The sequence below is a fragment of the Massilia arenae genome (assembly GCF_008014745.1).
Classification (GTDB): Bacteria; Pseudomonadota; Gammaproteobacteria; order Burkholderiales; family Burkholderiaceae_D; genus Telluria; species Telluria arenae.
Map to the genome: position 1 here is coordinate 57,672 of NZ_VPFD01000002.1, position 111,222 is coordinate 168,893.

The window sequence follows — 111,222 nt, forward strand, 5'->3', positions numbered from 1 at the left end:
GCGCGGGTGAACAGGATGCCGACGATCAGTTCGATCGCGCCAGCGATCGCCGAGATCTCGATGAAGCCGATCCCCAGCAGCCAGAAGTCGGCGTTCAGGCCGGGCGAATACTTCATGCCGGTCAGCGGCGGATACATGAACCAGCCGCCGTCCGGCGCGAGGCCCCAGAACAGGGTGCAGAAGAAGGCCAGGCCGCCGAAGGCATAGGCCCAGAAGGCGTACGCCGACAAGCGGGGGAAGGGTAGATCGCGCGCCCCCAGCATGTTCGGTAGCAGATAGACCGCGATCGCCTCGACGATCGGGATCGCGAACAGGAACATCATCACGGTGCCATGCATCGTGAAGATCTGGTTATAGGTGCTGGCCGCCACCAGGTCGTTGTCCGGCACCGCCAGCTGCACCCGCATGATCAGGGCCAGGATGCCGGCCAAGATGAAGAACAGGATCGCCGTGCCGATGTACAGCAGGCCGATATTGGTGTTGTTGACCGACTTGAAGAAGCGCCAGCCGCGCGGGGTTTCCCAGACTTCTTCGAGGCGGGTCAGCTCCAGCGGCGGGCGTGGCAGGGGATTGGGTAAAGCGTCGTCGTTCAAGGTAGCGTCGCGCGTCGTCATTTCAGGTGCTCGAGGTAAGTGGCCAGTGCGCGCAGGGTCTCGCCGTCCAGGTCTTGTGAAGGCGGCATGAACACGCCCGGCTTGATGGCTTGCGGGTCGGCGATCCAGCCGGCCAGCGTGCCACGGTGGTTACGCAGGGTGCCGGCCGCGATCTCGCGGCGGCTGCCGACGTGGGTCAGGTCGGGGCCCAGGCGCGAGGTGTCTGCGATCCTCGCTTGCTCGGAGAACGGCGGCACGTCGGTGACGCCGCGGATCGTGTGGCAGGCCTGGCATTGCTGCGCCAGGAAGGCCTCGCGGCCGCGCTGCAGCACCGTGGTATCGGCCGGCAGCGCGGGTTGCGCCTGGCGCGCCAGCCAGGCGTCGAATTCGGGGCGCGGCAGGGCGATCACGTGGAAGGCCATGCGCGCATGCTGCTCGCCGCAGTACTCGGCGCACTGGCCGCGATACACGCCCGCCTTGTCGGCGCGCAGGGTCAGGCCCGTCACGCGGCCCGGGATCATGTCGCGCTTGCCGGCCAGGGCCGGCACCCACAGGCTGTGGATCACGTCGGACGCCGTCATGCCCAGGTAGACCGACTCGCCGACCGGGATGTGGATTTCATTGGCGGTGATGATCTCGCGGTTGGTCGCCGGGTCGCGGTAGCGTACTTCCCACCACCACATCTTGCCGGTGACCGAGATCGTCATCGCGTCGTGCGAAGTCTGCGGCGCCAGCTGCGCGCTGCGCCAGGTGCTCCAGGCGAGGAGGGCGGTGAGCACCATGACCGGGAAGGCGATGCCGGCGCCGAAGATCCAGATGGCGGGCCGGATCGGGCGCGCCTGGCGCCGCATGGCCAGGGTCAGCAAGGCCATCACGAAGACGAAGATCAGCGTGCCGCCGACAAACAGCACCCAGGTGAACTGGTGAATGATGGCGGCATCGGCGCCTGCCGGGTGGAGGACGGATTGCAGGTCGTTCATCGCAGCTCGCTCATTTCAGCGTGTACATGAAGGCGGCCATATGACGCGCATCTTCTTCGGAAATGCCGAGCGCCGGCATCAGCGTGCCGGGCTTGACCGCGGGAGGGTTGCGCAGGAAGCGCACCATGTTCTCGGGCTGGTTCGGGATGCTACCCGCGATATAGCTCAGGCGGCCCATGTATTGCAGCGACGGGCCGGCGTCGCCGTTCGTGCCCTGCACCTCGGGAATGAAATGGCAGGCCGCGCACTGGTATTGCTGGGTCAGCAAGCGGCCGCGCTCGGGATCGCCGCCTTCGACACGGCTGGGCTGGTCCTGGCTGCTGCAAGCGCTCGCCAGCGCCGCGCACAGCAGCAGGGCGCTGGCGCGGAGCAGGGATGGACGGCCGTATTGACAGATATTCATGCGCACGGTTGATTTTTCGTGAAAAGGCTGTGGCTTTTATAATACAAGAAATTAGATGTCATTTTTTTAACTGAACGCCCTAGGTTATGCTATCCAATCGCGCACGACTTATTGTCAAGACCATGGTGCTGACCCTGCTGGGGGCGGGACTGATCGGCGCCGTCATCGGACTGATCGTCCTGCGCGGCGGCTTCTACAACATCGCCGCCACCCAGCAGCACTACCCGCTGATCTATACCGTCTTCGAGGAAGGCTTGCAGTACTCGGTGCAGAACCATGCGCGCGATATCCAGGTGCCCGAGGGACTGGGCGCGCCGGAGCAGCTGCTGCGCGGCGCCGCCGTCTACAAGGCCAACTGCATCCAGTGCCATGGCGGGCCGGGTGTGGCGCCGCTCAAGCAGGGCATGAGCATGCAGCCGGTGCCGGGGCCGCTGGTCGACGCCGACGTCAACTGGGAAACGCGCGAGCTGTACTGGATCACGCGCAATGGCATCAAGATGAGCGGCATGCCGGCCTGGGAATACCACCTGAGCGACAACGATATCTGGGCCGTGGTGGCGTTCGTGTCGTCCATGCCGAACATGACGCAGGAAGATTTTCGCCGCATGACCTCTACCGGGGCAGCGGCGGCAACCGTAACCGAGGGGGAGGCGCCATGACCGCAGCACGCATTCCCGCCATGATGGCGCTGGCCATGCTGGTGGCCGCCTGCGGCCCGACGCGGCCGGCGCCCGGCATCCAGGGCGACCCCGAACGCGGCATGGTCGCGCTGACCCAGTACGCCTGCCATTCCTGCCACGCGGTGCCCAGCATCGCCGGTTCGAAAGTCTATGTCGGCCGTCCGCTCGAGGACATGGCCGAGCGCCGCTACATCGCCGGCAAGGTGCCGAACACCCAGGCTAATCTGGTGCGCTGGATCATGGATCCACAAGCCATCGACCCGGGCAATGCGATGCCGGCCATGGGCGTGAGCGAGCGCGATGCGATCGACATCAGCGCCTATCTACTCAGTCAATAGGCCGATCCTTGGTATCATCCCCGGTTTGATGCGGGCCGCCCACGGCCTGCACGTTCACGATCGAGGAAGATTGACATGAGATTGGTGCGCTATGGCCGCCCGGGCAAAGAAAAACCGGGCCTGTTCGACGAAGAGGGCCGCCTGCGCGACCTGTCCGGCATCATCGACGACATCGATGCGTCGGTACTGGGGGACAAGGCGCTGCGCAAGCTGGCGAAGATCGACCATAAAACCCTGCCGCTGGTGCGCGGCAATCCGCGCCTGGGCGTGCCGGTCAAGGGCGTCGGCAAATTCATCGGCATCGGCATGAACTACGCCGACCACGTCGCCGAGACCAAGTCCACGATGCCGAGCGAGCCGGTGTTCTTCACCAAGGCGATCAGCTCCCTGAGCGGCCCGGACGATGCGATTCAGCTGCCGAAAGGCTCGAAGAAGACCGACTGGGAAGTCGAACTGGGCGTGATCATCGGTGCCCGTGCACAGTACGTGAGCGAAGAAGAAGCGCTGAAATACGTGGCCGGCTACTGCGTGGTCAACGACGTCTCGGAACGCGCCTTCCAGTTCGAGATGGGCTCGCAGTGGGATAAAGGTAAAGGCTGCGACACCTTCGGCCCGGTCGGCCCCTTCCTGGTCACGCGCGACGAGATCTACGACGTGCAGGACCTCGACCTCTATCTGGAGCTGAACGGCAAGCGCATGCAGACCGGGAACACGGCGAGCATGATCTTCAGCGTGGCGCAGATCGTCAGCTATGTATCGCGCTTCATGACCCTGGAACCGGGCGACATCATCACCACCGGCACCCCGCCGGGCGTGGGCATGGGCCGCTCGCCGCAGCGCTTCCTCAAGAAGGGCGACCAGCTGCGCCTGGGGATCGCGGGTTTGGGTGAGCAGCAGGCGGACGTGGTCGCCTTCCCGAAATAAGGGTCAATCCGGCATGCGCCACGCGCCCTCCTCGGGCACGCTGGTGCGCGCCGTATTCATCACCATGGCGAGCAGGGTGTAGTAGCCGTTGATCCCGATGAGGTCGACCACGCCCTGCTCGCCGAACAGCGCCAGCGCGTCGGCATATACCCGGTCCGACACCGTCTTGTGCTCGTGCAGCTCGACGCAGAAGTCGTGCACCACCGCCTCGTCCACCAGCATGTCGCCCGGCCGCTCGCGCGCCGCGATGGCGGTGATCACCGACGACGGAATCCCCACTTGGGCCGCGATCGGCGCATGGATCGCCCACTCCACCTGCTGGTCCCACTGGCGCGCCGTCACCAGGATCGCCAGCTCGGACAAACGCACCCCGATCGCGCTGCGGTAGCGCAGGTACTCGCCCATGCGCTGCGCATGGCTCATCAGCTCGGGACTGCGCAGCAGCGGCACGAAGGGGCCGTAGACGGCGCCGCGCGGGCCTGCGGCGATCTCCTGCGCGGCGGCGCGCTGGGCCTCGCTCAGTGCGTGATCCGGGATGGGGCCCAGGCGTTCGCTCATCTGCTCACTCATGTGTTGCACCAAAAGTGAATCCACAGAAATATTCGCACGGCCCGCGCTAAAAATCAAAAGAAGCCGTCGCCCGCCCGCTTATCGTCAAGTGTCGACCCCACTGGAGGTAAGCGTTCATGAGCCACATCATCCATCGCAGCCTGCGCCAGGTGCCGCCCCTCGCGGCCGGCGGCGAGGGCATCACGCTCGTCGACACCAACGGCAAGACCTACATCGACGCCAGCAGCGGTGCCGCCGTCTCTTCGCTGGGCCACGGCCACCCGGACGTGATCACCGCCATGCACCGCCAGATCGACCGCTGCGCCTACGCCCACACTGCCTTCTTCACCACCGACGTGGCCGAGCAGCTGGCCAAGCGCCTGGTCGAGGGCGGGCCGCAAGATATGGGCGGCGTGTATTTCGTCTCCGGCGGCTCCGAGGCGATGGAGACCGCGCTCAAGCTGGCGCGCCAGTACTGGGTCGAGATGGGCGAGCCGCAGCGCACCCGCTTCCTGGCGCGGCGCCAGAGCTACCACGGCAATACGCTGGGTGCGCTGGGAGTGGGCGGCAACGAGTGGCGGCGGCGCGCCTTCGCTCCGCTATTGAAGGATGCGCTGCGGGTATCGGCCTGCTACGAGTACCGCGGCCGCGCCGACGGCGTCAGCGTCGACGACTACACCGCCGGCCTGCTCGACGAACTGGAGACGGCCATCCTGCGCGCCGGGCCCGAGAACATCATCGCCTTCGTGGCCGAGCCGGTAGTGGGGGCGACCGGCGGCGCGATCCCGCCCACGCCGGGCTACTTCCAGGGCGTGCGAGAGATATGCGACCGCCATCGCATCCTGCTCATCGCCGACGAAGTCATGTGCGGCATGGGCCGCACCGGCACCATGTACGCGATCGAGCAGGACGGCGTGGCGCCTGACATCGTGGCCGTGGCCAAGGGCCTGGGCGCCGGCTACCAGCCGATCGGTGCGGTGCTGGCGCACAAGGCGATCGTCGAGTGCCTGCGCAGCCGCAGCGGCATGTTCCAGCACGGGCACACCTATATCGGCCATCCGGTGGCCGCCGCCGCGGCGCTGGCGGTGCAGCAGGTGATCGAGCGCGACGACTTGCTGGCGCGCGTGCGCAGCCGCGGCGCGGTGCTGCGCCGCATGCTGGGCGATGTGTTCGGGGTGCACGAACACGTGGGCGACATCCGCGGACGCGGGCTGCTGCTGGCGCTGGAATTCGTGCGCGACAGGGAGACGAAGGAGCCGTTCGATCCCGAGCGCAAGCTGCATGCGGCGATCAAGGCCGAGGCGATGGCGCGCGGCCTGCTGGTCTATCCGATGGGGGGAACGATCGATGGGCAGCACGGCGACCATGTGCTGCTGGCGCCGCCGTTCATTGCGACGCCGGCCGATCTGTCGGAGATCGTGTCGCGCCTGAGCGATGCTGTGGAGGCAGCGCTGTCGACGTGACCGCGCCGCCGCAGGGTGTTATGCAACGACCTTGCGAATCCACTTGGCGATATCCTGCACCTCTTCCAGGCACAGCGTGTGCTGCATCTGATAGGCGTGCCACTCGACCTGGTAGCCGAGCGACTCGAGCACCTTGCGCGAATCTTCGGCGCGTGCGAACGGCACCACCGGATCCTGCACGCCATGCGCCATGAAGATCGGCGTGGCCAGGCTGGCTTCATGGCGCTCGGCGCCGGCCACGCTTGCCAGCGGCAGGTAGCCCGACAGGCACATCATGCCGGCCAGCGGTTCCGGGTGGCGCAGGCCGGTCTGCAGGGTCATCGCGCAGCCCTGCGAGAAGCCGGCCAGGATGATGCGCGAGGCCGGGATGCCGCGCGATTTTTCGCGGGCGATCAGCGCTTCGACCTGCAGCTGCGAGGCGCGCAGGCCGGCTTCGTCTTCGCGCCGCACCAGGTCGGTGGCGACGATGTCGTACCAGGAGCGCATCACGTAGCCGCCGTTGATCGTCACCGGCATCGTGTTCGCATGCGGGAACACGAAGCGGATGCCCGGCAGGCCGGCCAGGTCCAGTTCGCGCACCATCGGCACGAAGTCGTTGCCGTCGGCGCCCAGGCCGTGCAGCCAGATGATGGCGATTTCCGGGTTCGGCGCGGTCTCGACTTCAATGTTTTCCAGCAGCTGGCTCATAGGCTCTCTTGTTTAAACAGCAGGCGCACGCAGCGCCGATTTGGGACGGAAGGTCTTGCTCACCACCGGATCGGTTTCCATGTACGGACCGCCAATCAGGTCGATGCAGTAGGGAACGGCCGCAAAAATGCCGCCGACGACCGTGTTGCCGGCGTCGTCCTTCAGTCCCTCGAGGGTTTCCTTGATCGACTTCGGCTGGCCCGGCAGGTTCATGATCAGGGCCGCGTGGTCAGCAGTTTCGCGAATGACCGCGGTCTGGCGCGACAGGATCGCGGTCGGCACGAAGCGCAGGCTGATCTGGCGCATCTGCTCGCCGAAGCCGGGCATTTCCTTGGTGGCGACGGCCAGCGTGGCCTCGGGCGTGACGTCGCGCCGCGCCGGACCGGTGCCCCCGGTGGTCAGCACCAGGTGGCAGCGGGCGCTATCGACCAGCTCGACCAGGGTCGCCTCGATAGCGGCGCGGTCGTCCGGGATCAATCGCGTCTCGACCCGAAATGGCGTGGTGATCGCCCCCGCCAGCCACTCGTTCAGCGCCGGGATGCCCTTGTCTTCATAGACGCCACCGCTGGCGCGGTCGGAGACCGACACCAGGCCGATCACCAGTTCCTGATTACTCGTCGTCTGACTCGTCATCGTTGGCCTCTTCTTCAGCGTCGGCTTTCTTCTTCTTGCCCAGGTCCTTCAGGATCTGGAAGATTTCGCGGTAGGCCTTCGGCGGCTTGGACTCGGCCACTTCCTTGCGCGCGTTGCGGATCAGGGTGCGCAGGTGCTGGACGTCGAGTTCAGGATTCTCTTCGAGCAGGACGGTCAGCGCCTTGTCGTCGGCCAGCAGCTTCTCGCGGCGGCGCTCGAGCGCGTGCAGCGACGCCGTCTCGGCTTTCGATGCGCCTTTCCAGCTGTCGATGGTGCGCTGGATGATGGCGACTTCTTCCTCGTCCAGGGTGCGCATCTTCTTGCCCACGAACTGCATGGCGCGGCGGCGGCCTTCGTGGTTGGTGATGGTCTGGGTTTCAAGGATGACATCGCGAATGTCTTCCGGCATCGGCACGCGCTTGACGCGGTCGCGCGGTGCCTCGACGAGCTGTTCGCCGAGCTTTTGCAACTCATTCGACTGGCGCTTGAGTTCCGACTTGGAAGGGCGGTCGTATTCGGGTTCGAACTCGTTCGACTGGAAGCCGACGGAGCCGCGATTTGGATTAGGCATGATATGAATGGATTTGATTGGCGCGGGGCCGATCAGTGAAAACTGTAAACGGCTGCTATGATAACTGTTTTAGGGCCTGCCACGAAAAACACCTATGAACGACAACGCTTTTACCCACACCCAGGATCAGCTCAAACAGCTGGCGCGCGACGTACTGGCGTTCGCCCGCGAGCAGGGCGCGACCGACGCCTCGGTCGAGATCAGCGAAGGGAGCGGTTTGTCGATTTCTGTGCGTAAAGGCAACATCGAGACGATCGAGCAAAACAAAGACAAGGGCCTGGGCGTCACCGTCTACGTTGGACAGCGCCGCGGCAATGCCAGCACCTCCGATTTCTCGACCGGCTCGCTCAAGGCGACGGTGGAGGCGGCCGCCAACATCGCCCGCTTCACCGCCGAGGACGATTGCGCCGGCCTGCCCGATGCCGATCTGCTGGAGCTGGCGCCGCGTGATCTGCGCCTGTTCTACCCATGGCAGATCAGCACCGAAGAAGCGGTGGAGCTGGCCAAGCGCTGCGAAAACGCCGCCTTCGAGGTCGACAAGCGCATCACCAACAGCGAAGGCGCCAGCGTCTACGTCCAGCAATCGCATTTCGTCGGCGCCAACTCGCGCGGCTTCATCGGCGGCTACCCGTTCTCGCGCCACACGATCTCGGTGGCGCCGATCGCCGGCAAGGGCAATCAGATGCAGCGCGACGACTGGTACACCTCGTCGCGCAACCCGAAGGAACTGGCCAAGCCCGAGAAAGTGGGCCGCTACGCCGCCGAGCGCGCGCTGGCGCGCCTGAATGCGCGCAAACTCAATACCCGCACCTGCCCGGTGCTGTTCGAAGCGCCGCTGGCCGCGGGCCTCTTGGGCGCCTTCGTGCAAGCGGTGTCGGGCGGCGCGCTGTACCGCAAGTCGACCTTCCTGCTCGATACCCTGGGCAAGCAGGTCTTCCCCTCGCACATCCAGATCGTCGAAGACCCGCACCTGGTCGGCGCGGTCGGCTCGGCCCCGTTCGACGAAGAGGGCGTCAAGACCGTGCGCCGCAAGGTGATCGCCGATGGCGTGCTGCAGGGGTACTTCCTGTCCTCGTATTCGGCGCGCAAGTTGGGCATGAAAACCACCGGCAATGCCGGCGGCTCGCACAATCTCGAGATCGTCTCCAAGGACACCCGCCGCAGCGACGATTTCGAAGGCATGCTGCGTAAACTCGGCACCGGCCTGCTGGTGACCGAACTGATGGGCCAGGGCGTCAACTACGTGACCGGCGACTATTCGCGCGGCGCGTCGGGCTACTGGGTCGAGAACGGCATCATCCAGTATCCGGTCGAAGAGATCACCATCGCCGGCAATATGCGTGAGATGTTCCAGCAAATCGTTGCCGTCGGTAACGATACCCTCGTACGCGGCAACAAGACCACCGGCTCGATCCTGATCGAGAAGATGGTCGTGGCCGGTAACTGAAAGAGGAGCACGCCATGGGCCGATTCGTCCGCATCGACAAGGAAAGCAGCCCCAAGACGGTGCTGCTCAATCTCGACCTGGTGGCCACCGTCGAGCTGGCCCCGCAATCCGACCTGCTCAGTTCGGCCGGCGCGGACAGCCGCAAGGTCTACGCTACTTTCCTGGCGTCCGATAAAACCGCGATCGCGACCCTGCATTTCGACAGCATCGCGGATGCGAATGCGTGGGTCAAGACGCACCTGGGCGTGGATCTGTAAGCCTTCTGTTCAGCGCGAAAAAAACGCTCCGTCTTGCGGAGCGTTTTTTTTATTGGCGGATCTGAATTACTTGACCGCGCGGATCGCGTTCAGCACCGGCTGCAGCACCGCGGCGCCCAGGCGCGCGCTGCGTGCGCCGTCCCAGCCGACTTGCGGATCCGGGTCGTTGGCGTTGTCCTTGAATGGCAGTTCCAGGGTGAGCGACAGGCAGCCGAAGGCGTGGGTGATGTGCGGCGAACCCATGGTCAGGGTCTCTTCGGTGTACGGCGTGGCGCCGTAGCCGTGCACGTCCTGGAAGTCCGGGCTGGCGATCTTGAAATCGGCGATGAAGCGGTCTTGTGCTTCTCCCTGTTCCTTGGTGAAGTTCGGCAGCGATTCGCTGCCGGCCACGAACACATAGGGCAGGCCTTCGTCGCCGTGCACGTCCAGGCACAGGTCGACGCCAGTCTCGTGCATTTTCTGCAGCACCAGGAAGACCTCGGGGCTGCGCTCCATGCTCGGCTTGAGCCATTCGCGGTTGAGGTTGGCGCCGGCCGCATTGGTGCGCAGGTTGCCGCGCACCGAGCCGTCCGGATTCATGTTCGGCACCACGTAGAACACCGACTCTTTCAATAACTGGCGCCCGAACGGGTGGGCCGGATCCAGCAGCGCGTCGAGCATGCCCTCGACGAACCATTCGGCCATCGTCTCGCCCGGGTGCTGGCGCGCGATCACCCACACCTTCTTTTTACCCTCGGCCGGCTCGCCGATCACCAGCATGTTCAGGTCGCGACCATCGACGGTCGAGCCCAGGTCGAGCATGCGCACGTTCTCGGCCATCTGGGCGCGGTCCAGCAGCTCCAGGTGGCGTTCCCACGAATATGGCTCGAAATACGCGTAGTAGACGCTGTCCATGCCCGGGGTGTGCTCGATGGTGAGCACCTGGCCATCGAACGAGGTCGGCACGCGGAACCAGTTGACGCGGTCGTAGCTTGCCATCGCCTGGTAGCCTTCCCAGCCGGCCGTATAAGCGGCGTTGCCGGCGTTGAGCAGGCGGATGGAGCAGGCTTCGCCTTGCGCGCCCTGCAGGCGGAAGTAGAACCACTGGATGATGTCGGCGTGCGAGTCCTTGCGGATGTTCAGGTCGATGGCGTTGGCGCTGGTGGCGTTCACGACCTCGATGGCGCCAGCGTCGAATTGGCTGCTGATCTTGATAGACATGGTGTTGTCCTGTGTTGGGAAGGTACGTTGAAGCATCGATGATACCCGTTTTCGATAATCCCTCGCTAGGCGGGCCTGGCGCCGGGCAGGGCGGCGAAATGACGCTGCAGGGCGTCCAGCGCAACCTTTACCTTGGCCGGATCGCCGTCGCGCCGCGGCGTCATGGCCGCCACCGGCAGTGCCGGCAACTGCCAGTGCGGCAGCACGCGCACCAGGGCGCCACGTTCGAGGGCGGGGTGGACGTCGGCATGGCCCAGCAGCGCAAGGCCCATTCCCTGTTCGCACATCTGCTGCAGCGAGAGCTGGTTGTTGCTGAGGATGCGCACGCCGACGCGCATGTGCTCGCGCTGCTCCCCCTGCCGCAGGTCGAGCTCCATGGATGGCACGCCGTCGTCGCCTTTCGACTCGACTGCCTGGCGCATCGACCCCAGCCAGTGATGGTTTGATAGCGCACGCGGCGTGTCCGGCATGCCGTGGCGTTCGATATAGGCCGGCGCCGCACACACGATCACCTCGAACCGGCACAGGCGGCGTGCTATCCAGCCCGAATCGGGCAGGCGGCCGGCGCGGATGGCGATGTCGATGCGGGCGTCGATCAGGTCGATCATGGCGTCGTCGACCAGCAGCCGCAGGCGCAGCTGCGGCCACGCGGCCAGCACCGGCGCCAGGGCCGGCGCGATGTGCAGGCCGAAGCCCACCGGCGCCGCCACCCGCAGCTCGCCGCTCGGCGCGTCGCGCGCATGCAGCAGCGAGTCGTTGGCCGCATTGGCCGCTTCGAGCAAGCGCAGGCAGTGCGGATAGCAGCGCGCGCCGGCCTCGGTCAGGGTCAGCTTGCGTGTCGAGCGGTACAGCAGCGTCACACCGGCCTGCCGCTCGAGCGCGCGGATGGTCTGGCTGACGGCGGACGGGCTCATGCCCAGCCGGCGCGCGGCGGCGCTCATCGAGCCGCTCGAGACCGTTTCGGCGAATACCGCATAGGGTTTCAGGTCGTTCATCTATTAGCCTGGCTTCAAGGTGATAGTGGATGCAGCCATCTTATCGCCTTATCGTGAAGCCGATATCGTAGGCGGATCGATCACATCATTGGAGTCACGCATGAACATCGCCCTGATCGGCGCCACCGGCTTCGTCGGCGCCGCCGTCCTTACTACTCTCCTGCAACGCGGTCACCAGGTCACGGCGCTGGTGCGCGATCCGTCGAAGCTGGCGCCGCAGCCCGGCCTGACCGCGGCGGTGGCCGACGCCTATGACGCCGATGCGATCGCGGCCGCCGTGCGCGGTCACGATGCCGTCGTCTCGGCCTTCAATCCTGGCTGGAACGATCCCACCCTGTACGACAACTTCATGCGCGGCAGCGCGGCCATCGAGCGTGGCGTCGAACTCGGCGGCGTGCGGCGCCTGCTGGTGGTCGGCGGCGCCGGCAGCCTGTTCGTGGCGCCTGGCGTGCAACTGGTCGACACGCCCGAATTTGTCGACCACGTGCCGCCCAATATCGTGCCGGGCGCGCAGGCAGCGCGCGACGCGCTGAACACGCTGCGCGCAAATACCACGCTGGACTGGACCTTCCTCAGCCCGCCCGCGATGCTGGGACAGGGCGAGGCGACCGGCGGCTACCGTGTCGGCGGCGAAGACTTGCTGATGGACGGCGACAAGCCGGCCGGTATCGCGGTGGCCGACCTGGCGCTCGCGATCGCCGACGAGATCGAACAGCCGCGCCATGTGCGGGCGCGCTTCACCGTCGCAAGCCCGGCGTAATCAATCGCGCAGACCGCCGAAGCGTCCGTGATAGGCGGCGTCGGCATCCGGCGTCGCCGCGTCTTCCTTGCGCAGCATGGCCAGCACGTGCTCCTCGGCGCGCGCGTGGCACAGGCGGTAGATCTCGCGCGCCAGCGCGTAGGCGTCGGTCCCCGGCCACGGCTGCGGCAGCAGGGCCAGTGGCAGCATCGGGTCGTGCAGCTGTACCCGCCGGTAGGCGTGAATCAAGAGGGTACGGATCGCGAACGCATCCTCGGGCCTCACATCGCCCTGGCCCAGCATGTCGGGCAGCGGCGCGAAGCGCTCGATGAAGCCGCGATAGGCAGTCACCACCGCGTCGAGATTCCAGCAGTCGCCCACCAGCTCGGGCAGCGGGCGCGATCCCATGCCTGGCAGCTCGTCGACCTGGCACACGAAGACCTTGTCGACGGCATCCGCGCGTGCCAGGATCTCGCGCAGCGTGTCGCGCTCGGGCGCCGGATGCGCCATCACTCCCGTCGCCAGCATCGCAAAACCCTCCCACTCGAGTTCCTTGCGCAGCAGGGTGCGCAGCTCGCTGTCGATGCTGGCGCTCTTGCCATGCGGCGCCAGCACGAAGGTCCAGCGCCCGTCCCAGTCCAGGCCCGGCGCCGAATAGATGCGGCGGTTGGCGCGCTCGAAGCGGGGCAGCGCCTTGGGCTCGATCGCATAGCGGCTGCGCCGGCCTTCGCGGCTGGCCGTCAGCCAGCCTTCCTGCACCAGGCGGAACACGCTGGTGCGCACCAGCCGGTCGCCGACGCCGAGCGGGCCCACCAGCTCGATCATGCTGCCCAGCCAGAAGGCGCCGCCATGCGGGGCGATCGTGTCGCCGCACACGGTCACCACCAGCGACTTGTGGCGTGGCGGATCGAGGGCCAGGTGGTGGGCGATCCACTCAGTGCTGGAGAGTCGTTTCATGATTGCGGTCAATTTTTCGTGCTGCGATATGATTCAAAATTATTGTGTACATCAAGTTTTTTGTATCGTATTATGATTTGGACGGGTTTGCAATTGTAGAGAACCACGGGGGAAGCTATGTACGCACAAATGGTGGAGACCGGCCTCAAGAAAGTCCGCACAGAACAGGACATGAGCGCCGAAGAGCAGGCGTTCCAGGCGCGCATCGACGCCGGGATCAAGATCGAACCGAAGGACTGGATGCCGGAAGCGTACCGCAAGACGCTGATCCGCCAGATTTCGCAGCACGCGCATTCCGAAATCGTTGGCCAGCTCCCGGAAGGTAACTGGGTGACGCGCGCGCCGACCCTGCAGCGCAAGTCGGTGCTGCTGGCCAAGATCCAGGACGAGGCCGGCCACGGCCTCTATCTGTACAGCGCCGCCGAGACGCTGGGCGTCTCGCGCGACGAGCTGCTGCAGGCCCTGCACTCCGGCAAGGCCAAATATTCGAGCATCTTCAACTATCCGACGCTGAGCTGGGCCGACATGGGCGCGATCGGCTGGCTGGTGGATGGCTCGGCCATCATCAACCAGATCCCGCTGTGCCGCTGCTCGTACGGCCCGTATGCGCGCGCCATGGTCCGCGTCTGCAAGGAAGAATCCTTCCACGCGCGCCAGGGCTACGACATCATGATGGCGCTGGCCAAGGGCACGCCGGAGCAGAAGGCGATGGCGCAGGATGCGCTCAACCGCTGGTGGTGGCCTTCGCTGATGATGTTCGGTCCGTCCGACGCCGAATCGGTCAACAGCGCGCAATCGACGGCCTGGCGCATCAAGCTGTTCTCGAACGACGAGCTGCGCCAGCGCATGGTCGACCAGACCGTGCCGCAAGCCGAATACCTGGGCCTGACGGTGCCCGATCCCGACCTCAAGTGGAATGCCGAACGCGGCTCCTACGATTTCGGTGAGATCGACTGGTCCGAGTTCTACAACGTCCTGAAAGGCAACGGCCCCTGCAACCGCGAGCGCCTGCGCACGCGTGTCAAAGCCTGGGACGACGGCGAATGGTTCCGCGACGCCCTGGTCGCCCACGCCGACAAGCAAGCCGCCAAAAAAGCCGCAGCGTAGGGTGGACGGCTCCGCCGTCCACGCGTTCAGCACACGCTCGACCTACCCGAACGCCATCACGGAGACAACAATGAGCAAAGAATGGCCCCTGTGGGAAGTTTTCATCCGCAGCCAGCACGGCCTCGCCCACAAGCATGTCGGCAGCCTGCACGCCCCTGACGCCGAAATGGCGATCAACAACGCACGCGACGTCTACACCCGCCGCAACGAAGGCGTCTCGATCTGGGTCGTGCGCGCCGCCGACATCGTCGCCAGCAGCCCCTCCGACAAGGAGTCGCTGTTCGAGCCGGCCAACAGCAAGGTCTACCGCCACCCGACCTTCTTCCCGATGCCGGAAGAAGTCAAGAACCTGTGAGCCTGCAGATGGACGCCAAATTCCAGTACCTGCTGCGCCAGGGCGACAACGCCCTGATCCTCTCCCAGCAACTGTGCCAGCTGGTCGGCAAGGGCCCCGCGCTCGAAGAAGATATGGCCCTGTCCAACGTGGCCCTCGACCTGCTGGGCCAGACCCGCATGTGGCTGACGTATGCGGGCGAGCTCGAAGGAAAAGGCCGCGACGAAGACCGCCTGGCCTTCCTGCGCGACGCCCATGACTACCGCAACTGCCTGCTGGTCGAGCAGCCCAACGGCAGCTACGCCGACACCCTGACGCGCCAATTCCTGTTCGACACCTGGCACTACTTCCTGATGGACGGCCTGACCCGATCCAGCGATGAGCGCATCCGCGAGATCGCCGCCAAGTCGATCAAGGAAGTAACCTATCACCTGCGCCGCAGCGGCGACCTGGTGGTGCGCCTGGGCGATGGCAGCGACAAGAGCCGCGCCATGATGCAGACCGCGCTCGACGAGCTGTGGATGTACAGCGGCGAGATGTTCCTCTACGACGAGATCGACAATGCGATGGTGGAGCAGGGAGTTGCTCCGCCCGTCGATGCGATTCGCAAGCAATGCCTCGACCACATGGCCGACATCTTCAGCGAGGCCACCCTGACGATGCCGTCGCCCGACGCCTGGATGCAGCGCGGCGGCAAACAGGGCCGCCACAGCGAACGCCTCGGTTTCATCCTGGCCGAGATGCAGTTCCTGCAGCGCGCCTATCCGGGAGCGGCCTGGTAATGACCGCCCTCGACGTCACCGTTGAACAGGTCTGGGACTGGCTCGGCGAGGTCGCCGACCCGGAGATCCCGGTCATCTCGGTGGTCGACTTGGGCATCGTGCGCGCCGTGCGCCTGGAGGGCGAGACATGCCTGGTCACGATCACACCGACCTATTCGGGCTGCCCGGCGATGCAGGTGATCTCGGAATCGGTCAGCGAAGCGTTGCGCGCGCACGGCATCGAGGATGTCCGCATCGAGAGCCGTCTGTCTCCCGCCTGGACCACCGACTGGATGAGCGCGGCCGGCAAGGCTGCCCTGAAAGGCTATGGCATCGCGCCGCCGGTGCAGCAGGCGATCGACATCAGCGGCCTGCACGCCGGCATCCGCCGCCGCGCGGCGCCCGACGTCGCCTGCCCGCACTGCGGCTCGCCCCACACCCAACTGACCAGCGAATTCGGCTCGACCCCGTGCAAGGCGCTGTACAAGTGCCTCGATTGCCGCGAGCCGTTCGACTACTTCAAATGCCACTGAGGTCTGCATGAGCAAGTTCCATCCATTGACCGTATCGAAGGTGAAGCACGAGACGCGCGACGCCATCGCCGTCACCTTCGACGTCCCGCCCGAGCTGAAAGAGGCCTTCGCCTACCGCCAGGGCCAGTACCTGACCCTGCGCGCCACCATCGATGGCGAAGAGGTGCGACGCTCGTACTCGATCTGCTCGGCCGTGCAGGACGCGCAGCTGCGGGTGGCGATCAAGCGCTGCAGCGGCGGCCTGTTCTCGGGCTGGGCCAACGACAGCCTGCAGCCCGGCGCCACGCTGGACGTGATGCCACCCAGCGGCAACTTCAACGTGCCGCTCGACGCGGCGAGCAGCCGCCACTACCTGGCGTTCGCCGCCGGCAGCGGCATCACGCCGATCCTGTCGATCGTCAAGACCACGCTGCAGGCCGAGCCGGACAGCCGCTTCACCATCGTCTACGGCAACCGCGCCTCGTCGAGCGTGATCTTCCGCGACGAACTGACCGACCTGAAGGACCAGTACATGGGGCGCCTCCGCCTGGTGTACGTGATGAGCCGCGAGCAGCAGGACATCGAACTGTTCAACGGCCGCATCACCAAAGACAAGTGCAGCCAGTTCCTGCGCCACTGGATCGATATCAGGGACATCGACGTCGCCTTCATCTGCGGCCCGGAAGACATGATGCACGGCGTCTCGCGCGCGCTGCAGGAAGCCGGCCTGCCGAAGGAGCAGATCCGGATCGAACTGTTCGCCGCCAGCGCGCCGACCCGCGAGCGCAAGCCGCGTTCGGTCGAATCGGCGGCACGAAACCTGACTGAAGTGACCGTGATCATGGACGGCAACGCCGCCAGCTTCACAATGGACAAGGACAAGGAATCGCTGCTGGACGCCGGCCTGCGCGCCGGGCTCGACATGCGCTACTCGTGCAAGGGCGGCGTCTGCTCGACCTGCCGCTGCAAGGTGCTCGACGGCGAAGTCGAGATGGACGTGAACTACGCGCTCGAAGACTACGAAGTGGCGCGCGGGTTTGTGTTGAGCTGCCAGAGCTTCCCGGTCACGGACAAGGTGGTCGTCGATTTCGACATCCACGAGTGACTCCAACCTTGGCCCGCGCCGTCAGCACGTCGTTCCCGCGCAGGCGGGAACCTAAGTTGACTTTTGTGGCGTAGCGAAGAACTTAGGTTCCCGCCAAGGCGCCCGGCGAGGGCGGGAACGACGGCGAACGATAACGAAAATAGTGGAGACAACAATGACCTACGAATCCATACAATTCAAGATCGAGAACGGCATCGCGCTGCTGACGTTGAGCCGGCCCGACCGCCTGAACAGCTTTACCCAGGCCATGCATCTCGAGGTGCGCGACGCCCTCGATAAGCTGCAGGCCGACAAATCGGTCCGCGTGCTGGTCCTGACCGGCGCCGGCCGCGGCTTCTGCGCCGGCCAGGACCTGTCCGACCGCGCCGTCGACCCCGGCGCCCCGAGCGTCGACCTGGGCGCATCGGTCGAAAAATTCTACGCCCCGCTGGTGCTCACCTTGAAGAACCTGCCGATGCCGGTTATCTGCGCCGTCAATGGCGTGGCCGCCGGCGCCGGCGCCAACCTGGCGCTGGCCTGCGACATCGTGCTGGCCGCCAAATCGGCCAGCTTCATCGAAGCCTTCAGCAAGCTGGGCCTGATCCCCGACACCGGCGGCACCTGGCACCTGCCGCGCCTGATCGGCCACGCGCGCGCCATGGGACTGGCCATGCTGGGCGAAAAACTCAGTGCCGAGAAGGCCGAGGAATGGGGCCTGATCTGGCGCTGCGTGCCCGACGAAGCCCTGATGGATGAAGCCATGGTCATGGCCGAACACTTCGCCGCCGCGCCGACGAAGGGGCTGGCCTTCACCAAGAAAGCCTTCCAGGCCAGCTACGCCAACTCGCTCGAAGACCAGCTGCAGCTCGAAGCCGGCATGATGCGTGAACTCGGCTACAGCCATGATTACCGCGAAGGCGTGGCCGCCTTCATGGCCAAGCGCACGCCGCATTTCAAGGGAGAATGAGCATGCACGCCATCCCTCCAGGCAGCACGGTCGCCGTCATCGGCAGCGGCGCCATGGGCGCCGGCATCGCCCAGGTCGCGGCCACCGCCGGCCATCAGGTCCTGCTGTTCGATACCCGCCCTGACGCCGCCGACAAGGCCATCGCCGGCATCGGCAAGACCTATGCGAAGCTGGTTGAGAAGGGCCGCATGGGCGCGGTCGAATCCGACCTGGCGCGCGAACGCCTCAAGCGCATCGCGTCATTGCACGAAGCCGCCGGCGCCGTCCTCGTGATCGAGGCCATCGTCGAGAACCTGGACGCCAAGCGCGCCCTGTTCGCCGAGCTGGAAGGCATCGTCGGCCAGCACTGCATCCTGGCCACCAACACCTCGTCGATCTCGGTCACGGCGATCGGCGCGCAACTGCAGCACCCTGAACGCCTGGTCGGCATGCACTTCTTTAACCCGGTGCCGCTGATGGCGCTGGTCGAGGTCATTAGCGGCCTGGCCACCGGCCGCGAGGTCGCGAACGTCGTCCATGCCACCGCTGAAAGCTGGGGCAAGAGCCCGGTGCATGCGAAATCGACGCCCGGCTTCGTCGTCAACCGTGTGGCCCGGCCGTATTACGCCGAAGCCCTGCGCCTGCTGCTGGAACAGGCCGCCGATGTGGCGACGCTGGACGCGGTGATGCGCGATTGCGGCGGTTTCCGCATGGGGCCTTTCGAGCTGATGGACCTGATCGGCCATGACGTCAACTTCTCGGTCACCAACTCGGTGTTCGCCGCCTATTACAACGACCCGCGCTTCACGCCCTCGATCCTGCAGCAGGAACTGGTCAGCGCCGGCTTCCTGGGCCGCAAGACGGGGCGCGGGTTCTACCGCTACGGCGACGACGCCGCCAAGCTGGCGCCGCAGACCGAGGCGCCAGGCCAGAAACCGTCGGCGCTGCGCCATGCCGGCGGCCTCGGTGCGGTCGATGCGCTAGCCGAACGCCTGCGTGGCGCCGGTTTCGATCCGGTCGCCATCGAGGCCGCACCTGGTCTCTATTGCGAAGGCGCCGCGATCTACCTCACCGATGGCCGCAGCGCCACCGAGCGCGCCGAAGCGGACGGCCACCGCGACACGATCCTGTTCGACCTGCTGCTCGACTCTGCGGGAGCCACCCGCATCGCGCTGGCGCGTGCCGACCAGTGCGGCGACGCCGCCTGGCAGGCCGCGGTCGGCTTGTTCCAGGCCGCCGGCTTTGCCGTCACGCGCATGGACGACGTGCCCGGCATGGCCGTGATGCGCACCGTGGCGATGCTGGCCAACGAGGCCGCCGATGCCGTCAACCAGGGCGTGTGCAGCGCCCGCGCCGTCGACATCGCGATGCAGAAGGGCGTCAACTATCCACGCGGCCCGCTGGCCTGGGCCGACAGCATGGGCTTGCGCCAGGTCGTCACCGTGCTGGCCAACCTGGCCGCCACCTATGGCGAAGACCGCTACCGCGTGTCGCCGCTGCTGCGCCGCAAGCTGGCTGCCGATCCGCAGGGAGCGCGCTTTCATGCACGTTGATCCGCAACGGCTGGCCGAACTGGCCGGCCGCACGATGTACGAACGCGATCCGGCCAGCCAGGGCCTCGGCATGCAACTGCTCGAGATCCGTCCCGGCTATGCGCGCATGTCGATGAAGGTGCGCGACGACATGCTTAACGGCCACGCCAGCTGCCACGGCGGCTACATCTTCATGCTGGCCGACAGCGCCTTCGCCTTCGCCTGCAACTCGCACAACTTCAATACCGTCGGCGCCGGCTGCACCATCGACTACCTCGCGCCGGGCCGTCCCGGCGACGTGCTGGTGGCCGAGGCGGTGGAGCAGGCGCTGCAGGGCAAGACCGGCGTCTACGACGTCGCCGTGACGGACCAGGACGGGCGCACGATCGCGCTGTTCCGCGGAAAGTCGCACCGCGTCGCCGGCACCCTGGTGCCGATGGACGCGTGAATAAACACTGAAAGGAGATCGAGATGGTCCAACGCATTCCCGCCGATGGCGAGCTGGAGCCGATCGAACGCGCCAGCCGCGACGAGCTGCAGGCGCTTCAGCTGCAGCGCCTGCAATGGACGCTCAAGCACGCCTATGAGAACGTGCCGCACTACCGCGCCGCCTTCGACGAAGCAGGGGTGCATCCGAGCGACCTGAAGACCCTGGCCGACCTGGCGAAATTCCCGTTCACCGAGAAGAAGACGCTGCGCGACAACTACCCGTTCGGCCTGTTCGCCGTGCCGCGTGAAGAGGTGGTGCGCGTGCACGCTTCGTCTGGCACCACCGGCAAGCCGACCGTGGTCGGCTACACGCAAAACGATATCGACACCTGGGCCAATGTCGTGGCGCGCTCGATCCGCGCCGCCGGCGGGCGCAAGGGCGACCTGGTGCACATCTCCTACGGCTATGGCCTGTTCACCGGCGGCCTGGGCGCCCACTATGGCGCCGAGCGCCTGGGTTGCACCGTGATCCCGATGTCGGGCGGCCAGACCGAGAAGCAGGTGCAGCTGATCTGCGACTTCAAGCCGTCGATCATCATGGTCACGCCCTCGTACATGCTCAATATCGTCGAGGAGTTCACCCGCCAGGGCATCGACCCTGCAAGCTCGTCGCTCAAGGTCGGCATCTTCGGTGCCGAGCCGTGGACCGACGCGATGCGGCGCGAGATCGAGACGCGCGCCGGCATCGATGCGGTCGACATCTATGGCCTGTCCGAAGTGATGGGGCCGGGCGTGGCCAGCGAATGCATCGAGAGCAAGGACGGTCCCGTCATCTGGGAAGACCATTTCTACCCCGAGATCATCGATCCCGACACTGGAGAAGTGCTGCCGGACGGCGAAGAGGGAGAATTGGTATTCACCTCGCTCACCAAGGAAGCGCTGCCGATTATCCGCTACCGCACGCGCGATTTGACCCGCTTGCTGGCGCCGACCTCGCGCGCGATGCGCCGCATGGGCCGCATCACGGGTCGCTCGGACGATATGCTGATCATCCGCGGCGTGAACGTGTTTCCGAGCCAGATCGAGGAACTGATCCTCAAGATGCCGGCGCTGGCGCCGCAGTACCAGCTGGTGGTGGCGCGTGACGGCCACCTGGACACGCTCGAAGTGCTGGGTGAATTGCGTGACACCTCCCTACCGCCAGACAGTGTGGACGCGCTGTGCCGCGACCTCCAGCACTGCATCAAGACCTATGTCGGCGTGACTACCCGTGTGACCCTGCTGCCGCCGCAAGGCATCGAGCGCACCCTGACCGGCAAGGCCCGGCGTGTGGTCGACCGTCGCCCAAAACCATAAAGGAGATTTTCATGATCGACGCCTTCATCGTTGACGCCGTCCGCACCCCCTTCGGCCGCTACGGCGGCGCCCTGTCCAGCATCCGCGCCGACGATCTTGCCGCGCTGCCGATCGCGGCGCTGATGGCCCGCAACGAGAACGTCGACTGGACGGCGGTCGATGACCTGTTCTACGGCTGCGCCAACCAGGCCGGCGAAGACAACCGCAACGTGGGCCGCATGGCCGCGCTGCTGGCCGGCCTGCCGCAAGACGTGCCGGCCAACACGATCAATCGCCTGTGCGGCTCGGGCATGGATGCCGTGGGCACCGCCGCGCGCGCCATCAAGGCGGGCGAGGCGCAACTCGTGATCGCCGGCGGTGTCGAAAGCATGACCCGTGCGCCGTTCGTGATGGGCAAGTCCGACAGCGCATTCTCGCGCGCGGCCAAGATCGAAGATACGACCCTGGGCTGGCGCTTCGTCAATCCGGCGATGAAGGCAAAGTACGGCATCGACTCGATGCCCGAGACCGCCGAGAACGTGGCGCGCGAGTTCGGCATCGCCCGTGCCGACCAGGATGCGTTCGCGCTGCGCAGCCAGCAGCGCTGGGCGCGCGCGAACGAAGAGGGATTCTTCAAGGACGAGATCGTGCCGGTGACGGTGGCCCTCAAGAAAGGTGAATCGCGCGTGGTCGACACCGACGAGCAGCCGCGCCCCGATACCAGCATTGAAGCACTGGCCAAGCTGAAGGGCGTGGTCACGCCGGATGGCTCGGTCAGCGCCGGCAACGCCTCGAGCCTGAACGACGGCGCCTGCGCGCTGCTGCTGGCTTCCGGCGAAGCCGCCGCCCGCTACGGCTTGACCCCGCGCGCACGCGTGGTCGGCATGGCCACCGTCGGCCTGGCGCCGCGCATCATGGGCTACGGCCCGGCGCCGGCGGTGAAGAAGCTGCTGGCCCAGACCGGCCTCACGCTCGAGCAGATGGACGTGATTGAGTTGAACGAAGCCTTCGCCGCCCAGGGCCTGGCCGTCACGCGCGACCTCGGCCTGGCGGACGACGACGCCCGCGTCAACCCGAACGGTGGCGCGATCGCCATCGGCCACCCGCTCGGCGCCTCCGGCGCGCGCCTGGTCATGACGGCGGTGAACCAGCTGCACCGCACGGGCGGACGCTACGCCTTGTGCACGATGTGCATCGGCGTCGGCCAGGGCATCGCGCTGATCGTGGAGCGCGCGTAAAAGATATGGTCAAGGTTTATGAGATCGACGGCGTGCGACCGGTCGTGCACCCGACCGCCTACGTGCACCCGTCGGCGGTGCTGATCGGCGACGTGATCGTCGGCCCGCGCTGCTACATCGGCCCCTGCGCCAGCCTGCGCGGCGATTTCGGTCGCCTGATCCTGGAAGAGGGCGCCAACCTGCAGGATACCTGCGTGATGCACGGCTTCCCGGGCGAGGACACGGTGGTCGAAGTCGATGGCCATATCGGCCACGGCGCCGTGCTGCATGGCTGCCGCGTCAAGCGCAACGCCATGGTCGGCATGAATGCCGTCGTGATGGACAAGGCGGTGGTCGGCGAGGAATCGATTGTGGCCGCGATGAGTTTCGTGAAGGCGGGCATGGTCATCCCGCCACGCTCGATGGTGATGGGCACGCCGGCCAAGGTGATGCGTGAACTCACCGATGAAGACGTGCAATGGAAAAGCTTCGGCACCCGCCAGTACCAGGAACTGGCCGTGCGCTCGCTGCACACCATGCGTGAGGTCGAGGCGGATACCGAGGTGGAGCCGGACAGGCAACGCATCGCATTCGACGCCGACGGCATGCACAAGCCGAAAGCCTGAAGAGACAAACGAGGAGACAGAATATGGGTAACATCCCGACACTACAAAGCCTGATTGCCGGCCGCTGGCACGGCCAGGAATCGCACACCGCGCTGCACAGCGCCCTCGACAACGCGCTGATCTATCACACGCACGCCGAGAAGATCGATTTCGACGAGGCCCTGACTTTTGCACGCAAGACCGGCATCAAGAGCTTGATGAGCCAGGACTTCCAGAAGCGTGCGCAATGCCTGAAGGCGCTGGCGCTGTACCTCATGGAGCGCAAGGAAGAGCTGTACGAGATCTCGCACCTGACCGGCGCCACGCGCCAGGACAGCTGGGTCGACGTCGAAGGCGGCATCGGCACCCTGTTCGCCTACGCCAGCATGGGCTCGCGCGAGCTGCCGTCATCGAACGTGCTGCACGAAGGACCGGCCATGGCGCTGGGCAAGCGCGGCGGCTTCTCCGGCACCCACATCCTGGTGCCGCGCGGCGGCGTGGCGGTGCACATCAATGCCTTCAACTTCCCGATCTGGGGCCTGCTCGAGAAATTCGCGCCGAGCTTCCTGGCGGCCATGCCTTGCATCGCCAAGCCTGCCACCGCCACCAGCTACCTGACCCATGCCGTGGTGAAAATGATGATGGAGTCGAACCTGCTGCCGGCCGGCGCGCTGCAGCTCGTGATCGGCAGCACCGGCGACCTGCTCGATCGCCTGGGTGGTTTCGATGCCGTCACCTTCACCGGCTCGGCCGATACCGCCGCCAAGCTGCGTTCGAACCCGAACCTGATCCGCGCTTCGGTGCCATTCACGGCCGAAGCCGACTCGCTCAACTGCGCGATCCTGGCGCCGGACGTCACGCCCGACGATCCGGAGTTCGATCTGTTCGTGAAGGAAGTGGCGCGCGAGATGACCGGCAAGGCCGGCCAGAAGTGCACCGCGATCCGCCGTGTGATCGTGCCGGAAACGCTGGTCGATGCGGTCGGCGAACGCCTGAGAGAGCGCCTGGCCAGGACCACGGTTGGCAATCCGAAAGTGGAGGGCGTGCGCATGGGCGCGCTGGCCTCGATGGACCAGCACCGCGACGTCAGCGAGCGGGTCGAGCTGCTCGCGCGCGGCAACGAGGTCCTGTTCAGCGCGCGCGACGGCTTCAATCCGGTCGGCGACAACGTCGCCAGCGGCGCCTTCTTCTCGCCCACCTTGCTGCTATGCCGTAACGCCATGGACAACGACGCCGTGCACGACGTGGAAGCCTTCGGCCCGGTCAGCACGCTGATGACCTACCGCGACATCGATGAGGCACTGGAGCTGGCCGCGCGGGGCAAGGGCAGCCTGGTGACGACGCTCGCCACCAAGGACCCTGCGATCGCCGCCTACGCCGTGCCGGTGGCGGCGGCCTCGCACGGCCGCGTGCTGATCCTGGATCGCGAAGCAGCGGTGGACAGCACCGGCCACGGCTCGCCGCTGCCGCAACTGAAACACGGCGGCCCGGGCCGCGCCGGTGGCGGCGAAGAGCTGGGCGGCATCCGCGCCGTCAAGCACTTCCTGCAGCGCGCCGCGGTGCAGGGTTCGCCGACCATGCTCGGCGCCGTGACGGGTGAATACGTGCGCGGCGGCGCCGTCAGGGAAAGCGAGATCCACCCATTCCGCCGCTACTTCGAAGACCTGGAGATGGGCCACTCGCTGCTGACCCACCGCCGCACGGTGAGCGAAGCCGACATCGTCAATTTCGGCGGCGTCTCGGGCGACTACTTCTACATGCACTTCGACGAGATCGCAGCGAAAGACACGCAGTTCGGCCAGCGCATCGCGCACGGCTACTTCGTGCTGTCGGCGGCGGCCGGCCTGTTCGTGTCGCCGGCGCCGGGGCCGGTGCTGGCCAACTACGGCCTGGACAACCTGCGGTTCGTGGCGCCGGTGGCAATCGGCGACACCATCCGCGCGCGCCTGACCTGCAAGCGCAAGGTCGATCGCAACCGCGCGGATGAGCAGGGCAGGGGGCAGGGCGTGGTGGCGTGGGACGTGCAGGTGACGAACCAGCGCGATGAACTCGTGGCTAGCTACGATATCCTGACGCTGGTGCAGAAGCGCAGCTGAACCGCGGGCGCGGCGCCGGGCGGTTCAGCGCTCCGGCGCCGCCTCCGGCATCGGACCCGAAATGAGGATTTCGTCGGTCTCGAGATCGACCAGCAGCAGTCCCAGCACGCGTGCCGGCTGGACCCCCGATACGATGGTCTGGTTGATCATGCCGAAGCGCATCTTGCCGCTTTGATCAGTACGAAATGGACCGTCGGGCTGCATGACGAAAAAGAAGGCGGCTTTTTCCTGGGCCAGTCGCTGCTTGATGAGTTGGGCCTGCTCGATGTCGTCGATGGCGAGGTACTGGAATGCCGGATGCTTGCCATTCCAGTTGATGGGGCCGACACAGGCGCTCAGCAGGGTGTTGCGGATCTTGTCGTAAGCCCCCGAGCAGTGATAACTGTCGTTCGAGCGCGGCTTGGCCACCTGCAGTTGCAGCTTCAGCGGAAAGCGGCGGTGCTCGAAGTCGTACTCGCCCAAGCTGTAGCGCACACCGACCAGGTAGCCGCGCGCCTGGCGCAGGGCGGTCGTCCGGTCTTCAAGGTGGGGCTTGAAGGCCTGAAGCGCCTGGTGGACCTTGAATTCGTCGCGGTCGTCGAGTTCGCGGCTGCGTTTCTTCAGGTCGGCCGGCAGGCTGTTCCGGCCCTGGAGCAGCAGGGTGCGGGCGTCGTAAGGCTTGCCCGTGGCGACCGGATATAGCAAGGGTGTGGTAAGCAGGTCTAGCGGCACATAGCCGGCCTGTTCCAATTCGCCGAAGCTGCCCGCCTCGGGCATGCCGGCCTGCGCCAGGCTCGCGCCAGTGAGGGTCAGCGCCAGGATGACGTTATGGCCAGGGAAGGTTCTAATCATGTGAATCGTCTGCAATGGTGGTCGGGCGATAGCCGAAATCATGGCCGCGCAGCACGTGCACTCGCACGGCCTCGAACAGGGGGTAGGCGACCGGCTGCACCTGGATCACGCTGCGCGCGTAGAACACCATGGCGCGGCCACCCAGGGTCGGCGTGCCCTCGCCGCCCAGCATGGCGCCGCGCTGCTCGAAGTAGTCGTACAAGGGCTGGTGCGGAATCTGGCTGGTCGGGACGAAGTGGAAGACGCCCAGCAGGGCCAGCGAAGATCCGGTCACGAACGCGCCCTTGGCCAGGCCGTAGGTGAAGCCGCGGCCGAACGCCAGCTGCACCACGAACAGCGCCAGCTTGATCAGGTGGACCAGGGCGCCCATGATTGAAAACGCCAGCGCGACCGGCGGCACCACCATGGCGCGCATGCTGTCCATGCCCAGTTCCTGGTGCCTGCCGTCATCGGCGAATGTCGCTACCGGCGCGCTGTGTTTCTTCAGCTTGTCCTGCACATGCCAGTCCAGCACCTTCTCATATACAGCGCGCTCGAAGAAGCGCGGAGCCTCGCGGTCGGACGGCAGGTCGATCGGCAGCCGCACCCCGGTGTCGGCGTACTGGAGCTTGCGACGCCAGTCGTCCTGCACCAGCGGGTGAGAGAAGAAGCCGCGCTTGTCGAGGTTGGGCGCGAGCCGTTGGCCGTCGAAATGGCGGGCAACGGCGGCGTGGAACTCCTCCATCGCGCTTGTGCGCACCTTGCGCTCGATGGCGTCGTCGAACGCGCCGCGGTCGCCCGGATCCCAGCCCTTGGGAACTGGAACGCCGTTCGCGCGTACGTCGTCGCGCACCCTGCGCCAATAGGCGGGCGGCACGCGTTCGGGCGACAGGCCTCGCCGCGCCAGCCGCGCCGTGTAGTCGCGCCAGGCGCGCTGTTGCCTGGCGCCGATCCCTGACAGCGCTGCGTTGTATTTGTCGCAGCCGACGAGGTAATCCTCGTTGTAGCGCTTGATCAGCTCCTCGCGCGAGGCGAGGAAGCGGTTGTAGTTCTTGTCGAGCCCCCCATACGCGCGGTCGGTCACGCTGCGCAGCATGTGGGCCTTCTGCTCGCGAATCTTTTCCTCGAGGTTGCGCGTCGAGTAGGCCAGCAAGGGGAACACGGCAAGGAAGGTCTTGCCGTCGGGTGCGGCGAGCTGCTCGCGTGTGAGCGGCAGGTTGGCCAACTCGACGCCGCCCGCCACCAGCGCGTTCTGGACGGTGAGCAGGTTGACCGCCAGGTAGCGCTGCTCGGGGCTCGAACGTTCGACGATCGCATCCACCAGTTCGCGCTCCGCGTGGTAGGTCAGCGCGATTGCCGGCACGCTGATCGCCAGCAGCGCGGCGGCCGTGCGCAGCGGATGCCAGCCACGGTGCACCCCACGCCTGAGCAGGAAAGGCCACAGCACCAGCGCGACGGCGGCGCCCGAGATCAGGCGGCCGCGCACTTCGATGGCTTCCACCGCATGCTTGTCGGGCATGCCGCCGACGACATCCAGCAGGCGCGAATTGAAGCCGCACTCCACCAGCAGGTAGGTGCCGGTGACGATCGCCATCACCCACACCCATGCCGCGCGCGGCTGGCGCGAGAACAGCCAGCCGTCGCCGGCGCTGGCGGATCCGGCGTGGCGCTCAGTCAGCGTCATGCATGATCACCCTGGCGGGTGCGATCTCGGTGACGCCGTTGTCCGGCAGCTTGCTGTACTTGCCTGCGTCGATCTTGCGCGCCGGCGCCACCGGCGTCGGCTCCCGTTTCGCGTTCGCCACGGCAGGCCTGGCGGACGCGCTGCGCTTGGCGGTAACGGCACGCGGGCGCGCCGCCGCTGGCGCTTCGCCGGACTCGAAACGGCCGGCCAGCCGCCGTCCGGCGCCGGACGCCGCCTGGCCGGCCTCGCGTCCGGGCGGCGCGCCCAGGTCAGGATGGCGCATCCTTACCAGCTTCCCGTTGGACCAGGACCAGGCCATCCGCTCGCCATTGCCGCGTTCCTGCAGAGCCGTCCAGCCCTGGCCGTCGGATGCAAAGCCCAGCATGCGATCGCATTGCCCCGGCGTGTTGTTGATGTCGTACATGCCCACCGTCAGGCCGCGCAGCTCGTACAGCCGGTGGGCCTGCGGACAGGCCTGGGTCGGCGCATGGAGCACGATCAGGTCGTATCCCGACACGTGTTCGGCGCGCACCACTCGCGGGTTGTCGATGCGTCCCAGTTCGATCAGCTTCATGCGGTCGTACAGCTTGATCTGGTACTGCTGGTCCAGGGTGCGGCGCAACACTCCCTCGGCCGAGCCGACCTTGAACACCTGCAGCCTGGTGGCGGTAAGTTCATCCGCGTCGAGCTGGACCAGGGTATTGCCGCCCTGCTGGCTGATGGCGCAGCCCCCCAGCAGCAGAGACAGGGCAGCAATAGCCGGACGCCATGGAAAGCGAGGCGTGAAACGCATGTTCAAAGCTCGGTCAGCAGCTCGCCGGACGGGTCGAGCAGCCGCACTTTCATCACCTGCAGCTTGACACGGCGATTGCTCGGATCGACATCCTGCACGAAGGCATAAGTCTGCATGCGCAGTTGGGCATATTTGCTCAGGTAGCCTTCGATCTTGCGCGCGGACGCTTCATCGGGAACCGGGAATGCGGTGAACTGGCTGTTGTTGGTATTGGTCAGCGTGTACTTGCTGTTGTCGTTGAAGTAGCGATAGCGGTCATCGCTGGCGAATTCGTCGATGGCGAACGATTTCTTCTCGAAGTTGTAGCGCTGCAGCAGCGAGCTGTCCTGCTGTTCCAGCATGACGTAGCGGCCGGCCTTCGCGTTGGCGATTTCCTGGTCGATGCGCGGCTGCAGCGCCTTGATGATGTCGTTGCGCTTGAAGCTGTCGCTTGTGCGGCTGTAGTCGTCGGAATAGGCCTGCGCGATGTCTTCGTAAGGCACGGGCATGTTCGCCAGCGCATAGTAGAGGAACATCACCTGGTGTCCGCTGTCGATCTTGCGGTAGGCCGACACCGGCGTGGCCGGGTCGCCTTTCGGCAGCGTGGACGCAGCCACCTTGGCCATGACTTCCGGGTTCTTCAGGTCGGCAAGGCCGGGGGCGGCGGCTTCCGGCGCGGCCGGCGCCGTGTCGTTGCTCTTGCCGCAGGCGGCCAGGCAGAGGGCGAGGATGGTGGGAGGCGCGAGTCGGACGATGCGCGAGGCGAAGCGGTTCATGTGGTTTTCCTTGTAGTTGGATGAATGATGTGGGTGGGGGCCGATCAGCGCGCCGAGCGCAGGGCCTGGACGCCGCGCCACGCGAGGTACGCCGCCGCGGCCAGCGAGACATAGGTGCCGAAACCCACCGAGATGGCGTTCATGATCTGCTGGACCATGGCGTCGGCCATCTCGTCCATACGATTGCCGCCGAAGGCGCGCATGCCGTCGCGCGCATCGCTGGCCATCGAGTTGATCTTCAGGTAGATCGTCAGGCCGACCAGCGCCAGGAAGGCCAGGGGAGCGAAATAAGCGAATGGCGCGTACTTGTGCTTGACGAAGGCCGGCAGCAGGGGCGCGAACATCGCCAGGACGCACAGCACGCCATACAGGCCGCTGCTGCCGCCGCCCAGTTGGCCGAAGCTCTCCAGGCTGGCGCCACTATTGGCCAGGCGCAGCACGTCGAACATGGTGGCGCTCTGCTTGATGGCCGCCATCACGGTCACGGTGACCGCCGGCAGCCAGACCCAGCTCACCAGAACGAGGAGCACCGCCGCCAGTACTGGCTTGCCGATCCGCCCGATCCCGGCGACCACGATCGGCAAGCCGCCGTCGAGCGCCTGCCTGGCCTTCTCCTTCACTTTTTCCAGGTCTTCCACGCCGATGCGCGCCGGGACGACCATGCTGATTTCGCCTTGCAGGTCCAGGGTTACGTCGACCGGCATCGCGACCATCGGCGCGGAGCTGCCGTGCCAATGCTGTTCAAGGGTGAAGGTTTTTTTCTGGCCGTTCACCGAGATCATTCCTGGACCGGAATTCGTGTCGCGCAGGATCGTGCCGCGCACGGTGGCAGGAGCGGCGGCGGGCATCGTGGCGGCCGCCGCCACTGCCGGCATTGGCGCTACCGGTGCCGGCGCGGCCGCCGGCGAGGCGTTGGCCTGCATGGTCGGGTTCTGCAGGCCGCATTCTTCGCAAAAGCCGGCGCCGATGGCGACCGAAGTGCCGCAGCGGGTGCAGTTCAGGGAAACAGCGGACATGGTGACTCCTTGGTGATGGGGTAAGTGGTAAGGGATGTGCGGATCAGCGCGCGGCCACGGCGCGCTGCTGGCCGGCCTGCACCAGGCTGAAGTCGGCGTTGTTGGTCGACGCCAGCTTGCCGTTGAGGTAAATGTCGGTCTGCAGGCGGTAGTTGCCTTCGGGGGCGCCCTGGGGCAGGCGCAGGGTGAAGTTGTTGCTGAATTCACCGCTGCCGCCGGTGGTGTCGACCACCTTTTCGCCGCGCTTGAATTCCTTGCCGTCCGGCGCATAGGCAACCAGCACCTCGCGGATCTCGCGGATAGGCTCGCCGGTACCCGAGACTGCGCGGATGGTCGACTGCACCTTGACCGGATTGCCGCTGACGACCTGGCCGCGCGGCGAGACGCTGCTGGCATAGCTCACCAGCCTGGCCGAGGCGGGCAGGGTGTTGCGGTTGCCGCTGCGGTAGGCTTTCTCGACTTCGTCGGATGAGCGGGTGCGGCTGGACACCACTTCCATGACGGCGCAGGCGCCCAGGCCCAGCGCCGCGCCGCGCAGCACGCCGCGCTTGCCGTCGACCAGGCCGCCAAGTACGGCGCCGCCGGCGGCCATCAGGCCGCATTTCATGGCTGTGTTGTCGGTACCCATGCCGGATTGGCCAGTGGTGGCGCACCCGGTGACGGCGAGCGAGATGCACAGCACGGTAGCGAGGGTTTGATGTTTCATGCCGATTCCTTGATGTGGTGAGTTCGTGGTGAGTTATTCGATTGAGCTGCCTGCACGCAGCGCTTCCAGCTGTCCGGTCTTCGCCTTGTCGAGCAGGACGCGGGCTGCGCGATTGTCGGGGTGCAGCGCGAGGATGCTTTCGGCGGTGGCGATCGCCTTGTCGAACTGCGCCTGCGCCAGGTATTGCTCGGCGCGCGACAGCAGGGCGCGGATGCCATCGTCAGCCGGCGCCGGCGGCGGCGTGCGCTCGGCCCTGGGCTTGGGCGGGGCGGCGACTGCGCGTACGGGCGCCGGCGTCTGGGCCGCCGGTGTGGGTGGCTGCTCGACACGGGGCGGCGGCGCGGCCGGTTGCGGCGTCGGTTCCAGCGCGATGGGGGCCGGAGATACAGGGGCCGGCGATACGGGGGGCGTGGCCACGGCCGGGGCGGCCGGCAGGGGCGTCGGCGCCTGCTGCGGCTCCGGCACGCTTTCCGGCGGCTGTGCCGTGGATGGGACGGCCGCCACCGGCGCGCTGCCGGCGTCGTCGGCCAGCAGGTAATAGGCGGCGCCTGCGCCGGCGATGACGATGCCGGCGCCACCAATCACGAGCATCCGCGTCAGGCGGGACGAGGCGCCCGGCTCCGGCTGAGGCGCCGCTGGGTCGCGTGCGCCGTCCACCGGCACGGTCGCGGCGTCGGTCGCGGCGTCGGTCGCGGTGGCAACTGGCGGATCGTGGCGCAGGGGAGCGAGCTCTGGCTCCTGCTCGGGTTCAGGTTCAGGTTCAGGCGCCGCCCTGGTCTCGGGCGCTGGCGCAGCTTCCGCTTCCGGCTGCGGTGCGGGCGCAGGCATCGATGGCGGCTCGGGCATGGGCTGCGGCGCCGGAATGATCTCTGGTTCCGGCGCCGGCGCTGGCGTCACCAGCGGCGCCGCGGTCGGCTTCCCACAGCTGCCACAGAACTTCGCGCCAGGCTTCAAGGGATGGGAACAAGTGCAGCATCGAGCGGCCGGCGCAGCGAGCGACGTGCCGCATTTTTTGCAGAATTTCGCCGTTGGCGCATTAATGGTATCGCAGGAAGAGCAGGTGGTCATATTAGTTGGCGTAGTTATTTCTGGTTACTTTGCAGTGTTGCGCCTGATATAAAAGTATTACTCTGTCAAAAAATTTTGCTAGCATACTCACTGTTCTTGTTTTCTGCCACTGTAAACTCTTCCAGCCACGTACCACCCTTGATCGTGATAGCTTTGATTTCGGTTCAATTGTTAAGTAAATATTTTTTGATTTAATGAAAAACCTGCCGCGCCACGAAGTTAAAAATTTATTGAACCGAATTGAAAAAGGTGACGATACAGCTTGCGCACGGCTGTATTCGGCATATCAGTCGGACTTGTATGCCTATGTGCGCTACCGTGTCTGGGACGATGCCGGAGCCGAGGAGGTCGTGGTTGACACGTTCCACGCGGCATTCCGCAAGCCAGGGGCATACCATGGATTGTCAGAATATTCGACATGGGTATGCGGTATTGCAAACAATAAAATTCGCGAATGGCGCCGAAAGAACGTCAAATATACGCGCGAGATTGGTGGTGCGGATACCGCGTTGTTCGATGCCGTGCAAGAACCGGAGTGGGATGTGGCAACGCTTCTCGACGAGCGTGAAATGGGTGAAGCATTACTCGAGTGTATTGACAAGCTCCCCGATGCGCAGCGTGAAGCGATTTATTGGACTGCAGTCGAAAACTGCAGTGTGGAAGAAGCAGGAGTTAAATCTGGTGCGCCGGCAGGAACAATCAAATCGCGCCTGTTTCATGCAAGGCGGGTAATTCGCGCCTGTCTCGAGCGAGCGATCGGCAGTAATCATGCGGGAGAAAGAATTGGATGAGCTTGATCGTAAAAGACAGTTTCGGGATTTATTACCGTTTTATGTCAATGGAACGCTCGACGAAACCCAGCATGCATATATTGAAAAATATATTGCGGAGAATTCCGACGCGCGTGCTGAATTGCACTTCGCTGAACGAATGATGGGGGCGGCGCGCCTGCACGGCGAACGGCGCGACCCGATGGCCGGTTATGCGCTGCTCAAGAAACGCATGGATGCCTCCCGGCCGGCGTCCGGGCCGGCGGCATGGCTGCGCGCATGGCGCGAACGGCTGCACGGCTGGGGTCTGGCGCCGGGCCCCGCCGCGCTGGTGGCCTTGCTGGCAGTCCAGTTCACGGTCGTCGGTGCGCTGTTCGTGCCGGGGCCGGAACTCGTCACCACGCGCGGCGTCGCCACCAGCGCCGCCACCTTGCAGCGCGCCCAGGTCAAGCTCACGCTCAAGCCCGGCGCCGCGTTCGGCGAGGTGGTGGCGCTGCTCGTCCGGCACGGCTGCAAGATCGTATGGGGGCCGACCCCGGCCGGCGAGCTATGGCTGGCGCTGGATGAGCCGCGCGACGCAGCGCGCATCCGCGCTTCCCTCGCGCAGTCGGCACTGGTCGAGGATGCGCTGGAGTTGACCCAGCCATGAAGCGCCGTCACATGCTTGCCCTGAGCGCTGCCGCGGCATGGCTGCCGGGTGCCGCTGCGGGGGCCTCGGCCACGAGGACGGCGACCGACCGCCACGCGCTGGTGATCGGCAACGGCGCCTACAACACACACCTGCTGCCGAACACGCGCCGCGATGCCGACCTCATGGCCCGGACCCTGGGCAAGGCCGGCTTCACCGTCACGCTGTCGAAAGACCTGGACCGCAGCGCCATGTTCGAGGCAGTGCGCGGCTTCTGCGCCGGCCTGCGCCCTGGCGCGACCGCGCTCGTCTACTACGCCGGACATGGCATCCAGATCGACGGCAGCAATTACCTGCTGCCGGTCGACATCACGCCGACCAGCGCAGCCGGGGTAGCACAGCGCGCCTTTTCGCTGCAGACCTTGCACGAGCGGCTGGCGTTGTCGCAGTCGGCGGTCAACATCATCATCCTGGACGCCTGTCGCAACAACCCGTTTCAGCCGGTGCCGGCGGTACGGCTGCGCAATTTCACGAACCTGGGACTGGCGGGCACGCGCGCCCCGCGCGGCACCCTGGTCGCGTATTCGACCGCGCCGGGACAACTGGCCGAGGACGGGACCGGGCGCCGGCACAGCATCTATACCGAGACCCTGGCCAACCTGCTCGGCCAGCGCGGCCTGGATGCGGAGCGACTGTTTCGCGACTTGTCGGACCAGGTACGGCGGCGCACGCTCGAAGACCAGCAACCCTGGTTCGAATCCTCGCTGGCCGGTGATTTCTACTTCCTGCCGCCGCCCGGCTGGCGTGCGCCGGCCTGGGTCGCGCCGCCTCCCGACGCCGGGCGCAAGCATGCCAACAAGCGGTACCGCAGCGGCGACGGCTCGATCGGCAGCACCGGCGACGCCAGCTGGTACCGAGACATGGACGAGCGTGCATGGACCGAGCTCGATCACGATATCGAGCGGCGTGCGCGCCAGGTCGACGCCGCGGCGCTGACGCGCCTGAAGCGCCAGGCCGCTGGCGGCAACGTCGTCGCCATGACGACGCTCGGCATGGCCGCCTTGGCGCCAGCAGGCCGGGGCCAAGGCGCTGGCGCGGCGCAGCAGTGGCTGCACAAGGCGGCCCGACTCGACTTCCCGGTGGCCCAGACCCAGCTGGCAGAGATGATGATCGCCGGCCAGGCCAGGGGCGACGCCACCGAGGCGCTGCGGCTGCTGCGGCGCGCCGCCGACGCCCGTTATCCGCGCGCGCGCATCGACCTGGCCCAACTCGAGATGCAGCGCCAGCCGACGCCGGAAGCGGCGCAGCAGCTGTTCAAGACGATCCTGGAAAACACCGGCGCGACCATGCGCCAGTACTATCCGGCCCCTGCACCGCTCAAGTAGTCCGGCTTCGCCCGCGACACGAACCATCCAGAATGTGATGAACCAGACTAAAGACCTCGAAGTAACTCTGCTTTCCTGCGCGGCATGCGACGCCGTCTACCCGGACGACGCGCTGTTCTGCGACCATTGCGGTGCCCCCGCGAGCGCCCCCCTGTCAGGCGCGACAAGCCTGTTGCCGGCGGTCGCCGGGCTGGAGGAGGACGGGATGGCGCTGGCGGCGCCCGTCGCCAGCGATGCGCTTTCCATGGTGCGCCATCTGGTGCGCGACAAGACGCGCTTCGAGCCGCACGACGTCCAGGCGATCGCCGAAGAAGACATCGCCTATCCCTACTACCTGGAGGTCGCCCATGTGCTCGACGCATCCCCGCAGCGCACGGCGATCACCGGACACTTCAAGCCCGGCCCCGGAGACCAGCGTTGCAGCGCCCCGGGACAGTTCCTGGCAAGCGAGGAGCGCCAGCGCCACACCGTTCTCGGCGAGGCGATGGCCAGGCTGGAGCGCCAGTTGCACGAGCCGGAAACCGCCTACGACACGGTCAGCGACGGGATCTACCTCGGCGCCCAGGTGCGGCACCATTACCTGGCGACCTGCGCGACGTGCGATGGAGAGGGCCGGGATACCTGCCACGGTTGCCGCGGCTGCGGCAACGAAGAATGCTGGGAGTGCCACGGCAGCCTGCGGGTCAAGTGCAAGTCCTTCAACTGCATGTTCGGCAAGGTCAATTGCAATTCTTGCGTGGGCCGCGGCTATACCACGCGCATCGAGTATTACTCCGAGACGATCCAGGTTCCGGTGACCGTCACCGACTACCACAGCACCGGCACGAGCCAGCGTACGGAATACCATTACGAGAATGTGAGCCGACAGCGCGAGGTGCAGGATCCATGCTATTTCTGCCAGGGCGGCAAAGTCGATTGCGGTAGCTGCAACGGCACCGACCGGGTGCAGTGTCCGACCTGCCATGCGACGGGCACGGTACGCTGCCGCACTTGCGGCGGCAGTGGCCACCTGGTCTGCAGTCCCTGCGCCGGATCGGGCGAGACCGGACAGTCGTCGGCCGTCAGCGTGCACCTGGCGACGGCATATGCGATCGAGCAGCCCGACGGCATGCCGGAAGATGCGCTGCAAATTGCCTATGGCGAAGGCGCGCACGCCCTGGCCCGAATCAGCGATGCCATCAGCCTGGCCGGGCTGGCGCCGGGCGACGACGGCGCGACCCTGGTGGCGCGCTACGCGATGCCGGTGCGCCTGGTGCGGCTGGCGGCCGGATGCGGCGCCGAGCGCTACGACCTGGTGGCGTATGGACGCCCATTGCGCTGGCTGACGCTGGACGATATGGTCGAGGACCTGCTGCAGCGCGACCTGCGAGCCCTGAAAGAAGCGCTGGCCCGCATGGCCGATGACGGCGTGTTCGCCAGCGATGTCGACAAGCTGCTTGCGCCATTGCGCCATGTCGCGGCGTCCGAGCTGAACGCCGAGGTCGTCGAATCCGTGCTCGAGGGGAAGGGCGCCAGCGCGCACGCGGGCGTCGTGTCGGCGCAGTATGCCAGCGATATCGAGGCAGCGGTGCTTGGCACCTTGCGCCATGCCTATACGCGATTCGCCAAGCGCAGCTGGTGGCATGGCGCCCTGGCCAGTGCGCTGCTGCTGCTGGGCGGCTGGTTGTGGGCCGGCCTGCTGCCGGGGCTCGCGCTCGCCAGCCTGGCTTTGCCGATAAGCGTATGGATGTTCCAGCGTCGGATGCGCGCCACGCTGGGCGAGGCCCTGGGCAGCGAGACGCAGGCGCGGCGCGCCATGGCCCTGGCACGCAAGGGCAGGCGCGACCGCGCCGCCCTCGTCATGCTGCTGGCTCCGACGGTGCTGCTGCTGGCGTGCGCCGTCTGGGCCCTGCCCATGCACAGCCCCTTGCCCGGCCGTGCCGCCGTCGCTGCCGCAGCGCCGGCCACGCCATCGGCCGCCGAGCGCGAGGCCGTCGCTCCGGTATTGCGCAGCCATGCGGCCGGCGAACTGGAGAGCGCGCGCGCCAGCCTGCGGATCCTGGCCGGGGAAGGCAATGGCGCCGCCTACGGTCCCTATGCATGGATGGTGCTGCTGGGCGAAGGACTGACGCCGGGCGAGATCGCGCGCGATGACATGCGCGAGCGGGTGGCTGCGGCACGCGAGTGGGCAGCCAAGGCGGTGGAGCTTGACGATGCCTGGGGACTTGCCACCCAAGGCATGATTCAGGTAAACAAGCAAGGTGGTCATTTCGACATGGCCGAGGGCTTGCGCAAGCTGGAACTGGCCGCCGGCCGCGGTCATCTCGGCGCCATGCACTTCCTGGGAATGATCCACTACAAGGGCGTCAACGTGCCGGTCGACCATGCCCAGGCCCGCACCTGGTTCACCCAGGCCGCGCAGCGCGACGACGCCACGGCGCTCTACAATCTCGGGCTCATGGACTGGGAAGGCAATGGCATTGCTCGTCCCGACCGCACCAGTGCCATGAAACACTGGCGTCGCGCCGCCGCGCTCGGTAATGAACTGGCGCGCCGCGCCGTCGTGAAACGGCGGCCTGCCGACTGAGGTCAATGCGCCGGCCCTGCCCGGAACCGGCCGCTCAGTTCAGTTTGCGGGCGTAGTCCGGGGCATGGGCGGCGTCATGCAAGAGCCGGATCCGGAGACAGTGTTTCAGGACCGCGTACGCTGCAGCCGCAGCAGTCCTTCCGGCGTGCGGATGGCGCGCAAGTCGTCGTAGTCCGGCACGCCGGTCACGCGGGTTGCGAGCGGCTCGTGGTGGGTGGCGGTGACGACAATGCTGTCCATCCCGGCTGCCTCGGCCGATTGCAGGCCGGCCAGCGTATCCTCGAACACCAGGCAATCCTGCGGGCGCATGCCCAGTTTTTCTGCGCCCAGCAGGAAGGGATCCGGCGCCGGCTTGCCGCGCTGGACGTCTTCGGCGGCCACCATCACTGGCGGCGTCGGGAGCCCGGCTGCGGCGATGCGCGCCTCGGCCAGCGCGCGCGGGGCCGACGTGACGATGGCCCAGCGGTCGGCCGGCAGGGTGGCCAGGAAAGCCGCCACGCCGGCGATCGCCTCGATGCCTTCGACATCCTCGATCTCGGCCAGCGTGATGCGCTGCGCTTCGGCTTCCACATCGATATCGGGCAAGCCGACGCCGCGCACCGTGTCGATGCTGCGCTTGCCGTGGATGGTTGGCAGGAAGACGTCGACGTCCAGGCCATGGCTGCGCGCCCAGGCGGCCCAGACCCGCTCGGCGGCGATGATCGAGGTGAGGATGGTGCCATCCATGTCGAACAGGAAGGCGGCGTAGTCGCGGGTGGGGAGGGCGGTCATTGAGTCGTCAATCGATAGCGGAAATGAAAAGCGGGCCAGGGCGCTTGAGGCGCTGGCCCGCCGGAAAGGCTAGAGCTTACTCGGCCAGCTGCTGGCGCACGCGCACGATAGCCGCGCGCACCTGGTTCGGCGCGGTGCCGCCCACGTGGTCGCGCGCCGCCACCGAACCCTCGAGGGTCAGCACCTCGAACACGTCCTGCCCGATCAGCGGCGAGAAGCCCTGCAGCGTCTCGAGCGACATCTCGGACAGGTCGCAGCCCGCCTGGTCGCAGGCGCGCACCGCATGCGCCACGGCTTCGTGGGCGTCGCGGAACGGCAGGCCTTTCTTGACCAGGTAGTCGGCCAGGTCGGTCGCGGTAGCGTAGCCCTGCAGCGCCGCGGCGCGCATGTTCTCGGCCTTGACCGTGATGCCCGACGCCATGTCGGTGAAGATGCGCAGCGTATCAAGCACCGTATCGACCGTGTCGAACAACGGTTCCTTGTCTTCCTGGTTGTCCTTGTTGTAGGCCAGCGGCTGGCCTTTCATCAGGGTCAAGAGGCCGGTCAGGTGACCATACACACGGCCGGTCTTGCCGCGCGCCAGTTCCGGCACGTCCGGATTTTTCTTTTGCGGCATGATCGACGAGCCGGTGCAGAAGCGGTCGGCGATGTCGATGAAGCCGATGCGCGGGCTGATCCACATCACCAGCTCTTCCGAGAAGCGCGAGACGTGCATCATCAGGATCGAGGCGGCAGCGGTGAATTCGATCGCGAAATCGCGGTCGGACACGGCGTCCAGCGAGTTGTGGCAGACGTCGTCGAAGCCCAGGGTCTTGGCCACGCGCAGGCGGTCGATCGGGAAGGTGGTGCCGGCCAGGGCGGCGGCGCCCAGCGGCAGGCGGTTGACGCGGCGGCGCGCATCCTGCATGCGCTCGGCGTCGCGGCCGAACATCTCGACGTAGGCCAGCATGTGGTGGCCGAAGGTGATCGGCTGCGCCACCTGCAGGTGGGTGAAGCCCGGCATGATGGTGTCGGCGTGGCGTTCCGCGAGATCCGTCAGGGCGCCGCGCAGGCCGTTCAGCAGGGCCAGGATGTCGTCGATGGCGGCGCGCACGTACAGGCGGATGTCAGTCGCGACCTGGTCGTTGCGCGAGCGGCCGGTGTGCAGGCGCTTGCCTGCATCGCCGACCAGTTCGGTCAGGCGCTTCTCGATGTTCAGGTGCACGTCTTCCAGGTCGAGCAGCCATTCGAAGCTGCCGGCGTCGATCTCGGACCGGATTTGCGTCATGCCGCGCTCGATCTCGGCACGGTCGTGCTCGCTGATGATGCCCTGGGCCGCCAGCATCTCGGCGTGCGCCAGCGAGCCCTGGATGTCGTATTGCGCCAGGCGTTTGTCGAAGAACACGGACGCGGTGTAGCGCTTGACGAGATCGGAGACGGGTTCGGAGAAGCGGGCCGACCAGGCTTCGGCTTTTTTGGAGAATTGTTCGGTCATGGTGGAATTCCGGTTGGGGATCCAGCGATTATAAACCGCGTCGCTGCTACGTCTTCCGGTGGGCAGATTACTGGGAGAAAGCTAGCGAAAAAAAGCTCCCTGCTGAGCTCAATCGAAACCAATACGGGGACCAATCGGCGCTAAAATGGTTTTTTTGCCAGCTTTGCAAGCCCAATGATTACGAACGATTCCAGCTTCCAGGTCAGTACTGACCAGTCCCGGCTCGACATCCCGATGATCTACCGCTTCCTCAGTGAGCAGTCGACCTGGGCCGTGGGCATTTCCCGTCCGATCGTCGAGCGCGCCATTGAGAATTCGCTGTGCTTCGGCGGCTACCTCGACGGCCGCCAGATCGCGTTCGCGCGCGTGATTACCGACTACGCCACCTTTGCGAACCTGGTGGACGTGTTCGTCGTACCGGAATACCGGGGACATGGCTACGGCAAGCAATTGATCGGCGTGGTGCTGGGCCACCCCAGCCTGCAGAAACTGCGCCGCTTCACGCTGGCCACCAAGGACTCGCACGGCTTGTACGAGCGCTTCGGTTTTACCGCGCCGTTGTATCCAGAAACTTTGATGGAACGTTACTTTCCCAACATCTATCTATCCTGAGCGTACTCAACATGGCGACGTGAATCTGGAATCAGGCTTACTCTGATGGCTCATCAGAGGAAGCCCTATGTTCCGATTCGTCGTCCATGCCGTATTCACGTTGGCATTGCTGGCGAGCAGTGCCAGCAATGCCGCTGACAAAGAACCAGTACCGCCGAAAGGCTCGCTCGTCATCATCGGCGGCGCCCTGCGCGCCGATAACGATGCCGTGTGGGAACGCATCGTCCAGCTCGCTGGCGGCAAAGGCGCCCGCGTGGCCGTGTTCGCCTCCGCCTCGGCCAGTCCCGAACGGGCCGGCAATTATCTGGTCGAGCGCCTGAACCGCCATGGCGCCGACGCCTTCTTCGTTCCGGTTGCCGAGCGCCTGGACGGCGCCGACGGGCGCGCCGCGGCCGACGATCCCAAGCTGGCCGAGGCCGTGCGCACGGCCGGCGGCGCTTATTTCTCGGGTGGCGACCAGGGCCGCATCACGGGCGTCCTGCGCCGGCCTGACGGCAGCAACACGCAGGTGCTCGACGCCCTGTGGGACATGTACCGGCGCGGCGGCGTGATCGCCGGCTCGAGCGCCGGCGCCGCCATCATGAGCAGCACCATGTTCGGCCACCCGCGCTCGATCCTGTCCACCCTCCAGCATGGCGTCGACGACGGCCGCCAGATCACGCGCGGCCTGGGCTTCATCGGGGACGACGTCTTCATCGACCAGCACCTGCTGGTGCGCGGGCGCTTCGCGCGCATGCTGCCGGCGATGCTGGCCAAGGGCTACAAGATCGGCCTCGGGATCGACGAGAACACGGCGATGGTGGTGGGGCCGAAGCGCGACGTCGAGGTGATCGGCTACCGCGGCGCGCTGCTGGTCGACCTGAGCGAGGCCGCCACCCGCGACGGCAGTTTCAATCTCGCCAACGGGCGCCTGAGTTACCTCGACAATGGCGACCGCTTCAACCTGGCCACCAAGATCTTCACGCCGGCGCCCGAGAAAGCGCACGGCAAGGTCGACGCCAAGAAGCCGTACTGGCGCGGCCCGCTGTTCTCGGCCGACATCCTCGGCAACGGCACGGTGGTCGACCTGATGGCCAAGCTGATCGACAGCGACCAGGTAGACGCGATCGGCCTGTCGCTGGACAGCCCCAACGCCGAGCGGCCCGACCTGGGCTTCGAGTTCAAGCTCAGTCGCGTTGGCGAGAGCGTGGGTTACCAGTCGGCGTTCAGCGAAGCTTATTCGGTCTATAACGTGCGGCTCGACATCCGGCCGATCGTGGTGCAAAGGCCGCTGTATCAGTACCGGTAGCTAGCCGCGATATTCAATCGCAGCGCCATTCCAGGCGTTCGGTCAGTACCCGCTTCTGGGCGTCGATCAGCGGTGCATTGGGATCGTGACCGGCGCGCGCCACCTCGAACAGCGCCTTGTCCGGCGCCGTGATGGCCTCGAAAAAGCGCCTGGTGACTTGCGGCTCGGTGAGCAGGTCTTCCTTGCCCTGCACCAGATAGACGGGCAGCTCGTAGTGCGTGCCGAGGCGGTACAGATCGGTCGTCGAGGCCATGCCGTCGCCTTTCCATCCCACGAATTTCAGGAACGAGTAATCCTCGCCGTCGGTGTAGTCGGCCTTGGCCTGCGGCGTTGCATATTGCGGCAGCACCTGGAACCAGGCTGCGGGCGTCGGATCGCTTGTCTGTGCCTCGTATTTGCGCACTGCGCGCCGTACGATGCCGAAGTTGCGTGGATTGGTCCACGGCGGCGGACCAAGCGCTTCCAGTTGGGCGACAGTCGCCGCATCGCCGGCCACCCTTGCGCGCTCGAGCACCGTGCCCCAGGTGCTCATGTTTTCGTGGTAGCCGACCATCTGCGCCACGCCGACATAAGCGCAGAACAGTTGCGGACGCTGTTTCGCCATATGGATGCCAACCATCGACCCCCACGAGCTGCCCAGCAGGATCACCTTGCGCTTGCCGAAGCGCTGCGCCAGGTAGCGCGTCACCTCGATGCCATCGTCGCGGATCTGCTCGACGCTCAGCGGCACTTCCTCGCCGGGACGGTTGCGGCCCCAGGTCATGCCGCTGCCGCGCTGGTCCCACTGCGCCACGGTGACATGCTTGCGCCACGAAGCATAAGGGCCTGCGCCAAACACCGAAGTCGGGTTGCCCGGGCCGCCGTGCACGTACAGCAGGACCGGATTGGTGCAGTCGTCGCCGCTGACCGTAACCCATTGCTCGATGCCGCCGATCTTCACGAAGCCGCTTTCTTCGACGGGTTGGCCGGGCTTGCAGGCGGGTGCGGCGTGGGCGACCGAGGCCGCGAGGAGTGGGGCGAGGAGGATGGCGCGCAGGCTGGGCATGGACATACTGAGTGATAGAGAGGATCGATCGATTCTGGCGGCGGCACTTTCCCGCGTCAATGCGCCATGCATGGCGGCCGAAAAAGACGGACTGTCGCGGCGGTGGATGCCAGGCTTACAATATCCCGATCTACTTTCAAGGAATCGCAATGCGCCCGTTCCACTACTTCGTCGCGCTGCTGTTTGGCGTACTTGCCTCCATCGCCAACGCTGCCCAGCCGGCTACCGTGCGTCTCGACTACACCCACAGCGGCAATGCACTCTCCGACCAATACGCGATCGAGCGCGTGGTGATCGAGCCGCTTTCCTGGCCGGGCAGCATGGCGCGCAATCTCGACGACACCAACCGTGGCCAGAACCGCGTGGAGGTGGTCGATGCCAAGACCGGCGACCTGCTGTACTCGCGCGGTTTCTCGACCGTGTTCGGCGAGTGGCGCACCACGGAGGAGGCGAACCGGATCAGCCGTTCGTTCCAGGAATCGGTGCGCTTTCCGCAGTTCGAGCAGCCGGTACGGGTGCGCATCCTCAAGCGCGACGAGCGCAACGGGTTCTCGGTGGCCTGGAGCATCGAGGTCGATCCGAATGCGCAGGACGTCATCCGGCGCCAGCCGCCGGCCCTGGCGAAACCGATCGCGATCCACTCCAGCGGACCGTCGCCCGACAAGGTCGACCTCCTGATCCTGGGCGACGGCTATACGCAGAAAGACATGAAGAAGTTCGAGCAGGATGCGCGCCGCCTGACGAAGCATCTGTTCACGGTGTCGCCATTCCGTGAGCGCGCGAAGGATTTCAATGTGTGGGCGATGGCGGTGCCGACCGAACAATCGGGCATCAGCCGCCCGTCGACCGGCGTGCACAATCCGTCCGCGCTGGGCACGCGCTACGACATCTTCGGCAGCGAACGCTATGTGCTCACGCTCGACAACCGCGCGCTGCGCGACATCGCCCAGCACGCGGCGTATGAATTCATCGAGATCCTGGTGAACAACGAGACCTATGGCGGGGGCGGCATCTTCGGCCAGTTCAGCACCGCGGCGGCCGGCAACGATTGGGCCGACTACCTGTTCGTGCACGAATTTGGCCACCACTTCGCCGGCCTGGCCGACGAGTACTACACCTCGCCCGTGGCCTATCAATCGGCCAGCGGCCGCATGGAACCGTGGGAGCCGAACGTCACCGCGCTGCGCGATCCCGCCAAGCTCAAATGGAAGCATCACGTGAAGGACGGCACGCCGCTGCCGACGCCGTGGCCCAAGGCGCAGTATGAGGAAGAGTCGCGCGCCTACCAGAAGAAGCGCGCCGCGCTGCGCGCCGAGAATCGTCCGGAATCCGAGATGAGCGCCTTGTTCCATGAAGACCTGAAGCGTACCAACGCATTGTTTGCGCAGCAGCCGCACCGGCATGCGATCGGCGCCTTCGAAGGCGCCAACTATGAGGCCAGCGGCTACTACCGGCCGGCGATGCAATGCCTGATGTTCGACCGCAGCGACAAGTTCTGTCCGGTGTGCCAGGATGGCATCGGCGACATCATCGATCTCTATGCGGGCCCTGTTCAGCGGTAATCTTTGCTTACAACTCTGACAATTTGACTGTGGGCTGTCTAACAGACCCGGCGCTGCGATCGGCTTATTCTGGAATCACTGAAGAACAACAACGACTGCACAGGCAAGCTGATCTGCGCAGAGACCAACCAGAAAGGAAACACATCATGAACAAACTGATCGCTACCCTCATCGCCGGCCTGATGGCTACCGCTGCTCACGCTCAAACCACCGCGCCAGCGACCACCGCTGCCGACAACCGCATCGTCAAGGCGGAAGCCAATGCCGAGAAAGACGTGATCAAGGCGGAACAGAAAGAAATCAAGACCGCCGTCAAAGCGGACGAGAAAGTGAACAAGACCATGGCTAAGGCCGCCGAGACCAAGTCGAAGGCCCACGCCAACCTGGTGGAGTCGCACACCGACGCAGCTGCGAATGTGGCCAAGGCCGATCCGGAAGATCGCGCCAAGGCGATGGCCAAGGCTGAAGGGAAAGTGGCTGACGCCAATCTGAAAGCCGAGAAGAAAATGATCAAGGCCGACGAGAAAGTGCTGAAGGCACAAGTCGATGCGGCAGCCGACAAGGCCACCGCTGCAGCCAAGACCGAACAGGTTCGTGCTGAAGCACAAGCCGACGTGCACAAGGCTGCTGCCCGTAACTAAGCACTGAGTTGATACCGCGCCTTCGGGCGCATGAGCCCCAAAGCCGGATGACGGTTTTGGGGCTTTTTTCATTGTTGTTGCGAGAGCAGCGTTTTGTTGGAAGGCCTGCGGCAGCGCAAGTCATCGGTTTCGGAGTGGGTATCCAATCAGGTGTCCGATTCCTCCAGGAACTGTCATGCTTGCAAAGGCCACCTCGCTATTTCAGCACTTTACACAATCTCGCAGGCTGCTGCGATTGCACACGCCCCTGGGATCGGATGCGTTGCTGGCCGAATGCGTGCGTGGGGAAGAGGCGCTCGGTGAAAACTATGTGTTCACGATCAGCGCCTTGTCCGAGGATGCCGGCCTGTCCCTACGGCGATTGCTTGGCCAGCCTGCGCTGCTCGAGTTGGAGACGACCAGTAGCGGGCCCAGGCATTTTCATGGCCATCTGACTTCGGTCGATATCAATGGCGCGAATGGCGGGATGGCGCGCTACACCCTGGTGCTGCAGCCATGGTGCGCATTCCTGGAACATGGGCGGGATAGCCGGATATTCCAGGACAAGAATGTGTTCGACATCCTCGACGCTGTCTTTCGTGCCTGGCAAGGCCGGGAAACCTTGACGCCGGCATGGCGCTTCGATATCGCGGACAGGAGCATGTATCCCGTCCGCAGCCTGAGCACGCAGTATCAGGAAAGCGACTGGGCATTCGCGCAGCGCCTGATGAGCGAGGAGGGATTGTTCTACTACTTCGAACATCAGGGCGACGCGGGCAGCCGTGGCCTGGGTATTCATCAACTGGTGATCGCGGATCACAACGGCGCATTCAAGACGAATACCCAGGCGGAAGTCCGGTTCACCCGACCAGGCGCGGTCATGCGCGAGGACAGCATGGATCGCTGGCGCCACGAGGCACGCCTGCTCGCCACCGGCGTGGCCATGCAGAGCTGGGACTATCGCTCGGGCGGCAAGCGTCTGGTTTCGTCCGAAGGGATGCAAGCGGGCCCGATCGGCATGGTCAGCAGCGATGCGCCTGGACAGTATGCCTATCCTAGCCGCGACCGGGGACAGCGTATCGCCGACAACCAGATGGAAGCGCTGGAAACCCGCAGCGAATGCTTCGTCGGCGCCGGAACCGTGCGCACGATGGCGCCGGGGACGGTGTTTGCGTTGACCGGTCATGCCTGCCACGACAGGGAAACCGGGCGCGACGCGCGCCGTTTCATCGTGACGCGGGTGCGTCATCTGATGCACAACAACCTGACTGCGCAGATGCAGGCTGGGATAGTCCAGGCGGTCGGCAATTCCCATCTGGCCGAGACCATCGCCGCGGAGCAGAAGGGCAGCCTGCATGCGGTTGGACAGCATGTCGGGAAGCGGCCGGTCTACCGGAACCGCATCGATGCGATCCGGGCGCAGGTGGCTTATCGAAGCAGTCGCAGCGACGGGCAGGGCCTGTTGCTGCATCCGCGCCCGACGATCCAGGGACAGCAGACGGCCATCGTGGTCGGGCCACGCGGCAGTGTGATTCATACGGATCGGGATCATCGGGTCAAGATCCAGTTTCACTGGCAGCGGGGCCGGGCAGGGCAGCCGAGTCACAGCCGTCTTGAGCATCCTGCTCCCGATGGCCATGTTGGCGCGCCCGGAGACGATACCGCCGGCACCTGGGTACGCGTGCTCGCCGGGCTGGCAACGGTGGCCGGGCCCAATTGGGGCGGTCATGCGGTGCCGCGCGTGGGACAGGAGGTGCTGGTCGATTTCCTGGATGGCGACATCGACCGGCCGGTCATCGTGGGTGCGCTGTACAACGGGCGCGGAACCGTCGATGCCCAGCATAACCAGGCCATGCACGGGCCGGGGGCGTCGACCGGGAATGCGCCAGCCTGGTTCGCCGGCGAGGAAGGCGTGCATGGTCATCCTGCCGTCTTGTCCGGCTTTAAAAGCCAGGCGATGGGGGCGAGCCAGGAGGGACAGGGAGCGTATAGCCAGCTCGTGTTCGACGACAGTACGTCGCAGGCGAGACTGAGCTTGCAGCGGCACGCTGCCGGCCATCGCGACAGCGATGAGCTCAGCCTGGGGCATCTGCGGCACCAGACCGATAACCAGCGCCTGCAGACTGTGGGGCTTGGTTGCGAACTGAAGACCGGGAATGCGGCGGCATTGCGGGCCGGAGGCGGGATGTTGCTGTCGACGGATGGTTCGCGCATGGCACAGATGGATTCTAGTGCGGCGCTGGCGCAGCTTGGTGAGAGCGAGAGTTTACAGCGGGCGTTGGCGTCGACTGCGCAGCAGCATCTCGCGGTGCTCAAGGTTGCTGGTGAGGATGCCCAAGCTGGGCAGAACGACTTGCCGGCGATCGCGCAGCTTGCGCATACGGTCGAGGTTCTCAACGGTTTAGCGGGCGATGAGTCGGGGCGGGGACAGGCCACGGCCTATCGGGAGCCACATCTTCAGCTGTCCAGTCCAAAGGGGATCGTCGCTGCGACGCCCGCGAATGCGGTGTTTTCCGCGGGATTTACCTCGAACATCAGCGCTGGACAGGATATCAATTTCGCGGCGCAGGGCGCGTGGCATCACGTCACGGCGAGCGGCATCAGTCTGTTCACGTATGGGAAGGCGAGCAACGGCAGCAAGCCCAATCAGGAGACCGGGATCAAATTGCACGCTGCCAGCGGCAAGGTCAGTAGCCAGAGCCAGTCGGATGCGACGCGGATTACGGCCGACAAGACGATTACCGTTGCCAGCGTCTCGAAGACGGTATCGGCGTCGGCGAAGACGCATTTGTTGATGACCGCGCAGGGGGCGATGCTCAAGCTTGAAGGGGGCAACATCATGTTGCATGCGCCTGGGAAGGTGGAGTTCAAGGCGGGCAAGAAAGTGCTGGGCGGCCCTGTCAGCGTTCCAAGTAAAGAGATCGCTGAAAAGATCAGCGAGTTGAATATCAAACGCGATCTTGCCATCGAATATGTGGATGCGGATGGCAATGTCCTTACAGATGAACCGATCAATCTCCATTTTAGTAGCCAACCTGCTAAGAGTGTCAATTTGGATTCCGGTGGTAGAACGGTGATCAAAAATGCTCCACTAGGTCCTTTTCGTGCTGATCAACCACGGCGTAAGCGAGAGATTAAATGACCAGTACTCGTACTCCATCAAAATCAGTCGCGGTACAGGAGCAGTGCATTGATCTTCCCGGAGAGACAGTTCGTTGCTGGCGCTCGCGTGACAACCTTAGAGTAATTCTAAGGAAACATCGTGATGTCTTTTTTGACATCAATCTTAAGCCAGGAGCGACCTACACAGTCGAGGCTATGTCTGATTTTTATTCTCCGCAAACTAAAAGGCTTGTAAAAAAGGTTGATTTTAAGGATGGGGAGCGTTTGCACCTGTGGGTCGGGCGTGGATTCGAGGGTGGTCTGGTTTTGAAGCAAGGGACGTCGGTTATCGGTGAATTTACGGTTTCGGTACTCGATGCGCAAAACTATGGTCCAGATCCAAAAATAAAGCCAGAGCCTCTAATGATCATCCTGGGTAGCCGAGAAATGCCGAATTCTATCTTTCGTCAACTTGATGATCCGTATGGTGTATTGAAAATTCGGAATTTCTTCAATCCTCAATACGATCCAAAGGTAGCGATTTTACGTGATTATGGAGCCAGGCACGAATATAGTTGCACAAGGGAGGATCCGGAAATAAGCGATTATGTTTGTGTGACCGAAGCAGTTAGTAGTGATTTGCAGGAGCAAGCATTGCAGAAGCTGGAAGATGGCAATCCGGTGGAAGGTGGTGTCAGTCAAATTTTCATTGCCCCCACAAGTAACCGGGCGCCATCTGGTTTATATGCGGCACTTGCCGCCACCATTTCAAATATTTCTGGGAATGAACATTTAACTTCCAACTGGTTTAAAGAGAGTGCGGGGTATTTGCAAGAAAATTGGCGATCCTTGGATAAAATCCTTATGCGAGTACGGGTGGAAAAGAAGGCAAAGGGAAAGTATAGGGTAATCTTTCGAGGGCGCCCTTTAAGTAAGATTGCTGCTCAAGCAATAGGGGGAAGTGCTCAAGTGAAGAAAGCTTTTCATAGCGCACCAATGGGCACCGGAAAAAGCGCGTTCCTAGATGGCGGTTTCGCTCGGGACGGCAAATCGGGTTATGGTGGAATGAAGCGAATGATACTGACATCCTCAGAGAATTTTCGCGGAGGAATGAAGATTCAAATCATCGGTACCGTGATTGACATCATTGGTGATGTGAACGATGTCTATTTCAAGGAAGAGGGGAGCAGGGACCTGTCTGAATTTCTCGGTCGCGCAGGAGTATCGATAGCGAAGGCTGGAGCAACGGCAGTGATCGGTAGTGCGATTGCAGCGTTGGCGGTAGCCGGGGTGGCTTTATTTTTCACTGCAGGAATGCCAGTGGTGTTAGGGGTTATGATTGTAGTCGGAGGTTATATTCTGGCGGCAACAATTGTAGATATAATTGATAGTCATTTTGGAATCAAAGAATCGGTTGCGGAGCGGGCGAGATGATTCGTGATATATCCCGTAAAACCTTGGGCCTCTCGTTTTTTCTTTTGACGATAGGGACGGCGGGCGGGTGGGCGATGGTGTCGTCAATAGCTGGTGATAAAGCCGCGTTCAATTTTCTGATAATTGGATCTTTAATTCAGATAATAATTTTTATATCGCAGCTATCTGTTTTTCTGTATATGCGCAAAAGAATAGTCTTCCAATTGATCTTTTTGGCTATGTGCGGACTTTCGTTGGCTTGGTTTATGTTTTCCCTTGTTAGCCCAATTCTCTGGCTAAATGTAATTGATAATAAAATTAAATCACTTATTCTTGTGGTATTGTTAATCCTAATCGCCAGCAATGTCGTGGAATCTTTTAGAGTTTTTGAAAAGATATGGAATGGGCTGGAGGCCAGTGTGCGAATAAAGAGGCTTGGCGTGATAGGCGATACAATAAATTGGGATAAGCTGATCAACTCCATGAGGCTTGAGGCGGATATGTATATTCCAGGATTTTCTCGCGGGTTTTCACTGGTGATTTCGATTCTCATGCTCGTCTTCATGGTGTTGGGTTTTAATTTAAGGCATGTATATCCAGTATTTAGTGCATTTGCTTGGGGTATTCCGTCTGCGCTGATGGTTGCCTATTTGTTTCAGTTAATTGGGTTGAATTTAGCGCAGGCCAATAAGGTAAGGATGTTGGAAAAAGAATATAAAGTGATATTTCGGCAAAAGATGTGATGGGTCGTAAGGGAGGTTGGAGATTTCTTGAACTCGTAAAAACGCCGGCATTAGCCGGCGTTGTCAAATTTAGCGTGAAGCCTGAGCCATCAAAACCACGCTTAAGTCACTTCAGCCGCCCGCATCGCCAAATCCTGCGCCTTCAACCTCGCCGACAACGCCTTGCCCTTGCGCGCCCGCTTCCCAAAGTGCGGCTCCAGCCCCGATGCAAACAGTTCCACCGTCCGCGCCTTGCCCTCAGCCCAGGTGCCAACCACATTCACACCCTTCTGGTTGATCGGCTGCGCCGCCAGCATCTTCTCTTTCGGCTCCAGCTCCATCAGGATCACACCGCGACCGCCATTGGTCAGCACCTTCATCTCGTCGATGCCGAACACCAGCACGCGGCCTTTCTCCGACAGGCAGGCAACCGCGCCGGCGGTGTCGCTAACGACCCGCGGCGGCAGCGGCGCGGCACCTTCGTTCAGGGTAATGAACGACTTGCCACCCTTCAGGCGGCTGACCATATCCCCGGCCTTGGTAATGAACCCGAACGCATCCGAGGTCGAGATCAACAGGCGCGTCTCCGGATTGCCCGCGAAGTAGTGCAGGATCCGTATGCCGCCCGACAAATCGACCAAGGTGGTAATCGGCACGCCGTCTCCGCGCGCACCAGGCAGCGCATTCACCGGCACCGAATACACCTTGCCGTTGTCGCCAATACCCAGCAGATGATCGACCGTGCGGCACTCGAAGGCCTTATACAGCGAGTCGCCGGCCTTGAAGGTGAACTGCGCCGGATCGTGTCCGATGCCGGTACGCGCGCGCACCCAGCCTTTTTCCGACACGATCACGGTCACCGGCTCGTCGATGACCTTCTGCTCGGCCACCGCGCGCTGTGCTTCCTCGATGATGGTGCGGCGGTCGTCGCCGTACTGCTTGGCGTCCGCTTCGATCTCGCGAATGATCAAACGTTTCATCGACGACGGATTCTCGAGGATGTCCTCGAGCTTCTCTTTATCGCTGCGCAGTTCGGCCAGCTCTTGCTGGATCTTGATCGCTTCCAGGCGCGCCAGCTGGCGCAGGCGGATCTCGAGGATGTCCTCGGCCTGGCGGTCGCTCAGGCGGAATTCCTCGATTAGCGCCGCCTTCGGCTCATCCGAATTGCGGATGATGGCGATCACCTTGTCGATGTTCAGCAGGACGGTCTCGCGGCCTTCCAGGATGTGGATGCGGTCGTTGACCTTGCCCAGCTTGAATTCGGTACGGCGCCTGACGGTAGTGAATCGATAATCGATCCATTCCTGGATGATCGTGCCCAGGCCCTTCTGGCGCGGACGGCCGTCGCCGCCGATCATCACCATATTGATCGGTGCCGAGCTCTCGAGCGAGGTATGAGCGAGCAGCATCAGCATGAATTCGTTCTGGTCGACGTTCTTCGACTTCGGCTCGAACACCAGCCGCACCGCGGCTTCGCGGCCCGATTCGTCGCGCACCGCGTCGAGCGCGCCCAGGATCGTGTTTTTCAGCGCCAGCTGCTCGGGCAGCAGCGCCTTCTTGCCGGTCTTGACCTTGGGGTTGGTCAGTTCTTCGATTTCTTCCAGCACGCGCTGCGACGAGCAGCCCGGCGGCAGTTCGTACACAACCGCCTGCCACTGGCCGCGCGCCAGCTCTTCGATCTTCCAGCGCGCGCGCACCTTCATCGAGCCGCGGCCGACCGCGTACATGTCGGCGATCTGCGAGGCCGGGGTGATGATCTGGCCGCCGCCCGGGAAGTCCGGGCCGGGGATCAGGGTCATCAGCTCGGCGTGGGTGATCTTGGGATTGCGGATCATCGCCACCGCCGCCGCCGCGACCTCGCGCAGATTGTGCGACGGGATCTCGGTGGCCAGGCCGACCGCGATGCCAGAGGCGCCGTTGAGCAGCACCATCGGCAGGCGTGCCGGCAGCGTGCGCGGTTCGGTGGTCGAACCGTCGTAGTTCGGTTGCGAGTCGACCGTGCCCATGTCGATCTCGTCCATCAGCAGGCGCGAGATCGGAGTCAGGCGGGCTTCGGTATATCGCATCGCCGCGGCGCCGTCGCCGTCGCGCGAGCCGAAGTTACCCTGGCCGTCGATCAGCGGGTAGCGCAGCGAAAAGTCCTGCGCCATGCGCACCAGCGCGTCGTACACCGACTGGTCGCCGTGCGGGTGTAGTTTACCGAGCACGTCGCCGACCACCGCGGCCGACTTGCGCGGCTTGGCGGTCGGGCCCAGGCCCAGTTCGTTCATCGCGTACAGGATGCGGCGCTGGACCGGCTTCTGGCCGTCCGACACGTCGGGCAGCGCACGGCCCTTGACCACCGAGACGGCGTAGTCGAGGTAGGCGCGCTCGGCGAAGGTGGACAGGGTGAGCGTCTCGACGTCCGAGGGCTCGTGTTGTTGTTCAAAGAGACTTGGTTGATTCGTCATGATGTTGTTCGTGTTCTAGTGGGCGTTGGGGACTGCGGTGCTGACTTAGGTCCCCGCCTGCGCGGGGACGACGTGTTCGGGCCACTGGCCGAAAGACCGTCGTTCCCGCGCAGGCGGGAACCAAAGTCAGCTAACAAACCACTAACCTCATCAGATATCCGCCTCCGTCTCATTGCCGTGTTCCTCGATCCAGGCACGGCGCGCCGCGGCTTCGCCTTTGCCCATCAGCATATTGAAGCGCGAGGCCGATTCGGCGTGGTCGTACTGGCCGAAGGCCACCGGCAGCAGGCGGCGCGTGTCCGGGTTCATGGTGGTTTCCCACAGCTGCTCGGCGTTCATCTCGCCCAGGCCCTTGAAGCGCGAGATGCTCCACACGCCTTCCTTCAGGCCTTCTTTCTTGAGCTTGTCCTCGATCGCCAGCAGTTCGCCGTCGTCCAGCGCATACAGCTTCTGGATCGGCTTCTTGCCGCGCGCCGGCACGTCGACCCGATACAGCGGCGGACGCGCGATGCAGATATTGCCGTTGCCGAACAGGGCAGGGAAGTGCTTGAAGAACAGCGTCAGCAGCAGCACCTGGATGTGCGAGCCGTCGACGTCCGCATCGGACAGGATGCAGATCTTGCCGTAGCGCAGACCCGACAGGTCGGGCGAGTCGCCGACGCCATGCGGATCGACGCCGATCGCCACCGAGATATCGTGGATCTCGTTGTTGGCGAACAGGCGATCGCGGTCGGTTTCCCAGGAGTTGAGCACCTTGCCGCGCAGCGGCAGGATGGCCTGGAATTCCTTGTCGCGGCCCATCTTGGCCGAGCCGCCGGCCGAGTCGCCCTCGACCAGGAACAGCTCGTTGCGGGTGATATCGGTCGATTCGCAATCGGTCAGCTTGCCCGGCAACACCGCCACGCCGGACGATTTCTTCTTCTCGACTTTTTGCAGCGAACGCAGGCGCGACTGGGCCTGCTTGATGACCAGTTCGGCCAGCTTCTTGCCGTATTCGACGTGCTGGTTCAGCCACAGCTCGAGCGGCGGTTTGGTAAACGTCGACACCAGCTTGAGCGCGTCGCGCGAGTTCAGGCGTTCCTTGGTCTGGCCCTGGAATTGCGGGTCCAGCACCTTGGCCGACAGCACGAACGAGACGCGTGCGAACACGTCTTCGGGCAGCAGCTTGACGCCCTTCGGCAGCAGGCCGTGCAGCTCGACGAAGTTCTTCACCGCGCCGAACAGGCCGTCGCGCAGGCCAGCTTCGTGGGTGCCGCCGCTCACGGTCGGAATCAGGTTGACGTAGGACTCGCGCACCACGCCGCCTTCCTCGGTCCAGGCCACGACCCAGTCGGCGCCTTCGCCCTCGGCGAAGCTGTCGTCGCCGGCGGCGGCAAATTGCGCGCCTTCGAACAGCGGGATCAGGGTCTCGCCGTTGGAGCTCTGGGCCAGCGCTTCGTTCAGGTAGCCGCGCAGGCCTTCGTCGTAGCGCCAGGTCTGGACCTCGCCCTTGACGTTGGTGAGCGTGACCGTCACCCCCGGCAGCAGCACCGCCTTCGAGCGCAGCAGGCGCTGCAGGTCGCCCAGCGGGATGTTCGGGGAATCGAAATATTTACCGTCCGGCCAGGCGGTGACGCGGGTGCCGTTCTTCTTGCCGCCACGTTCGGCAGGGCTGGAAGTGAGCGGCTCGATCACGTCGCCATTGGCAAATACCAGCTTGTGCTGGCCGTTGCCCTGGTCGTCCTTGCGCCACACCTCGATCTCGAGGCGCTTCGACAGCGCATTGGTGACCGAGACGCCGACCCCGTGCAGGCCGCCCGAGAAGGCGTAGGCGCCGCCCGAGCCCTTGTCGAACTTGCCGCCGGCGTGCAGGCGGGTGAACACGATCTCGACCGTGGACACGCCTTCTTCCGGGTGGATGCCGACCGGGATGCCGCGGCCGTCGTCCTCGACCGTGATCGAACCGTCAGGGTTCAGGGTCACGCCGATATTCTTGCAGTGACCGCCCAGCGCTTCGTCGGAGGCGTTGTCGATCACTTCCTGGATGATGTGGAGCGGATTCTCCGTCCGGGTGTACATGCCCGGACGCTGTTTCACAGGTTCGAGTCCCTTGAGGACGCGGATGGATGATTCGCTGTAGTCTGGAGCGGGTTTCTTGGAGGCCATCTTGAAGATTGATTGTCGAATGCTCCGGCATTCTAACTTGTCGGGAGGAAAAGGTTAGGCTTTTTTACTGTTTAAATATACAGTAGTTTGCGCTGTGACGTGCTTTTCGCTTCGCACGTTTGTGCTAGATTAAGCCAGATAATCACGGCAATGTCAGGGAGGGGCGTTACCGATGCACTTGTCCAGCTATCCGTTCACCATTCGCCTGATCGGGTTTACCCCGGCTGAAAGCGCGCGGCTCGAAGCCCTGCTAGCGCGGGCGCCGGGCGTGGGGCCGTCGTATTCTTGCCTGCATGACGATAGTTTGCAAGAGCCGGACCTGTATATCGCCAACGGCGACAGCCCGACCGCGCTGACCCGGCTCGGCTGCCTGCCGCCGGGATCGCTGCAGCCGGCGCTGGTGATCGGCGACCCCGGCAACCCCGGCGCCGAACCCTGGCGCACCCTGGCACGGCCGATCGACCCCCTGCAACTGTATGAAGCCCTGGCCGAACTGCTCGATACCCGGGTCCAGGTGCTGGTGCAGCAGAGTACCCGCACCGTCCGGCGCGTGCTGGCCGAGCGGCGCCGCCGTCCGCGCCTGGCGCCGGACTGCGAAACGCCGGCATTCTACACGCGCCTGCGCCGTGGTCCCGTAGATGGGGCCGTCCTGATCGTCGACAAGGAGTGCAAGCTGCGTAACCAGGTGGCGCACGTGCTCGGCCCGCGCCGGGTACCGGTGGAATGGACCGACAGCCTGTGCGCGGCGGTGCGCCTGTGCGACGAAACTCCGGTATCGCTGGTGCTGATCAACACGGCGGCGGTCGGCATCGAACCGTATGAGGTATGCAGCTCGATCAAGTCGCAGGACGGCGCGCAGCGCACGCCGGTGGTGTTCCTGGTCGAGCAATCCTTTCACTACGACAGCGCGCGTGCGCGCCGCGCCGGGGCGCGCGGCCTGCTCACGACGCCGGTCGCCGGGCGCCACTGGATGCTGACCTTCCAGAAGCTGATGGATCTCCCGGTGTAGGGAGGACGCGACGTTTTGTAACAACTTTATATCGTGCGAAGCAATGGTGAAGTTATATTAATAACCATGGCTGAAGACGATCAAATCAAGCGCAATGATGATCCGACCGCGGACGTCGACGAGCGCCGCGAAACACGCGTGCGCGTGCCCGATCGCCGCGCAAGCGGCGGCCAGACCGCGCGCGGTCCTGCCCGCTACCTGCGCGATGGCGACAATGCCGTGGCCCTGGCCGGCCGGGTCATCACCTCGCGTTTCCGCTCGCTGCGCGAACGCTTCAACCGCGATTTCATGCAGCGCACGCTGCACATTGGCGTCTCGGCCCGCATTTTTCATCCTGCCACCGGCGCCAAGGGGCTGCTCAGCAAGAACCTGCAGTATCTCGAGGAATCGATCGCCCAGTGGGTGATGTCGCGCGACGTGCTGGTATTCATGATCCCTACCGTGAATACGAACGGCCTGCTACACCCCAGCAACATCACCCTGCGCCACTATGCGCGCCACCTCGACGGCCTGGTGCTGCAGGGCGGGGCCGACGTGGCGCCGCAAACCTATTCCGAAACCCCGACCAAGCCCGAGTGGAGCGGCGACCGCGCGCGCGATGTGTATGAGCTCGAACTGCTGCACGAATTCGTCGACGCCGGCAAACCGGTGCTGGGCGTGTGCCGCGGTTGCCAGCTGATCAACGTCGCCTTCGGCGGCACCTTGCACCAGGACGTCGCCACCGACATGCCCGAGGCCCTGCCGCACGTGCACGATGTGTATGACGCGCACCGCCACGCCATCGTCTTCCCCAAGGGCTCCTCGCTGGGCCGCATGTTCCCCAAGGTCGAGCGGGCCATGGTGAACTCGATCCACCACCAGGCGGTCAAGGATCTCGGGCGCGACATCCGCATCGAAGCCATGTCCGAGCCGGACGGCATCATCGAGGCGATCCGCTACCAGCGCGCCAACTTCGTCATGGGCTTGCAGTGGCACCCCGAATTCCACCGCGCCGGCGGCGTCGACCTGCTCGATTGCACGCCGGTGCTCGACGAATTCCTGCGCGCGGCGCGTGAAACCCGGCTGTAATTTCTCGCAATAATTGCCTCAGAGAATCAGCTTTCGCACGACCTCAGCCGGCCCACGATTCGCTTTCCGAAAACGCTTGCTTTCGCCGCGTGACGCGTGAATAATGAAATGAGAATCATTCGCATCTTGTTGCCATTCACGTTACATCGTTGCGGACCGCAACCGCTTTTTGGGAGACGCTTGCATGACCATTTCCACCCCACACACGACGCCGTCGGAGCCGCGCAGCCAGGACGCGTTGCTGGTCGCTTCGCTCCTGCACCTGATGTCCAATTACACGACGCGCGGCGACGGCGAGCAGCCGTGCATCAAGCTGGCCTCGGTGATCGAGCGCCACCTGTGTGCGCTGTCGCGCCTGCCCAATATCGATCCCGTGCTGCGCGCCACCTGCGAACAGCTGGCCGACCAGTGGGCCGTCGTGGTCGACGCCAAGCTGCCGCCACCGGCGCCAACGCGCCAGCCCTTGCTGGCGCGCTTCATGAAAGGCGGCTGGGCCGGCAAGACCGCGCCGCTGGCCGGCTAACGCGGCTGCAGCAGCCCCTTCAGGCGATCGGCTTGGCTCGGAATACGTTCCAGGGCAGGGTAGCGCAAGCCGCCGTCATACACGACGGTGACCGCGCGCTTCTGCCGATCCAGCTCGATGGTGAGCACGATGCCGGCCAGATCGCGGCGCGACACCGCCGCGGCCAGGCGCTCGATGCTGAACGGCTCGCCTCCCACCTCCACCAGCGTGGCGCCCGGCGCCAGCCCGGCCTTGAAGGCGGGGCTGTTCCAGCCGACCGAGCGCACCACACCTTTGCCGTTCACGCCGATCCCGAGGCTGTAGCTGAAGTCGGGGACTCCTTCGCCCTGCAGGGCGCGCTCGACGTAGCGGCTCGGCGTCGGTTTGTAGACCAGCCGGTAGCCGGCGCGTTCCAGGCCGTCGAGCAGGCCTGCGTCGCTATTGCCGTGCACGCGCTGTTCGAGATAGCCGCGCCAGTCGAAGGGCGCCAGCTTCGACAAGGTGGCGCAGACGTCGTCGAAGGTGTAGTCCTTGCTGGTCTTGCCCTGCACGGCGAAGAACCTGGCGGCGAAGTCGTCCATGCCGAATTTACCCTGGCTGCGTTCGCGCAGGATGCCGTCGATGTCCAGCCAAAGCAACACACCTTCGGCGTAATAATCCTTGCGGCGCTGCCAGTCGGTCCAGCTGACGCCGACACCGCCCGGCATCGTGATCGAATCGAGCGCGCTGTCGCCGAGTGCCTTCCAGGCGCGGCCCGGACGGTTCGCCATCGCGGCCGCGTCCAGGGCCAGCGCGTCGAGCGTGTCCTGGAATCCGCGCAGGCCCGAGCGCGCGCCGATCACCCGCCCCCAGAACTCGGACTGTCCCTCGTACACCCACAGCAGCGTGCTTTGCATGGGCACGTTGGGCGTGGGCGTGCGATGGTCCGCGGGCTGGGCGAACTTGCCGTTCCAGGCGTGGATGTATTCGTGGGCAAACAGGTCGATTTCCGCGGCCGAGGCTTCGCGGTTGGCCAGGAAGTCCGGCGGCAGCGTGACCTCGGCCGAGCGGATGTGTTCCAGGCCGCCCGGTCCTGGCAGGCGGTCCGTCAGCGGCACCAGGTAGTCGAAGTGGGGGAAGGGCGCCTTGCCGAATACCCTGGCGGTCTGTTCGACGATGGCGCGCAGCGGCGCGTCCATCGCCGCTGCACCGGCAAGCTGCGCGGCCTCGCCGGCGAAATAAGTCACGCGTACCGGGACCGGGCCGCCGGCCACCGTGCGTTTCTCCACGTGGGGCGCGGCCAGCACGGGCGAGTCGAGCAGCAGGTCGAGCGGCGTCGGCGCGAAGGTGATCGTCGAGCCGGCGCGGCTTTGCTCCACCAGCGAGGTCCCGGCCACCAGTCCCTTGGGCAGGGTCAGCGAGGCCGCCACCGGGATGCGACTGGCAAACCAGCCGGCGGGATACAGGATCACGTTCTGCCACTGCAGGTTGATCACGTCGCGGTTGATATGGCTCATGTGGCCGAGCGGCGCCAGGAACTCGAATGTCACCTCCAGTTCGCGCACGCCGGCCGGCACCTGCACGTGGAAGGCATGCGCGTCGAGGGGATCGCGGCGCCATGCCAGGCGCTGCCCGCCGCCCTGGATCGCGAGGCCAGCCATGCGCTGGACCTGGATCGTCGGGCCGTGGCTGCCCCCGTCCCACCTCGGATACAGTAGGGTCAGCCGGCCCGCCGACTGCACCGGCACGCGCTGCTTGACGCGGACGATACGCTGCGTGGTGTCGCTGGCATCGACCTCGAGCTGCAAGGTGCCGGGGAAGGCGCGGTCGCGCGGCAGGGGGATGGTCGAGGCGGGCGCACTCCACGGGGCCGCAATCGACAGAGGGCTGGAGCACAGCAGGGCGGGAAGCAGTAGCAGGGTAGCGGTCAGTTTAACCATGTGAGCATGAATAATAAAAAACTGCAGGTAAGCAATTTTTCATTATCATGCAATTTGGATACTGAATGTATAGAAATTGTTTCAGCTCGTGCGGCCGCCGCGGAAGTGCTGGATTGCCGCATTGACCATGCCCTCGACGCTGCCTTCACGCTCGACGTGGCGGCGCAGGATGGTCGCGTCGCTGCCGTCGTGCACCGCCGCCGCCAGGTGTTTCAAGGCATCCACGCTACCCAGCGCCTCGGCATGCGGCAGCATGGTGTCGAGCGTCGCCAGGATGTCTTCGCGCATCGGCACATTCTCGTAGGTCTTCGGATGCGTGATGCTGCCGTCCAGGCCGAAGCGGCAGGCCTGGAAGCGGTTGTAGTTATAAACTAGATAATCGTCCTCTACCGGGGCTTCTTCTTTTCGCTCCAGCAGGTGCCGGCACAGCGCCTGCAGGTAGCCGGCCAGCGCCGCCGCCCGCTCTACCGTCAGCGGGGTGTCGCACACACGCAGCTCGATGGTGCCGTATTCCGGCTTGGGCCTCAGGTCCCAGTAAAAATCCTTCATGCTCTTGATGATGTTGGTGCGTTCCATCTTGGCGAAGTAGACGTCGGTGAACTCCTGCCAGGACAGCGTGAACGGCGCGCGGCCGCTCATCGGGAAGGCGAACACCGAATTCAGGCGCGCCGATTCGAACAGGCTGTCGTGGCCCTGCACATAGGGCGACGATGCCGACAGCGCGACGAAGTGCGGCAGGTAGCGGTTCAGCGCATGCAGCAGGTAGAGCGCATCGTCGCCATTGGCGCAGCCGATGTGCACGTGCTGGCCGAACACCGTGAACTGCTTGGCCAGGTAGCCGTACAGCTGCGACAGGTATTCGTAGCGCGGCTTGGCCGAGATGCGCTGGTCGGACCAGTGCTGGAACGGGTGGGTGCCGCCGCCGGCGATGCCGATATTGAGCACGTCGCTGGCCGCCACCAGGGTGTCGCGGATCTCGGTCAGTTCCGCCAGCAGCGGCGCGTAGGCCGTGTGCACGCTCGAGTTAATCTCGATCATGCTCTCGGTGATCTCCGGCGTGACGTTGCCCGGGAACGGCTTGCGCTTCAACAGGTGCATCAGGTCGGGGCTGGCCGCGGTCAGGTTGAAATCCGACAGGCTGACCAGTTGCAGCTCCAGCTCGACCCCGAAGGTGAGCGGCTGCGAGGAGGTGAAAGCTTCAAGCGGCATGGGTCGACTCCGGTGCTTCGCGCGCCCAGATCAGCGCGCGCTGGATGATGATCGGGCCGAAGACTTCGAGCAGCATCGTCACGGCCGCCATCGCATACAGTTCTTCGACCACTTTCAGGCCCGCATAGCGCGCGTGCTCGAGCAGCAGGATCACGAACACGGCCAGCGGCGCCAGCCCGAGGCCGGTGAGCGCCCCCTTGCGCCAGGTGACGCCCGACAGGTGGGCGAGCGCCGTCACGCCGGCCACCTTGGCGAACATCCGCACCAGCACCACGCTGATGGCGAGCAGGGCGCCGGCCGTGACCAGGCGCCAGTCGAGGGTCGAGGCGGCGTACACGAACAGCAGCACGGTCAGCACTTCGCCCAGCGCGCCGAAGTTGCGCTGGGTCTGGGTGAAGGCGACGCGCCGGTAGCGCACCGTCAGGCCGAAGGCCAGCGCCGCCACCACCGGCGTCAGGGCGGCGCTGTCGCACACGGCCACCAGCAGGATGATCGCAAGCGCGAAGGCGACGGTGGCGTCCTGCTGCTGATTGCCGATCGCGCGCAGCAGGGCCGGCACGATCACGCCGAAGATGGCCCCGATCAGGATCGAGCCGGCCAGCATCACCAGGCTTTGCCACAGCGCTTCGCCGACAGCGTCATAGGTGCGGAACAGCCAGATGCCGATGATGGCGTTGAAGGCGAACACCGACAGCACGCAGTTCAGGGCCGACAGGTGCAGCACCCGCTCCGTCATCTGGCCCGAGCTTTTCTGTTCGTTGACCACCCGCACCACGGTGGCGGGCGAGGTCGCCATCGACAGCGCCGCCATCAGGAGGGCGGTCAGGCGGCCGACGCCGAAGGCGCTGGCGACGAAATAGACGAGGATGAAGGTCAGCGCCGCCTCGACCAGGCCGGCCACGCCGATCCAGGGATTGTTGACCAGCCAGCGCAGGTTGATGCGGTTGCCCAGTTCGAACAGGATGAGGCCGAAGGCGACGTTGGCCAGCAGCGAGACCGGCCCCATGTCGGGGGCGGGCAGGGCGCCGATCTGGGTGCTGCCGAGGGCGAAGCCGACCAGGCCATAGAAGCTGATGCGCGGCAGGCCGGTCCAGCGCTGGCCGAATTCGCCGGCCAGCCAGGCGAGTGCGATCGCCAGCGGCCACGCGAGACTAGTCAACAAGGACAGCAGGTCTGGCATTCGTTTTCCCCTCTATTCTTTTATATGATGTGCGCTTGCCGCTTGCGTTCGCGGATTCTACAAGCGGACGAGGCACGCACGATTGTCCTGGCTCGCCCGTCCACGCGCCTTGTGTTGAGACACGGCGAGCGGCGGGCGAGTGGCTCGATCATAGCGATTCCAGCACGGCCGTCCGTGTCCGCACTAACACAGTGCGTAATTACATTGCTGGAGATAAATTGTTGCCTCGAAGACGTCGTACCCGCGAAGGCGGGTACCCAAGTCATTTGCGCAGCCGGCCTAATCGAACGCCGTCACGGTGCAAGCAAGCTTGGGTACCAGCCTGCGCGGGTACGACGTATATGCGCTGACAGGAATGGATGCCGCGCCTACTTACTGAGCAGCCGCATCGCCTGTTCCAGCCCTTCTAGCGTGATCGGAAACATGCGGTTATTCATGATCTGGCGAATGAGGGCAATCGATTGCCGGTATTGCCACAGATGTTCCGGCTCCGGATTGAGCCAGGCGAACTTGGGAAAGGTCGAGACGAAGCGCGCCAGCCAGGCCCCGCCCGGCTCTTCGTTGTTGTACTCGACCGAGCCGCCCGGCGCCATCACTTCGTAGGGGCTCATGGTGGCGTCGCCGACGAAGATCACCCGCGTATCGGCCGGATACTTGCGCAGCACGTCCCAGGTGTCGAAGCGCTCGCTGTGGCGGCGGCGGTTGTTCTTCCACAGGTAGTCGTAGACGCAGTTGTGGAAGTAATAGAACTCCATGTTCTTGAATTCGCTGCTGGCGGCCGAGAACAGTTCTTCGGTGCGCTCGATGTGGTCGTCCATCGAACCGCCCACGTCGAGCAGCATCACCACCTTGATCCGATTCTTGCGCTCGGGCCGCATGCGGATGTCGAGCCAGCCGGCATTGCTGGCGGTGGCGCGGATGGTGTCGTCCAGTGCCAGTTCGTCCGCCGCGCCTTGGCGCGCGAAGCGGCGCAGGCGGCGTAGCGCGACTTTTAAATTACGCGTGCCCAGTTCGCGCTCGTCGTCGTAGTCGCGGAAGGTGCGCTGTTCCCATACCTTGACCGCGCTGCGGTTGCGGCCCGTGCCGCCGATGCGGATGCCCTCGGGGTTGGTGCCGCCGTGGCCGAAGGGCGAGGTGCCGCCGGTGCCGATCCATTTGTTGCCGCCGGCATGGCGCTCCTTCTGCTCTTTCAGCAGCTCCTGCAGGCGCTGCTGCAGCTTGTCGTAGCCGAATTTTTCCAGCTGCGCCTTCTGCTCCGGCGTCAGCTCGCGCTCAAAGCGCTTGATCAGCCACTCCAGCGGAATCTCGGCCTTCTCGTCGAATACCGCATCGACCCCCTTGAACCAGAGGCCGAACACGCGATCGAACTTGTCGAAGTGCGCTTCATCCTTCACCAGCGTCAGGCGCGCGAGGTAATAGAACTCGTCGAGCGAGGGCGGGATCACCTGGTGCTGCAGCGCTTCGAGCAGGGTCAGGAATTCGCGGATCGAGACCGGGACCTTGGCCTCGCGCAGGGCGCGGAAGAAGTCGATCAGCATGGCCTAGCTCCCGGCGTGATGCGCCAGACGCGCCTCCAGGTGCGCCTTCACGCGCAGCCATTCGCCCTGCAGGATGCTGTACATGACGGTATCGCGCGGCTGCCCGTTGCGGCGCGCGACGTGATGGCGCAGCACGCCATCCTTGTGCGCACCGAGGCGCTCGATGGCCGCCTGCGAGGCAAAATTCTCGCCATCGGTGCGCAGGCCCACCACGGCGCAGCCGAGCGTGTCGAAGGCGTACCGCATCAGCATCAGCTTGCAGCTGGTGTTCACGTGGCTGCGCTGTGCGCGTTTGGCATACCAGGTGTAGCCGATCTCGACCCGGTCGACCTCGGGCACGATGTCGTGGTAGCTGGTGCTGCCGATCACGGCGCCGCTGGCGGCATCGACCACGGCCCAGGCCCGGCGGTTGGACATGCCCAGGGCGGTGTCGATATAGGCGCCGGCGTCCTGCGGCGCCGGCACGCTGGTCACGACCAGGTTCCACAGCTCGCCATCGCTGGCCGCCGCGCGCAGGCCGTCGGCGTGGTGCGGCGCCAGCGGCTCCAGGCGCACGCCGTTCAGTTCCAGGGTGATGGGCGCGACCGCGATCATCGCCGGTTCCTCGCCATGGCCATCAGGCGGTCAAACAGGGCGATGTCCTGCTCGTTCTTGAGCAGGGCGCCGTGCAGCGGCGGGGCCTCGTTCTCGGCGCGCAGCGCTTCGGCCGGCACGTCCTCGGCCAGCAGCAGCTTGAGCCAGTCGAGGAATTCCGAGGTCGACGGTTTCTTCTTGATGCCGGGGACGTCGCGCAGCGCATAGAAGCTTTGCAGCGCGGCCGCCAGCAGGTCCTGTTTGAGCGTCGGGAAGTGCACGCCGACGATGTCGGCCATCGTCTCGCGGTCCGGGAACTGGATGTAATGGAAGAAGCAGCGGCGCAGGAAGGCGTCGGGCAGTTCCTTTTCATTGTTGGAGGTGATGATCACCAGCGGGCGGTGCTTGGCCACCACCATCTCGCGCGTCTCGTAGACGTAGAACTCCATGCGGTCGAGCTCACGCAGCAGGTCGTTCGGGAACTCGATGTCGGCCTTGTCGACTTCGTCGATCAGCAGCACGACCGGCTCGGGCGACGTAAACGCCTGCCACAGCACGCCTTTGACGATGTAGTTCTGGATGTCGCGCACGCGCTCGTCGCCCAGCTGCGAATCGCGCAGGCGCGAGACGGCGTCGTATTCGTACAGGCCCTGCTGGGCCTTGGTGGTCGACTTCACGTGCCACTGCAGCAGCGGCATGTTGAGTGCGGCCGCGACCTCTTCGGCCAGCATGGTCTTGCCGGTGCCCGGCTCGCCCTTGATCAGGAGCGGGCGGCCCAGCGTGAGCGCGGCGTTGACGGCCAGTTTCAGGTCGGGAGTGGCGACGTAGTTGTCGCTGCCTTCGAAGCGGGGAGAAGCATGCATGGCGGGTGACGGAAGAAAACGAAGAAGGTTGGGCGAGTATATGACAAAAATACGGCCCACCCGCGGCCCGGGCGCGGGACGCCGGTTTGTAGACTGGTGTCAAGTCTTCAGATAGAATCGGCCGGTTGGTAAGCCTTTGCTAAGTTTTTGTGCGGTTGCGATTTTCGACATATAACTAACGAGACGCCCATGAAAAAAACTCTGGTACCACTGGCGCTGGCGCTCCTTGCCGGCGCCGCCGGCAGCGCATCCGCCGCGGAAGTGGTCGGTAATCCCCAGGCGGCCACCGCCAAGATCGAGATGTGTATCGGCTGCCATGCCATCCCCGGCGGCTACAAGACGGCATTCCCCGAGGTGTACCGCGTGCCGATGATCGGCGGCCAGTCGGCCAAGTACATCGAATCCGCACTCAAGGCCTATCGCAAGGGCGACCGCAAGCATCCTTCCATGACCGGCATCGCGCGCTCGATGAGCGACCAGGACATCGCCGACGTGGCGGCCTATTATTCCCAGCAATCGTCGAACCAGACGACCGCCAAGCGATGAGGACCGCCATGAAGAACACGATGCTCCTGCTGGTCCTCGGCGCTGTGTCTCTTGGCGCCAGCGCCGACGACGTCAAGCGCGGCGAAGCCCTGGCCCAGAAATACAACTGCGCTTCCTGCCACGGCGCCGACTTCAACAAGCCGATCGATCCGACCTATCCGAAGCTGGCCGGCCAGCACGCCGACTATCTCACGCATGCGCTGCGCGCCTACAAGCGCGGCGCCGGCGCCAACGGCCGCGTCAATCCGATCATGGCCGGCCTGGTGCAGCCGCTGTCGAACCAGGACATGGCCGATCTCGGCGCGTATCTCGCCAGCCTGCCGTCGCAGCTGGTGATCAAGAAGTAGGGCTGTCGTTACGCGGCTGCGCGGCAACTGGTAACATGCGATCCCCTCTGCTGCAGTGCAGCGAGGGGATTGTCATCCTTGCCGCTGGAGCCGCCGTGCCGTCGCTTACCCCCGCTTACCTGAAGATCAACCTGCTGGCCGGCCTGACCGTCGCGCTGGCGCTGGTGCCCGAGGCGATCGCCTTCGCCCTGGTCGCCCACCTGTCCCCGCTCACCGGCCTGTATGCGGCGGTGATCGTCGCCTTCATCACGTCGTGCTTCGGCGGCCGGCCCGGCATGATCTCGGCCGCCGCCGGTTCGCTGGCGGTGGTGATGGTGGCGCTGGTGGTCCAGCATGGCGCGCAATACCTGCTGGCCGCCGTGGTGCTGATGGGCGTGCTGCAACTGCTGTTCGCCGCCGCGCGCCTGGGTAAATTCATCCGCATGGTGCCGCATCCGGTGATGCTCGGCTTCGTCAACGGCCTGGCGCTGGTGATCTTCCTCGCCCAGTTCAACCACTTCAAGGAGCCGGGCCCGGATGGCGCGCCGCAGTGGATGGCCGGCCCCGAACTGGCGGTCATGGCCGGCATCATCGTCGTCACGATGGCGGTGATCTACCTGACCCCGCGCCTGACCAAAGCGGTGCCGTCGACCCTGGTCGGCATCCTGGTGGCAAGCAGCGGCTGCGCGCTGCTCGGCATCGAGACCAAGACCGTGGGCGACCTCGGTTCGATCGCCGGCGGCCTGCCGGGCTTCGCGCTGCCCGACGTGCCGTGGAACCTGGAGACGCTGCGCATCGTCTTTCCGTATTCACTGGTGCTGGCCGGCGTCGGCCTGATCGAGTCGCTGCTGACGCTCACCCTGATCGACGAGATCACCGACACCCGCGGCCAGCCGAACCGCGAGTCGCTGGCGCTGGGCGCCGCCAACGTCGCGGCCGGCCTGTTCGGCGGCATGGGCGGCTGCGCGCTGATCGGTCAGAGCATGATCAATGTGAACAGCGGCGCCACCGGGCGCCTGTCGGGCATCGCGGCCGCGCTGTTCCTGCTGGCCTTCATCCTGTTCGGGTCCAGCTGGATCGAGGCGATTCCGCTGGCGGCGCTGGTCGGCGTGATGTTCGTGGTGTGCGAAAAAACCTTCGAGTGGGGCACGTTCCGCCTGGTGGGAAAGGTGCCGCGCGCCGACCTGTGCGTGATCGTGCTGGTGGCGGGCATCACCCTGGTCTACGACCTGGCGCTGGCGGTGATCGCGGGCGTGATCGTGTCGGCGCTGGTGTTCGCCTGGCAGCATGCCAAGCAGGTACGGGCCGCCGTCTCGCACGACGGGCAGGGCTGGAAGGTGTATGCGCTGGAAGGCACGCTGTTCTTCGCCTCGGTGACGCCATTCCAGGCGCTGTTCACCCCGAAAGACGATCCGCAAGACGTCATCATCGACTTCCTGCATGCGCGGGTGGTCGACCACTCGGCGATCCAGGCGATCGACGCGCTGGCCGAGCGCTACCGCGTGCTGGGCAAGCGCCTGCACCTGCGCCACCTGAGCCCGGACTGCCGCGAGCTGCTGGACAAGGCGCGCGGCATGGTCGAGGTGAACCTGGTGGAAGACCCGCGCTACCGGGTCGCGGACGACAAGCTGGGGTGAATCGAAGGAAGGATCAGGCGAATGCGCGCCGGCGCACGCATTCGATATAGGCTTCGGTATCCGGCGGCACGCCGTTGCGCTGGGAGGCCCAGATCATCTCGCCCAGGCATTCCATGATCTCGTGGTGGGCGTCGTGCTGGCCGCGCCGGGCCACCAGGGCGTCGTGGGCGGCGCGGATGCCGCGCGGCTGGTCGATCGAGATCTGCTCGGCGATCGACAGGTGCATCGACAGGTGCAGGAAGGGATTCGCCTTGCCGCCTTCGACCGAATAGTCGGCCGCGATCGCCGCCTCGACGTCCTCGAACTGCTCGTGGTATTCGGGATGCTGGACGATCCAGTCGGCCGCGATTGCGTCCATCGGGGTCAGGATCTCGCCATTGCGGTGCTTGCGATAGGCTTCGCAGAAGAAGCGGCGCACGTCGTGCGAGGACGGAGTGAACATGTCGAATACGGCAGGAAGGGAAGGGAGCCGGCATTGTAGCGCGATGCCGGCCTGCCGTCACAGGGCCATGTCCGTGCCCGCGTTTGCGCTCTGGTACTGTTCACGCATCGCCTTGCAATCCTTGGGCAGGGCGACGCTGGCCGGCTTGCCCAGTGTTTCCTCGTGCAGCAGGACGAGGTTGGCGGCAAAGCAGGCGCGTGCCTGCGTATCGGACGCCGCCAGCAGCCTGGCGCCGTCGATCTTGTCCAGGAAATAATCGACCACCGGGCGTGGCCAATCGCTGCGGTCCTTGAAACGCGCTTCCAGTTCGGTGCGGGCCTGCGGGTCGCCGGCGCGCAGCTGAGCCAGATAGAGCCACAGGGCGCCATTGCGGCCGGTGTGCCCCTCGCCCAGGCTCCCTCGCAGGAGCGTGGCCGCCTGCTCCGGTTTGCCCTGCACCAGCATCCGTACGCCCAGCGACAGGCTCGCCTCGCGGTGGCCCAGCGCCGCCGCCCGCTCCAGGTAGCCGATCGCGGCCGCCGGGTCCTTGTGTATGCTGCGCTCGGAATTCGCCATGCCCGCCATCGTGTACCAGGCGTCGGCATTGCCGGCTTCGGCCTCCTGGCGCATCCAGGGCCTGACCTCGCGCCGCGAATCGAAGGGCTGGCCGCCGAGGTAGGACACGTACAGCTTGCCCTGGCTCATGGCGAACAGCACGCGGTGCGCGCGCAGGAAGTCGACGCCCAGCAGCACGTCGACGCTCAGCTGGCTGTCGATCACGTCGAACTCGGGATCGAAAACGGTGGCGTCGCCGATCTTGAAGGTATCCGCCCTGGCGATCCAGGCGCCCACCGACTGTGTGCCGACGCCGTGGGCATTGGCCACGCGCTGCGCGCGCGGGCCATCGAGGTCGATGCCGGCGCGATGCGCCGCGCGCCTGGTGATGGTCGTGACCGATGCGCCGCTGTCGATCATCGCGGTCAGGCGGGCGCCGTTGATGTGGACCGAGAACTGCGGGTTCGCCGTCAGCTCGTCGTGCTGGCGGAACGGGATCACGCTCGCGTCCTTGTCCCAGTAGGCCAGCCAGGTGCTGGCGCAGCGTTGCGGGCGGAAGAAGCGCAGTTCCTTGGTGGCCAGCGAGAATTCGAGGTCGCCCTGCAGCAGGAAGGCGGCGCCGACGATGGCGTCGAACGGCGGCGTGAACGAGGTTTCGCCGACCACCGACAGGTACAGTTCGCGGGCGCGCACCGGCCCGACGACCAACTCCGCCACCCTGGCCTCGTACAGCCGCGACTTGCCGGCCACGCCCTGGACATAGCGGCCGGTGGGGCGCTGGGTCAGGCCGTGGCGATCGACCCCGGTGCGGGTCAGGTAAGTGACTCCGGAGCCGGTATCGGGCAGCATGGTGGCGCGCTTGCCATTGATCTCGCCGGTCATCGTCAGGCCCAGGCCCGAGCCGGCATAGTGCAGCGGCACCTGCGCCACCTGCAGGAACTGGCATGCGGTTTGCGCCGAGGCATGCAAAGACAGGAGAAAGAGAAGGGGGAGGAGAAATGCGCGCAGCGGAGGGGCGATGAAAGTCATGCGCCCATTCTACCGGCTGGGGTTGCTTTTAAAGCAATGCTCTGCGCATGAAATGATGCGCGGGGAGGGAATTTGACGGAAACGGCGGCGCGGGCCGCCGTTTTCCGTCAATACAACTACTTGTTGGGCGCCAGCACCAGCGATTCCGGCCCCGCAGGACTGGCACCGCCGGCCGCGGCGACCATGTCCTGGGCCGGCTTGGCCCCTTGCGACCTGCCATGCGGCTGGCGCAGGTAGCGCGCGCTGTGGCGCCGCTCGCCGTGCTGGCCCCTGGCCGGCCAGGTGACGAAGCGCGACAGTTCCTGCAGGGCGCGCTGGTAGACGTCGCGCTTGAACTCGATCACGACGTCCAGCGGCACCCAGTAGTCGTGCCAGCGCCAGGCATCGAATTCCGGGTGGTCGGTCAGGCGCAGATTGACTTCGTTGTCGCGAGCAACCATGCGCAACAGGAACCAGATCTGCTTCTGGCCGCGGTAATGGCCACGGATTTCGCGCTTGATGAAGTGGTCGGGCACCTCGTAGCGCAGCCAGTCGCGGGTTCGCCCCATGATCTTGACGTGCTCCTGGCGCAGGCCGATTTCTTCTTCGAGCTCGCGGTACATTGCCTGTTCTGGCGTCTCTCCGTACTTGATCCCCCCTTGCGGGAATTGCCATGAGTGCTCGCGCACCCGCTTGCCCCACCAGACCTCGTTGTTAGCGTTCAGCAGGATGATGCCGACGTTGGGCCGAAACCCTTCACGGTCGAGCATAAGTGCACCTCGATACTTTCTGCCGGCGGATCGTCCCTTATGGGCGCATCGAAAAACCTGCTGCGCGTTGCATTTTCGGACTGCGATGCTCGTCGTACGACCGTACGACTGCGCTTCTCGTCCGAAACTGCTGCCGCTCGCGACGGTTTTTCGAAGTGCCCTTGCGTTTTTACCTACAAATTCTGTACGCCCGTGGGTTTTCCGCACCGCTTGCGCGGTGGATGCTGCTGGTTGCGGACCCTGTTTGTAGAAAGATTGGACGCATCAGCCGGCTAATCCTTTAAAATTAGGTCGATTATAACCCTCTCTTTTTAAAAAGAATTCACTGATATGCGCGCCTCACGATTTTTTATTTCAACTCTTAAAGAAGCGCCTTCCGATGCCGAGATCGTCAGCCACAAGCTGATGATGCGCGCCGGGATGATCAAGCGCCTGGGTTCCGGCATCTATACCTATATGCCGGTCGGGTTGCGCGTCATCCGCAAGGTCGAAGCGATTGTCCGTGAAGAAATGAACCGTGCGGGCGCAATCGAACTCCTGATGCCGCTGGTGCAGCCGGCCGAGTTGTGGCAAGAAACGGGCCGCTGGGACAAGATGGGCGACGAGTTGATGCGCGTCAAAGACCGTCACGGTCGCGATTTCGCGATCCAGCCGACCTCCGAAGAAGTGGTCACCGACGTCGTGCGTAGCGAAATCAAGTCGTACCGCCAGCTGCCGGTCAACTTCTATCACATCCAGACCAAGTTCCGCGACGAGCGCCGTCCGCGCTTTGGCCTGATGCGCGGCCGCGAATTCACGATGAAGGATGCCTATTCCTTCGACCGTGACCTCGAAGGCATGCAGAAGTCCTACCAGACCATGTTCGACGCCTACACCCGGATCTTCAACCGCTTCGGCCTGAAGTTCCGCGCGGTGGCGGCCGACAACGGCGCCATCGGCGGCACCGGTTCGCATGAATTCCACGTCATCGCCAGCACCGGCGAAGACGCGCTGGTGTACTGCCCTGATTCGGACTACGCGGCCAATATGGAAGCGGCCGAAGCCGTCGCCAGCGGCGCGCGCGGCGCGGCGACCCAGGCGTTGACGAAGACCTCGACCCCAGGCAAGACCAAGTGCGAAAGCGTGGCCGAGCTGCTGGGCCTGCAATTGTCGCAGACCGTCAAGACCATCGCCCTGACCGTCGAGAGCGAAGAAGGCAAGAAGAGCTTCTGGGTGCTGCTGCTGCGCGGCGACCATGAGCTCAACGAGATCAAGGTCTCGAAAGTGGCGGGCCTGAAGGACTTCCGCTTCTCGACCGAGGCCGAGATCCTCGAAGTGTTCGGCACCGTGCCGGGCTACCTGGGTCCGATCAATACCAAGCTGCCGGTCAACGTCGTGGCCGACCGCACCGTCGCCAACATGGCCGACTTCGTGTGCGGCGCCAACGAGGCCGACTTCCACTACACCGGCGCCAACTGGGGCCGTGATGTGCCGGAACCGCTCGTTGCCGACCTGCGCAATGTGGTCGAGGGCGACGCTTCGCCGGACGGCAAGGGCGTACTGGCGATCGAGCGCGGCATCGAGGTGGGCCACGTGTTCCAGCTCGGCACCGCCTATTCGGAAGCGATGGGCGCGACCTTCCTCGACGAAGGTGGCCGTCCCGCGCCGCTGCAGATGGGCTGCTACGGCATCGGCGTGACCCGCATCCTGGGCGCGGCGATCGAGCAGAACTTCGACGACAAGGGCATCGTGTGGCCTGACTCGATCGCCCCGTTCGAGCTGGTGCTGTGCCCGATGGGCCTGGACCGCAGCGAGATGGTGAAAGAAGCCACCGAACAGCTGTACGCCGAGTTGCAGGCGGCCGGCATCGACGTCATCGTCGACGACCGCGGCCTGCGTCCGGGCGCGATGTTCGCCGACTGGGAACTGATCGGCGTGCCGCATCGCGTCGTGATCGGCGAGCGCGGCCTGAAGGAAGGCAACCTGGAATACCAGGGCCGCCGCGACGAAGCGGCAAGCGCCGTGGCCGTGGCGGACATGGTCGCCTTCATCAAGGGCAAGCTGGGCAAGTGATGCGGATGCGCCTCGCCTCCTGGACCGGGGGCGCCGTGCTCGCGTGCGCCTTCGGACTGGGTGGGGGTGAGGTGTTTGCCGGCAACCAGAAGGAAGAAGCGCTGTCGGATTCGGTGCGCCTGGCCCTGGCCAATGCCATCGCCGACGCGCGTCCGCCGCGGCCGGTTTTCCGCACCGACGCGGCGCGGGCGCGCTACCAGGCCTGGCTGGACGCCATGTCGGGCCGGCTCGTCAAGCGCCTGCCCGACGCCCAGACCCGTACCGAATTCCTCGAGACGGTCTGGTACGAATCGACCCGCGCCGGTCTCGATCCGGGGCTGGTGCTGGGCCTGATCCAGGTCGAATCGGCCTATCGCAAGTACGCGATCTCGATCGCCGGCGCGCGCGGCTATATGCAGGTGATGCCGTTCTGGACCAAGGTGATCGGCGACGGCGACCGCCGCCGCCTGTTCCATATGCAGACCAATCTGCGCTACGGCTGCGCGATCCTGCGCATGTATATCGACATGGAGCGCGGCGACCTGTACCTGGCGCTGGGCCGCTACAACGGCAGCCGGGGCAAGCCGAAGTACCCGAACGCGGTGCTGGCGGCGTGGAAGAACTGGGAATTCAAGCACGGCATCTAGGCCAGGCCTGCTATACAAAACGCCAACATTTCAGTTCACCAACGTGTCACGTTAGCAGTGTAGACTTTCCGCTTTCCCAAGCAGAGGACTGCATGCGACCGACCACTCTTGCCTCCGCCGCGCTGCTGGCGGCACTCGCCGGCTGCGCGACAACGCCGCCCGATTCGACCCAATCCACCGCCGCCGCGCAAGGCGCCGTCGTGGCCAATGCCGTCGACCAGCGCGCGAAAAACGTCATCTTCTTCCTCGGCGACGGCATGGGCATCAACACCCTGACCGCGGCGCGTATCTTCGCCGCCGGCGAAGACGGCGAGCTGGCGATCGACAAGATGCCCGAGTCGGCCTTCGTGAAGACCTTCTCGAACGATGCGCAAGTGACCGACAGCGCCGCCTCGATGGCCGCCTACATGACCGGCGTGAAGCACAATAACGGCGTGGTCTCGATGTCCTTCGGCACCCGCTCGGTTGCACCTGGCAAGGACGCCAACGGCAACAACCTGGTGAGCCGCTGTGAAAATGGCCAGGCCGCAGTGACGCTCCTGGAACTGGCCAAGCGCCGCGGCATGGCCGTCGGCGTGGTCACCAATACCAGCGTCACCGACGCCACCCCGGCCTCGACCTATGCCCACGCCTGCCACCGCAAGCTGGAAACCGATATCGCCGCCAGCCTGGTGCCGGGCGGCGCCGGCTACAACAAGGCGCTCGGCGACCGTGGCCTGGACGTGCTGTTCGGCGGCGGTGCCCAGAACTTCACGCCGTTCGCCAAGGGCGGCAAGCGCGCCGACAACCGCGACCTGCTGGCCGAACTGGGCTCGAAAGGCTTCCGCGTGGTGAACGACACCGCGCAATTCGCGGCCCTGCAACCGGGCCAGCCGGCGGTCGGCCTGTTCGCGCCGAACCACATGGACTTCGACGCCGTGCGCGATGCAAGCCGCCAGCCGGCCCTGCCGGCGATGGCGACCAAGGCGATCGAGTTGCTGGCGCCGAACAAGAACGGCTTCTTCCTGATGGTCGAGGGCGGCCTGATCGACCACGCGCTGCACGCGACCCTGGGCAAGCGCGCCCTGCAAGAAACGGTGAGCTACAACGCGGCGCTGCAGGCGGCGATCGAGCGCATGGAGGCGCTCGATCCGGGCCTCAAGAACACGCTGATCGTCGCCACCGCCGACCATGACCACACCCTGATCCTGAACGGCTATGCGGCCCGCACCGGCAAGACCACGCCCACCAACCCCGGCGTGATCGGCCTGGTGCGCAACGCCGACGGCACCCCTAGCCTGGACGGCAAGGGCCAGCCGTACACCATCATCGGCTTCGGCACCGGCGAGCAGCGCCACGCGGGCGACCGCACCGTGCACCTGACCGACGAAGTCGTGACGCGCGACGACTACCACCAGGAGGCGGTGGTGCGCACCCGCACGGGCGCCGAGACCCATGGCGGCAGCGACGTCTACCTGGGCGCGACCGGCGCCAACGCCGAACTGTTCCGCGGGACCATCGACAACACCCGCGTGTTCAACCTGATCAAGACCGCCGCCGGCCTGTAAGCCGCGACCAGGAGCCACCATGACTTTCAAACGTATTACTCCGCTGCTGCTGGCCGCCTGCTGCGCTGCTGCATTTACCACTCCCGCCGCCGCCCAGCAAAAGGCGAAGAACATCATCTTCTTCCTCGGCGACGGCATGGGCCCGACCACCATCACCGCCGCCCGCATCTATCGCGGCGGCGAGGACAGCCTGCTGCACTTCGAGCGCCTGATGGAGCGCACCGCGCGCATCAAGACCTATTCGCTCGACTACCAGACCACCGACAGCGCACCGTCGATGGGCGCCTACATGACCGGCGTGAAGATGAACAACGACGTCATCTCGCAAGCCGGCGCGCGTCCGATCGATCCGACCAAGGAAGGCGTCGACATGTGCGGCGCCAATAACGGCACGCCGGCCGTGACGATCCTGGAGCTGGCCAAGGCCCAAGGCAAGGCCACCGGCGCCATCACCACCACCGAGCTGACCCACGCCACCCCGGCATCGACCTTCGCGCATACCTGCAGCCGCGACGCGGTGTACACGATCGCGCAGCAGATCGTGCCCGGCGGCGCCGGCTACAACCCGGCGCTGGGCGATGGCGTTGACGTGCTGATGGGAGGAGGGCGCAACCACTTCACCCCGGTTGACCCCGCCACCAATCCGAAGGGCCGCCCCGACGGGCGCGACCTGATGGCCGAATTCGCCGGCGCCGGCTACTACGTGGCCGGTACCCGCGCCGGCATGATGTCGGCGCAGCCGGGCCGCAAGTTCGTGGGCATCTTCAGCGCCACCAGCCACCTCGATTACTCGTACCAGCGCCGCCCGGAGCAGCCGACCCTGGCCGAGATGACCGGCAAGGCGATCGACCTGCTGTCGAAGAATCCGAACGGTTTCTTCTTGATGGTCGAAGGCGGCAAGATCGACCACGCCCTGCACGACACCCGCGCCAAGCACGCGCTGGAAGAGACGGTGGCCTTCGACGACGCCCTGCAGCTGGCGATCGAGCGCATGCGCGCCATCGATCCGGGCCTGCAGAACACGCTGATCGTGCTGACCGCCGACCATGACCACACGATGCAGATCAACGGCTATCCTAAGCGCGGCAATCCGATCACCGACATCGTGCGCGACTATGCGTCGGGCGAGCCCAAGAAGGATGCGGACGGCAAGACCTTCACCACCCTGGTGTTCGGCAACGGCCCGAACCGCCCGGATGCGCGCGCCGACGTCGATAGCGTGGTCGCGCAAAGCGACGATTACCATCAGGAAACCGGCGTGCACAAGTCCTCGGAAACCCATGGCGGCGGCGACGTCAAACTGTTTGCGACTGGCGCGGGATCGGCACCGTTCAAGGGCACAATCGAGAATACCCAGGTGTTCCACCTGATGAAAGCGGCGGCCGGTTTGTAATGGAGTCGGATCGGTGCAACGCATCGATCCGATAGGTTATTAACCTGCTGCCACTATTATTTACAGCCGAATAACAAAAAAGCCCCGGGTTTGAAACCGGGGCTTTTTTAAGCGTGAAGCTTATTGAAATAGCGCGTTGGCTTATTTCAGGTGATCCGAAATGAGCTTGGTCATTTCGAACATCGAGACTTGTGCCTTGCCGCCGAAAACCGCTTTCAGCTTGTCGTCGGCATTGATCATGCGGCGATTCGCTGCGTCTTGCAGGTCTTTCGACTTGATGTAATCCCAGACCTTCTTGGTCACTTCGGTGCGCGGCAGCGGCTTGTCGCCAACGACGGCAGCCAGTGTGGCGGACGGGGTCATGGCTTTCATGAAAGCAGCATTCGGCTTGCGAGCGGCTGCCGGCTTATCGGCCGACTTCGCTGCTGGTGCTGCCTTTTTTGCTGCCGGCTTGGCCGCTGCAGCAGGCTTGGCAGCGTCTTTTTTTGCTGGCGCTGCAGTGGTTTTTTTGGCTGTTGCCATCTTCGAGCCTCCTAAAACGAACACGTGGAAAAGTGCGTAATTTATCGCACGCCTATATTGGTAGCGTTTTACAGAACGTGCAAGTCTTTTTCAAAACTTTTTCACTCATAAAACCCGCCAAATGGGCGTTATCGCACACAACAACGCATGAGAACGAAAAAACGCTGACAAGCGGCGAAAAAAAACCGCGCAAAGCGATACTTTGCGCGGTTCTCGCCGATTGAGATGCAGATTAGCGCATGCCGGGCATCATCCCCTTCATCCCGCGCATCATCTTCATCAGGCCGCCGCCTTTGAGCTTTTTCATCATGGACTGCATCTGGTCGTACTGGTTCAGCATGCGGTTCACTTCCTGCACCTGCACGCCGGCGCCGGCCGCGATGCGGCGCTTGCGGTTGGCCTTGATCAGTTCGGGTTTGGCGCGCTCGAGCGGGGTCATCGAGTCGATGATGCCCACCATGCGCTGCACGGATTTTTCGGCCTGGCCCATATTGGCGCCGGCCGCCGCCTGCTGGAACTGGGCCGGCAGTTTATCCATCAGGCCGGCCATGCCGCCCATTTTCTTCATTTGCGTCAGTTGCGACTTGAAGTCGTTCATGTCGAAGCGGCCGCCGACCTTGATCTTGTTGGCCAGTTCGGCCGCCGCCTCGGCGTCGACGCCCTTGCGCGCTTCTTCGACCAGCGCCAGGATGTCGCCCATGCCCAGCACGCGGTTGGCCATGCGGGTGGGGTCGAAAGCCTCGAGGCCATCGAGTTTTTCGGACACGCCGGCGAACTTGATCGGCTTGCCGGTCACGTGACGCACCGACAGCGCCGCACCGCCGCGCGAATCGCCATCGAGCTTGGTCAGCACGATGCCGGTCAGGGGCAGGGCATCGTTGAAGGCCTTGGCGGTGTTGATCGCATCCTGGCCCAGCATGGCGTCGACCACGAACAGGGTCTCGACCGGATTGACGGCGCCGTGCACGGCGGCGATTTCTTGCATCATCGCTTCGTCGATGCCCAGGCGGCCGGCGGTGTCGATGATCAGGACGTCGTGGTAATGCTTCTTGGCCCAGTCGAGCGCGGCGCGGGCGATGTCGACCGGCTTGTCGCTGGCGGTGGACGGGAAGAAGTCGACGCCGACCTGCTTGGACACGGCCTCGAGCTGGGCGATCGCGGCAGGGCGGTAGACGTCGGCCGAGACGGTCAGGACTTTCTTCTTCTTTTGTTCCTTGAGGTACTTGGCCAGCTTACCCGTGGTGGTGGTCTTACCCACACCCTGCAGGCCGGCCATCAGGATGATCGCGGGCGGCTGCTGGGCGAAGGAGAGTTGGGTCGCTTCGGGGCCGAGGTCGGCGCCCATCAGGGCGGCCAGCTCTTTCTGCACCACGCCGACCAGGGCCTGGCCGGGCGACAGCGAGCCGACGACTTCTTCGCCCAGGGCCTTCTCTTTGACCTTGGCGATGAATTCGCGCACCGCCGGCAGCGCCACGTCCGCCTCGAGCAGGGCCATGCGCACTTCGCGCAGCATTTCCGCGGTGTTCGCCTCGGTCAGGCGGGCCTCGCCGCGCATGGTCTTGACGACCTTGGCAAGGCGTTGGGTGAGGTTATCTAGCATGTCTACCTAATATAGAAAGAAGCGCAATTCGGACTTGGCGCAGGTTCGCCAACGCGTCATTTTACCTTGTGCCGCCGCTGCCCTGCATACCCCATCGCGCCGAACCCGGCCTGTCCCGGCCATTTTTCGCCAACGCCGTCGCCTTTTGGCATAACGCAAACACGACCTACGGCTGCCATGTTGTATTGCCTACTCGCCTTTCCGGCAAGCATGAATCCTAAAAATCGAGGTCAGGAGAAACGTATGAGGCAAATGTTTGGCAAGACATTGATCGCGTTAGCGCTCTTAGACGTGGGAGGGACCGCCGCGGCCCAGGACGTCGTGCGGCTGGGGAACCTGAAGCTGGCGCATTTCGGCGCGGTGTCCTATATCAAGGAAATCGCGCCGGGCTGCGGCATCCGGGTCGAGGAAAAGATGTTCGCCAAGGGGCTGGACATCATGCAAGCCATCATCGCCGGCGAACTGGACGTGGGCGCCACCGCGTCCGAGACCGCGATCCAGGGCCGCGCCGGCGGGGCTCCGGTGGTGGTGGTGGCCGGCTTCGCGCGCGGCGGGGCGCGGCTGGTGGCGCGGCCCGAACTGAAGATAGCGTCGGTGTCCCAGCTCAAGGGCAAAAAAGTGGGCGTCACCCGCGGCGGCATCCAGGAAGTGCTCCTGATGGCCGAGCTGGCGCGCAACAAGCTGAGCGCCGACACCACCGGCCGCAAGGACGTGCAGCTGGTCTACCTGTCCTATCCCGAGCTGAACCAGGCGCTGCTGGGCCGCCACATCGACGCGATGATGCAATCCGAGCCGCAGTCGTCGCAGGCGATCAATATGGGCTTCGGGGTGGAGGTCATGAAACCCTACGGGACGCCGATCGGCGAGCCGGTGCGCACCATGGTCATGACCGAGAAGTTCTACCGCGAGCGCCGGCCGCTGGCCGAGAAGTTCATGCGCTGCTTCGTCCAGGCCACGCGCACCTTCATCGACCGGCCCGACATCGCCGAACACTATGTGCGCCAGTCGATGTTCAAGGGCCAGATCACGACCGCCGACTTCCGCGCGGCGATGGCCAATTCGCCGTACTCCTACGACATCACGCCCCGGCACATCCAGGTCACGACCGACGTCATGGCGCAGACCGGGGTGGGGCGCATGGCGCGTCCGCCGCTGGCCAGCGACTGGGTCCGTACCGACCTGCTGGTCTCGGCCAAGAAAAGCCTGAACATCCGGTGAGGGAGCATCGATCATGGAACGCATCGAACGACGCAAGGCCCCGCGAAAGAAGCGGCTCCGATGGAACGACGCCGCCACCGGCCTGGTGGTGCCGGTGCTGGCGATCGCACTCTGGCAATGGGTGGCGGCCAGCGGCCTGGTCGACCGCCAGGTGCTGCCGGCGCCGCTGGACGTGTGGCGCAAGTGGGTCGACTACCTGCTCCCGCTGGAGCCGTTCGCGCAGTACACCGACGGCGGCTGGCTCACATGGGCGTTGTCCGGCGAGCTGCCGGTGGACGTCATCGCCAGCCTGTACCGGGTGGTGGTGGGCTTCGCCATCGGCGCCGGGCTGGCGCTGCCGCTCGGGCTGGCGATGGGGGCGAGCCAGCGCGTGCACGCCTGGATGAACCCCCTGGTGCAGGTACTGCGGCCGATCCCGCCGATCGCCTACATCCCGCTGGCGATGCTGTGGTTCGGGCTCGGTAATCCGCCGGCGGTGTTCCTGATCGCGATCGGGGCCTTCTTTCCGGTCTTGATGAACACGATCGCCGGCGTGCGCCAGGTCGACGGCATCTATCTGCGCGCGGCGCACAACCTCGGCGCCGGCAAGCTGACGATGTTTCTGCGCGTGATCCTGCCGGCGGCGGTGCCCTACATCCTGTCCGGCGTGCGGATCGGGATCGGCACCGCCTTCATCGTCGTGATCGTGGCCGAGATGATCGCCGTGAACAGCGGCCTGGGGTTCCGCATCTCGGAAGCGCGCGAGTACTTCTGGTCCGACAAGGTCATCGCCGGGATGATCAGCATCGGTGTGCTGGGCCTCCTGATCGACATCGGCGTGAATCGATTGAACAACCATTTGCTGCGCTGGCACCGCGGCCTGGAGCACTGACATGAACGATATCCATATCCGTATCGAAGGCGTCAATAAAGTGTTCGGCGCCGAAGACCATGAAGTGGTGGCCCTGCAGGACATCGACCTGGGGCTCGAGCGCGGGCAGTTCACCTGCCTGCTCGGCCCTTCGGGCTGCGGCAAGTCGACCCTGCTCAATGCGGTGGCCGGTTTCGCGCCGCCGTCTTCCGGGGAGATCCTGGTCGACGGCCGCGCGGTCACCGGGCCGGGGCCGCAGCGCGGCATGGTGTTCCAGGAATATGCGCTGTTTCCCTGGATGACGGTCGAGCAGAACATCCGCTTCGGCCTCGAGATCAAGCGCATGCGCGGGCCGGAGATCGACCGCCGGGTGGATGAGCTGCTCAAGCTGCTGTCGCTGGCCGACTTTCGCACCCGCTATCCGAAGGACCTGTCCGGCGGCATGCGCCAGCGGGTGGCGATCGCGCGCGTGCTGGCGCTCGATTCGCCGATCCTGCTGATGGACGAACCCTTCGGCGCGCTCGACGCGCTCACCCGGCGCAATCTGCAGGACGAGCTGCTGCGCCTGTGGGCCGAACTCAAAAAGACGATCCTGTTCGTCACCCACAGCATCGAGGAGGCGATCTACCTGGCCGACCGCATCGTCGTGATGACGTACCGGCCAGGAACGATCAAGCGCGATCTCCTGGTCGAGATCGCGCGCCCGCGCGACCCGGCGGCGCCGGAATTCAACCTGCTCAAGCGCGAGCTGGGCTTGATGGTGATGGAAGAGCAGGCGCGGCATCACAACGACGAGTTGCGGATGGCGGCGGTGGATTGAACGTCCGTCACATATATATATGTAGCGGCGCCATCGGCGGTGGGGAAGGGGGCTTACCACCGGCGTTCGCCGATGGTGTAGACTCTTATTATGCAGAATTCCCTCTTCTTTGCCGCTGCCTTCCTGTACGCGGTATGCGCCCTGCTGCCGACGCGGCTGGGCGCCGTCATCTCGGGCGTGACCGCCGGGGCCTGGGCCCTGCATGGCGTCGCGCTCGGCATGGACGTGATGGTGCCGGGACGGCTGCGGGTCGGCTTCGCCATCATGATTTCCAGCGCCTTGTGGGTGTCGGTGCTCGCCTACTGGTTCGAGAACCGCAATTTCGCCCTCGACAGCCTGCGCCGCCTGGTGATGCCGTTCGCGGCGGCGGCCACCCTGTTGCCGCTGCTGTTCCCGGGCACCCTGACGCCGCTGGCCGGCAAGACCGCCGCCTTCGGCTGGCATATCGCGGTCGCGGTGCTGGCCTACAGCACCCTGACCATCGCCGCTTTCCACGCCGTGCTGATGGCACTGCAAGAGACGCGGCTGCATACCCGCACCGCCGGTGGCGGCTGGTTTGGCTCCGCGCTCGACCAGCTCCCGGCCTTGCTCACCATGGAAAAACTGTTGTTCCGTGTGATCTGGATCGGCTTCGTCTTGCTCAGCCTGACGGTATTGTCGGGCTTCGTGTTCTCCGAACAGGTGTTCGGCCGGCCGCTGCTGCTCGACCACAAGAGCGTGTTCGCGCTGCTCTCGTGGGCGCTGTTCGCGGCGCTGCTGGCCGGGCGCAGGTGGCAGGGCTGGCGCGGCAAGACCGCGCTGCGCTTCACGCTGGCAGGCTTCGCCACCCTGGCGCTGGCCTACGTCGGTAGCCGCTTCGTGCTCGAAGTCGTCCTGCACCGGGGAGTCTACTGATGCGTATCTTGTTTTGGATTGGCCTCATTGTCCTCATCGTGTTCGCCGTGCGCAGCAAGCTGCGCGCGATGGCCAAGCGCCATGGGGTTCCGCCCGATACGGCGCGCGGCCCCGCCGCCCCCAGCGCCCAGATCGAGGCCATGGCCCAGTGCGCCCACTGCGGCATGTACTTCCCGGCGTCCGAATCGGTGAAGGCCGACGGCCTGGATTACTGCTCGCCGGGCCACGTGCGCCTGCCGCCGCCGTAGGGTGAATTCGCCGCTGTCGATGGGCGCGCGGGTTACCCTGTGGCGCACGCTCCAGACCTTCACCGTCACCCGCATCGTCATCGCCCTGGTGCTGCTGCTGTACCTGGGCATCGACCTGGAAAGCGGTACGCTGCGCCCCGACCCGGTCAATACCGAAACCTGCGTCTTCTATGTGCTGACCGCGGCGATGTTCGCGCTGGCGGCGCGCTGGCAGCGGCGCTTTTTGATCCAGCTCGGGCTGCAGATCGCGGTTGACCTGCTGGTGATTTCGCTGCTGTACCTGGCCGCCGGCGGCATGCGCAGCGGCCTGGGCATCCTGTATCTGTTCCCGCTGGCCGGCGCCGCGATCCTGGCGCCGCTGGTGCTGGCGCTGTTCTCGGCAGCGGTCGCGACCCTGTTCCTGCTCGGCCTGAACCTCTGGCAGCTGGTGATCGAGGGGCGCGACCCGCCCCTGATGCAGGCCGGCCTGTTCGGCGCCGCCTTCTTCGCCGGCGTGCTGATGGTCAACCGCCTGGCGGCGCGCCTGCTCAAGCAGGAAGAACTGGCGTCCCAGCGCGGCGCCGACCTGCGCATCCAGCAGGCGATCAACGAGATCGTGATCGCCGACGTCGGCGACGGCATCCTGGTGGTAGGGGAGGACGGCGCCGTCTTTACCGGCAATCCGGCCGCGCGCCGCATGCTGGGCTTGCAGGCCGACGCCGGTTTCCTGCTGCATGCCGTGCCGGCCTTCGAGCCGGTGGCGCTGGCCTTCGACGCCTGGCTGGCCGCGCCCGACAACGACAAGGGATTCGTCACTCTGAAACCCTATCGCGAAGGCGACGGCGCCGGCGATGGTGAAGCTGAAGTTCGTGGCCGGCGCGACCAGCCGGTGCATCTTAAATTGCGCTTCGCGCGTGTGGCCGACGGCTTTGATGCGGCCGGCCGCAGCGTGATTTTCATGCAGGACGTGAGCGCCATCGAAAACCAGGCGCAGCAACTGAAGCTGGCCTCGATGGGCCGCCTGACCGCCAGCATCGCGCACGAGGTGCGCAACCCGCTGTCGGCGATCGGCCACGCCACCGAGCTGCTGGCCGAAGACCTGCACGGCCCGGCCGAGCTGCGCCTGCTGAAGATCGTGCGCGACAACGTGACGCGCGTGAACCGCATGGTGGAAGACATCCTGCAGCTGTCGCGCAAGGCCCAGCCGAACGGCGAGCCGGTGGCGCTCGGCCCATTCCTCGAAGAGCTGAAGGCCGAATTCTGCGAAATCCACGGCCTGGCCGGTGATATAGTCTATATAGGCGATCCGGGCGGCAGCGCGGTGCGCTTCGATCCGCTGCACCTGCACGAGGTCTTGCTCAACCTGCTGAACAACGCGGTGCGCTACGCCAGCCGCCAGCCGGCCAGCATCCGCATCTTCCCGGCGCGCGACGCCGCCGGCCGGCGCGAGCTGCACGTGCAGGACGACGGCCCCGGCATCACGCCTGAAGTGCGCGACCACCTGTTCGAGCCCTTCTATACTACGTCGAGCAAGGGGACCGGCCTGGGACTCTACCTGGCGCGCGAACTGTGCCTGAACAACGATGCGAAACTCGATTATGAATACCGGTTCGACCCGTCCGCGCTGGGGCCGCGCAAGGCCAGCGGCCGCTTTGTCATCACCTTCGCCCTCGAGTAAGCCATGAGCGCACCCCGCATCCTGGTGCTCGACGACGAAGCCGACCTGCGCGAGCTGCTCGAGATCACCCTGCTCAAGATGGGCCTGGACGTCGACAGCGCCGCCACCCTGCGCCAGGCGCGCAGCCTGTTCGACGAGCGCGACTACGCGCTGGTGCTGACCGATATGCGGCTGCCGGATGGCCTGGGGCTGGAACTGGTGCGCGAGATCGCCGCCTCGGGCAAGGGCACGCCGGTCGCCGTGATCACCGCCTACGGCAGCGCAGAGAATGCGGTGGTGGCGCTCAAGGCCGGTGCTTTCGACTACATCGCCAAGCCCGTGGCGCTCGACGCGCTGCGCGTGATGGTGCGCTCGGCCCTCAAGTTATCGGAAGGCGCCGCGGCGGCCGACGGTGGCGCGGTCGATTCGCGCATGATCGGCCATTCGCCGGCGATGCAGTCGCTGCGCGCCCAGATCGCGCGCCTGGCGCGCTCGATGGCGCCGATCTCGATCACCGGCGAATCCGGCAGCGGCAAGGAGCTGGCGGCGCGCGAGATCCACGCCCAGAGTTCGCGCGCCTCGAAACCTTTCGTGGCGGTGAACTGCGGCGCGATTCCCGAAACCCTGATGGAGGCCGAGTTCTTCGGCTATCGCAAAGGCGCCTTCACCGGCGCGGCCGAGGAGCGCGACGGCTTCTTCCAGGCCGCCAACGGCGGCACCCTGATGCTGGACGAGGTGGCGGACCTGCCGCTGGCAATGCAGGTCAAGCTGCTGCGCGCGATCCAGGAGCGGCGCGTGCGCAAGATCGGCGCGACGAGCGAGGAACCGGTCGACGTGCGCATCATCAGCGCCACCCACCAGGACCTGGCGCGCTGCGTCGAAACGGGCAAGTTCAGGCAAGACCTGTTTTATCGCCTGAACGTGATCGAGCTGGCGCTGCCGCCGCTGCGCGAGCGGATGGACGATCTGGCCTTGCTGGCCGATGGCATCCTGAACCGCTTGACCGGGCCGGGGCAGGCCTCGCTGGGGCCGGGCGTGCTGGAGGCCTTGAAGGCGTATTCCTTCCCCGGCAATGTGCGCGAACTGGAGAACGTGCTGGAACGGGCGCTGGCGTTTGCCAACGATGGCGCGATCCAGGTCGGGGACTTGTCGCTCAAGGCGGCGCGGCCGGTGGAAGGAGGGCGGAGCGAGACGATGACGCCTGCCGTGGCGCCGGCGCCGGTCCCGCCACCGGTGGAAGCGGTGCAGGCGCCGCCGCCCAGGCCGATGGCCGCCCCGGTCGCCCTCGGCCCCGCCGAATTGCCGAGCAACCTGCCCGAATACCTGGAACAGGTCGAGCGCGACATTATCCAGCGCGCGCTGCAGCAGACCCAATTCAACCGCACCCAGGCGGCAGCCCTGCTCGGGATCAGCGTACGCCAGCTGCGCTACCAGATGCAGAAACTGGACATCTGCGCGCCCGATGACTGATCGCCTGCCGATGTCCCACTTGTTACTTTCCGGTAATTAAACTGGTGCACAATGCACGGCTATAGGGCAGGGCTGCCCTATATTGACGAGTGAGAAAACGGACGGCCGCCTGGTCACTTTTCCGTAAATTTCCCTGATGTTAGTACTCGCTCACGGCGAGGTCCCCTTCTGTTGGGCGACCGCCAAAAGTCAAGGCTCGCGAACGTTAAAACCAAAAATTTTGGCCATTTATTCGCTTGCCTGTACGGCAAATCAGGTACTACAATTAGTCTGATATCAAAGCTCGGCACTAGATGTAGTGGTAGCAGACTGAAAGATACTAGCGGAGTCGCTAGCCGCGAGTTGTCCGCGGGTTGTCCACAAGTTGCCCACAAGTTTGTTCATCGGACAGTCAATCAGTCACTTGCCGACACGCTTTATTTAATTTTATTTGTACCCTGCTTTTCTGGTTTGCCAGCCTGGGCCACCGGTTGGCGGGGTATCGTTTTTCTACAATTTTGTTGACGGACCGGGGCGCGCAAGACGCAAGACGGTCCCCGTGTAAACAAGTAGTGGTCCCGACCGCTCATCCTGGAGGCTCAATGCAAACAGCACAGAACATCTCGATCAACCAACACGTCACCCCAGGATCGGCGTCGGCCAGCCCAACCCCGGCCGAGATCGTCGCGCGCGGCGATTACCGCGTCATCCGCCGCAACGGCGCCGTCGTCGCTTTCGAGCCGCACAAGATCTCGGTTGCGATGACCAAGGCCTTCCTGGCCGTGGCCGGCGGCCAGGGCGCGGTCTCGGCGCGCATCCGCGAGCTGGTGGAACAGATGACCGGTAACGTCGTGGCCGCGCTGGTGCGCCGCCAGCCGAACGGCGGCACCTTCCACATCGAAGACGTGCAGGACCAGGTCGAGCTGTCGCTGATGCGTTCGGGCGAGCACGACGTCGCGCGTGAATACGTGCTGTACCGCGCCAAGCGCATGGACGAGCGCCGCGCCGCCAAGGAAGCCGCTGGCGGCGCCCCGGTCGCCGCGCCGCAGATCCACGTGGTCGACGGCGGCGAGCGCCGCCTGCTGGACATCAACGACGTCCACGCCCTCGTCAACGCCGCCTGCTCGGGCCTGGAAAAGCACGTCGACGCCGACGCGATCGTCGCCGAGACCCTGAAAAACCTGTACGACGGCGTGCCGGTCGAAGAGCTGTACAAGTCCGCCATCCTGGCCGCCCGCGCGCTGATGGAAAAAGACCCTGCCTACAGCCAGGTGACCGCCCGCATCCTGCTGCACACCATCCGCAAGGAAGTCTTCGAACACGAAGTGCCGCAAGCCGGCGCCGCTGCCGAATACCTGACTTACTTCCCGCAATACATCGCCAAGGGCATCCACAACGAGCTGCTGGACGAAGAGCTGGGCAAGTACGACCTCGAGCGCCTGGCGAAAGCCATCGTCGCCGACCGCGACCTGCAGTTCGGCTACATCGGCCTGCAGACCCTGTACGACCGCTACTTCCTGCACGTGCGCGACGTGCGCATCGAAATGCCGCAGGCCTTCTACATGCGTGTCGCGATGGGGCTGGCCCTGCGCGAAGACGACCGCGAAGCGCGCGCCATCGAGTTCTACAACCTGCTGTCGTCGTTCGACTTCATGAGCTCGACCCCGACCCTGTTCAACTCGGGTACCCGCCGCTCGCAGCTGTCGTCGTGCTACCTGACCACCGTCGGCGACGACCTGGAAGGCATCTACGACGCCATCAAGGAGAACGCACTGCTGTCGAAGTTCGCCGGCGGCCTGGGCAACGACTGGACGCCAGTGCGCGCGCTGGGCTCGCGCATCAAGGGCACCAACGGCCGCTCGCAAGGCGTGGTCCCGTTCCTGAAAGTGGTCAACGACACCGCCGTGGCGGTGAACCAGGGCGGCAAGCGCAAGGGCGCGGTCTGCGCCTACCTGGAAACCTGGCACCTGGACATCGAAGAATTCCTGGACCTGCGCAAGAACACCGGCGACGACCGCCGCCGCACCCACGACATGAACACCGCGAACTGGATTCCCGACCTGTTCATGAAGCGCGTGATGGAAAAGGGCGCCTGGACCCTGTTCTCGCCTTCCGAGACGCCAGACCTGCACGACCTGACCGGCAAGGCCTTCGAGAAAGCCTACCTGGCCTATGAAACCAAAGCGGCCAACGGCGAAATGGCGGTCTTCAAGAAGATCGAAGCCATGGACCTGTGGCGCAAGATGCTGTCGATGCTGTTCGAGACCGGCCACCCATGGATCACCTTCAAGGACCCATGCAATATCCGTTCGCCGCAGCAGCACGTGGGTGTGGTGCACTCGTCGAACCTGTGCACCGAGATCACCCTGAACACCAGCGCCGACGAAATCGCCGTTTGCAACCTGGGCTCGGTGAACCTGCCGCAGCACATGAAGGGCGATGGCCTGGACCACGTCAAGCTGCAAAAGACCATCCGCACCGCGATGCGCATGCTGGACAACGTCATCGACATCAACTACTACGCGGTGGAAAAGGCGCGCAATTCGAACCTGCGTCACCGTCCGGTGGGCATGGGCGTCATGGGTCACCAGGACTGCCTGCACATGATGCGCATCCCGTTCGCGTCGGAACAAGCCGTCAAGTTCGCCGACACCTCGATGGAAGCGGTCTGCTACTACGCCTACCTGGCGTCGACCGAGCTGGCCGAAGAACGCGGCCGCTACGAGACCTACACCGGCTCGCTGTGGGACCGCGGCATCCTGCCGCAGGACTCGATCAAGCTGCTGGCCGAAGAACGCGGCGGCTACCTGGAGCAGGACACCAGCGAATCGATGGACTGGACCCCGGTGCGCGAGCGCATCAAGCAGTTCGGCATGCGTAACTCGAACTGCGTGGCGATCGCCCCGACCGCGACCATCTCGAACATCATCGGCGTGTCGGCCTGCATCGAACCGACCTTCCAGAACCTGTACGTGAAGTCGAACCTGTCGGGCGAATTCACCGAGATCAATTCGTACCTGGTGCGCGACCTGAAGGCACGCGACCTGTGGGACGAAGTCATGATCGCCGACCTGAAGTACTTCGACGGTTCGCTGAGCAAGATCGACCGCGTTCCGCAAGACCTGCGCGACATCTACGCAACGGCCTTCGAGGTGGAACCGAAGTGGCTGGTGGAAGCTGCCTCGCGCCGCCAGAAGTGGATCGACCAGGCGCAGTCGCTGAACATCTACATGGCCGGCGCCTCGGGCAAGAAGCTGGACGAGACCTATAAGCTGGCGTGGCTGCGTGGACTGAAGACCACCTACTACCTGCGTACCATCGCCGCGACCCACCTGGAGAAGTCGACCACCCGCACCGGCGCCCTGAACGCCGTGCCGGTCTCGGGCGGCCTGCAGGCAGGTCATGCAGCACCGGCAGTAGTAGCGCCAGTCGCCGCAGCAGCACCAGCCGCAGCGACTGCCGAAATGGATGAAGGCGCCGCCTGCTACCTGCGTCCAGGCGACGACGGTTTCGAGGAATGCGAAGCCTGCCAGTAATGCTGTAACCGGGTGCGGGCCGACCAGACAGTCGCCCGCACCATCATCTCCGATATCAACACACCATGTGGCCTCACCGCGCTTGTTCGCGCCAGGCCACGACAGAAGGAAATCACCATGCTCTCTTGGGACGACGAACCAACCAGCGCCCAGCGCGCCCCACAAGCCGCCAATCCAGAAGGCGCTCCCGCCGCTGAAGTGGCGAAACGCGTCAACGCCGACGACAAGCGCATCATCAACGGCTCGACCGACGTGAACCAGCTGGTGCCGTTCAAGTACAAATGGGCATGGGACAAATACCTGGCCGGCTGCGCGAACCACTGGATGCCGCAAGAAGTGAATATGCAGCGCGACATCGAGCTGTGGAAGAACCCGAACGGCCTGTCGGAAGACGAGCGCCGCCTTGTCAAGCGCAACCTGGGCTTCTTCGTGACCGCCGACTCGCTGGCCGCGAACAATATCGTGCTGGGCACCTACCGCCACATCACCGCCCCTGAGTGCCGCCAGTACCTGTTGCGCCAGGCCTTCGAAGAGGCGATCCACACCCACGCCTACCAGTACATCGTCGAATCGCTGGGCCTGGACGAAGGCGAGATCTTCAACGCCTACAACGAGATCGAGTCGATCCACGACAAGGACCAGTTCCTGATCCCGTTCATCGACGTCCTGACCAACCCGGAATTCAAGACCGGCACGACCGAGACCGACCAGCAGCTGCTGAAGTCGATCATCGTCTTCGCCTGCCTGATGGAAGGCCTGTTCTTCTACGTCGGCTTCACGCAAATCCTGGCGCTGGGCCGCCAGAACAAGATGACCGGCGCCGCCGAGCAGTACCAGTACATCCTGCGCGACGAGTCGATGCACGTGAACTTCGGCATCGACCTGATCAACACGATCAAGATGGAAAACCCACAGCTGTGGACCCCGGAATTCCGTGAAGAGATCAAGGCCCTGTTCCTGGAAGCGGTTGACCTGGAATACCGCTACGCCGAAGACACCATGCCACGCGGCGTGCTGGGCCTGAACGCCCCGATGTTCAAGGGCTACCTGCGCTTCATCGCCAACCGCCGCGCGGTGCAGATCGGCCTGGAGCCGCTGTTCCCGAACGAAGAAAATCCGTTCCCGTGGATGAGCGAGATGATCGATCTGAAGAAAGAGCGTAACTTCTTCGAGACCCGCGTGACCGAGTATCAGACCGGTGGCACCCTGAGCTGGGATTGATTGCTGTCGGCATCCCATGAATGACGAAACCCCGCAACTGCGGGGTTTTGTTTTTATGGCGCGCCTCAGGCGCCGCTGCGCTAAGCCGCCTGTCCAGCGGCGACGTCGACCACCCACGTCACGCCGAAGCGGTCCTTGAGCATGCCGTACAAGGGCGACCACTGGGCCGGCGCCAGCGGATGCACGATGCTGGCTTGCTGCGCCAATCCATCCCACAGCTCCCTGATCTCTTGCTCCGAACCGCCGCGCAGCGAGACGAAGAACGCGTTTTCACCCTGATGCCACGGCGTGCCGCTCGCTACATCGAAGGCCATGATGCGAAAACCGTTGGGGGCGGCGACCTGACCCCAGACGATCCGCTCTGCGTCCGCCGGATTCGCGACGCGGCCTAGCTGCGCATACGTGACCTGCGTCAGCTCGCCGCCGAACACGGACTGATAAAAAGCCAGCGCGGCGCGCGCCTGGCCCTGGAAGTTGAGGTGGGTGACTACCTGGACGGACATCGAAAACTCCTTGGTGGGGTGTGGAAGACGGGTGCTACTATAGCCATCTGTCCTGCCAGTTTTTGTCAGTAGAAGATGTCGCGTACAAACCGTTTATTTCGTCTGCTCGATGCCCTGCGCCGCCTGCCCGCGCCGGTTACGGCGGCCCAGCTGGCGCGGGAGACCGGGGTGTCGGTGCGCTCGGTCTACCGCGACATCGAAACCCTGCGTGCGGGCGGCGCCGAGATCGGCGGCGAGCGCGGTTTCGGCTATACGCTGGTCGAGGACGGCACCCTGCGTCCGCAGACCTTCAGCCGCATCGAGATCGAGGCGCTCACCCTCGGATTGGCCGAAGTGCGCGGCATGGGCGACCCGCAGCTCGCCGCGGCGGCGGAGGCGGTGCTGGCCAAGGTGGCCGCGACCCTGCCGTCGCTGGGCCAGCAGCATCTGCTGCATGCGGTGTCGCGGGTCCACCATTTCAGCGAGCGTTTCGCGCGACTGCCCGACATGGCGCTGATCCGCGCCTGCTGCTGGCGCGAGGAAGCGCTCACGATCGATTACGTCGACCGCGATGGCGCCACGACCAGCCGCACGATCTGGCCGCTCGCCATCGTCTACCTCGACCGCATGCTGGTGGTGCTGGCGCACTGCTGCCTGCGCGAAGACTTCCGGATGTTCCGCGCCGACCGCATCGCCTCGGTCGCGGCCACCGGCACCAGCTTCAGGCCGCGCCGCGCGGCGTTGTTGCGTGACTATGGCGCGAGGCTGGCGATAGCAGGATGAATGAAATGCCTGTGCGGGGATAACTTGCCCTATGATGGCGATTTTTCACGCCTGACCAGGAGACAACCTTGCAAGCCAACACCCTGACGCTGCATGCCCTCATGCTCGCCAGCCTGGCGACGGTATCCGTCGCTCATGCCGCCTCCGCGCCGCAGATCACCGCCGGCCGCACCATCTTCCAGAACAACTGCGCCAGCTGCCACACGGTCGATGCCAAACTGTCGCCGCTGGCCGGTCCCGGCATGTTCGGCGTCGTCGGCCGCAAGGCCGCCGGCGTGCCCGGCTTTGGTTATTCGGGCGCGCTGGCCAAGGCTGGCGCCGCGGGCCTGGTCTGGACCCGGGAAGAACTGGACGTGTTCCTGCTCGACCCGGCCAAGCGCGTGCCGGGCACCACGATGCCGGTCGGTTTGCCGGACCAGAAGATGCGCACGGCGCTGATCGACTACCTGGCCAGCCTGCAAGGCACGGCCACCGCCGCCGCCGCGCCGGCCGCCGCGGCGAAACCGGCGTCCGCCGCCAAGCCGGCGGACCGCGCCGGCGCCTGGGACGACACCCAGCCGGGCAAGGTCTTCCACATCAAGCCGACCGACCTGGCCAAACCGTTCGCCACCGACAGCGCCGGCAACAGCCCGCGCGTGCAGGCGCGTCCGAACGGCAGCATCCCTAGCGTGATGCCGGGCTTCGAGGTGAGCGTGTTCGCCCAGGATGCCGACAAGCCGCGCGTGGCGTTGCGTGCGCCGAACGGCGACGTGTTCCTGGCCGCGACCGGCGCCGGTGAAGTGAAAGTGCTGCGCTCGAAGAACGGCGACAAGGCCGATACCGCCGAGGTCTTCGCCACCGGCCTGTCGCGTCCTTACGGCATGGCGTTCTGGCCTTCCGGCGCCAACCCGCAGTATCTGTACGTGGCCAATGTCAATTCGGTGGTGCGCATCCCTTACCGCAACGGTGACCTGAAGGCGCGCGCGCAAGCCGAGGTGGTGATCCCCGAGCTGTCCGAGACCAGCGGCGGCCACACTACCCGTACCCTGGTGTTCTCGAAGGACGACAAGACGCTGCTGCTGTCGATCGGCTCGGCCACCAACGTCGCCGCCGACATCGGCCCCAAGCCGCCGCTGCCGATCGCCGAATGGGAAAAACGCCATGGCTTCGGCGCCGCCTGGGGCGTCGAGACTGACCGCGCCACCGTGATGGCCTTCGACCCGGACGGCAAGAACCGCCGCACCTACGCGACCGGCCTGCGCAACTGCGTCGGCCTGCTGGTGTATCCGGCCACCGGCGACGTGATGTGCAATGTGAACGAGCGCGACGCGCTGGGCGACAACCTGCCGCCGGACTACCTGACCCGTGTGAAGCAGGGCGGCTTCTACGGTTGGCCGTGGTACTACATCGGCGACAACGAGGATCCGCGCCTGAAGGGCATTCGTCCCGACCTGAAGGGCAAGACGATCACCCCCGACGTGCTGTTGCAGGCCCACTCGGCGCCGCTGGGCATGGTGGTCTACCACGCGCCGAAGGGCGCGAAGTACGCCTTCCCGAAGGAGTACGAGGGTGAGGTCTTCGTCGCGTTGCACGGCTCCTGGAACCGTGGCGTGCGCACCGGCTACAAGGTGGTGCGCGTGTTCATGAAGGATGGCGTGCCCACCGGGCAGTACCAGGATTTCATGAGCGGCATGGTGATCAGCGATCGCGACGTCTGGGGCCGCCCGGCCGCGGTCGAAGTCGCAGCCGACGGCGCCTTGCTGGTGGTGGACGACGCCGGCGGTACCGTGTGGCGTATTGTTCCAAAACGCTAGATCAGAACCGGCGATTGCGCTAGGATGGATCGACGCGGCGGCCGCCGCATCGATCCCGGAGTAGACGCATGCGCCCAATCGTTTGCCTGACCGTGCTGGCTGCCATCGCCCTCGGCGCCTGCGCCACCGAGAAGCCGGAACCTCCGCCGCCGCTGGTGCTCGGCAGCTATGTGAGGGACATGCCGCGCAGCGAAGCCTGCGACAGCCTGATTGCCCAGGCCTTGGAGCGTGAGCTCCATGGCGCCTTCAAGCTGGCCGGCATGCTCAACACGAACACCTATCCGAAACCCGGCGAGTCGAAGGTGAGGGCCACGCCGGACATCCCGCTGGTGCCCCTCGGCAGCCATCCGACCGGCTTGCTGACGCCCCAGCTGGATGGCACCTACCGCTCGCTGTTCGTCAACTGCGAAACGCGCCAGGCCTATGTATCAAAGCGTGGCGGCGTCATCGACATCACTTACTGGTACGGGCCGTTCGGCCTGTGAACCCTCAGGCTGCCAGCGGCGCGGCCTTGCGGCCGGCAGCGGCGTCCAGGCTGTAGGCGCCGGCGCCGAAGGCCACCACCTGCAGCAGGCCACCGGCCATCGCGACGTTCTTCAACAGGTGGATCAGCTGGTTCTGGTCGCCGATCGCGTTATGGAAGACGAAGGCCGTCACCAGCGAGAACACCGCCAGGCCAGCCGCGACGAGGCGGGTCTTGTAGCCGAGGACGAGCAGGGCGCCGCCGCCGACTTCGATGGCGATCGCGCCGACCAGGGCGAGCGAGGCGAAGGGCAGGCCGACCGACTGGATGTAGCCCAGCGTCGCCTCCGGCGCCAGCGCCTTGCCGATGCCGCTGAAGACGAAGATTGCGGCCATCAGGATGCGGCCGATGGCCGGGACGATGGATTGGCTGGTCTGGGGGGCGTTGGCGCTGGTGTAGGCGGACATGGTCGTTCCTTTCGAATGGTTGTTTTGGGTGGCGCCATCTCGTGTGCGGCGTCCATGAAGATCATCTTAGACCCGTCTGATCGATCCAAGAAGCCTATATAATTCGATATCAACTATCGATGGAGTAGATGGATGCTCGACGGGATGTCCATGGACCAGCTGCGCATCTTTATTGCCGCAGCCGATGAGGGCAGCTTTTCCGCCGCCGGCCGCAAGCTGCGGCGCGCGCAGTCGGTGGTGAGCCACACGCTGGCCAATCTCGAGGCGCAGGTGGGCTTCGCGCTGTTCGACCGCTCGGGCCGTTATCCGCAACTGACCGAGGCCGGACGCGCCCTGCTGGCCGAGGCGCGCCACGCGGCCGACAGCATGGATGCGTTCAAGGCGAAGGCGCGCACGCTGGCCGAGGGCCTGGAGCCGGAGCTGTCGGTGGCGGTCGACGTGATGTATCCGATCGCGAAGCTCACCGAGGCGGTGCAGGCCTTCCACCGCGAATTTCCATCGACGCCGTTGCGCCTGTACGTCGAGGCGCTCGGCGCCGTGGTGCAGCCGCTGCTCGATGGCCAGTGCCGCATCGCGGTGATCGGCTCGTTCCCGGAAGTGCCGGCCGCATGCGCCTCGGAATACCTGCTCGCCGTGCAGGCGGCAACCGTGGTCGCGCCCGGCCATCCGCTCGCGCGTATCGAGGGCACGGTGATGCGCGCAGAAGCAGGGCACTACGTGCAGCTGGTGCTGACCGACCGTTCGACGCTGACCCGGGGCCGCGACTTCGGCGTGCTGTCGCCGCGCATCTGGCGCCTGGCCGATCTCGGCGCCAAGCATGCCTTCCTGCGTGCGGGCCTGGGCTGGGGGAATATGCCGCTGCATATGGTCGAGCAAGACCTGGCGAGCGGCGCGCTGGTGCGCATCGAACTCGAGACGCATCCGGTGCTGGGATCGGGCTTTTCGATGCACGCGATCTTCATGCGGGACCAGCCACCGGGGCCGGCGGGGCGCTGGTTCATCGAGCGCCTGAAATGCGGCGGCTGACGGCCGGGGACTCCTTGCGGCGTGGCATGGCCTTACGCCCGGTGGATGGTTTCGCGCCCGCTGGGCATCCGGTCGACCGCATAGCGGCCTGCGCCGAATGCCGCCACCTGCAGCAGGCCGCCGGCGATCGCGATGTTCTTGGCCAGCTGGATGGCCTGCGCAATGCCGTCGAACGGGCTGTGGAAGATGAGGCCGGCGACCAGGCAGTACACCGCGAGGACGAGCGCCACCATGCGCGTCCTGATGCCCAGGACGAGCATGGTGCCGCCGCCCAGTCCAAGCAAGACGGCTATGGCCAGGCCGAGATGGGCAAAGGGCAGGCCCACCGAGCGGATTGCCTCGATGGTGTGGCCAGGGTCCAGTACCTTTTCGATGCCGCTAAAGAGGAAGATGATGGCCATCATGATGCGGCCGAGTGCCGGGACGGCTGAGGGACTGTCGTGGAGCAAATGGGATGACATGGATGGTCCTTTTGACTGGCGTAATTGGGTGAGGAAAGTGCGCTTTCGCGTACAGCCAGACTTACTCGGATGACGTTGATTCAGATGCAGTGGCGCGTTGGCGGGTACTCTGCGGACATGCGGCGCTGGAAACTCGAATACGGCCCGCTGACAGAGGCAAGATGCCGGCGTGATTCCAGCTTATCGATCAGTTGAAATGCGATAGGTAAAGGCTGCAGCGCATGTGGGGCATGTCGCCGATTGGCGCGTGGGTGCGCAATTCAACGTCCAAATCACGCGACTTTTTTTGCGATTCACGGTTGCGCGCTCACAAAAAATGCGCGTACTTTACGTGATTGAATTTGTCAAATCGAGAAGATGTGATATTGTCGCGGGCATCGGGCAAAATCGATCGAATAATAGGACGCTGAACCAAACAGTATGCACGGAAGCGAAGCGAAAAGAACAAGCCGGCTTGTCTGACCAATTGCTCAGGCAAGGCGGCTTTTTCTTTTCGCACCCGCAAGGGTAGCGATGTGAAACGCTGGAACGGTGACCTGTCGACGTTGGCTGAAGCGCTGCAACTGTGAGGAGTTGCAGCAGTTCAGCCGGTGCCGGATTCATTGGCCTAAATCGACGCTTGCTTTGGTCCGATGAATAATTCGCCGGGTTTGATCCGGCGGGTTTTAAACCTTGAGCGTATTTCTCATCGCAGATGAAGGAGAACAAGAATGGCAACCGCTAAGAAACCAGCAGCAAAGGCAGCAGTAAAGAGCGCGCCTTCGTCCACGACGAAGTCGAATGCAAAGACTGCAGCAGAGAAACCAGTCGCAAAGAAAGTCGCGACCAAGGCCACCACCACCAAGGCCGCCGCCAAGCCAGCAGCCAAGGCAGTGAGCAAGCCGGCAGCGAAAACCGCTGCTAAACCTGTTGCAAAGAAAGCTACTGCAACCAAGACCGCCGCGACCAAAACCACTGCTACCAAAGCAACGGCTAAAACCGCGACCAAATCGGCAGCCAAGCCGGCAGCAAAGCCTGCAGTGAAGAAAGCAGCCGCTAAACCGGCAGCTAAGTCGGCAGCCAAGTCGGCAACCAAGCCGGCAGCAAAGAAAGCCGCCGCTAAACCGGCAGCAAAGCCGGCAGCGAAGAAAGCCGCCGCTAAACCGGCAGCAAAGCCGGCAGCAAAGAAAGCCGCTGCTAAACCGGCAGCCAAGCCGGCAGCAAAGAAAGCCGCCGCTAAACCAGCAGCAAAGAAAGCAGCCGCTAAACCAGCAGCCAAGCCGGCAGCGAAAAAGGCCGCCGCTAAACCAGCCGCCAAGTCGACCGCTAAAACCGCGACCAAAGCCGCAGCTAAACCTGCAGCCAAAAAAGCGACTGCAAGCAAGGCAGCTGCTAAACCGGTAGCGAAGAAAGCGACCGCCACCAAGGCAGCCGCCAAACCGGCAGCAAAGAAAGCGACCGCGACCAAAACCGCCGCCAAACCGGCAGCGAAGAAAGCGACCGCAAGCAAAACCGCCGCCAAACCGCCAGCAAAGAAAGCGACCGCGACCAAAACCGCCGCTAAACCGGCAGCGAAGAAAGCGACCGCGACCAAAACCGCCGCAAAACCGGCAGTAAAGAAAGCGACCGCGACTAAAACCGCCGCCAAACCGGCAGCGAAAAAAGCGACCGCCACCAAAACCGCCGCAAAACCAGCTGTGAAGAAAGCGTCGCCCGCAGCAAAAAAAGCCTCGCCGGCCGCTAATAAAGCTGAGCCGGCTGCAAACAAGGCTGCTCCAGCCGCTAAAAAAGCTGCTCCAGTGAAAGCTGCAGCAACCAAGACCGTTGCCGCCAAGCCAGAAGTCAAGCCAGCAGTCGTGGCCAAGGCCGAAGCCAAGCCGGAAGCAAAAGTCGACACCAAGGCCGAAACCAAGCCGGAAGTGAAGACCGATGCCAAGGTCGAAGCCAAGCCGGAAGCGAAAAAGCCAGCGGCCAAGAAACCGGCCGCCAAGCCGGCAGCGACGACCACCGCCGCGCAACCGGCAGCCGCACCTGCGGCCGCTCCGGCAGCGCCAAGCGCCGCTCCTGCTGCAAAGACCGTGCTGGCGCCGACCGCATGGCCGTTCCCAACCAGCAGCCGTCCTTAATACCGGACGACGCCCGACCGGCCGCGCACCATGTGCGCATGGCAAGTCGGGTCTGCTTCAGGCACAATGCCGCTGTGTGATTGTTCGCACAGCGGTTTTTTTTTGAGGAGAGTCCGTGCTGTCCATTCTTCAGTTTATCGTCGATATCATCGCAGGCTTGCTGGGTGGGGTGCTGCTGCTGCGCTTCTGGACGAACGCGATCCGCGTGCGCCTGCCCGACCAGATCCGCCAGTTCGTGCACACCATTACCGACTGGCTGGTGATGCCGCTGCGGCGTGTGGTGCCGGGCACCAAGGGCTACGACTGGGCGAGCCTGATCGGCGCCTTCCTGGTGGTGCTGGTGGCCAGCACGCTCCTGCTGCTGCAAGGCGGCAGCGGCGAGATGGTGCTGCTGTATGCGCTGCACCGCTTCCTGAACTGGATCCTGTACGGCTTCATGGCGCTTCTGATCATCGAGGCGATCTTCAGCTGGGTGAACCCGAACGCGCCGCTGGCGCCCTTCGTGCACGCCCTGAACCAGCCGGTGCTGCGCCCGATTCGGCGCGTGGTTCCGCCGATCGGCGGCATCGACCTGTCGGTGCTGGTGGCGCTGGTGCTGATCCAGATCCTGCTGTTCGTGTTGAGGCAGGTGTTCGGTTTCTGACCGCCGACCCCCACAACAAAATGGCCCTGCATCGCAGGGCCATTTTTTTATCTCACGCAGCCGGGTAAATCAGCGGAAGCTGAAGCCGAAGGCCGCCTCGAACTGCTGGTCGAATTCCTGCGGCGTGAAGCTGTGGTTCTGGCCTCCTTGCGAGGAGATCTTGATCGCGCCCAGCAGGCTGGCGATGCGGCCGCTGGTCGCCCAGTCGAGACCATTGGTGATGCCGAACAGCAGGCCGGCGCGGTAGGCGTCGCCGCAGCCGGTCGGGTCGACCACGTTGGCCGCCTGCACGGCCGGGATGCGATGGTGTTCGCCGCTGGCGTGGATGTCGGAACCTTCGGCGCCGCGCGTGATGATCAGCGCGTCCAGGCGCGCGGCGATGTCGGCCTGGCTCAAGCCGGTGCGGTCCATCACCATCTCGAATTCATAGTCGTTGCACGCCAGGTAGCTGGCCTGGCCGATGAAGGTGATCAGTTCGTCGCCCGAGAACATCGGCAGCTGCTGGCCCGGATCGAACATGAACGGCACCTTCAGTTCGGCGCAGTCGCGCGCGTGCTTGATCATGCCGTCGCGGCCGTCCGGCGAGATGATCGCCACTGCCAGCGGGCCCTGGTCGCCGACGTTGTTCTCGTGCGAGAACTGCATCGCGCCCGGGTGGAAGGCATTGATCTGGTTGTTGTCCTGGTCGGCGGTGACGAAGCACTGCGCGGTATAGGCATCGGCGATGGTGCGGATGCCGCGGGTCTGGAGTCCCTGCTCTTGCATGCGCTTGAGGTAGTCGCCGCCGTCCATGCCCAGGGTGCCCATGATCAGCGGTTCGCCGCCCAGCAGCTGGAGGTTGTAGGCGATGTTGGCCGAGCAGCCGCCGTATTCGGTGCGCAGGGTCGGCACCAGGAACGACACGTTCACGCGGTGCAGCTGGTCGGCCAGCAGGGTGTCGCCGAAGCGGCCGTGGTATTGCATGATCTTGTCGAATGCGAGCGAGCCGCAGATCAGGGCGGTTTTGGTCATGGGTGAGCCTTCAGGGGTAGAAAACGGCAATGTGGTAGCCGGAAGGTTCGAGTCCTTCCAGCCTGAAATGGATCTTGACCGGCTGCTCGGCGCGCGCGCCGAAGCCGGTGATGGAATCGGCAAGCTGGGGCGCGTAGTCGCGCGGACCGAATACGCGCCGCACCAGCGGCTTGTCGTCGGCATCGTTCAGGGTCAGCTCGATGCTGGGCCAGGCCAGCGCCAGGTCGTCGCCGTTGCGCAGCACGGTGCTCAGGGTATAGGCGTTGCCGCCCAGGGTAATGAGTTCGCCCGTCTCGATCACCAGCGCATCGGGCCGCGCCGGCAGCCCGACCTGGCAGCCGAACAGGGCGCAGGTCGAGACCAGGGCCGGACGCAGCGCCGGGTAGCGCGCCGCCAGGACGTCGCGGAAGCTCACCATGGCCTGCAGGGCGAGCGCCAGCAACAGCAGGAGGCTGCCGGCGACCATCGCGATGCGCACGGCCTTGCTCGACTGCTCGCGCTGGCGGCCGCGGCGCACGAACTCGGGTTCGTCGATTTCGGGTACGCGCAGCTTGGGCGTGTCTTCGATCCGGGTCGGGGTCAGCTTGGAACGGCGCGAACGGGCGTCGGCGGCGCGTGCGCGCGGGGATTTCGTCGGCAGCGACGGCGCAGGCGAGACGATCGGCGGCGAGCCGCCGGCCGATTCGCGCAGCAGCAGTGGCGGGGCGTCGGGCGCCGGCTGGCGCGCGGCGGGCTCGGGCTCGTCGTGCTCATCGTCCGGCGCGGGAGCCGCCACGATCTCCTCGTCGACCTGGATGTCGGCCACAGGGGCTGGTGCGGTTTCAGCTTTTACCGCCACATCCTGCTCTTCGTCTTGTTCGGTCAAGGGATGCGGCAGGATCCCGAACGGCGACAGCGTACGGTCGAATTCGAGCGTGTAGATCGGTTGTTCGGTGTCGTCGGTCGCGGGAACGTCTGGCGCAATGGCCGGTTCGGCGACTGGAGGAGAAGCAGGAAGAGAAGCGGAAGACGGCGGGGCGTTCAGGTCGACCAGCCCCGTATTGCCGTCAAAGACCTGCTGGCAGGCGCCGCAGCGCACGATGCCCCCACGCAGCTTGAGCTGGTCCGCAGCGACGCGGAACAGCGTGCCGCAGTGGGGGCATTGGGTGGCGAGCGCCATGCCTGCCTAGCCGCCAGAGCGGGGCGGCGGCGCGCTGTCCTGGCCGAGCGTCCCGTGAAGGGCAACCCAGCCGTCCTGCTCGGCCCAGACGCCCAGCTTGATGAAAGGTGCGTAGGCGGCGGCGACTTCTTCCGCCTGGCGCGCCAGCACGCCCGACAGGATCAGCGAACCGCCAGCAGCCACGCGGCCGGCCAGCATCGGCGCCATCAGCTTCAATGGGCTCGACAGGATGTTGGCCACCACGATATCGAACTTGCCGCCCGCATGACGCTCGTTGCCTGACGCAGCGAAGGTGTCGGGCAGGTAGTAGTCGATCTCGACTTTGTTACGCTCGGCGTTGGCGCGCGCCGACTCGATCGCCTGCGGATCGATGTCGACGCCGGCCACGTCTTGCGCGCCCAGCTTCTTGGCCACCATCGCCAGGATGCCCGAGCCGCAGCCGTAGTCCAGCACCGACTTGCCCGGCGCCGGATGGGCTTCGAGCCACTCCATGCACAGGCGGGTGGTCGGATGGCTGCCGGTGCCGAAGGCCAGGCCCGGATCGAGTTCGAGGATCAGGCCGGACGGATCTGGCGCTTCGTGCCAGCTCGGCACGACCCAGATGTTCTTGCCGATGTGGATAGGCTCGAACTGCGATTGCGTCAGGCGCACCCAGTCGGCGTCTTCGACCTTGCGGGTGGTGAAGGCCGGCACGACGGCCAGCTTGACCGCCTGCGCGGCCTCGGTGACGATCGCCAGCTGGTCGGCGTCGGTGTCCGTCAGGGCCACAACGCGGCTGTGGTCCCATGCGGCCTCGGTCGGCTCCATGCCCGGCTCGCCGAACAGGGGTTTTTCGTCCTCGGTGCCTTCGTCGGCGTCCTCGACGGACACCGACAGCGCGCCGGCTTCCATCAGGGCGTCGGACAGCGCTTCCGCGTGGTCGCGGGCGATCTCGATGACGACTTCAGTCCAGCTCATTCTTGTACCTTGGCTTCCGATTTGGCGCCGAGCGCCGTTTCCTTCGGCAGGTCGGGCTTGGCGGCCAGTTTCTGCTCCAGGTAGTGGATGTTGGTGCCGCCTTCGATGAAGCGGGCGTCGACCATCAGTTCGCGATGCAGCGGAATATTGGTGAGGATACCTTCGACCACCATTTCGGAGAGCGCGATTTGCATGCGGCGGATCGCCTGCTCACGGGTCGCACCGTACGAAATTACCTTGCCGATCATCGAGTCGTAGTGAGGTGGCACATAGTATCCCGCATACGAGTGCGAATCGACACGGATGCCAGGGCCGCCCGGCGGGTGCCAGCCGGTGATGCGGCCTGGCGACGGGGTGAACTTGAACGGATCCTCGGCATTGATGCGGCACTCGATCGAGTGACCCGACAGCATGATGTCGCGCTGGCGGAAGCGCAGCTTCTCGCCGCAGGCGATGCGGATCTGCTCCTGCACGATGTCGATCCCGGTGATCATCTCGGTGACCGGGTGCTCGACCTGGACGCGGGTGTTCATCTCGATGAAGTAGAACTCGCCGTTCTCATACAGGAACTCGAAGGTGCCGGCGCCGCGGTAGCCGATCTTGCGGCAGGCTTCGGCGCAGCGGTCGCCGATCTTCTCGATCAGTTTGCGCGGGATGCCCGGCGCCGGTGCTTCCTCGATCACCTTCTGGTGGCGGCGCTGCATCGAGCAGTCGCGTTCGCCCAGCCAGACGGCGTTTTTATGTTCGTCGGCCAGGATCTGGATTTCCACGTGACGTGGATTCTCCAGGAACTTCTCCATATAGACTTCCGGATTACCGAAGGCGGTACCGGCCTCGGTCTTGGTCATCTGCACGGCGTTGAGCAGCGCGGCTTCGGTATGCACCACGCGCATGCCGCGGCCACCGCCGCCGCCGGCGGCCTTGATGATGACCGGGTAGCCCACGCGGCGCGCGGTCTGCACGATCTCTTTCGGATCGTCCGGCAGGGCGCCGTCCGAACCCGGCACGCACGGCACGCCGGCGCGGATCATGGCCTGCTTGGCCGAGACCTTGTCGCCCATCAGGCGGATCGAGTCGGAACGCGGGCCGATGAAGACGAAGCCCGATTTCTCGACGCGTTCGGCGAAGTCGGCGTTCTCGGACAGGAAGCCATAGCCCGGGTGGATCGCTTCGGCGTCGGTCACTTCGGCCGCGCTGATGATCGCGGGCATGTTCAGGTAGGACAGGCTCGATTGCGCCGGTCCGATGCAGACCGATTCGTCCGCCAGTTTCACGTACTTGGCGTCCTTGTCGGCCTCGGAGTGGACGACGACCGTCTTGATGCCCAGCTCGCGGCAGGCGCGCTGGATACGCAGCGCGATTTCACCACGGTTGGCGATGAGGATTTTTTCAAACATGGTAGGTCCGGTATTCAGTGAAAACCGGCGCGGCTGGAACAACAGGCGGCGCCGGACACGTCATGGAGGTAAGCCGGCGGCGCGTCATGCGCGCGGCCGGCTTGGAGAAGCAGATCAGCCGATCACGAACAGTGGCTGGCCGAATTCGACCGGCTGGCCGTTTTCCACGAGGATCTTGGTGACGGTGCCGGACACGTCGGCATCGATTTCGTTCAGGAGCTTCATCGCTTCGATGATGCACAGGGTGTCGCCTTCCTTGATGTTCGCGCCGACTTCGACGAAGGCGGCGGCGCCAGGCGCGGACGAACGGTAGAAGGTGCCCACCATCGGCGACTTGACCACGTGGCCGGTCGGTTCGGCGGCGACGGCCGGTGCGGCTGCCGGCGCTGGCGCGGCGGCAGGAGCGGCCGGCGCCGAGTATTGCTGCACGCCCTGGTGCGGCAGCATGACCATCTGGTTCTGCGGGATTGCGGACGACTTGACGATGCGAACCTTGCTTTCGCCTTCGGTCACTTCGAGTTCGGCGATGTCCGATTCAGCGACCAGGTCGATCAAAGTCTTGAGTTTTCGTAGATCCATGTGAAACCCCTTGGAATTATTCGTTTTAGAGAGCAGGCCGCTACCATCAGGATAGTCGAACGGCCGCTGTTACATGAAGTTGACGTAGATTAACGCTATTTAAGTGCGAAGTCGATGGCAAACCGATATCCGTCCGCTCCTAGCCCGCAGATCACGCCGCGCGCGATTCCAGACAAATAAGAATGGTGCCGGAAGGACTCGCGTTGGTGGATATTCGAAATATGCACCTCCACGAAGGGAATGGCCACCGAGGCGAACGCATCGCGCAGGGCTACGCTGGTATGGGTCAGGCCGCCAGGGTTGATGACGATGAAATCCACGCCCTCGCTGCGCGCGGCATGGATACGGTCGATCAACGCTCCCTCATGGTTGCTCTGGAAGTGTTCCAGTGCTGCGCCAGCTGCCTGGGCTTGTGCGACTGCCGCCTGCTCGATGTCGGCCAGTGTGGCCGTTCCGTACACCGCCGGTTCCCGCGTCCCCAACAAATTGAGGTTGGGGCCGTTCAGCAGCAGTAGCTTTTTCGCCATGGTGAGTGTCTGGTTGCCCGAAAGTCAGGCATTGTGCCGCCTAGCTCAGCTATTGGCAAGCGGTAAAATTGCCGGTCGATAGGAGGAGTTGGCGGCAGTTACAATCGTACGATCGTTCGTAATTTCGCCGTCCAAATCCCGGTTCACGTGCCCAGCTTGTCCAGGTCGGCGCGCAGTTCATCGAACTTCAGTTCGCCCAGATACGTCTTGATCACCTGCCCATCGGCGCCGATCAGTACCGTATACGGCAAGCCGCCATTCGTATTGCCGAACCCGCGCGACAGCTCGGTGCCGCCCATGCCGCCCACGTACAGCGGATAGGTGACGTTCATCTTGGCGGCGAACTCGCTCATATTGGTGGGCGAATCGATGCCGATGCCGATCACGTTGAAGCGCTTGCCGCCATCCTCGCTCGCCAGGTGCATCAGTTCGGGCATCTCGCGCACGCAGGGAGCGCACCAGGTGGCCCAGAAATTCACCAAGAGAGGCTTGCCTTTCCACTGGGCCAGCGGCTGCGGCTTGCCCTCGAGGTCGTTGAGCGACTGTGCATACAGGTTGATGGCCGGGTTGGTGACCTGGCCATCGTGGGCGACGGTGGTCGGCGCAGGCAACACGCTTTGCGCCGGTTTCTTGTAGACCGCCACCAGGGCGCCCATCACGCCGAACAGCGCGGCGACTGCCGCATACGCGGCCAGATGTTTCTTGTTCATTCGTCAGCTTTCACTGGGTTCACTCTTGTCGTCCGCCGCGATCAGCGCGCGCAGGCCGCTCATGTCGATGCGTTGCACACGGCCGTCGGCGCGCGGCTTGAGCGCGCCGCGCAGGTCTTGATACTCATACAGTTCGGCATGCACCGTCTCCTTCATCCAGGGGAAGGTCACGGTCTCGACCGGGGCATGGCGGCCCCCCTTGAAATGCGGGGTTTCCGAAATGTCGATATTAACATTACGGTTGAGCAAGTAGATCTCCACCTCTTTGGCACTGTCGGCGAATAACTGAAGGTGGATGTCGTCATGCTCACCCGCGGTGCCGTTGAGGACGGCGCCGGTGAGATAGGGATGGAAGTCGGCCAGCGCTTCCATCACCTGCAGCGCGGTGGCGCGCAGGTGGGCCAGGCGTTCGGTGTGGGAGGCGCCGCCGAACAGGGTCAGGTATTTACGCACCTCGTCCTCGATCTGCCCGTCGTCGGGCAGCATATTCGGTTTCGGCGGGGTGACGCCCAGCACCTGGCGGGCGGCCTTGCGGCGGGCGGTATCGAGATCGGCGCCGTCCTGCGCGACCATGCGCGCAGCGGACAGGGCGATCTCGTTACGCAACTGGAGGAGATCGTTGTTCAGATTCGGCATCATGCCTGGGATCATACTCTTGAACGGAAAATGACAGCGGCTCGGGTAGAATCGCGTATTCGTCCATTCATTATTGGCTAGACATTCTCTCCATGCACATTCATATCCTCGGCATCTGCGGCACCTTCATGGGCGGCCTGGCCGTCCTGGCCAAGGAGGCGGGCCACCGCGTGACCGGTTGCGACGCCAATGTCTATCCTCCGATGAGCACCCAGCTGGAAGCCCAGGGGATCGAACTGATCCAGGGCTATGGCCCGGAACAGGTGGCGCTGAATCCCGACCTGTATGTGATCGGTAATGTCATGACGCGCGGCAATCCGCTGATCGAAGAGATACTGAATCGCGGTCTGCCGTATGTCTCCGGCCCGCAGTGGATAGGCGAACACATCTTGCGCGAAAAATGGGTGCTGGCCGTGGCCGGCACGCACGGCAAGACCACGACCACCTCGATGCTGGCCTGGATCCTGGAAGACGCCGGCTATGCGCCGGGCTTCCTGATCGGCGGCGTGCCGATGAATTTCGGCGTCTCGGCGCGCCTGCATGGCGACCAGCCGAGCGACTTCTTCGTGATCGAGGCCGACGAATATGACACCGCTTTCTTCGACAAGCGCAGCAAGTTCGTGCATTACCACGCCAAGACGGCGGTGCTGAACAACCTGGAATACGACCACGCCGACATCTTCCCCGACATCGGCGCCATCGAGACCCAGTTCCACCACCTGGTGCGCACCGTGCCGGGCGTGGGCCGGCTGGTCGTGAATGGCGATGAAGCGTCGATCGGCCGCGTGCTCAAACGCGGCTGCTGGAGCGACAAGGAAAGCTTCGGTTCGGCCGACGGCGTCGACTGGAATATGGTCGAGCATCCGGGCGGCGCCAGTTTCGACGTCCTGTTCAAGGGCGAGCTGCAAGGCACCGTGCACTGGGACCTGAGCGGCAAGCATAACCGCTCGAACGCGCTGGCCGCGATCGCCGCCGCCCGCCACGTCGGCGTGCCGGTCGCCCAGGCCATCGAGTCGCTGGCGCGCTTCCAGAACGTCAAGCGCCGCATGGAAGTGCGCGGCGTGGTCAATAACATCACCGTGGTCGACGACTTCGCCCACCATCCGACGGCGATCGCGACCACGGTCGGCGGCCTGCGCCAAAAGCTTGGCACGGGCGGGCGCATCCTGGCCGTTCTCGAGCCCCGTTCGAACACGATGAAGCTGGGCGCCATGAAGGATGCGCTGCCGGGCAGCCTGAAGGATGCCGACCTGGTGTTCGGCTTCGGCAGCCAGCAGGCGCTGGGCTGGTCGCTGGCCGACGCCCTGAAACCCTTGGGCAAGATCGCGCACAGCTTCGACCAGATCGACTATATGGTGCAGGCCATCGTGCAGCAGGCGCAGCCGGGCGACCACATCCTGGTGATGAGCAATGGCGGCTTCGGCGGCGTGCACCAGAAACTGCTGGACGCGCTGGCGCCATGAGTTCGGCCCCGTACCTGCTGTACCTGCACGGCTTTCGCTCTTCGCCGCGTTCGTTCAAGGCGCGCGTGGTGCAGGACAGGCTCGAGCAGGCAGGGCTGGGTGAACGCCTGATCTGCCCGCAGCTGCCGGCGTCACCGAAGGCGGCGATGGATCTTGCACTGGAACTGGCCGAACGCCACGCGCCAGGCAATTTGTCCATCGTCGGCTCGTCGCTGGGCGGCTTTTATGCAAGCTGGCTGGCCGAACGCCTGGGCGTGCGCGCGGCCGTCATCAACCCTTCCGTCGATCCGACCCGCAACCTGTCGAAGCACGTCGGCGTGACCACGGCCTGGCATTCGGAAGAGCCGTTCGAGTTTCGCCAGGAATACGTCGACGAGCTGGTCGCGCTGCGCACCGCGCAGATCACCCGCCCCGAGCGTTATTTCTTGCTGGCCGCGACCGGCGACGAAGTGCTGGACTACCGCGATATGGTGGCCCACTATGCGGGAGCGCGCCAGCACGTGATCGAGGGCAGCGACCACGCGATCCCGGAATTCGCGCAGTATGTGGATGAAGTATTGGCGTTCTGCGGCTTTGGCCCGGTGGACGCGGCGCAGTGAACGGCAAGTCTTTACGCCTGGCTGCCTGGCAGCCGCATGCGCGCGCGGTGCGTGCGCCGGAAGGCATGTACGACTGGCTGGTCACGCCCGGTTCGCTGACGGCGCGTCTGGTGTCCAGCAGCGCCGCCTTCCGCGTGCGCCGCCTGCACCAGCGCAGCGCCACCTGCCTGGCGGACGAGGCGCAGGCGATTGGCCTGGCGCGTCCACAGCGGGCGTGGGAACGCGAAGTGCTGCTGGAGTGCGACGGCGAGCCGGTGGTATTCGCCCACACGGTGGTGCCGATGGATTGCGACGCCACCGATTGGCCGCTGTTCTCGGCGCTGGGCGAGCGCTCGCTGGGCTCCACGCTGTTCTACGATCCGCTGGTGCGACGTGGGCAACTGGAATTTGCGCGCCTGTCTGCCGACCATCCGCTGGTGCGCCGTGCGCACGCGGCGCTCGGCAAGCAGGGCGACACTGACACGACTATTTATTACGCGCGGCGCTGCGTCTATCGCCGCCGTCAAGGCCTGCTCCTGGTCACCGAGGTATTCTTGCCCGCGGTACTGGAATTGGGAGCGGCCGCAACCATGAAGAACATACTGTAAATATGAACGTATTTTTTGAGGAATCGGGCGACTTCAAGGTCGGCGCCATCCTGTCGCAAGCAGGCGAGGCCTATCAGGTGGAGCTGCCGAGCGGTAAGCGCACCAAGGTCAAGACGCGCGACGTGCTGTTGCAGTTCGAGAAACCCGAGCCGCAAGCCCTGCTGGACGCGGCCAAGGCGATCGTGGCCGAAGTCGATCTCGATTTCCTGTGGGAAGTCGCGGGCGAAGAAGAATTTGGTTTCGCCGAGCTGGGCGCCGAATATTTCGGTCACGCGCCGCTGCCGCACGAAGCGGCCGGCCTGGTGCTGGCCCTGCATGGCTCGCCCATCTATTTCTACAAGAAGGGCCGCGGCCGCTACAAGGCGGCGCCGGAACAGTCGCTGAAGGCGGCCCTGGCCGGCATCGAAAAGAAAAAGCAGCAGGCCATCGTCCAGGCCGGCTATGTGGAAGAGCTGAAAGCAGGCAAGCTGCCCGCTTCGATGCAGCAGATCGTGCACCAGCTGCTGTTCAAGCCCGACAAGAACACTATCGAGTACAAGGCCTTCGAGACCGCCGCCAACGAACTGCAGACCAGCGCGCCGCGCCTGATGCTGGACGTCGGCGGCCTGGCCTCGCCGAAAGAGCTGCACATGGGCCGCTTCCTGTTCGAGCACTTCCCGCGCGGCGCCGGTTTCGCGCCGGTAGAGATCCCGAAGGCGCCGGGCGACCTGCCGCTGGCCAATGTTGCCGCCTTCTCGATCGACGACGTCACCACCACCGAGATCGACGACGCCTTCTCGGTCGTGCACCTGGACGATGGCAGCGTGCAGGTCGGCATCCACATCGCCGCGCCGGGCCTGGGCATCCGTCCGGACGACGCGATCGACAAGATCGCCCGCGCGCGCATGTCTACCGTGTATATGCCGGGTGACAAGATCACGATGCTGCCGGACGAGGTCGTCAATGCCTTCACCCTGGCCGAGGGCAACGATTGCCCGGCCCTGTCGCTGTACGCCGTGCTCGATCCGAGCGACTGGAGCGTCAAGTCGACCACGACCCGCGCCGAGCGCGTGCCGATCAAGAATAATCTGCGCCATAACGACCTCGATCACGTGGTCAATGAAGAGACGCTGGATAGCGGAGAGGGCGACTATCCGCACAAGGAAGAGCTGGGCCTGCTGTGGAAGTGGGCGCTGCAGCTGGAAGCGGGCCGCATGAAGAAGCGCGAAGCCTTCGGCCTCAAGCCGGAACAGGCGAATCGGGTCGACTTCAATTTCTACGTCGAGGACGACGTGGTCTCGATCGTGCGCCGCAAGCGCGGCGCGCCGCTGGACAAGATCGTGGCCGAGCTGATGATCTTCGCCAACAGCACCTGGGGCAAGCTGCTGCACGACTCGGGCGTGCCGGGCATCTACCGCTCGCAGACGCCGGGCGCCGGCGGCTGGGCCGCCAAGATGCAGGTGCGCATGGTCACGCACGCGGCGCCGCACCAGGGCCTGGGCGTGGACCAGTACGCCTGGAGCACCTCGCCGCTGCGCCGCTACACCGACCTGGTCAACCAGTGGCAGATCCTGGCCGCCTCCGAGCACGGCGTGACGGCGCCGCTGGTGGCGCCGTTCAAGCACCGCGACGCGACCCTGTTCGCGATCGTCTCGAGCTTCGACGCCGCGTACGCGGCCTATAACGACTTCCAGCAGAATATGGAGCGCTACTGGTGCCTGCGCTGGCTGGCGCAAGAGCAGGTGAAGCAGGCCGAGGCCGTCGTGCTCAAGGACGAGCTGGTGCGCCTGGTCGACGTGCCACTGGTGGTGCGCCTGACCGGCATGCCGCAAGTGGCGCGCGGCGCCCAGGTGAAACTCGACATCGTGCGCTGGGACGAGATCGAACTGAACCTTGAAGCGCGCCTGCTCGAGGTGGCGTCGGCCGAACCGGATGCGTCGCTCGACTACGAGGAAGAAGCGGACACCGGCGAAGCGGCGGTGGCCGAGGTGATCGAGGCCGAGGGTGCGGTGGCGGCGGTCGATACGGGGGATGCGCCGCAGCCGGCGCCGGCGTCGGCTTCGTAGGGTTGGCGGGTCACCCGCCGTCGCGGTGATGGTTATCGGCGCCGATGTCGAATTGAATGATATCGCCGCTAACCGTCACTAGACGGCAACGACATCCAATTCGCGTCCGAGCGCGGCCATCGCGTTCGCGACGGTATCGATCTTCGTGTTATGGCCCAGGTCGATAATGCGATTTACTTCCTGGGGCTTGATGCCCATGAGGCGGGCCAACTGGGAAGGACCGACCTGACGCTCGATCATCGCGTTCAGCAACAGCACCTTGGCCGACACGCTCAATGGCAGGGCGACCAGGCGCTCGCCTCTGCGTGCTTTCGAAGGCGCGGGTACGGGCCGGCTATCCTCAAAGTAAAAGTCCATCGCGGTGACGAGCGCATCTTGCGCTTCCTTGAGCGACTCTTCCTCATCGTCGCCTTGGGCAATCGCCTCAGGGATATCTCGGAACGTGACGACGAATCCGCCTTCGTCGGCTGGGGTGAAGGTTGCAGGGTATTTCATACGCACTCCATGGCTTGCATCTAATTTACTGTGGTACGGTGCTGCGGGGCAAAGACTTAATGGCGTGTATTACTTGAGCTTTAACTGCTTCTTTACGCCCTCGACAAGGCCTGTCTTGAGTTCCTTGCTCGGGTGCCTCGGCAGGATGGTCTGCTGCCCGTTCAGGTAGACCTTCAAGTGGTTGGTGCCATCCTTGAACGTCGCGCCTTGAAGCTTCAGCCACCTGACGAACTCGCTCTGTTTCACCGCGTGTCCCCAGTATGCTTCGACACGTCTAAGTTAGACAGGTTTGAGTGAGAGTGCAAGTGGTTTTTTAAACATATTTGTTTAAGTTTTCATCCTCCAGAATTCGATTGGCGGCTGTTTTTGCCTGACTTGCAGCATTGATGCGTTCGAAGTTTGGAAAGAAAGCGCAGGTCTTTAGTCACTTAGCGTTATCGATCCGACCACGTTCCGGATCCTTCACGTTTTCAACCTCCCTCAACCGTTCCTGCCGGGTTAGAATTGGTTAATTCTCTGATTCAATAGCCCCACCAGGCCACCCGTAGCGCGTGAAGTCCTTTCTCCAAAACCGTCCCCTGATGATCGCCCTGGCCGTATCGGTGGCAGCCCACGCGGGCCTGCTGGCGCTGCGTTTCGCCGCGCCGGAGGCTTTCCGCCACCAGCCGGCCGATCCCGGACTGGAGGTGGTGCTGGTCAATGCCAAGCACGACCGGGCGCCAGCCAAGGCCGACGCGCTGGCCCAGGCCAACCTGGACGGCGGCGGCACGGCGGAGGCGGGCCGCGCGAAGTCGCCGCTGCCCGACCTGCGCAAGGTCGAGGACGGCGACAGCATCAAGGCCCTGCAGCGCCGCATCGCCGAACTCGAGCGCCTGCAGCAGAACGTGCTGACGCGCGCCCGCAGCGGCGGCAATTTCACCGCGCCGCCGGTCACCGAGCGCGAAAAGCCCGATCCGACCCGCACCGGCAACGACAATATCGACACCACGCGCGCCATCTCGCGCACCAGCGCCGAGATCTTCGAGCGCATCGAGGAAGAAAACCGCCGCCCCAAGCGCACGCAGATCACGCCCAGCACGCGCCAGGTCGGCTACGCGCTGTACTACAAGTCGATGCAGAAGCGCATCGAGGAAGTCGGCACGCTGAACTTCCCGCAGCGGGCCGGCCGCAAGCTGTATGGCGACCTGGTGGTCTACATCCCCGTGTTCCAGGACGGCACCCTGTACCTGGGCGATGGCGGCCCGCGCATCGAGCGCAGCTCGGGCAACCCGGCCCTCGACAAGGCCGCGCTCGAGATCGTGCGCCGCTCGGCGCCGTTCGGCGCCTTCCCGGCCAATAT

At 64.8% G+C, this 111,222-nt stretch carries 107 protein-coding genes and 1 pseudogene (2 of these 108 running past the window's edge); 60 read left to right on the plus strand and 48 right to left on the minus strand.

Going from position 1 to position 111,222, the window contains the following annotated elements; all coding sequences use genetic code 11:
- The 3 genes in view from ctaD to FVD38_RS01660 are tightly spaced (at most 10 nt apart) and all read right to left on the minus strand, a layout consistent with a single transcriptional unit that may run on beyond the window.
- On the minus strand, positions 1-614 hold the beginning of the coding sequence (gene ctaD, locus FVD38_RS01650; RefSeq protein WP_147933241.1) for a cytochrome c oxidase subunit I. Its footprint begins 1,909 nt before the window's first position; only the first 614 of its 2,523 coding nucleotides appear in the window; its start codon is at positions 612-614; its stop codon lies off the left edge, out of view.
- On the minus strand, positions 611-1,573 hold the full coding sequence (coxB, locus tag FVD38_RS01655; RefSeq protein WP_147933242.1) for a cytochrome c oxidase subunit II: 963 nt from the start codon (positions 1,571-1,573) through the stop codon (positions 611-613). Before coxB ends, ctaD begins: the two co-directional genes overlap by 4 nt.
- A gap of 10 nt (positions 1,574-1,583) precedes the next feature.
- Positions 1,584-1,976: a c-type cytochrome gene (locus FVD38_RS01660; protein WP_147933243.1), complete on the minus strand. Its 393-nt coding sequence runs from the start codon at positions 1,974-1,976 to the stop codon at positions 1,584-1,586.
- A 122-nt stretch (positions 1,977-2,098) separates the two neighbouring features.
- Between FVD38_RS01660 and FVD38_RS01665 the strand changes: the two genes are divergently transcribed.
- The 3 genes from FVD38_RS01665 (at position 2,099) to FVD38_RS01675 (ending at position 3,918) form a co-directional block, all read left to right on the plus strand.
- Positions 2,099-2,635: a c-type cytochrome gene (locus tag FVD38_RS01665; protein WP_187271453.1), complete on the plus strand. Its 537-nt coding sequence runs from the start codon at positions 2,099-2,101 to the stop codon at positions 2,633-2,635.
- Positions 2,632-2,994, plus strand: coding sequence for a c-type cytochrome (locus FVD38_RS01670; RefSeq protein ID WP_147933245.1), 363 nt, complete (start codon positions 2,632-2,634; stop codon positions 2,992-2,994). Before FVD38_RS01665 ends, FVD38_RS01670 begins: the two co-directional genes overlap by 4 nt.
- 75 nt (positions 2,995-3,069) lie before the next feature.
- Complete coding sequence (locus FVD38_RS01675; protein WP_147933246.1) at positions 3,070-3,918, plus strand: fumarylacetoacetate hydrolase family protein; 849 nt, start codon at positions 3,070-3,072, stop codon at positions 3,916-3,918.
- 3 nt (positions 3,919-3,921) lie between these two features.
- Here the strand turns inward: FVD38_RS01675 and FVD38_RS01680 are convergent, their stop codons facing one another.
- A complete protein-coding gene (locus tag FVD38_RS01680) occupies positions 3,922-4,476 on the minus strand; it encodes a carboxymuconolactone decarboxylase family protein (RefSeq protein WP_147933419.1) in 555 nt (184 codons plus the stop codon).
- 128 nt (positions 4,477-4,604) lie between these two features.
- Here FVD38_RS01680 and FVD38_RS01685 point away from each other — a divergent pair, with 128 nt between their 5' ends.
- The gene (locus FVD38_RS01685) at positions 4,605-5,930 is read left to right on the plus strand and encodes an aspartate aminotransferase family protein (protein ID WP_147933247.1); all 1,326 of its coding nucleotides are present in this window, start codon (positions 4,605-4,607) and stop codon (positions 5,928-5,930) included.
- Between the two features lie 18 nt (positions 5,931-5,948).
- Here FVD38_RS01685 and FVD38_RS01690 read toward each other — a convergent pair whose 3' ends face one another.
- From FVD38_RS01690 to yjgA, 3 genes are read right to left on the minus strand one after another with little or no spacing between them, the layout of a single operon-like run.
- The gene (locus FVD38_RS01690) at positions 5,949-6,617 is read right to left on the minus strand and encodes an alpha/beta hydrolase (protein ID WP_147933248.1); all 669 of its coding nucleotides are present in this window, start codon (positions 6,615-6,617) and stop codon (positions 5,949-5,951) included.
- A 12-nt stretch (positions 6,618-6,629) separates the two neighbouring features.
- Complete coding sequence (mog, locus tag FVD38_RS01695; RefSeq protein ID WP_147933249.1) at positions 6,630-7,250, minus strand: molybdopterin adenylyltransferase; 621 nt, start codon at positions 7,248-7,250, stop codon at positions 6,630-6,632.
- Complete coding sequence (yjgA, locus tag FVD38_RS01700) at positions 7,228-7,821, minus strand: ribosome biogenesis factor YjgA (protein ID WP_123068823.1); 594 nt, start codon at positions 7,819-7,821, stop codon at positions 7,228-7,230. The genes mog and yjgA overlap by 23 nt, the downstream gene beginning before the upstream one ends.
- A gap of 94 nt (positions 7,822-7,915) precedes the next feature.
- Here yjgA and pmbA point away from each other — a divergent pair, with 94 nt between their 5' ends.
- On the plus strand, positions 7,916-9,268 hold the full coding sequence (pmbA, locus tag FVD38_RS01705) for a metalloprotease PmbA (protein WP_147933250.1): 1,353 nt from the start codon (positions 7,916-7,918) through the stop codon (positions 9,266-9,268).
- A 14-nt stretch (positions 9,269-9,282) separates the two neighbouring features.
- Complete coding sequence (locus tag FVD38_RS01710) at positions 9,283-9,525, plus strand: hypothetical protein (RefSeq protein WP_123068821.1); 243 nt, start codon at positions 9,283-9,285, stop codon at positions 9,523-9,525.
- Positions 9,526-9,591: 66 nt separating this feature from the next.
- Here the strand turns inward: FVD38_RS01710 and FVD38_RS01715 are convergent, their stop codons facing one another.
- Together FVD38_RS01715 and FVD38_RS01720 are read right to left on the minus strand one after the other, a co-directional pair.
- On the minus strand, positions 9,592-10,725 hold the full coding sequence (locus tag FVD38_RS01715; RefSeq protein ID WP_123068820.1) for a M14 family metallopeptidase: 1,134 nt from the start codon (positions 10,723-10,725) through the stop codon (positions 9,592-9,594).
- Between the two features lie 65 nt (positions 10,726-10,790).
- Positions 10,791-11,720: a LysR family transcriptional regulator gene (locus FVD38_RS01720; protein WP_147933251.1), complete on the minus strand. Its 930-nt coding sequence runs from the start codon at positions 11,718-11,720 to the stop codon at positions 10,791-10,793.
- 100 nt (positions 11,721-11,820) lie between these two features.
- Here FVD38_RS01720 and FVD38_RS01725 point away from each other — a divergent pair, with 100 nt between their 5' ends.
- Positions 11,821-12,480, plus strand: a complete 660-nt coding sequence (locus tag FVD38_RS01725) for an NAD(P)-dependent oxidoreductase (protein ID WP_147933252.1) — start codon at positions 11,821-11,823, stop codon at positions 12,478-12,480.
- Here FVD38_RS01725 and paaX read toward each other — a convergent pair whose 3' ends face one another.
- Positions 12,481-13,416 (minus strand): phenylacetic acid degradation operon negative regulatory protein PaaX, encoded by a 936-nt coding sequence (gene paaX / locus FVD38_RS01730; protein ID WP_147933253.1) that lies wholly within the window; start codon positions 13,414-13,416, stop codon positions 12,481-12,483.
- 117 nt (positions 13,417-13,533) lie between these two features.
- Between paaX and paaA the strand changes: the two genes are divergently transcribed.
- The 12 genes from paaA (at position 13,534) to paaZ (ending at position 25,374) form a co-directional block, all read left to right on the plus strand.
- Positions 13,534-14,523 (plus strand): 1,2-phenylacetyl-CoA epoxidase subunit PaaA, encoded by a 990-nt coding sequence (gene paaA / locus FVD38_RS01735; protein WP_147933254.1) that lies wholly within the window; start codon positions 13,534-13,536, stop codon positions 14,521-14,523.
- A gap of 70 nt (positions 14,524-14,593) precedes the next feature.
- Positions 14,594-14,878, plus strand: a complete 285-nt coding sequence (gene paaB / locus FVD38_RS01740; RefSeq protein WP_147933255.1) for a 1,2-phenylacetyl-CoA epoxidase subunit PaaB — start codon at positions 14,594-14,596, stop codon at positions 14,876-14,878.
- An 8-nt stretch (positions 14,879-14,886) separates the two neighbouring features.
- Positions 14,887-15,639, plus strand: a complete 753-nt coding sequence (gene paaC / locus FVD38_RS01745) for a 1,2-phenylacetyl-CoA epoxidase subunit PaaC (protein WP_147933256.1) — start codon at positions 14,887-14,889, stop codon at positions 15,637-15,639.
- Entirely contained in the window at positions 15,639-16,151 is a 513-nt protein-coding gene (gene paaD / locus FVD38_RS01750) for a 1,2-phenylacetyl-CoA epoxidase subunit PaaD (protein WP_147933257.1), read from the plus strand. The genes paaC and paaD overlap by 1 nt, the downstream gene beginning before the upstream one ends.
- Before the next feature lie 7 nt (positions 16,152-16,158).
- Entirely contained in the window at positions 16,159-17,235 is a 1,077-nt protein-coding gene (gene paaE / locus FVD38_RS01755; RefSeq protein WP_147933258.1) for a 1,2-phenylacetyl-CoA epoxidase subunit PaaE, read from the plus strand.
- Between the two features lie 154 nt (positions 17,236-17,389).
- Positions 17,390-18,181: a 2-(1,2-epoxy-1,2-dihydrophenyl)acetyl-CoA isomerase PaaG gene (gene paaG, locus FVD38_RS01760; protein WP_147933259.1), complete on the plus strand. Its 792-nt coding sequence runs from the start codon at positions 17,390-17,392 to the stop codon at positions 18,179-18,181.
- A 2-nt stretch (positions 18,182-18,183) separates the two neighbouring features.
- Positions 18,184-19,713 (plus strand): 3-hydroxyacyl-CoA dehydrogenase PaaH, encoded by a 1,530-nt coding sequence (gene paaH / locus FVD38_RS01765; protein ID WP_147933260.1) that lies wholly within the window; start codon positions 18,184-18,186, stop codon positions 19,711-19,713.
- A complete protein-coding gene (gene paaI / locus FVD38_RS01770) occupies positions 19,703-20,140 on the plus strand; it encodes a hydroxyphenylacetyl-CoA thioesterase PaaI (protein ID WP_147933261.1) in 438 nt (145 codons plus the stop codon). The genes paaH and paaI overlap by 11 nt, the downstream gene beginning before the upstream one ends.
- A 23-nt stretch (positions 20,141-20,163) precedes the next feature.
- Complete coding sequence (gene paaK, locus FVD38_RS01775) at positions 20,164-21,477, plus strand: phenylacetate--CoA ligase PaaK (RefSeq protein ID WP_147933262.1); 1,314 nt, start codon at positions 20,164-20,166, stop codon at positions 21,475-21,477.
- Between the two features lie 11 nt (positions 21,478-21,488).
- Positions 21,489-22,694, plus strand: a complete 1,206-nt coding sequence (pcaF, locus tag FVD38_RS01780; RefSeq protein WP_147933263.1) for a 3-oxoadipyl-CoA thiolase — start codon at positions 21,489-21,491, stop codon at positions 22,692-22,694.
- A 5-nt stretch (positions 22,695-22,699) separates the two neighbouring features.
- The gene (gene paaY / locus FVD38_RS01785) at positions 22,700-23,299 is read left to right on the plus strand and encodes a phenylacetic acid degradation protein PaaY (protein ID WP_147933264.1); all 600 of its coding nucleotides are present in this window, start codon (positions 22,700-22,702) and stop codon (positions 23,297-23,299) included.
- Positions 23,300-23,322: 23 nt separating this feature from the next.
- Positions 23,323-25,374, plus strand: coding sequence for a phenylacetic acid degradation bifunctional protein PaaZ (paaZ, locus tag FVD38_RS01790; protein ID WP_147933265.1), 2,052 nt, complete (start codon positions 23,323-23,325; stop codon positions 25,372-25,374).
- 24 nt (positions 25,375-25,398) lie between these two features.
- On the opposite strand, the gene FVD38_RS01795 is transcribed toward paaZ, so the two are convergent.
- The 8 genes and pseudogenes from FVD38_RS01795 to FVD38_RS27160 all read right to left on the minus strand — a co-directional run.
- Positions 25,399-26,205, minus strand: a complete 807-nt coding sequence (locus tag FVD38_RS01795) for a hypothetical protein (protein WP_147933266.1) — start codon at positions 26,203-26,205, stop codon at positions 25,399-25,401.
- Positions 26,198-27,868, minus strand: coding sequence for a hypothetical protein (locus FVD38_RS01800; RefSeq protein WP_147933267.1), 1,671 nt, complete (start codon positions 27,866-27,868; stop codon positions 26,198-26,200). Before FVD38_RS01800 ends, FVD38_RS01795 begins: the two co-directional genes overlap by 8 nt.
- Positions 27,855-28,661, minus strand: coding sequence for a hypothetical protein (locus FVD38_RS01805; protein ID WP_147933268.1), 807 nt, complete (start codon positions 28,659-28,661; stop codon positions 27,855-27,857). The genes FVD38_RS01800 and FVD38_RS01805 overlap by 14 nt, the downstream gene beginning before the upstream one ends.
- A 2-nt stretch (positions 28,662-28,663) precedes the next feature.
- The gene (locus FVD38_RS01810) at positions 28,664-29,416 is read right to left on the minus strand and encodes a DUF4852 domain-containing protein (protein ID WP_147933269.1); all 753 of its coding nucleotides are present in this window, start codon (positions 29,414-29,416) and stop codon (positions 28,664-28,666) included.
- A 44-nt stretch (positions 29,417-29,460) separates the two neighbouring features.
- A complete protein-coding gene (locus FVD38_RS01815) occupies positions 29,461-30,432 on the minus strand; it encodes a zinc ribbon domain-containing protein (RefSeq protein WP_147933270.1) in 972 nt (323 codons plus the stop codon).
- Positions 30,433-30,475: 43 nt separating this feature from the next.
- Complete coding sequence (locus FVD38_RS01820) at positions 30,476-31,138, minus strand: hypothetical protein (RefSeq protein ID WP_147933271.1); 663 nt, start codon at positions 31,136-31,138, stop codon at positions 30,476-30,478.
- 33 nt (positions 31,139-31,171) lie between these two features.
- Complete coding sequence (locus FVD38_RS01825) at positions 31,172-31,966, minus strand: tetratricopeptide repeat protein (RefSeq protein ID WP_229493349.1); 795 nt, start codon at positions 31,964-31,966, stop codon at positions 31,172-31,174.
- A 150-nt stretch (positions 31,967-32,116) separates the two neighbouring features.
- Positions 32,117-32,206, minus strand: a pseudogene (locus FVD38_RS27160) (zinc ribbon domain-containing protein); the annotation flags it as partial.
- A 194-nt stretch (positions 32,207-32,400) separates the two neighbouring features.
- Between FVD38_RS27160 and FVD38_RS01830 the strand changes: the two are divergent.
- The 4 genes from FVD38_RS01830 (at position 32,401) to FVD38_RS01845 (ending at position 37,555) form a co-directional block, all read left to right on the plus strand.
- Positions 32,401-32,997 (plus strand): RNA polymerase sigma factor, encoded by a 597-nt coding sequence (locus tag FVD38_RS01830; RefSeq protein ID WP_147933273.1) that lies wholly within the window; start codon positions 32,401-32,403, stop codon positions 32,995-32,997.
- 121 nt (positions 32,998-33,118) lie between these two features.
- A complete protein-coding gene (locus FVD38_RS01835; RefSeq protein WP_147933274.1) occupies positions 33,119-33,625 on the plus strand; it encodes a hypothetical protein in 507 nt (168 codons plus the stop codon).
- Positions 33,622-34,989, plus strand: coding sequence for a caspase family protein (locus FVD38_RS01840; RefSeq protein ID WP_147933275.1), 1,368 nt, complete (start codon positions 33,622-33,624; stop codon positions 34,987-34,989). The genes FVD38_RS01835 and FVD38_RS01840 overlap by 4 nt, the downstream gene beginning before the upstream one ends.
- Before the next feature lie 37 nt (positions 34,990-35,026).
- Positions 35,027-37,555: an SEL1-like repeat protein gene (locus FVD38_RS01845; RefSeq protein WP_147933276.1), complete on the plus strand. Its 2,529-nt coding sequence runs from the start codon at positions 35,027-35,029 to the stop codon at positions 37,553-37,555.
- A gap of 105 nt (positions 37,556-37,660) precedes the next feature.
- Here the strand turns inward: FVD38_RS01845 and FVD38_RS01850 are convergent, their stop codons facing one another.
- A complete protein-coding gene (locus tag FVD38_RS01850) occupies positions 37,661-38,326 on the minus strand; it encodes an HAD-IA family hydrolase (RefSeq protein WP_123071565.1) in 666 nt (221 codons plus the stop codon).
- A 76-nt stretch (positions 38,327-38,402) separates the two neighbouring features.
- Positions 38,403-39,800, minus strand: coding sequence for an argininosuccinate lyase (gene argH / locus FVD38_RS01855; protein ID WP_147933277.1), 1,398 nt, complete (start codon positions 39,798-39,800; stop codon positions 38,403-38,405).
- Between the two features lie 174 nt (positions 39,801-39,974).
- Between argH and FVD38_RS01860 the strand changes: the two genes are divergently transcribed.
- Together FVD38_RS01860 and FVD38_RS01865 are read left to right on the plus strand one after the other, a co-directional pair.
- Complete coding sequence (locus FVD38_RS01860; RefSeq protein ID WP_147933278.1) at positions 39,975-40,412, plus strand: GNAT family N-acetyltransferase; 438 nt, start codon at positions 39,975-39,977, stop codon at positions 40,410-40,412.
- Positions 40,413-40,479: 67 nt separating this feature from the next.
- Entirely contained in the window at positions 40,480-41,700 is a 1,221-nt protein-coding gene (locus tag FVD38_RS01865; protein WP_147933279.1) for a cyanophycinase, read from the plus strand.
- Positions 41,701-41,713: 13 nt separating this feature from the next.
- On the opposite strand, the gene FVD38_RS01870 is transcribed toward FVD38_RS01865, so the two are convergent.
- Entirely contained in the window at positions 41,714-42,751 is a 1,038-nt protein-coding gene (locus FVD38_RS01870; RefSeq protein WP_222706877.1) for an alpha/beta fold hydrolase, read from the minus strand.
- Between the two features lie 143 nt (positions 42,752-42,894).
- Between FVD38_RS01870 and FVD38_RS01875 the strand changes: the two genes are divergently transcribed.
- The 5 genes from FVD38_RS01875 (at position 42,895) to FVD38_RS01895 (ending at position 50,185) form a co-directional block, all read left to right on the plus strand.
- Positions 42,895-44,307, plus strand: coding sequence for an IgA Peptidase M64 (locus FVD38_RS01875; protein ID WP_147933280.1), 1,413 nt, complete (start codon positions 42,895-42,897; stop codon positions 44,305-44,307).
- A gap of 146 nt (positions 44,308-44,453) precedes the next feature.
- The gene (locus FVD38_RS01880; protein WP_147933281.1) at positions 44,454-44,948 is read left to right on the plus strand and encodes a hypothetical protein; all 495 of its coding nucleotides are present in this window, start codon (positions 44,454-44,456) and stop codon (positions 44,946-44,948) included.
- A gap of 175 nt (positions 44,949-45,123) precedes the next feature.
- A complete protein-coding gene (locus FVD38_RS01885) occupies positions 45,124-48,069 on the plus strand; it encodes a type VI secretion system Vgr family protein (protein ID WP_147933282.1) in 2,946 nt (981 codons plus the stop codon).
- Positions 48,066-49,463: a hypothetical protein gene (locus tag FVD38_RS01890; protein WP_147933283.1), complete on the plus strand. Its 1,398-nt coding sequence runs from the start codon at positions 48,066-48,068 to the stop codon at positions 49,461-49,463. The genes FVD38_RS01885 and FVD38_RS01890 overlap by 4 nt, the downstream gene beginning before the upstream one ends.
- Positions 49,460-50,185 (plus strand): hypothetical protein, encoded by a 726-nt coding sequence (locus tag FVD38_RS01895; protein ID WP_147933284.1) that lies wholly within the window; start codon positions 49,460-49,462, stop codon positions 50,183-50,185. Before FVD38_RS01890 ends, FVD38_RS01895 begins: the two co-directional genes overlap by 4 nt.
- Before the next feature lie 101 nt (positions 50,186-50,286).
- On the opposite strand, the gene parC is transcribed toward FVD38_RS01895, so the two are convergent.
- Together parC and FVD38_RS01905 are read right to left on the minus strand one after the other, a co-directional pair.
- Positions 50,287-52,614: a DNA topoisomerase IV subunit A gene (gene parC, locus FVD38_RS01900; RefSeq protein ID WP_147933285.1), complete on the minus strand. Its 2,328-nt coding sequence runs from the start codon at positions 52,612-52,614 to the stop codon at positions 50,287-50,289.
- Between the two features lie 150 nt (positions 52,615-52,764).
- Positions 52,765-54,759, minus strand: coding sequence for a DNA topoisomerase IV subunit B (locus FVD38_RS01905; RefSeq protein WP_147933286.1), 1,995 nt, complete (start codon positions 54,757-54,759; stop codon positions 52,765-52,767).
- 172 nt (positions 54,760-54,931) lie between these two features.
- Between FVD38_RS01905 and FVD38_RS01910 the strand changes: the two genes are divergently transcribed.
- The 3 genes from FVD38_RS01910 (at position 54,932) to FVD38_RS01920 (ending at position 57,359) form a co-directional block, all read left to right on the plus strand.
- On the plus strand, positions 54,932-55,768 hold the full coding sequence (locus FVD38_RS01910; RefSeq protein ID WP_147933287.1) for a response regulator: 837 nt from the start codon (positions 54,932-54,934) through the stop codon (positions 55,766-55,768).
- Between the two features lie 66 nt (positions 55,769-55,834).
- The gene (locus FVD38_RS01915; protein ID WP_147933288.1) at positions 55,835-56,836 is read left to right on the plus strand and encodes a gamma-glutamyl-gamma-aminobutyrate hydrolase family protein; all 1,002 of its coding nucleotides are present in this window, start codon (positions 55,835-55,837) and stop codon (positions 56,834-56,836) included.
- Between the two features lie 184 nt (positions 56,837-57,020).
- Positions 57,021-57,359 (plus strand): hypothetical protein, encoded by a 339-nt coding sequence (locus FVD38_RS01920; protein WP_147933289.1) that lies wholly within the window; start codon positions 57,021-57,023, stop codon positions 57,357-57,359.
- Here the strand turns inward: FVD38_RS01920 and FVD38_RS01925 are convergent.
- The 6 genes from FVD38_RS01925 to FVD38_RS01950 form a co-directional block, all read right to left on the minus strand.
- Entirely contained in the window at positions 57,356-59,257 is a 1,902-nt protein-coding gene (locus FVD38_RS01925) for a M61 family metallopeptidase (protein WP_147933290.1), read from the minus strand. The two genes, FVD38_RS01920 and FVD38_RS01925, sit on opposite strands and share 4 nt — an antisense overlap.
- A gap of 81 nt (positions 59,258-59,338) precedes the next feature.
- Positions 59,339-60,466: a YbdK family carboxylate-amine ligase gene (locus FVD38_RS01930; protein WP_147933291.1), complete on the minus strand. Its 1,128-nt coding sequence runs from the start codon at positions 60,464-60,466 to the stop codon at positions 59,339-59,341.
- Complete coding sequence (locus FVD38_RS01935; RefSeq protein ID WP_147933292.1) at positions 60,456-61,646, minus strand: cation:proton antiporter; 1,191 nt, start codon at positions 61,644-61,646, stop codon at positions 60,456-60,458. The genes FVD38_RS01930 and FVD38_RS01935 overlap by 11 nt, the downstream gene beginning before the upstream one ends.
- Positions 61,647-62,014: 368 nt before the next feature.
- Positions 62,015-63,184, minus strand: coding sequence for a vWA domain-containing protein (locus FVD38_RS01940; protein ID WP_147933293.1), 1,170 nt, complete (start codon positions 63,182-63,184; stop codon positions 62,015-62,017).
- Between the two features lie 3 nt (positions 63,185-63,187).
- Entirely contained in the window at positions 63,188-63,778 is a 591-nt protein-coding gene (locus FVD38_RS01945; protein ID WP_147933294.1) for a GNAT family N-acetyltransferase, read from the minus strand.
- Entirely contained in the window at positions 63,775-64,620 is an 846-nt protein-coding gene (locus FVD38_RS01950) for an AAA family ATPase (protein ID WP_147933295.1), read from the minus strand. The genes FVD38_RS01945 and FVD38_RS01950 overlap by 4 nt, the downstream gene beginning before the upstream one ends.
- A 189-nt stretch (positions 64,621-64,809) precedes the next feature.
- Here FVD38_RS01950 and FVD38_RS01955 point away from each other — a divergent pair, with 189 nt between their 5' ends.
- From FVD38_RS01955 to FVD38_RS01965, 3 genes are all read left to right on the plus strand, one after another.
- Complete coding sequence (locus FVD38_RS01955; protein ID WP_123071278.1) at positions 64,810-65,166, plus strand: c-type cytochrome; 357 nt, start codon at positions 64,810-64,812, stop codon at positions 65,164-65,166.
- Between the two features lie 8 nt (positions 65,167-65,174).
- Positions 65,175-65,513 (plus strand): c-type cytochrome, encoded by a 339-nt coding sequence (locus tag FVD38_RS01960; RefSeq protein ID WP_147933296.1) that lies wholly within the window; start codon positions 65,175-65,177, stop codon positions 65,511-65,513.
- 95 nt (positions 65,514-65,608) lie between these two features.
- Positions 65,609-67,129 (plus strand): SulP family inorganic anion transporter, encoded by a 1,521-nt coding sequence (locus FVD38_RS01965; RefSeq protein ID WP_147933297.1) that lies wholly within the window; start codon positions 65,609-65,611, stop codon positions 67,127-67,129.
- Positions 67,130-67,142: 13 nt separating this feature from the next.
- Here FVD38_RS01965 and FVD38_RS01970 read toward each other — a convergent pair whose 3' ends face one another.
- From FVD38_RS01970 to FVD38_RS01980, 3 genes are all read right to left on the minus strand, one after another.
- On the minus strand, positions 67,143-67,571 hold the full coding sequence (locus FVD38_RS01970) for a DUF1841 family protein (RefSeq protein ID WP_147933298.1): 429 nt from the start codon (positions 67,569-67,571) through the stop codon (positions 67,143-67,145).
- A gap of 57 nt (positions 67,572-67,628) precedes the next feature.
- Positions 67,629-69,134: an aspartyl protease family protein gene (locus FVD38_RS01975; RefSeq protein WP_147933299.1), complete on the minus strand. Its 1,506-nt coding sequence runs from the start codon at positions 69,132-69,134 to the stop codon at positions 67,629-67,631.
- Positions 69,135-69,250: 116 nt separating this feature from the next.
- Positions 69,251-69,883 (minus strand): RNA pyrophosphohydrolase, encoded by a 633-nt coding sequence (locus FVD38_RS01980; RefSeq protein ID WP_123071282.1) that lies wholly within the window; start codon positions 69,881-69,883, stop codon positions 69,251-69,253.
- A 330-nt stretch (positions 69,884-70,213) separates the two neighbouring features.
- Here FVD38_RS01980 and FVD38_RS01985 point away from each other — a divergent pair, with 330 nt between their 5' ends.
- The 4 genes from FVD38_RS01985 (at position 70,214) to FVD38_RS02000 (ending at position 75,501) form a co-directional block, all read left to right on the plus strand.
- Entirely contained in the window at positions 70,214-71,935 is a 1,722-nt protein-coding gene (locus tag FVD38_RS01985; protein ID WP_147933300.1) for a proline--tRNA ligase, read from the plus strand.
- A complete protein-coding gene (locus FVD38_RS01990) occupies positions 71,935-72,561 on the plus strand; it encodes a lytic transglycosylase domain-containing protein (protein WP_147933301.1) in 627 nt (208 codons plus the stop codon). Before FVD38_RS01985 ends, FVD38_RS01990 begins: the two co-directional genes overlap by 1 nt.
- Before the next feature lie 92 nt (positions 72,562-72,653).
- Positions 72,654-74,108 carry an alkaline phosphatase gene (locus FVD38_RS01995; RefSeq protein ID WP_147933302.1) on the plus strand — a complete coding sequence of 485 codons (1,455 nt, stop codon included), beginning with the start codon at positions 72,654-72,656 and terminating at the stop codon, positions 74,106-74,108.
- Positions 74,109-74,127: 19 nt separating this feature from the next.
- The gene (locus FVD38_RS02000) at positions 74,128-75,501 is read left to right on the plus strand and encodes an alkaline phosphatase (protein ID WP_147933303.1); all 1,374 of its coding nucleotides are present in this window, start codon (positions 74,128-74,130) and stop codon (positions 75,499-75,501) included.
- 141 nt (positions 75,502-75,642) lie between these two features.
- Here FVD38_RS02000 and FVD38_RS02005 read toward each other — a convergent pair whose 3' ends face one another.
- Both FVD38_RS02005 and ffh read right to left on the minus strand, forming a co-directional pair.
- Entirely contained in the window at positions 75,643-76,023 is a 381-nt protein-coding gene (locus FVD38_RS02005) for an SWIB/MDM2 domain-containing protein (protein WP_109346291.1), read from the minus strand.
- A gap of 232 nt (positions 76,024-76,255) precedes the next feature.
- On the minus strand, positions 76,256-77,623 hold the full coding sequence (gene ffh, locus FVD38_RS02010; RefSeq protein WP_147933304.1) for a signal recognition particle protein: 1,368 nt from the start codon (positions 77,621-77,623) through the stop codon (positions 76,256-76,258).
- A gap of 243 nt (positions 77,624-77,866) precedes the next feature.
- Here ffh and FVD38_RS02015 point away from each other — a divergent pair, with 243 nt between their 5' ends.
- The 9 genes from FVD38_RS02015 (at position 77,867) to FVD38_RS02055 (ending at position 89,495) form a co-directional block, all read left to right on the plus strand.
- Positions 77,867-78,841, plus strand: a complete 975-nt coding sequence (locus FVD38_RS02015) for an ABC transporter substrate-binding protein (RefSeq protein ID WP_147933305.1) — start codon at positions 77,867-77,869, stop codon at positions 78,839-78,841.
- A gap of 13 nt (positions 78,842-78,854) precedes the next feature.
- Entirely contained in the window at positions 78,855-79,712 is an 858-nt protein-coding gene (locus FVD38_RS02020; RefSeq protein ID WP_187271454.1) for an ABC transporter permease, read from the plus strand.
- A 1-nt stretch (position 79,713) separates the two neighbouring features.
- Positions 79,714-80,511: an ABC transporter ATP-binding protein gene (locus tag FVD38_RS02025; RefSeq protein WP_147933306.1), complete on the plus strand. Its 798-nt coding sequence runs from the start codon at positions 79,714-79,716 to the stop codon at positions 80,509-80,511.
- 90 nt (positions 80,512-80,601) lie between these two features.
- Positions 80,602-81,405, plus strand: coding sequence for a cytochrome C assembly family protein (locus tag FVD38_RS02030; RefSeq protein ID WP_147933307.1), 804 nt, complete (start codon positions 80,602-80,604; stop codon positions 81,403-81,405).
- Positions 81,405-81,653, plus strand: coding sequence for a PP0621 family protein (locus FVD38_RS02035; RefSeq protein ID WP_187271455.1), 249 nt, complete (start codon positions 81,405-81,407; stop codon positions 81,651-81,653). Before FVD38_RS02030 ends, FVD38_RS02035 begins: the two co-directional genes overlap by 1 nt.
- A gap of 19 nt (positions 81,654-81,672) precedes the next feature.
- A complete protein-coding gene (locus FVD38_RS02040) occupies positions 81,673-83,310 on the plus strand; it encodes a two-component system sensor histidine kinase NtrB (RefSeq protein WP_147933422.1) in 1,638 nt (545 codons plus the stop codon).
- 3 nt (positions 83,311-83,313) lie between these two features.
- Entirely contained in the window at positions 83,314-84,759 is a 1,446-nt protein-coding gene (locus tag FVD38_RS02045) for a sigma-54-dependent transcriptional regulator (RefSeq protein ID WP_147933309.1), read from the plus strand.
- A 581-nt stretch (positions 84,760-85,340) separates the two neighbouring features.
- Entirely contained in the window at positions 85,341-88,274 is a 2,934-nt protein-coding gene (locus tag FVD38_RS02050; RefSeq protein ID WP_147933310.1) for a ribonucleoside-diphosphate reductase subunit alpha, read from the plus strand.
- Positions 88,275-88,391: 117 nt separating this feature from the next.
- Positions 88,392-89,495, plus strand: a complete 1,104-nt coding sequence (locus FVD38_RS02055) for a ribonucleotide-diphosphate reductase subunit beta (RefSeq protein WP_147933311.1) — start codon at positions 88,392-88,394, stop codon at positions 89,493-89,495.
- A gap of 80 nt (positions 89,496-89,575) precedes the next feature.
- Here FVD38_RS02055 and FVD38_RS02060 read toward each other — a convergent pair whose 3' ends face one another.
- Positions 89,576-89,998 (minus strand): VOC family protein, encoded by a 423-nt coding sequence (locus FVD38_RS02060; RefSeq protein WP_147933312.1) that lies wholly within the window; start codon positions 89,996-89,998, stop codon positions 89,576-89,578.
- 75 nt (positions 89,999-90,073) lie between these two features.
- Between FVD38_RS02060 and FVD38_RS02065 the strand changes: the two genes are divergently transcribed.
- The 3 genes from FVD38_RS02065 (at position 90,074) to FVD38_RS02075 (ending at position 93,038) form a co-directional block, all read left to right on the plus strand.
- Positions 90,074-90,760: a helix-turn-helix transcriptional regulator gene (locus FVD38_RS02065; protein ID WP_147933313.1), complete on the plus strand. Its 687-nt coding sequence runs from the start codon at positions 90,074-90,076 to the stop codon at positions 90,758-90,760.
- Positions 90,761-90,828: 68 nt separating this feature from the next.
- Positions 90,829-92,553: a PQQ-dependent sugar dehydrogenase gene (locus FVD38_RS02070; RefSeq protein ID WP_147933314.1), complete on the plus strand. Its 1,725-nt coding sequence runs from the start codon at positions 90,829-90,831 to the stop codon at positions 92,551-92,553.
- 68 nt (positions 92,554-92,621) lie between these two features.
- The gene (locus FVD38_RS02075) at positions 92,622-93,038 is read left to right on the plus strand and encodes a hypothetical protein (RefSeq protein WP_147933315.1); all 417 of its coding nucleotides are present in this window, start codon (positions 92,622-92,624) and stop codon (positions 93,036-93,038) included.
- A gap of 4 nt (positions 93,039-93,042) precedes the next feature.
- Here FVD38_RS02075 and FVD38_RS02080 read toward each other — a convergent pair whose 3' ends face one another.
- Complete coding sequence (locus FVD38_RS02080; protein ID WP_147933316.1) at positions 93,043-93,483, minus strand: DoxX family protein; 441 nt, start codon at positions 93,481-93,483, stop codon at positions 93,043-93,045.
- 132 nt (positions 93,484-93,615) lie between these two features.
- Here FVD38_RS02080 and FVD38_RS02085 point away from each other — a divergent pair, with 132 nt between their 5' ends.
- Positions 93,616-94,509 carry a LysR family transcriptional regulator gene (locus FVD38_RS02085; RefSeq protein WP_147933317.1) on the plus strand — a complete coding sequence of 298 codons (894 nt, stop codon included), beginning with the start codon at positions 93,616-93,618 and terminating at the stop codon, positions 94,507-94,509.
- Between the two features lie 32 nt (positions 94,510-94,541).
- Here FVD38_RS02085 and FVD38_RS02090 read toward each other — a convergent pair whose 3' ends face one another.
- On the minus strand, positions 94,542-94,970 hold the full coding sequence (locus tag FVD38_RS02090) for a DoxX family protein (protein WP_147933318.1): 429 nt from the start codon (positions 94,968-94,970) through the stop codon (positions 94,542-94,544).
- Positions 94,971-95,655: 685 nt separating this feature from the next.
- A complete protein-coding gene (locus FVD38_RS26375) occupies positions 95,656-96,768 on the minus strand; it encodes a hypothetical protein (RefSeq protein WP_187271456.1) in 1,113 nt (370 codons plus the stop codon).
- Between FVD38_RS26375 and FVD38_RS26380 the strand changes: the two genes are divergently transcribed.
- Both FVD38_RS26380 and FVD38_RS02100 read left to right on the plus strand, forming a co-directional pair.
- Complete coding sequence (locus FVD38_RS26380) at positions 96,749-97,075, plus strand: hypothetical protein (protein WP_183407565.1); 327 nt, start codon at positions 96,749-96,751, stop codon at positions 97,073-97,075. The genes FVD38_RS26375 and FVD38_RS26380 overlap by 20 nt on opposite strands.
- Before the next feature lie 115 nt (positions 97,076-97,190).
- Positions 97,191-97,718 (plus strand): YggT family protein, encoded by a 528-nt coding sequence (locus FVD38_RS02100; protein WP_123071999.1) that lies wholly within the window; start codon positions 97,191-97,193, stop codon positions 97,716-97,718.
- A gap of 69 nt (positions 97,719-97,787) precedes the next feature.
- Here FVD38_RS02100 and FVD38_RS02105 read toward each other — a convergent pair whose 3' ends face one another.
- From FVD38_RS02105 to FVD38_RS02140, 8 genes are all read right to left on the minus strand, one after another.
- Positions 97,788-98,729: a carbohydrate kinase family protein gene (locus tag FVD38_RS02105; protein WP_147933319.1), complete on the minus strand. Its 942-nt coding sequence runs from the start codon at positions 98,727-98,729 to the stop codon at positions 97,788-97,790.
- A 10-nt stretch (positions 98,730-98,739) separates the two neighbouring features.
- On the minus strand, positions 98,740-99,888 hold the full coding sequence (locus FVD38_RS02110) for a DUF3426 domain-containing protein (protein WP_147933320.1): 1,149 nt from the start codon (positions 99,886-99,888) through the stop codon (positions 98,740-98,742).
- 6 nt (positions 99,889-99,894) lie between these two features.
- Positions 99,895-100,845 carry a 50S ribosomal protein L11 methyltransferase gene (gene prmA, locus FVD38_RS02115; protein WP_147933321.1) on the minus strand — a complete coding sequence of 317 codons (951 nt, stop codon included), beginning with the start codon at positions 100,843-100,845 and terminating at the stop codon, positions 99,895-99,897.
- Positions 100,842-102,242, minus strand: a complete 1,401-nt coding sequence (gene accC / locus FVD38_RS02120; RefSeq protein WP_137174836.1) for an acetyl-CoA carboxylase biotin carboxylase subunit — start codon at positions 102,240-102,242, stop codon at positions 100,842-100,844. Before accC ends, prmA begins: the two co-directional genes overlap by 4 nt.
- Positions 102,243-102,356: 114 nt before the next feature.
- The gene (gene accB, locus FVD38_RS02125; RefSeq protein ID WP_147933322.1) at positions 102,357-102,821 is read right to left on the minus strand and encodes an acetyl-CoA carboxylase biotin carboxyl carrier protein; all 465 of its coding nucleotides are present in this window, start codon (positions 102,819-102,821) and stop codon (positions 102,357-102,359) included.
- A gap of 95 nt (positions 102,822-102,916) precedes the next feature.
- Entirely contained in the window at positions 102,917-103,348 is a 432-nt protein-coding gene (aroQ, locus tag FVD38_RS02130) for a type II 3-dehydroquinate dehydratase (RefSeq protein WP_147933323.1), read from the minus strand.
- A 143-nt stretch (positions 103,349-103,491) separates the two neighbouring features.
- Positions 103,492-104,058 carry a TlpA family protein disulfide reductase gene (locus FVD38_RS02135; protein WP_147933324.1) on the minus strand — a complete coding sequence of 189 codons (567 nt, stop codon included), beginning with the start codon at positions 104,056-104,058 and terminating at the stop codon, positions 103,492-103,494.
- Positions 104,059-104,061: 3 nt separating this feature from the next.
- Positions 104,062-104,697: a hypothetical protein gene (locus tag FVD38_RS02140; protein ID WP_147933325.1), complete on the minus strand. Its 636-nt coding sequence runs from the start codon at positions 104,695-104,697 to the stop codon at positions 104,062-104,064.
- Positions 104,698-104,786: 89 nt separating this feature from the next.
- Between FVD38_RS02140 and mpl the strand changes: the two genes are divergently transcribed.
- The 4 genes from mpl to FVD38_RS02160 are packed head-to-tail and all read left to right on the plus strand — an operon-like array spanning position 104,787 to position 109,388.
- The gene (mpl, locus tag FVD38_RS02145; protein ID WP_123072008.1) at positions 104,787-106,157 is read left to right on the plus strand and encodes a UDP-N-acetylmuramate:L-alanyl-gamma-D-glutamyl-meso-diaminopimelate ligase; all 1,371 of its coding nucleotides are present in this window, start codon (positions 104,787-104,789) and stop codon (positions 106,155-106,157) included.
- Positions 106,154-106,756 (plus strand): YqiA/YcfP family alpha/beta fold hydrolase, encoded by a 603-nt coding sequence (locus FVD38_RS02150; RefSeq protein ID WP_147933326.1) that lies wholly within the window; start codon positions 106,154-106,156, stop codon positions 106,754-106,756. Before mpl ends, FVD38_RS02150 begins: the two co-directional genes overlap by 4 nt.
- Positions 106,753-107,343 carry a chorismate--pyruvate lyase family protein gene (locus tag FVD38_RS02155; RefSeq protein WP_147933327.1) on the plus strand — a complete coding sequence of 197 codons (591 nt, stop codon included), beginning with the start codon at positions 106,753-106,755 and terminating at the stop codon, positions 107,341-107,343. The genes FVD38_RS02150 and FVD38_RS02155 overlap by 4 nt, the downstream gene beginning before the upstream one ends.
- Positions 107,344-107,345: 2 nt before the next feature.
- On the plus strand, positions 107,346-109,388 hold the full coding sequence (locus tag FVD38_RS02160; protein ID WP_147933328.1) for a ribonuclease catalytic domain-containing protein: 2,043 nt from the start codon (positions 107,346-107,348) through the stop codon (positions 109,386-109,388).
- A gap of 78 nt (positions 109,389-109,466) precedes the next feature.
- Here FVD38_RS02160 and FVD38_RS02165 read toward each other — a convergent pair whose 3' ends face one another.
- Positions 109,467-109,883 carry a type II toxin-antitoxin system HicB family antitoxin gene (locus FVD38_RS02165; RefSeq protein ID WP_147933329.1) on the minus strand — a complete coding sequence of 139 codons (417 nt, stop codon included), beginning with the start codon at positions 109,881-109,883 and terminating at the stop codon, positions 109,467-109,469.
- 69 nt (positions 109,884-109,952) lie between these two features.
- Positions 109,953-110,129: a type II toxin-antitoxin system HicA family toxin gene (locus FVD38_RS02170; protein WP_147933330.1), complete on the minus strand. Its 177-nt coding sequence runs from the start codon at positions 110,127-110,129 to the stop codon at positions 109,953-109,955.
- Positions 110,130-110,464: 335 nt separating this feature from the next.
- Between FVD38_RS02170 and FVD38_RS02175 the strand changes: the two genes are divergently transcribed.
- A protein-coding gene (locus FVD38_RS02175; RefSeq protein WP_147933424.1) for a TonB C-terminal domain-containing protein crosses the window boundary here: on the plus strand, positions 110,465-111,222 show its 5' portion. The gene runs 100 nt beyond the window's last position; 758 of the gene's 858 nt are visible here — the first part of the coding sequence; the start codon lies at positions 110,465-110,467; the stop codon falls past the right edge of the window.

What these genes read in the sequence shown, in the direction of transcription:
- coxB (WP_147933242.1), bottom strand. Translation starts at nt 1,573, where the DNA reads ATGAACGACCTGCAATCCGTCCTCCACCCGGCAGGCGCCGATGCCGCC.
- FVD38_RS01660 (WP_147933243.1), bottom strand. Translation starts at nt 1,976, where the DNA reads ATGAATATCTGTCAATACGGCCGTCCATCCCTGCTCCGCGCCAGCGCC.
- FVD38_RS01665 (WP_187271453.1), top strand. Translation starts at nt 2,099, where the DNA reads ATGGTGCTGACCCTGCTGGGGGCGGGACTGATCGGCGCCGTCATCGGA.
- FVD38_RS01670 (WP_147933245.1), top strand. Translation starts at nt 2,632, where the DNA reads ATGACCGCAGCACGCATTCCCGCCATGATGGCGCTGGCCATGCTGGTG.
- FVD38_RS01675 (WP_147933246.1), top strand. Translation starts at nt 3,070, where the DNA reads ATGAGATTGGTGCGCTATGGCCGCCCGGGCAAAGAAAAACCGGGCCTG.
- FVD38_RS01680 (WP_147933419.1), bottom strand. Translation starts at nt 4,476, where the DNA reads ATGAGCGAACGCCTGGGCCCCATCCCGGATCACGCACTGAGCGAGGCC.
- FVD38_RS01685 (WP_147933247.1), top strand. Translation starts at nt 4,605, where the DNA reads ATGAGCCACATCATCCATCGCAGCCTGCGCCAGGTGCCGCCCCTCGCG.
- FVD38_RS01690 (WP_147933248.1), bottom strand. Translation starts at nt 6,617, where the DNA reads ATGAGCCAGCTGCTGGAAAACATTGAAGTCGAGACCGCGCCGAACCCG.
- mog (WP_147933249.1), bottom strand. Translation starts at nt 7,250, where the DNA reads ATGACGAGTCAGACGACGAGTAATCAGGAACTGGTGATCGGCCTGGTG.
- yjgA (WP_123068823.1), bottom strand. Translation starts at nt 7,821, where the DNA reads ATGCCTAATCCAAATCGCGGCTCCGTCGGCTTCCAGTCGAACGAGTTC.
- pmbA (WP_147933250.1), top strand. Translation starts at nt 7,916, where the DNA reads ATGAACGACAACGCTTTTACCCACACCCAGGATCAGCTCAAACAGCTG.
- FVD38_RS01710 (WP_123068821.1), top strand. Translation starts at nt 9,283, where the DNA reads ATGGGCCGATTCGTCCGCATCGACAAGGAAAGCAGCCCCAAGACGGTG.
- FVD38_RS01715 (WP_123068820.1), bottom strand. Translation starts at nt 10,725, where the DNA reads ATGTCTATCAAGATCAGCAGCCAATTCGACGCTGGCGCCATCGAGGTC.
- FVD38_RS01720 (WP_147933251.1), bottom strand. Translation starts at nt 11,720, where the DNA reads ATGAACGACCTGAAACCCTATGCGGTATTCGCCGAAACGGTCTCGAGC.
- FVD38_RS01725 (WP_147933252.1), top strand. Translation starts at nt 11,821, where the DNA reads ATGAACATCGCCCTGATCGGCGCCACCGGCTTCGTCGGCGCCGCCGTC.
- paaX (WP_147933253.1), bottom strand. Translation starts at nt 13,416, where the DNA reads ATGAAACGACTCTCCAGCACTGAGTGGATCGCCCACCACCTGGCCCTC.
- paaA (WP_147933254.1), top strand. Translation starts at nt 13,534, where the DNA reads ATGTACGCACAAATGGTGGAGACCGGCCTCAAGAAAGTCCGCACAGAA.
- paaB (WP_147933255.1), top strand. Translation starts at nt 14,594, where the DNA reads ATGAGCAAAGAATGGCCCCTGTGGGAAGTTTTCATCCGCAGCCAGCAC.
- paaC (WP_147933256.1), top strand. Translation starts at nt 14,887, where the DNA reads ATGGACGCCAAATTCCAGTACCTGCTGCGCCAGGGCGACAACGCCCTG.
- paaD (WP_147933257.1), top strand. Translation starts at nt 15,639, where the DNA reads ATGACCGCCCTCGACGTCACCGTTGAACAGGTCTGGGACTGGCTCGGC.
- paaE (WP_147933258.1), top strand. Translation starts at nt 16,159, where the DNA reads ATGAGCAAGTTCCATCCATTGACCGTATCGAAGGTGAAGCACGAGACG.
- paaG (WP_147933259.1), top strand. Translation starts at nt 17,390, where the DNA reads ATGACCTACGAATCCATACAATTCAAGATCGAGAACGGCATCGCGCTG.
- paaH (WP_147933260.1), top strand. Translation starts at nt 18,184, where the DNA reads ATGCACGCCATCCCTCCAGGCAGCACGGTCGCCGTCATCGGCAGCGGC.
- paaI (WP_147933261.1), top strand. Translation starts at nt 19,703, where the DNA reads ATGCACGTTGATCCGCAACGGCTGGCCGAACTGGCCGGCCGCACGATG.
- paaK (WP_147933262.1), top strand. Translation starts at nt 20,164, where the DNA reads ATGGTCCAACGCATTCCCGCCGATGGCGAGCTGGAGCCGATCGAACGC.
- pcaF (WP_147933263.1), top strand. Translation starts at nt 21,489, where the DNA reads ATGATCGACGCCTTCATCGTTGACGCCGTCCGCACCCCCTTCGGCCGC.
- paaY (WP_147933264.1), top strand. Translation starts at nt 22,700, where the DNA reads ATGGTCAAGGTTTATGAGATCGACGGCGTGCGACCGGTCGTGCACCCG.
- paaZ (WP_147933265.1), top strand. Translation starts at nt 23,323, where the DNA reads ATGGGTAACATCCCGACACTACAAAGCCTGATTGCCGGCCGCTGGCAC.
- FVD38_RS01795 (WP_147933266.1), bottom strand. Translation starts at nt 26,205, where the DNA reads ATGATTAGAACCTTCCCTGGCCATAACGTCATCCTGGCGCTGACCCTC.
- FVD38_RS01800 (WP_147933267.1), bottom strand. Translation starts at nt 27,868, where the DNA reads ATGACGCTGACTGAGCGCCACGCCGGATCCGCCAGCGCCGGCGACGGC.
- FVD38_RS01805 (WP_147933268.1), bottom strand. Translation starts at nt 28,661, where the DNA reads ATGCGTTTCACGCCTCGCTTTCCATGGCGTCCGGCTATTGCTGCCCTG.
- FVD38_RS01810 (WP_147933269.1), bottom strand. Translation starts at nt 29,416, where the DNA reads ATGAACCGCTTCGCCTCGCGCATCGTCCGACTCGCGCCTCCCACCATC.
- FVD38_RS01815 (WP_147933270.1), bottom strand. Translation starts at nt 30,432, where the DNA reads ATGTCCGCTGTTTCCCTGAACTGCACCCGCTGCGGCACTTCGGTCGCC.
- FVD38_RS01820 (WP_147933271.1), bottom strand. Translation starts at nt 31,138, where the DNA reads ATGAAACATCAAACCCTCGCTACCGTGCTGTGCATCTCGCTCGCCGTC.
- FVD38_RS01825 (WP_229493349.1), bottom strand. Translation starts at nt 31,966, where the DNA reads ATGCCTGCGCCCGCACCGCAGCCGGAAGCGGAAGCTGCGCCAGCGCCC.
- FVD38_RS01830 (WP_147933273.1), top strand. Translation starts at nt 32,401, where the DNA reads ATGAAAAACCTGCCGCGCCACGAAGTTAAAAATTTATTGAACCGAATT.
- FVD38_RS01840 (WP_147933275.1), top strand. Translation starts at nt 33,622, where the DNA reads ATGAAGCGCCGTCACATGCTTGCCCTGAGCGCTGCCGCGGCATGGCTG.
- FVD38_RS01845 (WP_147933276.1), top strand. Translation starts at nt 35,027, where the DNA reads ATGAACCAGACTAAAGACCTCGAAGTAACTCTGCTTTCCTGCGCGGCA.
- FVD38_RS01850 (WP_123071565.1), bottom strand. Translation starts at nt 38,326, where the DNA reads ATGACCGCCCTCCCCACCCGCGACTACGCCGCCTTCCTGTTCGACATG.
- argH (WP_147933277.1), bottom strand. Translation starts at nt 39,800, where the DNA reads ATGACCGAACAATTCTCCAAAAAAGCCGAAGCCTGGTCGGCCCGCTTC.
- FVD38_RS01860 (WP_147933278.1), top strand. Translation starts at nt 39,975, where the DNA reads ATGATTACGAACGATTCCAGCTTCCAGGTCAGTACTGACCAGTCCCGG.
- FVD38_RS01865 (WP_147933279.1), top strand. Translation starts at nt 40,480, where the DNA reads ATGTTCCGATTCGTCGTCCATGCCGTATTCACGTTGGCATTGCTGGCG.
- FVD38_RS01870 (WP_222706877.1), bottom strand. Translation starts at nt 42,751, where the DNA reads ATGTCCATGCCCAGCCTGCGCGCCATCCTCCTCGCCCCACTCCTCGCG.
- FVD38_RS01875 (WP_147933280.1), top strand. Translation starts at nt 42,895, where the DNA reads ATGCGCCCGTTCCACTACTTCGTCGCGCTGCTGTTTGGCGTACTTGCC.
- FVD38_RS01880 (WP_147933281.1), top strand. Translation starts at nt 44,454, where the DNA reads ATGAACAAACTGATCGCTACCCTCATCGCCGGCCTGATGGCTACCGCT.
- FVD38_RS01885 (WP_147933282.1), top strand. Translation starts at nt 45,124, where the DNA reads ATGCTTGCAAAGGCCACCTCGCTATTTCAGCACTTTACACAATCTCGC.
- FVD38_RS01890 (WP_147933283.1), top strand. Translation starts at nt 48,066, where the DNA reads ATGACCAGTACTCGTACTCCATCAAAATCAGTCGCGGTACAGGAGCAG.
- FVD38_RS01895 (WP_147933284.1), top strand. Translation starts at nt 49,460, where the DNA reads ATGATTCGTGATATATCCCGTAAAACCTTGGGCCTCTCGTTTTTTCTT.
- parC (WP_147933285.1), bottom strand. Translation starts at nt 52,614, where the DNA reads ATGACGAATCAACCAAGTCTCTTTGAACAACAACACGAGCCCTCGGAC.
- FVD38_RS01905 (WP_147933286.1), bottom strand. Translation starts at nt 54,759, where the DNA reads ATGGCCTCCAAGAAACCCGCTCCAGACTACAGCGAATCATCCATCCGC.
- FVD38_RS01910 (WP_147933287.1), top strand. Translation starts at nt 54,932, where the DNA reads ATGCACTTGTCCAGCTATCCGTTCACCATTCGCCTGATCGGGTTTACC.
- FVD38_RS01915 (WP_147933288.1), top strand. Translation starts at nt 55,835, where the DNA reads ATGGCTGAAGACGATCAAATCAAGCGCAATGATGATCCGACCGCGGAC.
- FVD38_RS01920 (WP_147933289.1), top strand. Translation starts at nt 57,021, where the DNA reads ATGACCATTTCCACCCCACACACGACGCCGTCGGAGCCGCGCAGCCAG.
- FVD38_RS01925 (WP_147933290.1), bottom strand. Translation starts at nt 59,257, where the DNA reads ATGGTTAAACTGACCGCTACCCTGCTACTGCTTCCCGCCCTGCTGTGC.
- FVD38_RS01930 (WP_147933291.1), bottom strand. Translation starts at nt 60,466, where the DNA reads ATGCCGCTTGAAGCTTTCACCTCCTCGCAGCCGCTCACCTTCGGGGTC.
- FVD38_RS01935 (WP_147933292.1), bottom strand. Translation starts at nt 61,646, where the DNA reads ATGCCAGACCTGCTGTCCTTGTTGACTAGTCTCGCGTGGCCGCTGGCG.
- FVD38_RS01940 (WP_147933293.1), bottom strand. Translation starts at nt 63,184, where the DNA reads ATGCTGATCGACTTCTTCCGCGCCCTGCGCGAGGCCAAGGTCCCGGTC.
- FVD38_RS01945 (WP_147933294.1), bottom strand. Translation starts at nt 63,778, where the DNA reads ATGATCGCGGTCGCGCCCATCACCCTGGAACTGAACGGCGTGCGCCTG.
- FVD38_RS01950 (WP_147933295.1), bottom strand. Translation starts at nt 64,620, where the DNA reads ATGCATGCTTCTCCCCGCTTCGAAGGCAGCGACAACTACGTCGCCACT.
- FVD38_RS01955 (WP_123071278.1), top strand. Translation starts at nt 64,810, where the DNA reads ATGAAAAAAACTCTGGTACCACTGGCGCTGGCGCTCCTTGCCGGCGCC.
- FVD38_RS01960 (WP_147933296.1), top strand. Translation starts at nt 65,175, where the DNA reads ATGAAGAACACGATGCTCCTGCTGGTCCTCGGCGCTGTGTCTCTTGGC.
- FVD38_RS01970 (WP_147933298.1), bottom strand. Translation starts at nt 67,571, where the DNA reads ATGTTCACTCCGTCCTCGCACGACGTGCGCCGCTTCTTCTGCGAAGCC.
- FVD38_RS01975 (WP_147933299.1), bottom strand. Translation starts at nt 69,134, where the DNA reads ATGACTTTCATCGCCCCTCCGCTGCGCGCATTTCTCCTCCCCCTTCTC.
- FVD38_RS01980 (WP_123071282.1), bottom strand. Translation starts at nt 69,883, where the DNA reads ATGCTCGACCGTGAAGGGTTTCGGCCCAACGTCGGCATCATCCTGCTG.
- FVD38_RS01985 (WP_147933300.1), top strand. Translation starts at nt 70,214, where the DNA reads ATGCGCGCCTCACGATTTTTTATTTCAACTCTTAAAGAAGCGCCTTCC.
- FVD38_RS01990 (WP_147933301.1), top strand. Translation starts at nt 71,935, where the DNA reads ATGCGGATGCGCCTCGCCTCCTGGACCGGGGGCGCCGTGCTCGCGTGC.
- FVD38_RS01995 (WP_147933302.1), top strand. Translation starts at nt 72,654, where the DNA reads ATGCGACCGACCACTCTTGCCTCCGCCGCGCTGCTGGCGGCACTCGCC.
- FVD38_RS02000 (WP_147933303.1), top strand. Translation starts at nt 74,128, where the DNA reads ATGACTTTCAAACGTATTACTCCGCTGCTGCTGGCCGCCTGCTGCGCT.
- FVD38_RS02005 (WP_109346291.1), bottom strand. Translation starts at nt 76,023, where the DNA reads ATGGCAACAGCCAAAAAAACCACTGCAGCGCCAGCAAAAAAAGACGCT.
- ffh (WP_147933304.1), bottom strand. Translation starts at nt 77,623, where the DNA reads ATGCTAGATAACCTCACCCAACGCCTTGCCAAGGTCGTCAAGACCATG.
- FVD38_RS02015 (WP_147933305.1), top strand. Translation starts at nt 77,867, where the DNA reads ATGAGGCAAATGTTTGGCAAGACATTGATCGCGTTAGCGCTCTTAGAC.
- FVD38_RS02020 (WP_187271454.1), top strand. Translation starts at nt 78,855, where the DNA reads ATGGAACGCATCGAACGACGCAAGGCCCCGCGAAAGAAGCGGCTCCGA.
- FVD38_RS02025 (WP_147933306.1), top strand. Translation starts at nt 79,714, where the DNA reads ATGAACGATATCCATATCCGTATCGAAGGCGTCAATAAAGTGTTCGGC.
- FVD38_RS02030 (WP_147933307.1), top strand. Translation starts at nt 80,602, where the DNA reads ATGCAGAATTCCCTCTTCTTTGCCGCTGCCTTCCTGTACGCGGTATGC.
- FVD38_RS02035 (WP_187271455.1), top strand. Translation starts at nt 81,405, where the DNA reads ATGCGTATCTTGTTTTGGATTGGCCTCATTGTCCTCATCGTGTTCGCC.
- FVD38_RS02040 (WP_147933422.1), top strand. Translation starts at nt 81,673, where the DNA reads ATGGGCGCGCGGGTTACCCTGTGGCGCACGCTCCAGACCTTCACCGTC.
- FVD38_RS02045 (WP_147933309.1), top strand. Translation starts at nt 83,314, where the DNA reads ATGAGCGCACCCCGCATCCTGGTGCTCGACGACGAAGCCGACCTGCGC.
- FVD38_RS02050 (WP_147933310.1), top strand. Translation starts at nt 85,341, where the DNA reads ATGCAAACAGCACAGAACATCTCGATCAACCAACACGTCACCCCAGGA.
- FVD38_RS02055 (WP_147933311.1), top strand. Translation starts at nt 88,392, where the DNA reads ATGCTCTCTTGGGACGACGAACCAACCAGCGCCCAGCGCGCCCCACAA.
- FVD38_RS02060 (WP_147933312.1), bottom strand. Translation starts at nt 89,998, where the DNA reads ATGTCCGTCCAGGTAGTCACCCACCTCAACTTCCAGGGCCAGGCGCGC.
- FVD38_RS02065 (WP_147933313.1), top strand. Translation starts at nt 90,074, where the DNA reads ATGTCGCGTACAAACCGTTTATTTCGTCTGCTCGATGCCCTGCGCCGC.
- FVD38_RS02075 (WP_147933315.1), top strand. Translation starts at nt 92,622, where the DNA reads ATGCGCCCAATCGTTTGCCTGACCGTGCTGGCTGCCATCGCCCTCGGC.
- FVD38_RS02080 (WP_147933316.1), bottom strand. Translation starts at nt 93,483, where the DNA reads ATGTCCGCCTACACCAGCGCCAACGCCCCCCAGACCAGCCAATCCATC.
- FVD38_RS02085 (WP_147933317.1), top strand. Translation starts at nt 93,616, where the DNA reads ATGCTCGACGGGATGTCCATGGACCAGCTGCGCATCTTTATTGCCGCA.
- FVD38_RS02090 (WP_147933318.1), bottom strand. Translation starts at nt 94,970, where the DNA reads ATGTCATCCCATTTGCTCCACGACAGTCCCTCAGCCGTCCCGGCACTC.
- FVD38_RS02105 (WP_147933319.1), bottom strand. Translation starts at nt 98,729, where the DNA reads ATGACCAAAACCGCCCTGATCTGCGGCTCGCTCGCATTCGACAAGATC.
- FVD38_RS02110 (WP_147933320.1), bottom strand. Translation starts at nt 99,888, where the DNA reads ATGGCGCTCGCCACCCAATGCCCCCACTGCGGCACGCTGTTCCGCGTC.
- prmA (WP_147933321.1), bottom strand. Translation starts at nt 100,845, where the DNA reads ATGAGCTGGACTGAAGTCGTCATCGAGATCGCCCGCGACCACGCGGAA.
- accC (WP_137174836.1), bottom strand. Translation starts at nt 102,242, where the DNA reads ATGTTTGAAAAAATCCTCATCGCCAACCGTGGTGAAATCGCGCTGCGT.
- accB (WP_147933322.1), bottom strand. Translation starts at nt 102,821, where the DNA reads ATGGATCTACGAAAACTCAAGACTTTGATCGACCTGGTCGCTGAATCG.
- aroQ (WP_147933323.1), bottom strand. Translation starts at nt 103,348, where the DNA reads ATGGCGAAAAAGCTACTGCTGCTGAACGGCCCCAACCTCAATTTGTTG.
- FVD38_RS02135 (WP_147933324.1), bottom strand. Translation starts at nt 104,058, where the DNA reads ATGAACAAGAAACATCTGGCCGCGTATGCGGCAGTCGCCGCGCTGTTC.
- FVD38_RS02140 (WP_147933325.1), bottom strand. Translation starts at nt 104,697, where the DNA reads ATGATGCCGAATCTGAACAACGATCTCCTCCAGTTGCGTAACGAGATC.
- mpl (WP_123072008.1), top strand. Translation starts at nt 104,787, where the DNA reads ATGCACATTCATATCCTCGGCATCTGCGGCACCTTCATGGGCGGCCTG.
- FVD38_RS02150 (WP_147933326.1), top strand. Translation starts at nt 106,154, where the DNA reads ATGAGTTCGGCCCCGTACCTGCTGTACCTGCACGGCTTTCGCTCTTCG.
- FVD38_RS02160 (WP_147933328.1), top strand. Translation starts at nt 107,346, where the DNA reads ATGAACGTATTTTTTGAGGAATCGGGCGACTTCAAGGTCGGCGCCATC.
- FVD38_RS02165 (WP_147933329.1), bottom strand. Translation starts at nt 109,883, where the DNA reads ATGAAATACCCTGCAACCTTCACCCCAGCCGACGAAGGCGGATTCGTC.